This is a genomic window from Nostoc spongiaeforme FACHB-130 (assembly GCF_014698475.1).
In the GTDB taxonomy this organism is placed as follows: Bacteria; Cyanobacteriota; Cyanobacteriia; order Cyanobacteriales; family Nostocaceae; genus Nostoc_B; species Nostoc_B spongiaeforme.
Genome location: NZ_JACJTB010000010.1, coordinates 1 through 115,343 on the forward strand (window position 1 = coordinate 1; position 115,343 = coordinate 115,343).

Sequence of the window (115,343 nt, forward strand, 5' to 3'; positions counted from 1 at the left end):
CAAGTTAATCAAAAGACTTGGATATGGCTTTCGCAACTTTAGTAATTTCCGCTTACGTAGCTTATTAACTTGGCACTTTACTACTAATTCTCCATAAAATTACCGGAAGAACCATTTTTATTTATGTTGATTGACTTTGATTTCTCAGTATCGTTAAGTTTTATGAAACTATCAAAGGCAAACCATGCTAGTATGTACCAAGGTATATCTTCAAACTTAAATCCTTGTTTGATTAATTGAGATAAGGCAAATAAACCAAGCCCCAGAGGTACTATTACCCGTAAATCAGCAGTACCGTTAGTCATTTTATCAACATCGGCATTAAAATCAGACATTATATTTAACAAATCTTTAGCGATCGCCGATTGATTATCTGTTAAATAAGGTTGAGAAATTGACTGATTTCGATAATTCTGATCTGTTTGCCGAGTGTAAACATTATCTGTTATGACTGTCACTGCTTCTTGATAACTTTGTGACAGATTAATACCTTCTTTAATGGCTGTTTGGACTAAAGGTTGTTTGATAACTTCAGCCACAGGTACAATCATCGGGGAAAAAATAATTGCGCTCAAACCTTCAAAAATTTCCGGTAAATTTACTTTTTCCCAATCAAAATTAGACTCCATTATAAATATCTCCTCTACAAGCAACTCATCACTATAGAAGCGTAGTCAAACTATTAAATGTTTCCATCATCCGAAAGTCACAGAGAAAATTTTAAATTTATATCTCAAGTATTAATTATATTTGCATAATTCAGATCCCTTCCTTCTTAGAGAAGTTTGGTATCTATTAGTATATACAGCAAAATTCCGTCTTTAGGCTCAAGTCATAAATTCAGATAAACGTTAAGAATAAAAATAGATTGCACCAGAATCGAATATTGGCTGTAATCAGAAAAATATCCGAATCAATTAACAGAAACATCTAAGATTATGACAATTTCCACAAACAGCGATCGCCAAATTCAACAACTGCAAGAATTAATCCAAGATATTGACTCTGGAATGTTGACTACAGTCAATGATGATGGTAGCTTACACAGTTGTCCTATGTACTCAATCAATGAAATTGATGCAGAAGGGAGACTCTGGTTTTTTACTAGTTCCAACTCCCATCGAGTAAGTGAAATTGAACATAATCAGCAGGTAAACGTTAGTTTCTCTTCTTGTGAACAGCAGCGTTATGTTTCCATTTCTGGTACAGCACAACTCCTCAAAGACCGTCAAAAAATGGCAGAATTATGGAAACCAAAATTAGAAACTTGGTTTTCTCAAGGCTTAGATCAGCCAGATTTAGCATTACTCCAAGTCAACATTAAACAAGCCGATTATTGGGATAGCAGTTCGAGTTATCATCCCCAAACTATAAATTTTTCTTCCCTATAGCAAGCTTTTAAAGTTGCTTGGAGTGCAGTAAAGCGCGATTACGAAAAAGGCGAAGATGGACAGTGGCACAAAAAGCCAAATAACTAATGTGTGATCAATTCTACTATTGATCTAATTAACCGCAAAAAACCTATTTCTTTAGTTAGACGCTAATACAACTACTATAAAGATATTTTTCTTACTGGCAGTAGTAGTAAACTTCCGTCCTGGGAATATAAGCAAATCAAAGTAAAACTCTTGAGTATTCAAGATGAGTAGCTGGAAGTTTGTGATATTCCCAGGTTATTTCTTAGGTGAAAAATTACATTAGCAGTGAAAATCCTCTGAAACTGCGATCGCATCATCCAATCTCAATATAAGACTCATATTTAATTTCTGAAAAAATACAGTATTCTTTCCTACTCCCCATTCCCAATCTTTACAGAGGCGCGGACGTATTTCCGAGGATGGGGTAATTGGTTTATCTCGTTCGTTAATTAGTGCGGGTGTACCCAGTGTCTTAGTATCACTTTGGACAGTGCCAGATGTGCCTACAGCACAATCAATGACCCAATTTTATCAAAATCTCCAAAAAAAACCTGACAAAGCCCAAGCATTGCGCCAGGGGACGCTAACGACGATGAAGAGTCATCCCAGTCCTGTTGATTGGGCAGCTTTTACTTTGATTGGGGAGTATTGAATTCTTAAAATTTATCTCTGTATTAGCTAGGAATATCCACTTACGTAATAAATTACAAACAGGACTTACGCAAAAATAACGTAACTCTGCCATTACGAGCGATAGCGAAGTAATCCCCCCTGACATTGAGATTACTTCCCTACACTCCTTTCCGGCCGCAATGACAATATCGGCGTTGCGTAAGTCATAACAAAAATATTTATATGTAAAAGCACCATGTCTTATCGCACTATTGGCTTAACTGCACTTACTACACTGTTATTAGCTGTTGGATTTATCCCTGCAAATTCTTTCATCTGGCAATCAACGCAGGTATTGGCACAAACTCAAAACAGCCAAGAAGTAGAAGCAGACAAATTTTTCCAACAAGGTGTGGAATATTTAAATAATCAAAAAGTTACTGAAGCTAGACAGTCTTTTGAAAAAGCCTTGACACTTTATCAAGCAGCAAAAAAGCCGCAAAGTGAATCAGCAATGCTGCTATTGTTGGGAATTACTTACGGCAAAGAAACTAACTATGATGCGGCTATTAATTACTATCAACGCGCTTTAAAAATTGTCCAGCAATTGCCAAAACGAGAAAATGAATATGCCATTGTCCGTTTATTAGGTGATACTTATCAAAAATCCAAAAACTATCCCCAAGCTATTGCATATTATCAGCAAGCCTTGGTGTTGGCTAGAAAAAATAAAGATACTAAAAATGAAAAAGAATTACTAGGTAATTTAGGGATTGGTCATATTTTAGTCAAAAACTATGCCGCAGCTATTGAAGTATCGCAGCAAGGTTTAGCACTAGTCAAAAATTTACAAGATAAACCAGGGGCAATGTTTTTTCTAGAAAAATTAGGTGAAGCTCACTATCACTTAAAACAATACGATAAATCTTTGGAATATGTCCAGCAGAGTTTAAGTATTGCCCGTGAGATTAATGATAAAGAAACCGAGTCGAGGTTAACTAATATTCTTGGTATTCTTAGTTATGAAAGAAATCAAAACCAAAAACGTTAGTTGATAAGCTGTTGCACATTTAATTTGCACAATGCGGGCGGGCAAGATGCCCACCCCACCAGAATTTAATCTGATTTAGATATGCAAACTAAATTTCTTTAGCTTATTACAATAGCAGTCCTAAATAACAAACATTCTTCCTTGTCCCCCTTGTCTACATTCCCTCCTTTGTCCCCCTTCTCTACCTATTTTGTTCATATATCAAATGCTAAATAAAAATATGAGCAATTCCCACAATGGGCTACGCCTACGCAAAATAAATTTAACTGCATTCATCTCGGTCATTTTGACCGTTTCTCTTACCCCGGTAAACTTACATTTACTATTTTTTAATTCACCAGTATTAGCACAAACATCTAATGACAAATCACAACAAGCCAATACATTAATTAGGCAAGCGGCTGCACTTTTAGGTGACAAACAAATCACTTCCGCCAGACAAGCTTTACAACAGGCTTTAAGTATTTATCAACAAGTTAATGATCGTCAAGGTCAGTCTGTCGCTTTGGTATTTTTAGGAATTAGTTATGAACAGGAAAATAACTATAAAACAGCAATTGATTATTATGAAAAATCTTGGCAGATAGTTCAGCAATTACCTAAAAAACCCAATGCAGGCGAAATTGTAGTTAAGTTAGCTAATGCTCACCGCCTGCAAAAAAACTACAATCAAGCGATACAATACTATCAACAATATTTAGCCCTAGACCAGCAAAACCAAGATAGTCAAAATCGCATAGCCGCCCTCGGAAATTTAGGGAGAACTTACGCAGCCCTGAATAATTTACCACAAGCTCTTGATTATTACCAACAAACTTTAGCACTTTCGAGAGCTACAAATAACCGACAAAGTGAGTTAACCGCACTCTTAAATTTAGGTGAGACTTATCTTAATTTAGAAAACTACGCTGCTGCCATTGAAGTTTCTCAAAAAGGGTTAGTCATTGCTAAAGAATTAACTAATAGTATAGCAGTTATAGATTTTCTACGATATATCAGTAATGCCTACTATTTTATTGCTGATTATAATCAAGCGATTCAATACAATCAGCAGAGTTTAGAAATTGCTCGGATAATTCAAGATAAAGATAGTGAACGTCAAACACTCAATTCTCTTGGTAATATTTACTATTATCTGAGAGATTATGATAAAGCGATTAATTACTACGAGCAAGTTTTGTCTATTGCACGTTCCCAATCTAATCGCAGATCCGAGGGATTAGCATTAGGAAATATCGGACTAGCGTATATTAATAAAGGTGAAGCAGCTAAGGCAATAGATTATCTAGAAAAAGATTTGGCAGTATCCAGAATAGTAGGCGATCGCCTCAACGAAAGTCAAACTTTAGGCTACTTGGGTAGTGCTTACCTGCAAGTGAAGAATTATAGTAAATCGGTAGAATATTATCAGCAAGCTTTAATAGCTACGAGAGAGGCGAAATACACTAGAGGCGAAGGCATCACATTCTATAATTTAAGTATTCCTTTGATGGAGTTGGGCAAGCTCCAAGAAGCAGAAAAAGCCTTATACTCTTCCATTGAAATCTGGGAATCACTGCGCGAAAGATTAGGAGAAAATGATAGTTATAAAATATCATTTTTTGAGCAGCCAATTCAAGCTTATCAATTATTACAAAGAGTTTTAATTGCCCAAGATAAAACGAATGAAGCTCTAGAAGTTTCGGAACGAGGTAGAGCAAGAGCGTTTATAGATTTATTATCTTCCCGCCAGTCAAAACCTAGCACTCGCGGTAATGCACCACAATTACCAGCAGTAGCAAAACCAACATTATCGCTCCTCAAACAAATCGCTAAACAGCAAAATGCTACTCTAGTTCAATATTCGATTGATTCTAAAACCACTTCTCGCTTAGGAGCATCAGCAACTCTTGAGCAGGCGCTATATATTTGGGTAGTCAAACCTACAGGTGAAATTACCTTCCGCATAACTGATCTCAGACCCTTACGAGAAAAAGATAAAACTTCTCTCGCAGAATTAGTGACTGTGAGTCGTCAATCAATTGGTGTGAGAGGACGCGGTGGAATTCAAGTTACGGCTAACCCAAATACAAGCAAAGCCAAAAACTCTTTTAGACAATTACATGACCTATTAATTAAACCCATCGCTGACCTTTTACCCAACAAAGAAAGCGAAAAGGTGATTTTTATTCCTCAAGAGTCTTTGTTTTTAGTTCCCTTCCCGGCACTGCAAAATGAACGAGGAAAATACTTAATTGAAAAACATACAATTCTCACCGCGCCATCAATTCAAGTCTTAGATTTAACTCGTAAACAAAAGTTAGGACATCAAAATTCGCGCCAAGGAGAAGTTTTAATCGTAGGTAATCCCACAATGCCAAAAGTAGCTTTAGAACCGGGCAAACCATTGGCGCAATTACCAGCTTTACCAGGTGCAGAAAAAGAAGCAAAAGAAATTGCACCGTTATTTAAAACTAAAGCAATTACTGGTAGCCAAGCAACTAAAGCTGCCATTTTACAGCAAATCTCAAAAGCGCGAATTGTGCATTTAGCAACCCACGGCTTATTAGATGATAACCAAGGATTAGGAAGCGCCATAGCCCTCGCACCCTCCGGTAAAGATAACGGTTTATTGACAGCAGAAGAAATCCTCAATTTAAAATTAAATGCAGACTTAGTAGTTTTAAGTGCTTGCGACACCGGACGCGGTAGAGTAACTGGTGATGGTGTTATTGGTTTATCTCGTTCTTTAATTAGTGCTGGTGTTCCTAGCGTCATCGTTTCTTTATGGGCAGTTGATGATAACTCGACATCGTTTTTAATGACCGAATTTTATAAAAATCTCCAACAAAAACAAGATAAAGCCACCGCATTACGCCAAGCAATGTTAGCAACAATGAAACAAGATAAATATCAAAATCCCTTACATTGGGCTGCTTTTAGTTTAATTGGTGAAGCTGAGTAGATTTTGAAAATTTACGCCTCGTGTGGATTATATATAGCAATCCTAAATGAGTCGTGAAAAACATAGATATGGAAACGAACCGCCCTCCGGGTTCAGCAGTTCCTCATGGGGGAAACCCCCAAGACCGGACTGCTTCACCAAGAACGCCAAGGACGCAAAGATAAGAAAGAAGAAAAAGATATGGAAATTTTACAAATTATTTAGGACTGCTATATAGGGAAATAATTAACCGCAGATAAACGCGGATGGACGCAGATAAATTTGTAGTTCAGTAGATGAGGAACGCTATAAAATTATCTGGAACATTTTGCATAATCTCACACAAGCCAGAAATACAATTTTTTAAAACAGTTTCAACCTAGATATTTCTTACATCTTATGTCTAATATCAAACGCCGTCATTTTCTGCAATTTTCTGCTGCTACCCTTGCCGCATTGGGTTTGAACCAATGGGATATGATGCAGCAGGGTAATCATCTGGGTAAAGTTTTGGCACAAAATACAGGGCGTAAACTAGCTTTATTAGTGGGAATTAATGAGTATTCTGAAGATGATGGTTTGTCGCCCCTTTTTGGTTGTGTTACTGATGTCAGGCTACAGCAGGAATTATTAATTCATCGTTTTGGTTTTAAACCCCAAGATATTCTCACCTTGACTGACAAACAAGCCACTCGTCAAGGCATTCTGACGGCATTTGAAGAACATTTAATTAAACAAGCCAAGCCCAGTGATGTCGTATTATTTCACTTTTCTGGACATGGTACACGAGTCAAAGATCCAGATGGCGATTCGCCAGATGGACTTAATAGTACATTTATTCCGATAGATGGCAAATTACCACCTAACGGACGCGGTTATGTAAATCACATTATGGGACACACATTGTTTTTGTTGATGTCTGCATTAAAAACTGAGAATGTGACGGTTGTGTTAGATAGTTGTCATTCTGGTGGTGGTAAACGGGGAAATTTGCGCGTTCGTTCGGTGAATGGCGGTACATTACTACAACCAAGTCCCGAAGAGTTGGAATATCAACGCCAATGGCTGAAGCGGCTGGGACTTTCGCAACAAGAATTTATCCAAAAACGCAGACAAGCCGTGGCAAAGGGAGTTGTGATTGCTAGTGCGAGAAGTGATCAATTTGCGGCTGATGCACCGTTTGAGGGCTTTCATGCTGGGGCGTTTACTTATTTGTTGACACAGTATCTTTGGCAACAAGCTGGTAATGAATCTGTAAATAGTGCGATCGCAAATATTGGACGCAGTACTAAAATATTAGCGAGGGAAAATGGTAATCTCCAAGACCCAGAGTTTGAATTAAATCTTAGCCGCAACAAAAGCAACCCACCGATTTATTTTATTCCTATCCAAGCTGTTCCGGCTGAAGCGGTCGTGACTCAAGTTAAGGGTAATCAAGTTCAATTGTGGTTGGGTGGTATAGATCCACAAAGCTTAGAAGCCTTCACAGATAATCCCTTATTTTCAGTTGTCAATCCTCAAGGTGATGAACTTGGCTTAATCAAATTAGAATCCCGTCAAGGATTAATTGGTAAAGGTACATTAATCAATACAGGTACACGCTCAACTTTAAAATTACAGCCAGGAAATTTATTACAAGAACGGATTCGCAGTATTTCCAACAATCCTACTTTAAAAATTGGCATTGATGAATCTCTCAATCATAATAATGTCCAGCAAGCCATAAAAGCTCTCAAATCCCTGAAACGTGTTGAACCGCAACTTCTGGGGAAACAAGCTGTTCAGTATATTCTAGGGCAGATGACTCAGCCTAAATATCAGGAATTAAGAAAAAAAGGTATTTCTCAGTTACCAGAAATTGGTAGTTTTGGTTTATTTCTCCCTAGCCAAGATGAAATTATTCCTAAGTCTTTTGGTCAAGCCGGCGAATCTATCACTGAAGCCGTAAAACGTTTACAACCTAAGTTCAAATCGTTACTAGCTGCTAGAGTAGTTAAGCAAATTTTAGGCAACATTAATTCATCCCGCATCAACGTTGCTGTTTCTATGAATGTGGCTGATAGCAATGAACTACTAGCAGAATCTTTCCCAATTCGCGGATCTATCTCGAAACAGCCAAAACCCCCAAAAGCTGCTATTCAATTGTCTAATTCCGGCTTGACTCAACTTGCTGTCGGCACCAAAATTGCTTTTAAAATTCAAAATAATGAAAATCAACCCATTTATGTCAGTATTTTGGTAATTGATGCAGAAGGGGAAATGACTGTTATTTTCCCTAATAATTGGTCTGCTACCCAAAATGCGGCTTTAGTAGAAGCACAAAAAACCAAACTCATTCCTCAACCAGATGATGAGTTTACCTTAGCTGTTGATAGACCTTTAGGAATTTCAGAAGCGTTAATTATTGCTAGTACAACACCACTGAGAACTTCACTTTTAGCCTTGCAAAAAATTGCTAGTTTAAGAAATGTCGCCAATCGTAGTACTCCTATTGCTGTAACCGATGAAATTCTAGATGTAACCAACAATATATTAGATGATTTAGATGCAGGTACTCGTGGCGGGATTTCTGCACAGCAAATACAATTACCATCGGGAGTACGTGGTATTGATAGTAAAAAATTAGCCGCAATGTCTATTTCTTTTGAGGTTGTTGATTCTAAAAATAGCTAATAAGCTGTTCTATATTTAACTTGATGTGAACTCAACAAGTCTGTTTTGACTTCTCCCCTAACCCCTCTACGACGCGGAGAGGGGAAAAAATTTTTTAAGTTTTTAAGGAAAAATTAGATATTTTAAATATGCAACCTAGTACAGGTCGGCGTAAATAAACAGACCATAAGAAATTGCTAAAAGGCTGGTGGTATCGTTATTCTTTCTTTTTACTTTTGCCCTATTGTACTAGATACGCCAAACAAACTATTCAGATTCACCAATTAAGGTAAATGCAGCCCAATTTTTTGGGAGAGGATATTTCTGCATTGTTGTCAGCATAGCTTGGCGTAATGCGCTGGCTTTATCTTGTTTTTGTTGGAGATTTTTATAAAATTCGGTCATTAAAAACGATGTTGAGTTATCATCAACTGCCCATAAAGAAACAATGACACTTGGGACACCTGCGCTAATTAAAGAACGAGATAAGCCAATAACACCATCACCAGTTACTTTGCCGCGTCCGGTATCACAAGCACTTAAAACAACCAAGTTTGCATTTAACTTTAGATTCAAGATTTCTTCGGCCGTAAGCAACCCGTTATCCTTATCGGAAGGTGCAAGAGCGATGGCTCCACCAAAGCCTTTGGCTAACGAACTTCCCAATCCCCGGTTATCATCAAGTAAACCGTGAGTAGCAAAGTGAATAATTCTTGCTTGCGAAATCTTCTCTAAAATAGTTGTCTTACTGGCTTCCTTACCTATCAGTGCTTGAGTTTTGAGGATTGCAGCAACATTTTTAGCTTCCTGTTCTGCACCGGGTAAATTATTTAATTGTTCGAGGGGTTTTCCTGCTTCCAACTCTACTTTCGGCATTGTCGGATTACCCACTACTAAAATTTCCTCTTTACTCAATTCCTGACTTGCCAACTTTTGTTTGCGGGTTAAATCTAAAACCTGAATTGATGGTGCAGTTAGAATTGTGTGTTTTTCAATTAAGTATTTGCCTTGTTCATCTTGTAGTGCAGGAAAGGGGACAAGGAATAGAGAACCTTGAGGAATGAAGATAACTTTTTCGCTTTCTTTTGTGGGTAGAAATTCGGCGATGGGTTTGATTAGTAGTTCATGTAGTCTTCGGAATCTTTGTTTTGTTTTCAAAGTATCAGAATTTTGACTGATAATAATACCACGCCCTCTCACACCAATAGATTGACGACTCATAGTAACTAATTCAGAAAGAGTTGTATTGTCTTTCTGCCACAGAGGCTTGAGGTCAACTTTTCGGAAATTACCTTTACCTGTGGGTTTGATTACCCAAATATAGAGTTCTGATTCTTTAGTTTGTTGTTTACCCTGAATTTTAAACTCATCATAAATAATTGAATATTCAACAAGTGTTGCGTTTTGCTGTTGAGCAACTTCTTGTAGGTTGGGTAATTGAGTTCCTAAATCTTGGGTAAGACTATCATTAGTTTTAGTAGATAAACGTGTATTTAGTAAATCAACAAATGCTCTTGCACGCCCTTTTTCAGCAGTTTCTAGAGCATTATCATAATTTTGCTGCTCAATGAAAACTTGTTGTAATATTTTATAAGCATCAGCTTGTGTTTCAAAAACAGATATTTTATTGATATCTGTTAAATTTTTTCTGACATCTTCCCATGTATCAATTGCATAATATAGTGCTTTGACTGCTTCATCAAGATTGCCAGATTTACGATAAGCATTGCCTAGCTTGGTTAAAATTTCACCTCTCTCTTGATAACCATTTTGCTCTGATACAGTTCTTTTTAAGAAAATTTCTGAACTTCTTTCTAAATATTCAATAGCTTTTAGATAATTATTTTCTTGAAGATAAATATTTCCTAGATTACCCAAAGCAGTTGCCTCCATATAAGAGTTTTCAGTATCTCTTGCTATTTTTAAGGATTGCTGATATTTTTCAAGAGCTTTAGTGTAATCACCTGACAAAAAATAAGCATTACCTAAATTACTCAATAACCATAATTCTCGATTAGTTAAATTATCTAATATAAAAAATTCTGTATTATCATCTTTGATTTCTTTGTTAAATACTAGGCTCTGATTCAGAATATCAATAGCTTTAGCTGATTCACCTAGTTTGATATAAACCAATCCTAAAAATCCCAAACTCCAACTTTCGTTATAACGGTCTTTAGCTTTTCTAGCAATAGCTAAACTCTGTTGAAAATAGTCAATAGCAGTAGGGAAATCACCTAAATCAATATAGGACATCCCTAAATATCGCAGAGTCTTGCTTTCTCCGTATTGGTCTTTTATTTCTTTATATAGAGTCAAAGCCTGTTGCCAAGACTCTAATACTTCTTCAATACTTAGAGCTCTTCTATAGAAAATAAATCCTTCTCCAATTAATCGCTCTGCTTCAGCTTTACGATAATCTTTAGTCTGTGCCAACGCTTGTGATGTTCTTAATGGTGAAAGTAAATTAGTTAACAAAGGTTTTGGAAGTTTTTTGATTAAATCTAGATATTCTTGTTTGTATTTAATTGCTGTTGGATAATCAACTAAAGTTAAATAAGATTTATACAAATTCATCAAGGCAGATACTTGTCCTTGGTAATCATTTATTTCTTTGGCGATCGCTAGGGATTGTTCATAAGATTCAATCGCTTTTCTATCAAAGATGATTGCATGTTTCCAAGTCAAATAAGTATAATAAAAATAAAAGTCCCCCAAATTTTCTAAATTCCATAATTCACCTTGACGATATTTAATTTCTTTCGCTATATCTAAACTTCTTGTATAGTATTCAAGGGCTTTTTGATAGTCTCTAAATAAATAATAAGAATGAATAAACCCTAAATAACCTAAAGCCAAGCTTTCGCCTTGACGGTCTTTAATTTCTTGGGCAATAAGTAAAGCTTTTTGAAGAGAATCAATAGCTTTGTTGTAATTATATAAATAGCTGTAAGCAATTCCTATATTTCCTAAAATTCTCCCTTCGCTTTGACGGTCTTTATTTTTTCGATACAGAGACAATGCTTGTTCCCAAGATTGTAATGCTGCTGGAAATTGAATGTTATCAAACTGTTCAATACCTTTGAGCCACAGTTTATCTGCTTCAGCTTGATGATTTGTAGATGTTTGCGCTAAAACCTGTTGTGTAAAGAAAAATTTGTAGGAATTATTTCCAAATGTCAGTGAAATTGTTACTAGAAAAGTATTGAAAGCTATTAAAACTATTTTGCTTTTGCGTAGGTGTAGCCTGTCGTAGATATCACTCATAATTCTCATTTCAATTTCACATTACAACAAGCCAATTAAAATAAAAGCTGACCAGTCTCTGGGGTTTGGGTATTTTTTCTTAGTTTCTAGCATTGCATAACGCAAGGCTGCTGCTTTATCTGGTTTTTCATGGAGTTTTTGATAAAATTTTGTCATTAAAAATGCGGTTGGTTGATCTGATATATCCCATAAAGAAGCAATCACACTGGAAACTCCTGCCGACAAGAAAGAACGTGATAAGCCAATTACACCATCATTTGTGATTTTTCCGATGGCTGTATCGTTGGCACTTAAGACAACTAAATCTGCTGTTAATTTTAACTTTTGAATTTCTGTGGGTGTGAGTAAGCCGTCATCTTGAGTGGAGGGTGTAAAAGCTAAACCTTGCTGATTATTGAGATATGCTTTTGTTGCTAAATGAATAATTTTGGCTTGCTGCATTCGTTGTACAACTGCGGTTTCGGTTGCGGCATTACCTATGAGTGGTTGGGTGTTAAATAATTGTGCGATCGCTTTTGCTTCTTGTTCTGCACCTAGTAGCTGAAGCGGTTCTCCTCGATCAGATTGTATTATAGGATTACCCACTACTAAAATATCTTGATTGACATTTTTATATTGTTTTTTTCGTTGATAAAGTAAATCTAAGGCTTGACTAGAAGGTGCAGTGGCAATTGCATATCGCTCAATTAAATATTTACCTTTTGTATCTTGTAAAGCTGCAAAAGGTATAAGAAATAATTCGCCTTGGGGAATGAAAATAATATTTGTATTTGGTTGTTGAGGTAATAAATTTTTAACGGGTTTAATTAATAATGTATACAATTTTTGGAAGTCATCTTTTTGACTACCTTTGAGATAATTATAATTTCCTCTTACGCCCAGAGACAAACGACTGCTAACAATTAAATCAGCCAGAGATGTGTTTTGTTTTTGCCACAAGGGTTTAATATCAACCTTACGAAAGGTTATATTTCCTGTGGGTTGAATGACCCAAATATAGAGTTCTGATTCTCTCGTTTGTTTTTTGCCTGCAATCGTAAATTCATCATTAATAATTGAATACTGCACAAGGGTAGCATTTTGTTGTTTAGCGACTTGCTTAATCTGTTCTGTAGCAGAATTAACTGCTAATGTAAACATGCGATCGCCTAATATATTTCCTGGCAATTGCTCTGAAGCTAAAACCTTATCTTTGAAAAAAATATTGATATTGTTCAAAGATGCGATCGCCACCATCATTAGGCAAATTGATTGTGTGAAGTAACTCGGCATTTTATCTCTCTCAGTATTTTTATATACAAAATAAATTCCTCATCCGCTACAGGATATGCAAATTGACGACTAATCGACAAAAGTTAATTTAGCTACACTTTTTCAGATTCAGTTAGTATACTGTTAATACCAACTTTGTTGGTGCAAATCCAAAATCATCTAATTTTTACAGATATAGCAGGCGAAGCAGATGTTAGGACTCTGTTTATGTTTGAAAAACCTGAAAATACTGGGTTTCTACTCAGCACTTAGTTATAGTTAGCATCGTCCCCCAATTCCGCATACCTGTATCTGTGCTTACTTTGTCTTTACACAATGTATGCTAAAGTTTCTCAACTACTGGTTTTGATTAAATTCGCAAAATTTAAATAATTATGGCAGATCAATCAGATTTTCTCTCAAATCTCTCTGATTTTCTTTATCCTCGCAGTTGTTATTATGGTCAATTCAAACCAGAATACCTAGTATTTAACGCGAGTCTACAAGAATTTGCTCAAAGAGTCAGCTACATTAGTAATCTGCAAACTAACGGTAAACTTTCCCCAGAAGAAGCTTATCAGCAAATCAAGACTTTGTGGAAACAATTAAAACGTGCCAAAAAACAACTAGAAATTACCAAAGAGGCATTTGGTAGTAATAATCCTCAACAATAGTCAATTATTTTTAATAAAAAAATCTTTTTGTTCCTCGGCGCTCACTTCTGCGTTGAAACTGATAGCACTCGGCTTTACTCCAACGGCAAAACATCATGGAAATGGTTGTAGTCGATGTAACGATGACCATCGGAGGTGTGATGCAGGATATCGACAAATCGATGATTCCATAAAATATCGTTAGCACCGTAACTATGACGTGCATGAACAACTTGTGCGACTGTTTCATCAATGCCTGTTAAAGAGATCATCAACATACTATTGGTTTGAATTAAAGAATCTGGTGTCACACCATATAAAGGGCTAGATTCATCAATGATGTGCATGACTGACCAACTTAAGGCAAAGCCTGGGGTTTGCTGTCGGACAAGTTTGAGGTCATAAATGCGTCGCATAAACTCACCTTCGGCAGTAATTTCATCACGCATAAAATAAACCCGCATCTGCGCTTCTACAATGAAATTTCGTCGCTGATTAGCGGTGCGAAACATGAGAGTTGGTGCTTGTTCATAGGGAACAATGACCGCCACACGGCTAAAAATGACACGGGCTGTTGGACGAGAAAATCGGGCAAAGGCTAACCCCGTCATCATGGCAATTCCCATTACACCTGCGATCGCTTCAATCGTCACAATAATATTCGCATAATTTGTCTTGGGATACATTGCCCCGTAACCAATCGATGCCAGAGTTTGCACACTAAAGAAAAAAACGTCTAAAAAAGAACCAGGACGGGCATTAGCAATGCAATCTCCGCCTAATAAATACGCCAAAGCAAATAGGGTATTAATAGCTACGTAAACCGCAAAAATTACTAGTACAAATCCAGACCAGGGAATTGTCAAGAGTAAATGGTAGGGATCGCGCCAGTAAGAGTGCCAGACACCTAAACCCTTAATCTCGATACTACCATTGTGGTACTTGAGATGGACAATGGGTTGTGAACGCTGTCGTTGCTGGCGTGCAAGTTTTTTAAATTGAAATTTCATTGGTGTAGCTAAAATAACGGCAAATCATGATGATCACTAGAGTTACAAGCCCCTGTTTTCTGATACAGTGCAGTGGCTAAGTAATACTGGGCGCTGTGACACTGCCAATGAACCGAAATTTCTGGATTACCGCTTTAGTTGCTTTTATTAATTCCCTCAGTCTGACAATTTTAATTCCTATTATCTATCTTTATGGCAAACAATTTGGCTTGAGTGATTTGCAGACTAGTTTGTTATTTTCGATTTATTCAATATCTCAGTTTTTCGCTACCCCAGTCATTGGTAAATTATCCGATCGCTTTGGACGCAAACCTTTATTAATCATTAGTTTGGCGGGGACTGTGATTGCTAATGCGATCGCAGGTACAGCAACCACCGCAACTTGGCTATTCTTTGCCCGATTTTTGGATGGGATTACGGGCGGAAATGCTTCGGTGGCGCAGGCGATTATTTCTGATGTCACCACGCCAGAAAACCGCGCCAGAGCCTTTGGAATTAACGGTGCGGCTTTTGGTTTAGGCTTTGTATTGGGGCCTGTTACGAGTTTGCTGGCGCAGCAATATTCTCTGGGAGCAGCATTTTTAGTTTCTGGTGCGATCGCATTTTTAGCACTATTAATTACTATTTTCTTTTTACCAGAAACATTGCAAACCAAAGCAGTGAAAGCAAATAATCTCTTTGACCTCGGCTTAGGTAATTTAATTCGCGGTCTAGCCATCCCAAAAATAGGTATCTTGCTAATTATTAATTTTTTTATTGGGACAACTTTTACAATTTTTACCTATGCCTTTCAACCTTACTTTATTCAGGTTTTAGGACAAAATAGCCAATCTTTAACCCTCGTATTCATCTTATTTGGGGCGTTGGGTACAATTATGCAAACTTGGGGAGTGTCAATTCTCAGCCGCAAATTTAATATTGTGAGTATATTATTTTTGGCTTTATCTATCCGCAGCTTATCATTTATCATCATGCCAATTTGGCACAACATTATTTATTTTGTCGTAGTTAGTATTGTCTATTCACTGTTTAACTCTTTAGTTCAACCCATGATTAATACGTTGATTTCCCTCAACGCTAAATCTCAAGAACAAGGTACAGCAATGGGGTTGAACGCTTCTTATTTAAGCATTTCCAACGGCGTTGGGCCTGTGATTGCAGGTATGCTCATCAATCAATCTTGTCCCCAAACCTATAGCTATCCCTTGTATTTAGCTGGTACTCTGACATTTCTGGTTTTATGTTTCGCCGTCTTGACACGGAAAAACTATACACCTTCAGAAATAAGGGTGTAGGGACAAAATAAAGTCAAAAGTTAAAAGTTAAAAGGCAAAAGAAAGAAAAAGAAAATGGTTTAAGCACCATTATTTATTTATGGGAATTATCTTTTTACTTTTTACTTTTTACTTCTTAATCTTACACCCCATTCTCTACTCCCAATTCCTCATTTCCCAAATCTATAACAGTAATATCCAACTGTGGGTCATGGGTTTCTACAACGGGTTTCCTGACTCTGTAAGGAATTTCTTCGATCGCCAAGTTATCGTTATCGAGGTCATCGTAAATTAGCTGCAAATGTTTTTCATTCAGATGATGAATGATTTTACCACTGTATTTACTGGCATCTGCGCCTAAACCTTGGATGCGAATTAAACCATTAAATACAGTCGCCCTGGCTAAATAAATTACTGGGTCATCACGAAAGGGGACATTGACGGTAGTTGTAGCGGTGAGATGCGCCATCCCTCTTTCGTCCATTTCTTTGCCTAAAGCCATTGCGGTTTTTTCCAGTCCGCGAATTGCGACGATCGCAGCTGCCACAGCCATTGTAATATCTGTACCATCGTCAGCTAAAATCTTCTGGGATGAAAGAAACTCATAATTTTCTTCGCCAATGTCACGACGTAGACGTTGATGGACGATGTTACGGGGATTGAAATGTGTCAGTGCGCCGACAATAGCCCCACAAGCCGCACGGGGTTCGCGCCATAAAGATTCTTGGGTTTTGCCGTAGATTAGTTGTTCACCTAAATCTAAACGTCCGACATGGGTTTTTAAGTCGAGGGCGGCGAGAACAAAAGATTGAGAATTACCTGCATAAATTTGGTTACGCCAAGTTTCATCTAATTGATGGGCGATGGTAACGTGGGCTAAGGTTGCGCCATCATCAGTACCGCCGCCAGTGGGGAAAAACGTCTCTGTTTTTAACTCACCAATTTCTGATAAAGTGGCAAACCGGGAAGCAACCACATCACGATAAGTTCTGGTTGACTCGCCTTGGTGGATGCGATCGCCACAGTTAGTATAGGCCAATGTGGTGACAACACTCGGTAAACTCAAATCAGCCGCACAAGCTTTTAAATCCGAAATACTCGCCCCAGCAAATTGTAATTCATCCCGGAGTATTTGCAGACCATTCACCAGAGTATAGCGATCGCTAACAATTTCATTTAAGTAGATATTTTTTGCACTATCCTCTTGTCCAAATCTGGCGGATAGTTCCCAAAACTTGTCAATTCTGGCACTCGCTAAAGATGGATCAAATGCTGAAAACATAAGTATTTGGCGGTAATTACAGAAGGAAAGGGGCAGGGGGCAGAGGTGTAATTTCAACTTGCCACTGTATAAAATTTATGATGAATTCCGGCTTTTTACTTTTATATAAACAATTTCTGCTGAATTTTAATCCTAAATTTGTAGAGACTTTGTATACAAGGTCTCTACAATTACTCCGGTTGGTGAGCGCAGTCGAACCACTGCATCCTGACTTCAAAGATAAAAAATAAAGCAAAAGATAAAAGTTACAATTACTTACCCTTTATCTTTTGCTATATAGCTAACCTTGGTCGTCGGGAGAAACTTTTAACCTAATACGGTTCAGATACAGCGTTTTTCGGTTTAGTGCAGTACAAGTTGATAGGGGAGAGGGGCTAGAGACTAGAGGAATGTATCGGATTGAGATGAAAAACTCTGTAAAAAAACTAAACTACAACAAAACCAGCAAATGATAACTTAAACGAAAAATTTATTTTGGAGGGGGTTTGGGGGACGCAACCGTCCCCCAATCGGGGGCTTGGGGAGCCACTGCGTTGGGGAGACAGCGCCGTGGGCGGGTTTCCCGACTTGAGGCGACTGTCGTCGGCTTTGCCGACTTGAAGCATGTGGCGTGGAGAATCCCCCAAATCTTGCTTATTGCCTGATAGGTAGTAAGCTGTTAGGTAGTAGTAGGGTGGGTATATCATGTATGCCCACCCTACAAAAACTTGACTCTTAACCTACATCATCGTGAGCAAAACGGTTGAAGAGGAAGTCTAAGGCATAGTTACGCAGCTTGTAATATTGTGGATCTTCCATGATGCGGGCGCGATCGCGGGGGCGAGAAAAAGGAATTTCCATGACTTCACCAATTTTGGCGTGAGGGCCATTGGTCATCATCACTAATTTATCTGCTAAAAACAACGCCTCATCAATGTCATGGGTAATCATTAACACTGTGCAACGGTTATCGTTCCAAATTTTCAGCAGTTCTTCCTGCAATTCTTCTTTAGTAATTGCATCTAACGCCCCGAAAGGTTCATCTAAAATTAGCACTTTTGGGCGAATTGCCAAAGCCCGCGCGATCGAAACCCTCTGTCTCATCCCGCCAGACATTTGCATCGGCTTTTTGTCCATTGCGTCAGCCAGCCCCACCATTGCTAAATGTTCGCGGACAATTGACCTTTTTTCCGCTTCCATTTTGTTGGGATAAACTGCATTCACCGCTAAGTAAATATTTTCAAACGCAGTCCGCCAAGGTAACAGGGCGTAGTTTTGAAACACAACCATCCGGTCTGGGCCTGGCTTGGTGATGGGTTGACCTTCGAGTAACACTTGCCCAGATGTGGGGAAATTAAAACCAGATACCATATTCAGCAGTGTAGACTTGCCACAACCAGAGTGACCAATCACACAAATAAATTCACCTTGGTTCACCTGGAGGTTAACACCATCCAGTACAGTAAAGGGGCCTTTCTTCGTGGGGTAAACTTTGCTAACATCTCTGATTTCAAGGAAGCATCTGCTATTGTCGCTCAGAGTTGGTAAGGGTTTTCTGGAAGTGCCGGTGACGGTAGACAAATTGCGGTTTTGCATGGCGGGGAATAAGGGGTGAAGTGTGAAGTAGGTTAGGGGGAATGTAGCGTAACGTTTTAATTTTTGTTTGATCCCTTAAAAAGGGGGGCTAATCATCTTTTTTTGATTACCCCCTTTTTAAGGGGGTCGTCGTAGGCGGGGGGATCTTCAGCGATGGAGTTCAGAACTTGGTGAATGAGCCTTTTATCTTCATTAATGAAGTTCAGAACTCGGAAAGTGAACCTTTTATCTCCATTAATGGAGTTCAGAACTCGGAAAGTGAACTTTTTATCTCCATTAATGAAGTTCAGAACTCGATGAATGAACCTTTTATCTCCATTAATCGAGTTCAGAACTCGGTGAATGAACCTTTTATCTCCATTAATCGAGTTCAGAACTCGGTGAATGAACCTTTTATCTCCATTAATCGAGTTCAGAACTCGGTGAATGAACCTTTTATCTCCATTAATCGAGTTCAGAACTCGGTGAATGAACCTTTTATCTCCATTAATCGAGTTCAGAACTCGGTGAATGAACCTTTTATCTCCATTAATCGAGTTCAGAACTCGGTGAATGAACCTTTTATCTCCATTAATCGAGTTCCAACACTCAACCGTCAGTTACGCAACTCTTCTAATGGGCGCATCGAGAATAACTTCAGCAATGGAAAAGTCGCGTTTAATAGGCAAACTGTTGAGGTAGGCGATGGGGTCATCAGCATTAAAGGGAGTACCATCAAATAACTGAATGGGTTGGCGAGTGTAGCTGATATCTAAACCTAATTCCCGTGCGGCGGTGCTGAAAACGCGCACCCGACAAATTCGTTCTACAACTTCTACCCAGTTTCTGGGGAAGGGAGTATCACCCCAACGCGCCAACTGAGTCATAATCCAAATTTGTTCTGTGCGGCTGGGACGGTTAATAGCCGAATCAGAGTAAAACTGGTGGTGGGCGTAGTCTCGTAAGGGGTGGTCTAGGTCACAAGTCAGGTTATTCGGGTCTTCTAGCTGGATGTACTCTAAATCAGTGCTGACGTAATCTCTCCCCGCCACAATTCTTCTGACTTCTTCGGTGTTTTGGGGATCTGCACAATATTGGCAGGCTTCTAACAACGCTTTGGTTAAAGCAATATGGGTATTAGGATACATTTCTGCCCAATCTTCCCGCACACCGAGAACTTTACCGGGGTGTCCTAACCAAACTTCTAAGTCTGTGGCGATGGTAAAGCCGACATTTTCTACGGCGGCGCGGTAATTCCAAGGTTCACCCACACAATAACCGTCAATACTCTTATTTTGCAAATCGGCGACCATCTGGGCGGGTGGAATAATGTGCATATCCACATCTGTATCTGGGTCAATACCACCAGCCGCCAACCAATAACGTAGCAGCATATTGTGCATGGAGGCGGGATGGACTACGCCCATTGTGTGACGTTGTTCGCGGGTGCGGAGTAAGTAATTTTTGAAGTCTGATAAGGTGCGGACACCTTCATCATAAAAGCGTTTGGCTAGGGTAATGGCGTTACCGTTGCGGGTCATGGTGAGGGCGGTAACGACGGGGAGGGGTTGGTTTTTATACCCGCCCAAGGTTAACCACATCGGCATCCCGGAAGGCATTTGGGCTGCATCTATATAACCACCTGTGATGCCATCTACGATACCCCGCCAGCTAGTTTCCCGGACTAAGTTGACTTCATCTAAACCATGCTTGGCAAAGAAACCTTTTTCTTTGGCGACAGCCAGGGGGGCGCAGGCTGTGAGGGGTAAGAAGCCAATTTCTAAGTTAACTTTTTCTAAACCGTGGCGAGAAATGGCGGCTGTTTTCCGCGCCCGTAGTTTCTTAATGCGTTTTTGCTGGTTGAGGAAGTAAATCATTTCACTCCGCAAGCTGTAGTAGCTGGGGTGTTCGACAACTTCCATGCGTTTACGGGGGCGGGGGATATCTACTTCTAAGATGTCGCCGATTTTAGATTCGGGGCCGTTGGTTAACATCACAATTCTGTCAGACAACAGTACTGCTTCGTCTACGTCGTGAGTCACCATTACCGCAGTGACTTCATTTTCTTCGCAGATTTGCATCAACTGTTCTTGCAAATTACCCCGTGTTAGAGCATCTAACGCACCAAAGGGTTCATCTAACAGTAATAGTTTAGGACGAATTGCCAAAGCACGTGCGATCGCTACCCGTTGTTTTTGTCCACCCGATAACATTCCTGGCTGTTTGTCGGCGTGGGGACGCAAGCCCACCATATCTATATGTTTCTCGACAATCGCCTTGCGTTCTGCCGCAGGTAAACCATTCATCACTGAGTCTACCGCCAAGGCAATATTTTCTCTCACAGTCCGCCAAGGTAACAGCGAATAATTTTGAAATACCACCATCCGGTCTGGGCCTGGCTTGGTGATTTTTTGTCCTTGCAGCGTCACAATACCTTCGGTCGGCAAATCCAAACCCGCAATCATATTTAATAATGTGGATTTACCGCAACCAGAGTGACCAATCAAAGAAACAAATTCACCTTTTTTAATTTGCAGGTCAATACCTTTTAAAGCAATATATTGACCGCCGCCACTTAAATTAAATACCTTATCAATTTGATCAACAGCAACGAATACTGACATGGCTTTAAAGTCTGAAGTATGAAGTATAAAGTGTGAAATAGGGAGTTGGGAGTTGGGAGTGGAAGAGATAGGAGAAATATAAATTATTCTTTCCTCCTGCCTCCTGCCTTCTTACTTTTGTTCTGCTGGTAAAATCAGGTTTTGTAACCAAGCCATGAACTTGTCGAGTAATAAACCAACGACACCGATATAAACCAGAGCTAAAATTACTTCACTCACGTCGTTATTTTGGTAAGCATCCCAGATAAAGAAGCCGATACCGACAATCCCAGACATGACGATTTCTGCCGCGATAATTGCTAACCAAGCCAAACCAATCGCAATTCTTAAGCCAGTGAAAATGTAAGGTAAAGCCGAGGGAATCAAAATGTTGAGGAAGTATTCTTTGCGGCTGAGTTGCAGAACTTTAGCCACGTTGTTGTAGTCTTGGGGAATTTGAGTCACACCAACCGCAGTGTTAATTAAAATCGGCCAAATTGCGGTAATGAAAATTACGAACAATGCTGCTGGTTCGTTTTGGCGTAGTGCTGCTAAAGAAATGGGAACCCAAGCCAAAGGAGGTACAGTCCGCAGTAGTTGAAACAGTGGGTCTAAAGCTTTGGACATGGTTTTATTCACACCTATCAAAATGCCCAAGCCAATACCAACCACCGCAGCTAATGTGTAACTAATAGCCACCCGTTGTAAACTAGCTAAAATTTGCCAGAACAGACCTTTATCAATACCGCCTCTATCGTAGAAAGGCCAGAAAATGAGTACCCAAGTATCTTGCACGACTTGAATTGGCCCTGGCAATGTGGCACCAGGAAGCCAAGCAAATAATTGCCACAGTCCGAGGAAAATTAAAATTGCGATCGCTGGCGGTATAATCTCAGGAAATTGTTTTTGTAACTTCGAGATAAAACTGTTATCTAACCTTGGGCTGGCTGGTCTTTTCTGTGCAATTGTCATGATTCTTCCCTCTATTGACTAATGAACCGCTAATTATATATCTATTGACCATTGACTAATGACCAATGACTAAACACTTACTTTTTTAATCTTGAGACTCTTGAGATATGCTTCAGGATTTTCAGGATCAAATTTCACCCCATCAAAAAATTCTTCTACGCCGCGAGATGTGCTTGTAGGAATATTCGCCGCCGCGATACCTGCTTCTTTTGCTGCTTCTTTCCAAATATCTTCGCGGTTAACTTTATTAATGAGTTCTTTTGCCTTCGCTGCATTATTGGCAATGTAATCTTTCGGCAAGAATCCCCAACGCACACTTTCAGTAATGAACCACAAATCATGACTCTTGTAGGGATAAGACACGCTACCTTTTTCATCTTTCCAGTAATAAGCAGCCATTGATTTATCATCAACTTTGCGACCATCACCCATGTCATATTTACCTTGGAAAGGTTCAGCTAAAATTTCCGGTGTCGGTAAGTTGAAATAATTTCTCCCAGCCAAAATTTGCGCTGCTTCTTTGCGGTTGTCAAAGTTATCCAACCACTGTTGCGCTTCCATAATGCCTTTTAAAATTGCTTTGGTGGCTTTAGGATTTTTATCAACCCAGTCAGCCCGGATGGCTAAATATTCTTCTGGGTGATTCTTCCAAATCTCTGCGGTTAACGCCGCCATAAAGCCAATTTTATCTTTGACAATGCGGTAAGGCCAGGGGTCGCCAGTGCTGAACGCATCCATTGTCCCGGTTTTCATGTTGGCGACAGTTTGCGCCGCCGGGACAGTCAGTAGTTTGACATCTGCATCAGGATCAATACCACCAGCAGCTAACCAATAACGAATCCAAAAGTCTTGGTTAACATGAGGAAAGGTTTGGGCGGCGGTGAAGGGTGTAGAGGATTTTAGTTCTTTTAATAAAGACTTAGCTTGAGCAACTTGCAGACCAATTTTACCAGTGTGTTTACTGGCGATCGCAATCCCGTTTCCATGTGTAATTAGCTGCGCCAACACATACATCGGGATTTTTTGATTTCCCTTAGTAATTAAACCTTCGGTAATTAAATGTGGCATGGGCATTTGCCATTGTCCACCATCAATTCCACCACCCGCAGCACCAATTTCAACGTTATCCCGCGCAGAACCCCAAGAAGCTTGTTTAGAAAGGTCAACATCAGTCATCCCATACTTAGCAAAAAAGCCTTTTTCTTTGGCAATAATTAATGGTGCTGCTTCTACAATTGGGACATATCCTAATTTTACAGTTTTAGTTTCTGGTGCTTGGTCTGGGCTAATATTTGCCACATTTTGAGCAGTAGGCGCTGACTGGGAACTACCACCAGTCACGCTATCTGGGGGGTTTCCTAAACAGCCTTTCAGAAACACCGCGCTTGCAGAAGCCCCAGCTGTGACGATAAATTTTCGCCGCGAAATTTGGTTAAAAAATTCTGTCATATATGTCTCCTCAAAAGTGAATTTAAAATTTTTTAGGCATGACAATTAACGCAAGTCGAAGATAATCTCGCTTGTGGTCATTACAAAATAATTTCGAGCTATATTCAAACTAGTTAACTCAAACTGATTATTCCTAATCAAAGTCCGATATAACTAACTAGAAATAATTACTTGGGTTTCAGAGGTTGAGCTGGGGATCACTTAATTCGTTGAAACTTAGTTTACAGGTTTTAACGTCAAATTGGTTAACTTCTAAACCATAATTCTTAAATAAATATTAGATTGATCATATAAGTAAAAATTTATTATGGGCGGCAAAGTCAACGAATAATGGCAATGTATCGGGGGTTATTGATGGTAACAATTACCTTTATATAATGATTACGGTGGAGAAACTTAATTTATGCCATAAATCATCAATAATTACTTATGCGTACTATTGTCTAAAACATATATTTTGTCTGCAAAATAAGATGTAATTGGAATAATTGATAATTACTGATGTTAACGATTACTTTAAGTCTATAGATAATCAAGAAAGAGCGCAGATGTCAAAACAAGCCAAGCAAATATTCACGTCGCTACCCGTTTATAATTACACTATCCCAGGCTGGGAACCATACACAAAAAAAGCCGCCGCCGTCAATGTAGAAACTTTGACAATAGCCAGCTTTAACGTCCTTTGTGACCTCTACGAAAAAGATAAAATCGCCACCGAAAAAAGATTACCCGCAATTATTGAGGAGTTAAATCAATGTAAGGCCGATATTATTGCTATTCAAGAAGCGACACCAACCTTACTAGAGTTACTTTTATCGCAACCTTGGGTACGCAATTACTACATTTCGGAATCCAGCACAGCCGCCACAGTACGACCTTACGGTAATTTATTGTTATCGCGTCTGCCTTTTACATTGGTTGAGCATCAATTTTTGGGACGCAAGCGGGTATTGGTAGGGAGTTATGAAATTAATGGTCAATTACTGCACATTGCCGTTGTGCATTTAACAAGCGATCGCTCTCAAAATGCCCTAGAAAAACGCCAACATCAGCTAACCACCATACTTGCATATCTCCAAACCCTACCAGGAAATAGCTTGATAGCTGGTGACTTCAATACACGCGGTAACGAACAAGAAGACATAATAACAAATGCTGGATATATCGATATCTGGCAAAAACTCAACCCCCATACACCAGGTTACACCTTTGACCCCCAACGCAACGCCTTAGCAACATTGATGAGTTTACAGGGAATACCAGTGAGGCTTGATCGCATTTTACTGCGGAGTCAAAACCATGATTGGCAACCGCAGTCAATTGACTTGTTTGCTTGTGAACCAGTCGCAGATACAGCAGAGAAAATCTATCCATCCGATCATTTTGGTCTTTATGCAGTTCTCAAAGCAACGAGATAACACCCTCTGCTGATGTCAGAGGTAGGATGAAGAGAATAATCCTTTTAAATTGGCGCGTAATGACTCTGGCTGAAACTCCCAACCAAGAAAATTCTCTTAATCCTTTGCTCACCCTCAACTACGAACCAGCCTTAGAATCTTTGGGTGATGATTACTACGACGAAGTAGCCGCAGAGGAATTTCCCCAACATATTTTGCGCTGGCGGAATAATGCACTGTTATCTGATTTAGGCCTAAATCCTCCAGTCGTGACCGATGAGGATTTTATTACCGCCTTTGGCAAATTTCAAGGACGCAAACCTTTATTAGCACTGCGCTATCACGGTTATCAATTTGGTACCTATAACCCGCAACTAGGTGATGGTAGAGGCTTTCTCTACGGTCAAGTCCGCGCTACCGATGGCGAATTATACGATTTCGGGACTAAAGGTTCTGGTAGAACACCTTACTCTCGTGGTGGTGATGGAATGCTGACACTCAAAGGCGGGGTGCGGGAAGTTTTAGCCGCCGAAGCCTTACATCAAATGGGAGTTCGTACCTCACGCTGTCTGAGCATGATTGAAACTGGTTTATCTTTGTGGCGTGGTGATGAGCCTTCCCCCACCCGTTCCTCAGTCATGGTGAGAATGAGTAGTTCTCACATTCGCTTCGGTACGTTTGAGCGATTCCATTATTTACAGCGTCCTGATTTAACTCAAAAGCTCTTAGACCATGTAATTGAATATTACTATCGCCACTTAGTTAATCAAACAGATAAATATGCCTTATTTTATGCAGAGTTAGTCCAGCGAGTTGCTGAACTAGTGGCGCAGTGGATGGCTGCCGGTTTTTGTCATGGTGTGCTGAATACTGACAATATGTCGATTACTGGGGAAAGTTTTGACTATGGCCCTTATGCTTTTATCCCCACCTACGACCCCTATTTTACTGCGGCATATTTCGACTATTACAAACGCTATTGTTACGGTCATCAGCCAGGTATTTGCCAATGGAATTTAGAAATGTTGCAAGAACCATTAAAGGCAATTATTGATATGGCTGATATGCAAGCGGGATTAGCCAGCTTTGATCATTATTATGGTGCAGAATATCGCCGTTTAATGTTGAAGAAGTTAGGTTTTGAGCAGTTAAACCATCCCGAAGCTGATGAGCTTTTAGAATTAACAATTGCCTTTTTGAAAGAAAGTCAAGTTGGTTATCATCTATTTTTCTTTGAAATGGCTAGGACTTTTTCTGCTAAATGGCGAGATGACCCAGCAGGCGTACTTAACAATTCAGAAATTGCACCAGCTACAGGAACTTCAGCAATTTTTGATAATTGGTGCATACTCTACCACAAAATTTTAAATCATTTTAATTTAGATGAGATGGTAAACATAGCCCAAAATTTATCTCAGCATAATCCTAAGACTGTACTACTTAGACCTGTAATTGAATCAATTTGGCAACCAATAATTGATGCAGATGACTGGCAATATTTTAGAGATTTGATTCATCAAATTCAAACTAAACAATAAAACTAAGTATTCAGAATACAGAATCCAGAAGTCAGAAATGGTCACAATGTCATGAATCATAGTATAGAACAAGCTTGATTTACCAAATATTCTGACTTCTGACTCCTGAATTCTGAGGTACAAATATCAAATCTGATTTCTGAAAAATCAATACACCCAAAAAAATGCTCTTTACTTACTCCCTACTCCCTAACTACATAACTAAATTCGGAAATTAAGCCAGATGCCTATATGTATATTGTTATTAATGCTACAGTATTTTCCAAATCAATGCGGTAGAAAGCTAAGGATTCACTACAAAATTTATTGTTATGCTTTCTAGCTCAAAATCTATGAATTTAGGTATGATAAATTCGAGTAATCTGGTAAATTATTTAGTAAATGCGCCAGACATCAAGACGATTTTTTTAGTGATTTTCGGTCTTCACTCTTAAATTTGTATGTCATATTTCACTCTTTAATTCAACAGCAATTATCAAGTTGATAAACTCAAGTTTCTCGGTTTAGTTGGTTGAATTAATCAAGTATATGGTTAACAACATGACAGATATTGTTGCCAAAATGCCAAATTTAACAAAAATAAAAAATATCAACGGCGAATAATAAAAATTTGTGAATATTTTTTGTTTAAAATAAATTATTTTAATTTCTAGAGTGAAATTAGATTGTTACAGCCAGAAAAATGTAAGCAAAATTTAATTATTGGATTACAAAAATACAAAAAAGTTCTATTTTAAAAAATGTCTATATTGTAAAATAAATATTCATAATTTTAATCATGCAGTAATAATCATACAAACAAATGCTGAAATTGCTAGAGGATGAATAAGTGGTTAGGCAGCACAGATATCATCAATTTCCAGCAAGAGAAATTTTCAGCAAACGAGAGTTGCTGCCATTACTAGTGGGGATTGTTGTATCAATTGCAGTAATTGTGCTTTGGCAGAGGCTAGTGGTTGAAGAGCAATATCATATTCAGCAGATGGTTCAACAACAAGCGATCGCCATTAAAACCGAATTAACTGCCCAAGTAAATATGCGGATTCTGGCACTAGAGCGCATGGGAAAACACTGGCAACTGCAAGAGACTTTAGATCGGAAAAATTGGCGAACTGAAGCAGCAGCGTACATACAAGATTTTGGTGGCTATCAAGCCTTGGGGTGGATTGAGCCATTATTGCGTCTGCAATGGACTGTACCCGAAGTCAACCATAAAATCGCCCAGAATTTAGCAAGCAGCCAAGCACCTCAAATCCGCATAGCACTAGAAACAGCACGCAACAGTCGCCAAACAATTTTTACACCGACATTTGAGTTTTTTGAAGGCAAGCCAGGATTTTTTGCTTACCTACCCCTGTGGATTGGTGAGCAGTTTGATGGCTTGATTGTAGGCATTTTTCAAGTTCAATCCTTAATAAATTCAATATTGCATTTACCCCAAGGTTATCAAATTCAAATCTTGGAGAATGGCAAGTTAATTTACGGACAGAATTTATTGCCAACACAGCTATTAGATTGGCAAAAAACAGTCAGTGTGGAATTATATGGAGTCAACTGGCAACTGATAGTCTATCCTTCTTTAGAATTATTAACTACCTTGCGATCGCCACTGCTATTAGTTGTTTTAGTTGCTGGGCTAATAATTGCTGGCACATTAGCATTATTGATTTATTTTGCTCAGAGTAGTGAACGACGCAATCAGCACATAGCCAGCATCAATCAAGAACTAGCTAACCGCATTTTTGAGCAGAAAAAAACCGAAATTGCCTTACGCGCTAGTGAAACCCACCTCAGAGAATTACTCGAAACCGTCAAAGTCATTCCTTGGGAATTCGATATCAAAACTTGGCGATTTATCTATGTAGGGCCACAGGTAGAAACTTTATTAGATTATCCCATAGAAGAATGGTATCAAGAAAATTTTTGGCTAAATCATCTGCATCCCCATGACCGTGAACAAGCGATGGCAATTTATCAAGAAGCCGTAGCCAAGGGAGAAAATCGGGAATTTGAATACCGAATGTTAACCGCCAATGGGCGAGTTGTGTGGTTGCGAAACATTGTGAATGTGGTCAAAAACATTGGAACCCCCGTGATACTTAGGGGGTTTATGTTTGAGATTACCGATTTAAAACTTGTAGAAGAAACCTTAAGATTACGGGAACGTGCTTTAGCGGCGGCTAGTGATGGGATTACAATTGCAGATGCGAGACTGCCTAATCAACCAATTATCTACGTCAACCCGGCCTTTGAAATGATCACAGGTTATAGTGCAACAGAAATTATTGGCTATAACTGTGCCTTTTTGCCGGGTACAGATCCCCAACAGCCAGCAATTCAACAACTGCAAGCATCAATGAAAACAGGTAAGAGTTGCCAAGTCTTGTTGCGGAACTACCGCAAAGATGGCAGCTTATTTTGGAATGAATTGAGTATTTCCCCAATTCACGATGAGACTGGCAGGCTAACTCATTTTATTGGCATTCATACCGACATTAGCGATCGCAAACAAGCCGAATTAAATTTACAGCGCCAAGCCCTGATCTTTGAAAATATGTACGATGGCGTAATCATCACCGATTTAACTGGCAAAATTATCGACTGGAACGGTGCTGCTGAGTGGATGTTTGGCTATAGCAAAGCGGAAATTTTAGGCAAAATCACTAGTATTTTGTATACACCAGCCGCCTTTGCCAAAGTAGTACCCCAGATTTTGCCAGATATTCACCAACATGGCCGTTGGTCTGGGGAAATCGAATTTATCCGCAAAGATGGCGGTCAAGGCATTTGTGAAACCACAGTGATTTTCTTACAAGATGAGCAAGGCGAACCCATTGCCATTGTGAGTTTTAACCATGACATCACAGAACGAGTGTTAGCCCAACAAGCCTTGCAACGACAATTGCATCAAACACTGCTATTAAAGCAAATCACCCAGCAAATCCGGCAAAGTTTGGATAGTAAAGCCATCTTTGCCACCGCAGCCGTCCAAATTGGCCAAGCATTTCAAGTGGAACGTTGCCTGATTCACGCTTATATTAGTGAACCCACACCCCATATACCCTTGGTTGCAGAGTATAATAATTTTCCCACCTACACTTGTCAGGAAACAGTGGAAATTGCTGTCATTGGTAATCCCCATGCCGAACAGATGATGCGTGAGGATAAAGCGATCGCTTCTGATAATGTATATGCCGATCCTTTACTTCAACAAGCACAAGAAATATGTCGTAACATGAACGTAAAGTCCATGTTAGCAGTCCGCACATCATATCAAGGAGAATCTAACGGTGCGATCGGCTTACATCAGTGCAGCTATTTTCGCCAATGGACAACCGCAGAAATTGAATTACTAGAAGCAGTCGCAGCCCAAGTCGGTATTGCCCTCGCCCAAGCCCATTTATTAGAACAAGAAACCCGCCAACGCCAAGAACTCTCCCTAAAAAACTCTGCCCTAGAACAAGCAAAACGTCAAGCCGAAGCCGCCAACCGCGCCAAAAGTGAATTTCTGGCCATGATGAGTCATGAAATTCGCACCCCTATGAATGCAGTCATTGGGATGACAGAACTTTTATTAGACACAGACTTGACTCTCCAACAGCGCGACTTTGTAGAAACAGTGCATACTAGTGGCGATGCTTTACTCACCATCATCAATGATATTCTTGACTTCTCCAAAATAGAATCGGGCAGACTAGAACTCGAAGAAAAACCCTTTGACTTAAAAGCTTGTGTAGAACAAGTCATTGACATTCTTGCGCCCAAAGCCGCCCAAAAACAAATCGAACTAATTTACCTGATTCATCCCCAGGTTCCCACAAAAATCATTGGTGACATCACCCGCTTGCGCCAAGTTTTAATGAACTTGCTCAACAATGCCATTAAATTTACCCAACAAGGAGAAGTGGTACTTTCCGTCTACGCCAACTACATAGAAACTCAAAATCAGGAAACTACCTGCTCAATTCTCTTTAGCATCCAAGATACAGGCATTGGGATCACCCCAGAAAAAATGGCACGGCTATTTCAACCCTTCACCCAAGCTGATCCCTCAATGACGAGACTTTACGGCGGTACAGGACTGGGACTAGTGATTAGCCAACGCCTGAGTGAGATGATGAATGGTAGTTTATGGATGGAGAGTCGTGGCTGTATTGGTGGTCATCCCGATCCTGGATGGCAGAGTAACAAGCCTGTTTCCGCTACTTCCTTTGATGATGGTTCTACCTTCTACTTCACCATTACCAGCAAAATTTTAACCGATGCAGGATCACGAGAAAACACAACTGCTTTGACTCAGTTGGCTGGTAAGCGGTTGTTAATTGTGGATGCTCATCCTACCAACAGTAAAATACTTAGCTTGCAAGTGCAGTTTTGGCAAATGCAAACATATATTGCTGAATCTGGAGAGACTGCTTCAGGTTTGCTGGCACAGGGAATTGAGTTTGATGTTGCCATTCTTGATCTACCCATACCAAACATTGACGGACTTCAACTGGTGCAGGCAATTCGGCAACAGCCTGGGGGAGAAAATCTACCCTTGATATTGTTAACTGCTTTAGGCTCTCCAGAACTCAGTCCAGAATTTGATGATCTGGGGTTAGTAGTGTGTTTAACTAAACCAATCAAACAATCCCAACTCCACTATATTTTGACTCATACTTGTGGCGATCGCTTGCTAACAGCTGATACTGTTCGTTCTCAGCCGTCTGGGTATGATGCTGATTTAGCAAAAAAAATCCCTCTGAAAATTTTAGTGGCGGAAGATAGCTTGGTAAACCAGAAAGTAGCAATATTGATGTTGCAAAAAATAGGCTACCAAGCAGATGTGGTGGCAGATGGGCGAGAAGTGATTCAAGCCTTGCAACGTCAACCCTATGATGTAGTGTTGATGGATATTCACATGCCAGAAATGGATGGACTAGAAACCAGTAAAATTATTTCTCAGCAATGGGCAGCGAGTATTCGTCCTTATATTATTGCAATCACAGCCAACGCTATGCGTGGCGATCGCGAAGCTTGTTTGGCGGCGGGGATGAATGATTACATCAGCAAACCCATACAAATGGCAGAGTTAGTCAAAGCCCTGAGTAAATGTCAGCCCGGCGCGTTGATTAAAGCACCACCAAGACAAATCCAAAATTTCAGCCCCCGCCTACCCAAAACGCCAAATTTAGCAATATCTGCAATTGATCACAAAGTTTTGCAGTCTTTGCGTCAGATGTTAGCAGGAGATCAGGCGGCATTACAGGAACTTCTGCACTGTTATTTTTCCGAAGCCCCCAAACTCATCCAAGAAATTCAAGCATCTGTGGTAGCTGAAGATGCTGAAACTTTGTGGAAGACTGCTCACAAACTCAAATCTAGTAGTGCTTCTGTAGGCGCAACCCATCTTAGCCAACTGTGTAAGCAGTTAGAAGCTAAAGGCAGAAGTCATGATTTTTCAGGATGTGCAGACATCTTGTCACAACTTCAGCAAGAGTATGAGCAAGTCAAAACAGAATTGCAAGTGGAACTGGAGGCGGGATTGTGACAAATATCTTTCAAAAAAACCAATCTCTAGTTTTAATTGTTGACGATGAACCGTTTATTCGTACCCAACTACGACTGGCTTTAGAGCGAGAAGGCTATCAAATTGCTGAAGCCCGTGATGGTGTGGAAGCATTAATTTTGTTTGAGCAGCTGCAACCCCAGATAGTATTACTAGATGCCATTATGCCCGGTATGGACGGATTTGAGTGTTGTCTGCGGTTGCAATCTTTCGAGCCAGGCAAGCATACACCAGTATTAATGATTACAGGATTGGAAGATCAAGAATCAGTTGATCATGCCTTTGATGCAGGTGCTATTGATTATGTGACTAAACCAATTCACTGGCCTGTGTTGCGTCAGCGAGTCAAACGCTTAATTAAACAATCTCAGCTACAACAACAACTCGAAGCCGCTAACCAAGAATTACAAAGACTAGTCACAATTGACGGTTTAACTCAAGTTGCCAGCCGCAGAAAGTTTGAAGAATATTTTTCCCAAGAGTGGCAGCGAATGGCGCGAGAGCAATTACCGTTATCTTTGATTTTATGTGACGTGGATTACTTTAAATCTTACAACGATACCTATGGACATCGGGCAGGCGATCGCTGTCTGCAAAAAGTCGCACAAGCTATCAAAGATAGTGTAAAACGTCCCGCCGATTTAGTCGCTCGTTATGGTGGTGAAGAATTTGCTGTCATTCTACCCAAAACCGAGATCGAAGGAGCCATGATTTTAGCCGACAAAATTTGCTCGGTGGTGCGGCAGTTGGCAATTCCCCATTGCAATTCCCAAGTTAGTAGTTATGTAACCATTAGTGCTGGTGTCGCCGAGGATATCCCTCAACCTGGTTCTGACTTTCAAGATATCATTTCTGCCGCCGATCGCGCTTTATATCAAGCCAAAATCGAAGGACGCGATCGCTTTCGGCAGTCTACCAAGCAAGTATCTGCTAATTTTTCTCTTCCCCGTTGGGGTGCATGATATTTTTGTATGGAGGCAGGGAGTGTGGGGAGTGTGGGAAGTGTGGGGAGTGTGGGGAGTGTGGGGAGTGTGGGGGGAAAGATTTCTTCACCATCCTTCCAAGGCAGAAGGTAGAAGTAAATAGTTTATTACTCAGCACTCAGCACTCAGCACTCACAACTCAGCACTCAGTTTGGTAAACTGCCCCAAAAGTCCGGTCTGGACAAATTTCAATTACCACATCAGCAACTGAAGGCGATCGCAGCATCGGTTTGAGGAATAATTCTGGATGGAGCGATCGCCAAAAATAGTTGACAAATTCTTCAATTTGTGATTTACTCATTCCCGATTTACCAGCCGCTAGCATCTGTTGTTCTGCTTGTTTGCGCCACTCTAAAGAACTGCGATAATCGGTAGGATACAACAAAATCAAGCTATCTAAGCAATCCCACAATGGCAGATAATTGCTCAGTTGCTGATTCATGTCACGAGCAAATGCTTTGTCTGCATCGGTAATTATTGGTGGTGGCGTGATTTCAAAGGCTTTGGGATCGATCGGTCGGACACCAACAAACCAACCTTCAAATAATACGATATCTATATTGGTAACAATTTCGGGAGTGGTGCGATCGCCTGCGCCTGCATAAAGTGATTTATCAAACCGAGGAACAGTAACAGAAGTTTTGCCTTGACGAATTTGCTCTAAAACATTTAAACCCAAATCTACATCATGGGTTCCTGGTGGCCCCCGCCAAATCAAGCGGGGGTCTTGCTGTAATAAAATTAGGCGATCGCTATAAGTTTTATATAAATCATCTAATGACCAACTTAAACTGCGGTATCCCAACTGCTGGAGAATCAAGGATAAAACTTGGCACATAGTAGTTTTACCTGTACCTTGGACTCCTAAAATTCCTTGAATCAAAGGACGGTTGAGGCTTTGACGATGTGCGGCTAATTTCATTCCCAGAGGTAGCCATAAATCCCACAACACCGCTAACATTGCTTCATAGTCGGCTCGCAAGTTAGTTTGGCAAAATTGCCGAAAATCAGGCAGTACAGATTTGAGTAACTGCGATCGGGCTTGGATCATCATATCCACATTTGCCGATGTGATCCCAAACGCTTTCGCCTTTGATATATCATCTAGTGCTGCGGCTTTTGCCTGCTGCCAAGTTGACTCTGAGACCTCATCTGCTATAATTTTCCGCAGCCAAGAATACATCTATAACTTTCCTCAAAAGCAGCAATGACAAATTTTTCTAGGAGCCTAACTTGAAGGCTTCCACAAACAAACTGTAAGTAAACCCTACTTTGAGAATATTCAAAGATTCTTCCCAAAGCGCCCTTCTAGCAAAAAAGCCCCGACTGTAAAATATTCTGCTAGTAACCTCGGTTAACATCACTAAAAATGCCGCTACAAAAATATCTAATTCTGCTTTTTGTCCAGTGGTTGTCGAAATAGCTGTTCCCAAAAAAAATCCAAACAAAAAACTAATAATTAATAGCGATAATCTTCGCCAAGGATTGCGAAATATTTGGCTGAGACTACTAGCAATAGCATCTAATAAATTATTAATTCGGGTATTTTGCATTTATCAAATATTCTCAATTATTCAGATCAATTGAATATTATCGGAATCCGGTTTGATTTCCTAATAGTCAGGGAGTAGAGAATGGGGCGTTGGGAATGGGAAGAAAGGCTGAACAGAACGATTCTGCCATCCTGAATCAGGAATTGTTAAAAAATGTAAATATTTTTCCTCCCAAATTTCTCAGGGTTTGACAACAGGCATATTGTTGTTCAGACTACGCCCTAGCAAAAAACTTTTATCTGTAATTATACTGTTTCATATTTAGATTTATGTAATATCATTTGCTTAAAATTGAGAACCCACGGGAAAAGCTCACGGAACAATCACATATAGCCAGTGTCTTTCGGTAAAATTAAAGTAATCATTCATGCCAATGGTGATTTCAGAGAAATGATAAGTAGGATACATTACATCACGTCATTTCACGAGAATCTATTGTAGACAAGTCAGCAAATTTCTTTCTTCCTCAAGGTAGAGAATAGGCTAAGATTTGGCCAAGACTAAACAAATAATTATTTCTAACAAATATCAAAATGAAATCTCAGGTGTATCGTAAGGCTGCTATTACGGCTTTTTGCTTGGGGCTGCTTGGGTTGCTGATGGGATGTTTAGATTTAAGTGTGTCATTTGAGACTGCAAATCCTGATACCTCTGATACAGCATCCACTAATACTTCGCAGTCAAAAAGAGATTCAGAATTGCCGATTTTAGATGCTGCAACTACTCCGACAAATGTTTCTAATACTACAACAATTCCAATTAACCAAGTAGAACCAAGCACGAGCCAAGTCCAGGATATTTTGGTCAATCGTCCAAATGGGGCTGGTAGTACCAAAATCCAAGGGACTTTGCGGATGAGTAATCAAACTGATCAGCCTGTGCGTCTGGCCTTGTTGGCTAGAAAATTAAAAGGTAAAAGCTCAACTAGTAGCAAGACTAACGATATTTCTGCCCATTGGGATTTTGCACCACAAGAAGGTAGTAGTAAAGGTTTGCTGCTTTCTTTACCCAATGGCAATCTGAAGCTAGAAAAAGGAGATATTTTAGTTGCGTTTGCTCAGGACGGTTCTCGACGCTACTGGGGGCCTTATGTTGTGGGGGAAAGTTCCTTACCCACTTTGAATGCTGAAACGAAAGAATGGCTGTTGGTACTCAGTCCATAGTCAAAAGTCGATAGTCTATAGATGATAGTGTTTAGTTGATGACTGTTTGGTGTTGCTAGATCGCCGACTTCTTCAAGAAGTCGGCGATCTGACTAGACTTACTGTTCGCTGTTAAGAACAAAATCCCTCGTTTTAACGACTAATAACTATTGACTGTTGACTCATCACTATTGACAAATAACCACAAATGAGGATGAAATTGAGTACTTTCCACATTGTTGACCGATGGTTCAACAAGATAGCACAACGTCCATCTCTAGTAGTGACTTTATCGGTTTTGTGGTTGATGCTGATTGGTTGGATAGGCTATGGGTGGAATTTAGGCAATGTTGGCTTAGTGGATGAAACAGAACCACTGTTTGCGGAAGCATCCCGACAAATGTTTGTCACTGGTGATTGGATTACACCGTTTTTTAATGGTGTGACTAGGTTTGATAAACCTGCTTTAATTTACTGGTGTCAGGCACTTGCCTACTCAATCATAGGTGTCAATGAATGGGCGGTACGTATTCCCTCAGCGATCGCAGCAATTGCGGTTATTAGTTTGGCTTTTTATACTGTACAGTGGCATCTGGCAAAGCAAGACGCATCTGAGCAGATTCAGCGTCCTACCCGTCGTTACATCACAGCTGCGATCGCAGCAGCTGTCATGGCACTCAATCCTGAGATGATTGTCTGGGGTAGAACAGGTGTCTCAGATATGCTACTAACTGGCTGTATAGCCTCGGCTTTGTTATGTTTCTTTCTGGGCTATGCAAGTAAAGAAGGGAGCAGGGAATCGGGAGTAGGGAGTGGAGGAGAAGTTACACCACTTCCTACTCCCCACTCTCCACTCCCTAATAAATGGTATTTAGCTTGTTATGTTCTCATTGCTGGAGCAATCTTAACTAAAGGCCCTGTAGGTATAGTCTTACCGGGGATCGTAATTGTGGCTTTTTTGCTGTACTTGGGCAAGTTCCGCGAAGTTATGCGAGAAATGCGGCCACTGCTGGGGCTGCTGATTATTTTTGCTTTAGCTGTTCCTTGGTATGCCTTGGTAATTTGGCGCAATGGTTGGAATTATATTAATTCGTTTTTTGGCTATCACAACATCGACCGTTTTACAGAGGTAGTGAATGGTCATTCAGCCCCTTGGTATTTTTATTTTTTGGTAGTATTGTTAGGTTTCGCACCATATTCTGTGTATTTACCCGCAGCTTTTGCCCGACTCAAAATTTGGCAGCGATCGCAATGGCAAAGTCAAGAACGCTCTCAGCAATTAAGTTTATTTGCTGGCATTTGGTTTTTGGGCGTGTTTGTTTTTTTCACAATTGCTGTTACCAAACTACCTAGTTATGTTTTACCCCTGATGCCAGCAGCTGCGATTTTAGTCGCTTTATTTTGGAGTGATTGCTTTCCCACAACATCTGCATCTAGTTCTCCCACTCCGCAGAAATTCTTCTGGTTCAGTGGCTGGGCAAATGTTGTGTTGTTTTCAGCCTTATCTGTAGCGATGTTTCAAATCACCCAGTTACTAGGTAATGATCAAGCAGCACCTAACTTTCGCCAAACTTTGGAAAATTCTGGGGTTACAGAACTAGGGGGTTATATTTGGTTATTAACTGCCATCAGTGTGGCATTTTTAATAATTACTCGACGTTGGCGAGGAATTATTGGTGTAAATTTGTTGGGGTTTGTGGCATTTCTAATTGTGGTTTTGATGCCTGCAATGTTTTTGATGGATCAAGAACGACAAATGCCTTTAAGAGAAATTTCTGCTGTTTTGTCTCAGGTAAAACAACCAAACGAAGAAATTGTCATGGTTGGCTTTAAAAAACCCAGTGTTGTTTTTTACAGTCATCAACAAATTAACTTTATAAAATTGACTAGCGAGGCTGTGGTTTATATTAAAAATCAAATTAATAAGCCTCCTAAATCACATTCATTGTTGGTTTTGGCAGAACACAGAAACCTCGTCAGGATTGATTTACAACCTGATGATTATGAAAATTTGGCTTCTAAAGGTGCTTATCAATTGATTAGAATTTCTTTCAAAAAAATGCAGCCACAAAAGCAAGATATTTCCAGCTTACCTGAACAGAAAGCTCCCCGACTTATTCAAGAAACCTGAATACGATGAGTTCTTTTTGACCTCATCCCCAGCCCTTTTCCTACGAGGAGAAGGGTGTAATATCTGATGTATTACGCTGTTGCTAATATCTCTTACGTATTTAAATTTTCCTAATATTTTTTATCTGTATATATCTATATGGGCAAATATTTATAGGAATAATTACAAAAGTTCAGTATTCAGAATCTAGATAGAAATTTTCATATAGCAGTCCTAAATGAATGATAAACTTGTATACCTTGTCTCTTGTATTCACACATCAAATAGGATTGCTACAGTCTAATAGTGCTGGTTATTAATAATCTCTCGCCTTTTTGACTTCTGGATTCTGAATAGTTACCAAGAATGGCAATCATCCCAATTCTTCACATCCAGCAAAACTTTGCTTAGGGTAAAGAATTGATGACATCAATTTCTTTGCCGTCCTGATTTACCAATACAATTGGGCGCTGATTAGGTGCAAATCTATATCCTTGTTGTTCGGCAATTGTTTTTGTTTGGCGGGGATCAAAGTTGCGGACAAATTCTGCCTGTAAATTACTCACACGTCCTTCCATAATTTTGACTTCAGTGCGAACTTCACGCAACCTTTCTTGCTGTGACCAATGATAAGGCAGAAGTTGTGTGAGAGCAGATGCAGTGGCTCCCAAAATTGCCAAATTCACTCCTATCTTGACTGTGGTTTCAATCGCCATTATTTGATGAGAACGTTGACGAAGATGCCGCTTTGGTCGAGGAGTAGTTCGAGGCTGCTGTATAGGTTGTAACGGCTGTCTTGATGGTTGGAAGGCGTTCATAATACTAAAAATAACTTTACTGGAAGTTGATCAACAGTCTACTGCGGCTAGTTACAGCATAAGTTAGCTGTCATATTACTTCATTTTTCTGAGATTGCTACACGTATGCTTATTGTTAAAAAACAAGCTTACATACGTAAGTAATTGATGGGAAACAGTTTGCTGTACTCAGCTATCATTCTGAAAAACTGCACCTTGTATCCCAGGATTATTAATCGTTTGTGATTTTATGTCAATTATCAGACAAGATGTTAATGGTTATTACCCCATACAGCTAATCCAGCAGAATTCAGGAGCCAGAATTCAAAATAACAGTTTACTTCACACCGGCGGGAATTGGTTGCGATTGTGAAGACTACCAAAAATTAAATTATTCCATTGTTTCTAGAAAGCATTCTTCAGCTACCAGCAGTCTCATCGTTATGATATCCGTTCCTCTCGCGCTTGAGACTTTCTTCTAAAGCTTGAATTTGTTCGCGGCGGGCTTCCAATTCTAGAGAACGACGTGCCAAATCTTGATTTTGCAAAGTCAGAGATTGTCGCCACTGTTCGGCGCGTTCTGCTTCTTGTTGTAAAAGTTCTGGGGTAATGCCAGTGGTGAGGTAAGATTGGACTAAATTCATTACCCAATTACTAGCTTCTTCTAATTTTTCGATTTCACCGGTGGCAGAAATTTCTACTAAAACCAGTAAGCCTTCGCTCATCGTTTTACCTTTCCCCAGCAAAATAAAAGCTTCTTCGGGAATAATTGCCCAGAGTTTATTAGTATCTTGACGTGCTAACAAACGCAATTGGTACTGGTCTAAAAATTCGTTTTTATGTACCTGAGCTAGGTATAGCATGATCGTCTTTTTGCTCCAGCTTACAATTAAAAATTTAAAAATAAGTACAAAAATTTATATTAAACAACAAAATTAAAATACTGATTTTGTCTTGAAAATTATCCTTGGGCAATGGGTGATGACTCTGCCATTACCCATTGTCGTGATGTTAGATCATTCAGGCTATGTTTACTGTAATGCCTGGAGGCGATCGCGCAAAATTTCGGCTTGTTTCTCAGCTTCAGCTAAGGCATCTTTCGCCCCTTTTACCACGTCGGCTGGAGCTTTATCCACAAACTTAGGATTGCTTAACCTACCTCTGAGAGACTGGGCTTCAGCTTCGATTTTGCTGAGGTTTTTCTCTAATTTGGCACGTACGGTTTCAATATCAACAACACCAGTCAGGGGAATGACCACTTGAACTGTACCAACTACCCCAGCAATGGTTTGTTCTGAGGCTTGTACTGGTTCTGCAACTGCTGTGGGCTGTTCTGATACAGTATTCACTGGTTTAGGTTCGGCAAATAATATACTGCGGACAATAAACCACATACTATAACCTAAACCCACAAGTTGAAAGAAAGTACCAACTAGGGGAATTTGATTAACTGTGTTGGCTACAGCCAAACCAACGCGCAGAAAAATCAGCCCCACAAATATTAAGCCAATTGTTTTCCAACTCCAACGAGATTTTGCGGGCGCTAAAGTTTGGCTTTTTTGTTCGCCGACAATGGTTAAGGTTTCTACTTTGGCTAAATCTTGAATATAAGCTTGCCCAGCTATGAGAATTTGCTGTTCTTGCAAATTACCTGTTTGCAAATTCACCTTGACCTTTGCCCCTGGTTTAACATCTGCCTCCGCCCGTAAATTACGAATTGTGCGGATAGTGCCAATTAGCAGGTCAAACTGTGCTTCTAAAGCAGTATCAATCAAGTCGGCATTTGCTTGGGGATAAGCTTGTAAAGCCAACGTTTGCTGTGATTCTGCGGGTTGTTGGGTGAGGGTTTGCCAAATTTCCTCGGTGATGTGGGGCATAAAGGGATGCAGTAGTTTTAAAATCCCTTCCAGTACGTAGGCGAGGATTTGTTGGGCGGCGTGGCGAGATGTGGGATCTGCACCTGGTTGTAGCCTGGATTTCACCAATTCAATATACCAGTCGCAAAAATCGCCCCAAATAAATTCGTAAATTCCCTTGGCGGCTTCCCCTAAACCATAGTTGTTGATGTAACTGGTAGTTTGATTAATAACTTGATGATAGCGAGAAAGAATCCAGCGATCGCTTAATTCAGTCGCCACAGGTTGTCCCAATTGTTGCGGTGTTTGTCCATCCAAATTCATCATCACAAACCGCGCCGCATTCCACAACTTATTCGCAAAGTTACGCGCAGCCTCCACCGATGCTGACTCATCAGTTTTGCGGTTGTATTCTAAGCGAATATCTTGACCTGCACCCGCCACTTCCTTAACTAAGGTATAGCGCAGCGCATCAGTGCCGTATTTATCAATCAAAATCAACGGGTCAATGCCATTATTCGCCGTTTTCGACATTTTCTTATTGTTTTCATCCCTGACCAAACCGTGGATGTAAACTGTCTGGAATGGCATTTTCCCGGTGAAATGACCCGCCATCATTGTCATTCTGGCTACCCAGAAAAAGATAATGTCAAAACCTGTAACTAAGGTAGTCGTCGGGTAATACTTCGCTAAATCGGGGGTTTGTTCCGGCCAGCCCAAAGTCGAAAACGGCCAAAGTCCCGAAGAAAACCAAGTATCTAATACATCTGGGTCTTGTTGTAGCTGGACATTTTCACCAAATTGGGCTTTTGCCTTCTCCCAAGCTTCATCAGCCGATTTCGCCACCACAAACGGCGTAGTATCAGTAATTTGTCCGCCTGTTTCACTCACCGCATACCAAGCGGGAATTTGGTGTCCCCACCACAATTGACGGGAAATACACCAATCTCTGAGACTTACCAACCAATCACGGTAAACCTTTGTCCAGCGTTGGGGAACAAACTCAGGAGAATCTTTTTGGTCGAGGAATTGTAGGGCGTTGTCTGCTAGTGGGCGAATTTTGACAAACCATTGAGTGGACAGGAGAGGTTCAATGGGAACTTTACCGCGATCGCTATAAGGAACGGTATGCTTATAATCTTCTACCTTCACCAAAACCCCATCCGCTTCTAAACGAGACACGACATTTTTTCTCGCCACAAAACGGTCTTGTCCTTGAAACTCCCCAGCATTAGCGTTGAGAGTACCGTCCTTATTCAAAATATTAATAAACGGCAGATTGTGACGCTTACCCATTTCAAAATCATTGGGATCATGGGCTGGTGTCACCTTCACACAACCAGTACCAAAAGTGGGATCAACCAACTCATCGCCAATAATCGGAATTTCTCGCTGCATAATTGGCAGAGTTAAAGTTTTACCAATCAGATGCTTATATCTGTCATCATTGGGATTTACCGCCACCCCAGTATCGCCCAACATTGTTTCTGGTCGAGTCGTCGCCACCTCCACATAACCAGAACCATCTGTTAGCGGATAGCGGAAATGCCAGAGATTACCATCAACCTCCTTTGATTCCACCTCCACATCCGACACCGCCGACTGAGTAGCCGGACACCAATTCACCAAATATTCGCCACGATAAATTAATTTTTCATTGTAAAGACTTACAAAAGCTTCCACCACAGCTTTCGATAAGCCTTCATCCATCGTGAACCGTTCCCGCGACCAGTCCACCGACACACCCAAGCGGCGCAACTGATTCACAATTGTTCCCCCAGACTCCGCCTTCCACTGCCAAGCGCGGTTCAGAAATTCCTCACGCCCCAACTCAGCGCGAGTTTTACCTTCTTTTTTGAGTTGTCTTTCTAATATTGTGTGGACGGCAATACTAGCGTGGTCAGTACCCGGTAACCACAAAGTATTGCGTCCTTGCATTCGGTGATAGCGTACCAGAACATCAATTAGCGCACTTTCAAAAGCGTGACCCATGTGCAGACTGCCAGTGACATTTGGCGGCGGAATCACAACACAATAAGGTTCACCGCCATGATTCGGGTCAGCTTTGTAAACTTGGTTTTCTTCCCAGAATTTTTGCCACTTAGCTTCAGTGGTAAAGGGATCGTAGAGACTGGGAAGATTCGAGATAGTTGCGGTCATGCTGGGAAAATTAACTGTGGAAGAACTTTAATAAATTTTGCCACAGGGTTGAGATGGGAACGAACCACAAAGGACGCGAAGGGCGCAAAGGAAGAGAGGAAAAGAGAAGATGAGACATTTAAATGAGCAGTTAGAGAACTTAGCTTATGAGGTAATTGGGGCAGCCATTGAAGTACATAGGATTTTAGGTGCTGGGTTTTTGGAGGAAGTGTATCACAAGGCTTTGAGAGAAGAATTTATGATGCGTAGGATTCCTCACAAGTTTGAACATCCAGTGAAAATACACTATAAAGGTCGTCCAGTGGGTGAAGGAAAATTAGATTTTTTAGTTGGAGACTCTTTAATTATCGAATTAAAAGCTGTACAAAACTTAACGCCCCTCCACGAAGCTCAAGTCCTCTCCTACCTTAAAATGACTAACTACCCTTTAGCTTTACTGATCAACTTCAACGTCCCTCTCCTTAGAGATGGCATCAAACGCATAATCCTCTCTTCTTAACTTCTCTTTTCCTCTCTTCCTTTGTGTCCTTTGCGCCCTTTGCGGTTCGTTTAAAAAATTATTCTCATCCTATGTCACGCTCCCCCTGGCTCTACATCCCCACCCTATATTTTGCCTCCGGTGTACCTTACATCATCATCAACACCGTCTCCGTCATCTTTTACAAAAAACTCGGCGTAGACAACACCCAAATTGCCGTTTGGACAAGCCTTCTCTATCTCCCTTGGGTCATTAAAATGTTCTGGGGGCCAATTGTTGATACTTACTCCAGCAAACGCAACTGGATACTCTACACCCAACTCGCAATGTTCTGCTGCTTGGGTTTAATTGCCTTTTGTTTGCAATTGCCAAATTTCTTTTTTATCTCCCTCGCCGCCTTAACAGTGGGAGCATTTATTTCTGCAACTTATGATATTGCTACAGATGGCTTTTATCTATTAGCTTTAAGCCCAGAACAGCAAGCCTTTTTTGTGGGTATTCGCTCATTATTTTATCGGCTGGCGGTGATTTTTGGTTCAGGACTATTAGTTGTTTTAGCTGGACAACTGGAAGGCTATCTCAAGAATATTCCCTTAAGTTGGACTGTAGCCATTGGTTTTTCGGCGGTAGTTTTAGCTATACTTTCTCTGTTTCACCGTTTCAGTTTACCCTTACCCGATTCTGATCAACCACGGCAGTTACAAGCCACAGATAAAATCCCATTCTGGACAATTATTAGTTCCTATTTTGCCCAAGAAAAAATTATAGTCGTTCTAGCATTTATCTTGCTTTACAGATTTGGCGAGGCGATGCTTGTTAAGTTTGCTTCTTTATTTTTGTTAGATAAACCAGAGGCGGGAGGATTAGGTTTATCGACATCTGAGGTGGGTTTAGTATACGGCACATTCGGCGTAATTTCACTCATTGCTGGCGGGATTTTGGGGGGATTGGTTATTGCTAAATATGGGTTAAAAAAATGTTTATTCCCGATGGCTTTAGCCTTGAATTTGCCAGATATATTTTATGTCTATATGGCTTATACTAAACCTTCTATCAACCTAGTTTATCCACTGGTTTCATTAGAACAGTTTGGTTATGGTTTTGGGTTTACAGCTTTTAGTGTTTACTTAATGTATGTTTCTCAAGGGGAATATAAAACATCCCATTTTGCTATATCTACTGGGATTATGGCTTTAGGCATGATGTTACCCGGAATAGTTAGCGGTTATTTACAACCGTTATTAGGATATCCATTATTCTTTAGTTTGGTGTGCTTGCTGACAATTCCAGGAATGATTGTTTTATTTTTCATCCCCTTAAAAGCAGAAGCACAAAAAAGAGCGATCGCACATTAACACCATGACTTATGTTATCGGAATAGATGGTGGGGGTAGCAAAACCTTATGTATTTTGATGGATGATAAACGTCAAGTACTAGGTCACGGTGAATCAGGCGCATCTAATTACCAAAGTATAGGCATTGCAGCAGCAATCCAATCAATTCATTCTGCTATTCAAATAGCAGCAAATGAAGCGTTGAAGTTAACAAATACAATCCAAATCTCAGCCATCTGTTTAGGGTTAGCTGGTGTTGGACGTGCTGGTGATATTGCAGTAGTGAAAAGTATGGTGCAGGAATTACAAAACAGTCAATTCCTACCTGTTACTTGGAATTTACAGCCAGATAATATTGTAATTTGTCATGATGCTTTGATTGCTTTAGTTGGCGGAGTTGGTCATGATGTGGGAATAGTGGTAGCTGCGGGTACTGGTTCCATAGTTTTTGGTCGAAATCACCAAGGAAAAACTAAACGTGTGGGCGGTTGGGGATATATTTTAGGTGATGAAGGTAGCGCCTATAAAATTGCTGTTGCTGGTATGCAAGCAGCATTAAAATCTTATGATGGGCGGGAAATATCAACAAGTTTAATCCCAGATTTTCAACAGCATCTTGGTTTGCAGAATATAGCAGAATTAATCGAAGTCATATATCGGCACGGATGGGGAGTTAAAGAAATTGCATCTTTAGCACCAATTGTAGATTTAGCAGCCGCTTCAGGCGATGAATTAGCGAATAATATAATTGATGATGCTGTTAAAGAATTGGTAAAAGCTACATCTACAGTTATTAATGCAATTTTTAGTCCTGACTCAGCTTTTGAAATTGTGACTACAGGTAGTGTATGGCAAGGTAAATCTCAAATACATGAAAGATTTACCACAGCTATAGTTAATCAGTTTCCCCTGGTAAATGTAATTTTACCCCGCTATGAACCTGCTTATGGTGCTGGGTTATTAGCTTTACAGAGTTTATCTATATCCAATTAAAAATTTAATTCAGCTATATGAATGGCAAAAAACTAAGTAAAGCTCAATATTATACTTACGAAGCCAGAAATAAAGATATTAGATGGTTGCATCGCACGATTGAGTTATTACATCAAAATCCAGAACGAGGAAGATATGAAGAATTTGGGGAATTATTTACCAATGAGACAATAGCAGCAGCTAGAAAATTACTTGAAATAATAGAAACAGCACAACCAGATTCAGAAGACATTAGCAATTTATATAATTTATTTAAATTTTATAAAGGTGTCCGTAATTCTGATTGGGATAACCTTTGCCGTTATATTGAAAATTGGCATTGGGTTGCTAATATTTGGGATAATTTTGATGGGAAAATTGAATTAAATTTATGGGATAAAGGAGAATATCAGCTTTATACTATTACTGAACCATTAATAGGAGAAGGTAAATTTATCCGACAGTCCTCTAGTATTGACAGCTATGGTCATGTATGGTTAAAAATCGAGCCTACAATCGCTAACTCACACATTGAGATTGTCTGGCAAATTGAGGATGAAGAAATTATTCCTTTTGAGTGGATACCAGCAATTTTTGAGGGCATAATTGATGGCATATTTGATTATTTCCATCAAACTAATCTTGCCCTCTCTGCTCTGAAAATTATCATTAATAATGGTAGCTATCATCCAGTCGATTCTAAAGAGATTGATTACCGTGTAGCTGCTAAAATAGCTTGGCGGAATGCTATAGCAAAAACTGAACTTTTTAGTGGTATTTTAAAATTTATGACTCAAATGAAATGGTACAATGAACCATCCACCTGGAATCAACAAGTAGAATCTATTTCTGTAAATGCAGGAGCAAAAACAGATTTCTGGCAAAAGACTCACTATAATTTCATCCGTGATAATGGAAATTTTTACTATCAGGAAGTCAAGGGAAATTTCACAGTTGAGGTCAAAATTATTGGAGATTATCAGGCTTTGTATGACCAAGCCGGATTGATGATTCGAGAAAACGAAAATACTTGGCTCAAATGCGGAATTGAGTATGTTGAAGGCGTACAGAATGTCAGTGCTGTAGTTACCAGAGATTATTCAGATTGGTCGGTAGTTCCTTTGTCAAAACAATTAGTTGCTTTATGGTTGCGGGTAGAGCGTCGCTCAGAAACATTAGAAGTGCAATATTCTCTAGATGCTGAGAATTATCAAATGCTGCGACTAGCATATCTTACCCATACTGAAACAATACAAGTGGGAATAATGTGTGCTTCCCCCCAGGGAGAAGGTTTTTCAGTTGTTTTTGAAAATTTCAAAATTACTCAACCATAGCAGCATTACTAAGTAAATATCAACAAATGAATATCACTCTGTTTAATGACAACTTACAAGTCTCTTGAATCACCAACACTTACTACTTTGCCGTAAGTGTTGGCTTCCTGTGTCATTGGTCGTTGCTAGGTTAGGAACAACAATTACATTTTGCCGTGTTGCAAAACTTGTTGCAGATGTTGGCGAATTTCTTGTGCGTGTTCTATATCAGACTGGCGCAGTTTTTGGAATAGTTCTACACAAGGCTGAGAGTTTGCTTGTTGTGCATCTTGGATGTATTGATCATAAGCTTTGACGGCTTCAGCTTTATTATGCAGTACGGTGACAAAATCATATTCTAGGTTGCTAATGGGTTGTTGAGATTGTCTGTTACCTGTAGTAGTCATATATTGACCTTATGTAAGTTTCTATTTAATTTCTACTTACCTTAAAAGCGGAGTTCATCTCTCTAAAAGCGTAGAAAAAAGCACAAAGGCTGCTGATGCAGCCTTGAAGAAAAGTTGGATTTTTATAACCACAGAGTTATCACCTGTTGGATAATTTATGTCAGTGGTTGATGTTTATCACACTTATGTGAATAGCGCAATTCTTGTTCGGGTTGTTTTTCTCTACCCCCTTGATAGACAATGGGACAAAATTTGGTGTTAGCACTAATGCAGTCCATGTGTGGTGTCTTGGCACAGACTAGTAGTAAACTGCCTAAAATAAATAACAAGCCACAAATGGCGGCTGTTTGAATCCAAGAAATTTCTAAGGCTCCGTGAACTACTACTTCTCGTAGAACTGAGACAATTGTAACTTCCACTGCTACGCCAACAGAAATACTGTGTTCTTGCAAGTAAATCATTAACAGTCGAAATAACTCGACTAAGATTAAGACAAAGAGAATTTTTGCAGTCACTTGTTTGTAGTCTAATGTGTGGGTGAGGGCAATAATTATGCTCCATATCTGCATAATCATGACTGCGAATAAAGTTAAGCACAAGACAATCACAAGTAAGTCTTGAAAAGCTTCCATGTTCCGAGCGAGTGAATGTCGATCAAGCCAGCGATCGCAAAATAAAAAGCGACTTTTGAAGCGTTTTTGCATTGGTATGTTCCTATGAGGTAAATTTCACCCCACACCAGCTAGTCTATCCATTTCTCTTATTTTGACTTAATATTAATCTTCGCGCCTCAGCGTGGTTGGTAATTTAAATTTTGTACTTGTTGCAACAGTTTTTCCGAATTTTGTACCCACTGAACATTTCCTTGAGCTTTATATAAATCTCTGGCATATTGCAGTACTTGTGCAGCTTCGGCATATTTTTTTTGCTGCATAAATACTAACCCTGCACCATAATAAGCATTGGGATAATTAGAGTTAGATTCGGCAGATTTTCTAAAGGCTGCTAAGGCTTCGTTTAATTTATTTTGATTAAACCAAATTGTTCCTAAATTATAGTGAGCTTCTGCATATTTAGGATTAAGTTTAATAGCTTGGCGAAAGGAGTTTTTGGCTTTATCGAGTTTACCTTGTTGCAAATAACATATACCCAGATGATAGTGAGGCTCTGGGGCATTTTTACTATACTCTGCGGCTTTTTTAAAGGATGCGATCGCCTGTTCCCAATTTTGTTGCTGTTGTCGTACTAAGCCCAAGTTATAGTGAGCAAAACCCAGTTTAGGATTTAATTCTATCGCTCTTTGTAAATAATCGTTTGCCTGTTGGACATTATTACCTTCTAATAAAGCACCGCCTAAATTGGCAAAAGCTAATGCAAACTGGGGATCGGCTTGGGTGGCTTGATAAAATGCGTCGGCGGCTGGCTTTAATTGCCCGCTTTGCCTATATGCTAACCCTAAATTGTAATGGGCTGCGGCTAATCTTGGTTCTAGCTGAATGGCTTTTTGGAAGGATGCGATCGCCTCTTGCACTCTTCCCGCTTGAATTAACTGTAAGCCTTGATTTAACCAGTCTACAGCCGCTTGATTAAATGATTGTGCCAGTAATACAGCAGGCTTTGCAGGTAAAGCTGTGGGCGTGAGCCAAAAAACACTACCACCCAAGAATGTGAGATTTATTAACCCTATTATGGGATATTTATAGAATAACCAGCCCATTTTTCGCTAATTCTAATTTAGATTAAGCTAATAAAAAATTTTGTCTCGCTGTTAGTTTTAACAAATATTTTAACTTTTCCATTAAAGTTTGATTTGCTTAATATTTCTTAAGCTAAATCTTACGACTGGCTACAATTTTTTTATCATCTGATTAAAAGGAGGATAATTACAAATTAAAGAAGGGATGATTCTCTGTTAAGAAGAATATATATCCCGAAAAAATACATACAGGTAGTGCAGGTAAGAATAACTTACCGCAAGGGAGGTTGTATGAGCGAAAAAGTCAACACGGGTTCGCGGAACGTTGCAATTGTCGGCCCTTATTTAAGTGGAAAAACTACCTTACTTGAAAGTTTATTGTTTGTGACTGGTGCGATTTCTCGCAAAGGCAGCGTTAAGGATGGTAACACAGTTGGAGATAGTGCAGCAGAATCGCGCGATCGCCAAATGACTGTAGAAGTTAGCGCCGCCAGCACCGACTATAACGGAACTCGGTTTACCTTTATAGATTGTCCGGGAAGCGTAGAATTTGCCCAAGAAACTTACAATGCTTTGATGGGAGTTGATGCGGCAATTGTAGTTTGCGAACCCATACGCGATCGCGTCCATACTCTTGCTCCTCTATTTAAATTCTTAGACGATTGGGAAATTCCCCACATTGTCTTTGTCAACAAAATGGATCGGGCAAATATTCATGTTCTCGAAACATTACACGCCTTAAAAGCCGTTTCTAGCCGTCCATTAGTGGCGCACCAATACCCCATTATGCAAGGGGAACAATTAACAGGCTTTATTGATATGGTGAGCGAACAAGCTTATCAATATCATCCCGGCGCACCAGCCGATCAAATACCTTTCCCCGAACATCTCAAAGCCGAAGAACATGCAGCACGAGCCGAAATGCTCGAAGCTTTAGCAAATTTTGATGACCACTTACTGGAAGAATTATTAGAAGATATTGAACCACCCCAAGAAGAAATTCTCAACGATTTAAAAATGGAACTAGGCGCAGATTTAGTAGTTCCTGTCTTCTTTGGGGTTGCAGAACAAGATTATGGCGTAAGACCTTTATTAGAAGCACTGCTACGGGAAGCACCAGAACCAGACAGTACCGCCGAACGTCGTTTAAAACAAATCAACAGCAAAGCACCTTTGGCACAGGTATTAAAAACTTACTACACTCCCCAAGGCGGTAAACTTTCCCTTGTGCGAATTTGGCAAGGTAAATTAACCGATGGGATTGTCCTCAACGGTGTGCGTGCGGGTGGACTTTATCGCTTGATGGGACAACAACAGCAATCTGTGAATGAAGCTGTGGCTGGGGAAATTATTGCTTTAAGCCGGATGGAAGGTGTGAAAACAGGTGATATGCTCTCCACAGAAACGCTAAAAACCACACTCTCGAAAGCCGAAGAGTTAGAACCTGTGTATGCGTTGGCAATCACACCCGAAAAACGCAACGATGAAGTTAAACTCAGCAGTGCGATCTCTAAACTATTAGAAGAAGATCCTTCTCTGGCTTGGGAACAACATGGTGACACCCACGAAGTGATTCTTTGGGGACAAGGCGAAATTCATTTGCAAGTCGCCTTAGACAGACTGCGCCGCAAATATAACTTGCCCATGTCTACTCATCTGCCGCAAGTACCTTATAAAGAAACAATTCGTAAACCCGTTACCTCCGTACATGGGCGTTATAAACATCAAAGTGGTGGACATGGACAGTTTGGTGATGTCTTCCTCGATATCAAACCCTTACCACGGGGTGAAGGCTTCAACTTTAAAGAAACCATCGTCGGTGGCGTAGTTCCCAGACAGTATATTCCGGGTATAGAAGTCGGTGTGCGAGAATTTCTGGCGCATGGGCCTTTAGGCTTCCCCGTTGTGGATGTATCTGTAACCCTAACCAACGGTTCTTATCACACAGTTGATAGTTCCGAACAAGCCTTTAAACAAGCCGCACGTTTAGCAATGCAAACAGGGATACCCCAAGCGCAACCCACCTTACTAGAACCAATTTTGCGAGTACTAGTAACCACACCCAGCGAATTTACCGCCAAAGTCCTGCAACTGCTGAGTGGCAGACGGGGACAAATTCTCGGTTACGAAGGTAGACAAGATTGGCAAGGCTGGGATAATGTTTCTGCCTATTTGCCGCAAGCAGAGATGCAGAACTTTATTGTCGAGTTGCGATCGCTCACTTTAGGCGTTGGTTCTTTCCACTGGGAATATGACCATCTCCAAGAAGTACCAGAAAAACTTGCCGAACGTGTGCTTGCTAGTAACGGTAATGGTAATGGTAACGGCAAGTAATATTTAGTAAAAAATGTCTTCTCTATTCAGAATCTTGGAGTGGTAATATTTATCACTCCAATTTCTTGTTTCACAACAGTTAATTTTTAATAGGCAGGATGTTTACCCATTTTTACACCAATACTAAAGATTCATCTTCTTGCCAAGTAAACAAAGGTTCAAGTTCACCTGATTCGGCAAATGTGATTGCAGCTATTAAGCATTGGGGTAAATTAACGCAAACTTTCTCAGAATAATTCCCTGCTTGTCCACCTACAACTAATTTTTGCTCATTAGCAGAATTTGTATTTTTGTTGTTTGCATTTATTAATGATTGATAAAAGATAGATAAATTAATTTTTTCATCAGAAGTATCTGAGTTGGTTATTTCATAATTAACTGGATGCAAAAGAGAATAAAAAATCTCATTATCTAAAGTGGCAGTAACAATATATTGACCTTCATTACCCCCACCAATCATCATATAACTTTGATCATCAGCTTCTAAACTAACTAAAGTTTTACTTTTGCCATCTAACGCACAAATAGCTGTTTTTATTTGTTGCCAATTGGGATTTTCAATGAAAATTTCTTCATTTTTATTTCCTGTCCATTTATCTGTATATAGTTTGGATACAAACATTATTTGCTCCTTGTCTTCGGAACTGTAACTTTAATGGTTTGACTTCCACTGGGAGTAATAATCTCTAATTCTTCTATACCTAATTGATAAGCCATAGAATTAACAGCGCCTTGTAAACCACAAGCACGACATAAATCTCTATCTACTATCAAACGCGCTTTGGCTGCTTTAATACCAGCTTCTAATGCTTGCTGAAAGGCATCAGCTTCCGCATGAGTTTTAGAAATAATATTAACCTTCAAAGTTATTTGCCGACGATAGGGATTACTACTAGAATTTATACCAAAAAAAGTTTGACCATTTATTTCTAGTTTAGCAATTGTTGAGCCGTCATTTTCACTATCAGCAGGAGGTAAACCCAGATGCTGTCTATATTCAGCCAAGTCATCAAAAATACTGTCCGTTTTTGCTCTCCTTTGATTTAAGAATTTTCATACATAATGCGATCGCTCTAAAAAATCATTCCTCATCGGGCAAAGTTTCCATCTCTTCAGCAATCAGAGACTGAAAATCTGCATCGCAGTGGGTATGCAAATGAACTGTAGCAGCTAGTAATTCTCCCAATATTTCAGCTTGCTGATTAGTAGTTAAACTGGGTAACTGGAGTTGATTGATTAAAGCTTGAACTTTACTACATTCTGTACCTAATTCAGCAATTAAAGTACTGAGTGTAGAACTTCTAATTGCTAAAGTGCGATCGCTAATCTGCATATTCATTATTCCAATCTTTTGCGGGCTTGTTGGATTGCTTTTTCAAAAGCACGAATCTCTTTTTCCCAATGTTTAATTAAACCTTCGTCTGGTAAATCCTTTTCTGATTCCAGTCTAATCTTTTCTTGATGTTCATGAATCCTTTGAGTTAAGGAATCAATCGCCTTTTTGTGATGTTTCTTACCCATTACGCTGAACGATAGGCAATGCGGAGACTTTGAATCAAGATAATCAAAGAAGCGATCGCCATCAAGCCGCCCCAAAACCAATAAGGTAAAAGTAAATATCTTTGCATCTGGGCTGTGTCAGATAGCCCCAAAGAACCAGCACTATAACTAAATAAATAATCGAGTTGGTGATAAGTACTCACGCAAGCTTGGACACCCAAAAATTGAATAGCAAAACCTTGCATCCAACGTGGTGCTTTTAAAGAAATACCAAGAATAATTAAACCTAATAAGGGAACTGCTAACAACCCAAACCAAGAACGCACCCAAATTAATGTAGATAATAATAGAAAACTACCTAAAACTTTTAAACTCAAAGATGCGGCTTTAAAACTGCGCGAAGCCATAATCAAAGCTGCACCAGCAATTGGCGGCCCCATTGGCCCAGCCGCAGCGACTAAACCGGGGCCAAGGGAGCCTAGTGATCTGACGATGCTATAAGTAGCTACACCGGAACCATTGCTAAAAATTTCCAACTTGTGAAACTGTCCGCCCAACACCAGCGCCATTAAACCGTGTCCCATTTCGTGAAACCAAGTTGCCAGAATGGTGAACGGGTATAAAATATAGTCGCCGCCGGGAACCTGCCACAACACAGCCGTAGCGATCGCAGCTGCAACTAACCACGTCAACCCCATACGTTCTACCTCTGGTGGGGCTTCTGTAGAGAGCAAAGTTGCAAAATCTTTACTTGGTTCCTTCATGGCGTACTTTCCTGAATGTAATTACCCCAATGAGTGGAGTGTCTTTTCATCCATCCTAATCTAAGAAGGCAGGAGGCAAGAGGCAGAGTGTGGGGAGTGTGGGGAGACAGGGGAGTGTGGGGGGAAAGACTTCTTCACCATCCTCCCACCCCTCCCCACCCCCACTCCCCACTCCCTACTCCCTACTCCCTACTCCCTACTCCCTTTTTTTAAGTTAGCTGAAAGATAAATGTTACCAAGTCACCTTTACCGAGGCTGATGCGATCGCCTGGGCGGAGGCGGTGTCTGTTCCCTGGTAATAATGGCAAGTTATTAATATAAGTGCCATTGGAACTACCGACATCTTCAACATAGAAAGCATCTCCCTCAACGCGAACATCTGCGTGGATGCGAGAGACAATTTCTGAATTACTAAACCCGGAAACATCGATATCGGGGGGGATGCGATCGTTGGGTTTACCGATGTGAATTACCGACAGACTTTGGGGTAACTCAATTTCGCGCTCACTTTGAATGTGAACTAACCGCGCTGTTACCTGTTGTAACTGAGTTCTGGACACACCTGCGGGGGCTTGTACAGGTACAGGTGCGGGTACTGTCGCTTCAGGTTCAGGTACAGGTACAGGTTCAGGTGCTGGTGCAGGTGCGGGTTCTGGTTCGGGTTCGGGCGCAGGTGCAGCCGCTACAGGCGGTGGAGATGGAGGTGCGCTTTCCACTGCTAAGGGTTGTTGTGCTGTGGCTGGTGGTGCATTAATTCCTAGTGCGTCTGGTTGTAACAGATCCAACAATGGATCTGGTGTCACTAATGGCGGTACTTGTATAGGAACTTCGGGAGCAACTGTAGGTGCAACAGCCGCAGGAGAAACAGGAGCAGGTGCAGCAGCAGAATGGAGATTAAACCCACATTGACCGCAGAAAGCAGCATCAGCCTGTACCGTTGCTCCGCAGTTGGGACAGTTACTAGTCGCTGGTAAAGGCGTATAGCAAGCTTCGCACTGGACAGCGCCGTTGGGATTGGGATGATTGCAATTCGGGCAGACGATCATTGATTTAAGCCTTTGTTGAAGATCAGCGTAAGATAGCACTGGTAAGCAGAAAAAACTCCGTAGATGCTTCTGCTTCTACCAATCGGCAGTTTTGCAAGGGGGCGATTCTAGCTTTCGATTTTAACAACTACTCTTTAGGAAGTTAAAAGTAAAAAGGCAAAAGTAACAAAGAATAGAGTCTTTTACCTTTTTACTTTTACCTTTTGACTTTAATTTGGCAATTCCGCCCCAGCCGCCGCATCTAGTAGCCACCAAAGTTCCCCTTGGGGGCGAATTAAGCGAGAGGGGTAGCTAAAGTCATCGGCTTGGGGGGCAAAGACTTGGGCTAAAGCTGGACGTTTATTAGCACCAGCGACTACAAAAATCACGCTACGAGCCGCGTTGATAAAGGGGTAAGTAAAGGTGATGCGGGGGTTGCCATCTTTATTACCCACAGTCACTAAGCGATCGCTCACTTTTAAGGCTTCGGTGTGGGGAAACAAAGATGCAGTATGGGCATCATCACCCATACCCAGCAAAATTACATCTAATGATGGAAACTCACCGGGAGCAGTATGAAAAAATTCTTGTAAATCCTGCTCATGCTTGGCAGCAGATAAGGCTGGATCAGCATCTAAAGTGGGCATAGCATGAATATTGGCGGCGGGGATATCAACACGGTCTAACCATGCACGCCGCGCCATTAATTCATTGCTATCGGGATGATCTGGGGGAACGTAACGCTCATCACCCCAAAAGACGTGAATTTTATCCCAAGGCAAATCTTTTGTAGCGATCGCTTCATATAAAGGCTTGGGTGTACTCCCGCCAGATAAGGCAATCGTAAATTGCCCCCTTTGAGCAATGGCGGTTTCTAACTTCGATAAAATTAACTCTAGCGATCGCGCTATCAGCGCAGACTGATCTGATAGAATTTCTACCTGTTTATTCATGGCTTGATAATTACATTGCCGGCTTCCAGCAATACGATACCGAACTTCTTACAAACCCTCCTTTGAACTTTTGAAACTTTTAACATCATCAGTTAGGTGGGCAAAGTTTAACCTATTTTATGGTTATCATCTGTCAGGTTATTTTGTCCGTAGTCAGTTGTACTAACTGGGAAAAGGGGTGTCAGGGTTTAAGGGGTGTAGGGGAATCAGATCCCCGACTTTTTCAAAAAGTCGGGGATCTGAAAACTGACTACTTTTCCCGCAAAGGTGTCCAATTACCCGAAGGAACAAACGCCGCCCAAAATCTGGGATGCTGATATTCTGGTGTTTTGAGTAAATCTAACTGTGCTGCACGCAAAGCTTCATGTCTTCCTTTACCTGCTTGCAAATTTTGGTAATACTTCGCCATCAAATCTTTTGTTGCAGCATCATCTACCAACCACAGACTTAAAACTTGGGTTTGAGAACCAGCAATTACCAAAGCTCGACGCAAACCATATACACCATCGCCAACTTTGACATCACCTTTACCGGTTTCACAAGCCGACAGCACCACTAACTGATTAGAACGCAAATCTAAACCAGCAACTTCCAGCGCCGTTAAAATCCCATCATCACCGGTTGTTACCTGATTACGTTTGTTTGCACCAGTTAAGGCTAAACCAGAACGCAATAAGGGGTTTTCTACTGCTAAAATCTTTTGTGGATTTGGTTTTTCTGCCGAATCTAATGAGGCATTGATATTTTGGGTGATGTCAGCGATGAAAAAACCGTGAGTCGCCAAGTGGAGAATTACCGGACTATGTAATTTTTTCACTGCCGTTTCTGTGGCATTTTTTCCTAAAAATAATTTGGCATTTGGTAAAACTTTTTTAATGGCGATCGCTTCAGATTTAGTCGCAGCTAAGGGTAAAAATTCCAAGGTTGCCAAATCACCAGAGCGTTTATTTGGCAGGGTTTGTACACTAGGCTTTTTATTAGAGGTGACAGTTGAATTTTGGTAGTCGTAGTCAATATCTGCCAGCACAACCGGAGCCGTAGCATTACTATAATTTGACTGGAAACGTAATAAATCTCGCCCAGTTGTCAGGTAAGAAAATGAATAACGCTGAATTAAAAATTGGTCTTGCTCATCTTTGATAGCTTCAAAGGGAATTAATGTTAATTGTCCATCAGGAGAAATTAAAATATGCCGCGCATCACCCAAGAAAGGACGAATAGGTGCGATTAATTTTTCATCTAACGTGCGAGCCAGTTTTTTAAATCCTGTACCAATGGCTAACGCTGTGCGGAAATCTATCGCTAATTTATCAATTTCTGCTGCTTCACCTAAATCAACCCATGTTGGTTGACCTTGAGAACGCAATACCGCTAACGCATAACGGGGTTTACCAAATTTTTCTGCTTCTTTTGTGGCTTTGACGTTGAATGGTTTATACTGCACAATCTCTAACAAAGCTGCATCTTGGGGGATTTTGGCTTGGACAGCTAATAAATCGACTGGTTGAATTTGCTGACGGAATTCGGCACTTTTAACACTAATTTTGGCTTCTAGTTTTTCCTTTTCTGTTTCCAGTTTTCCTATCTGCTCTGTAGGGTTAGCAGTTTGTTGTGCTGACCGAGAAAAAACTAAGGCTGATAATTGCTGTTGTATTTGCAACCATTGAGTGAATAATTTTTGAGTTTCGGGACTTTTATCTAATTTGCTGCGTAATATTTGGATGCTGTCAGCTATAGCATCTAGAACTAGACCTTTACGACGTAGTACAGTAGTTAAAGCTAAAGATGCGGCGGCTGGATTGTTCCGCGCTTCTTGCAGAGCCAGGGAAACAGTAGCATCAGTTGTCCCAGCAAAAGTCTTAATATAATCCTGTTTATTTTTTTCTGAGCCGACAGCAAAAATTAAATCAAGATTTTTTGCTTGAATATCTAACCCACGACGCTGAAAATCAACAGCATGAACAATATCACCCTTGGCTTGATACAGAGAAGCCAAATTAGTCAAGTTAATGGCCACATCAGGATGTTGTTTTCCTAATACCTTTTCAAAAATGGCTAAAGCGCGGAGATGCAGAACTTCTGCTTGTTCATATTTCCCTTGTGAACTATATAGTGCAGCCAAATTATCTAATTTGTTAGCAACATCAGGATGTGATTTACCTAATATCTTTTCACTAATAGCTAAAGCGCGAAAATACAGAGGTTCGGCTTTGGCAAATTTTCCTTGGGCATTATAAGATGCAGCCAAATTATTTAAAGTAATTGCAATATCGGGATGTTCTTTCCCAAAAACCTTTTCATAAATAGTTAAAGCACGTAGATGCAGTGATTCTCCTTGTTCATACTTTCCTTGGGAATCATAAAATAATCCCAAATTATCTAAGATAGTTGCAAAATCGGGATGCGAGTTACCCAGCAACTTCTCATAAATAGCCAGTGAGCGGAGATACAATGGTTCTGCTTGTTTAAATCTACCTTGTATCCGATACAGTCCAGCTAAATTATTTAAACTAATAGCAACATCAGGATGTTCTTTACCAAATATCTTTTCATAGATAGCTAAAGCACGCAAATGCAACGGTTCTGCTTGTTCATATTTGCCCTGTTTTCTATACAGTAAAGCTAAATTATCTAAGCTAGTAGCAATCTCACGATGGGAGCTACCCAATAATTTTTCTTTAATAGCTATTGAGCGGAGATACAGAGGTTCTGCTTGTTGATATTCTCCTTGTGCTTGATATAGTGCAGCCAAATTATTTAAATTAGTGGCAACAATGAGATTTTCTTGACCAAGCACTTTTTCTCTAATAGCTAATACACGTTCAGCTAAGGGTATAGCAGCACTATATTTTCCTTCTTGATATAACTTGATGACTTGTTGATTTAGTTCTTCAGCTTCCTTTAAGGCTGCTTGTTGTTCTGCTGAATATGTGGGAGTTTGCTGTTGCGACATCCCTGTAACTGGCATACTTAACACTAACCCCGGTGTCATTCCCGCTACCATTATCCAAGGTGCTAGACACACACCCGCAGTATTAATCGCACTGAATAACTTTTTCACAATCAACTCACAAGCATTTTGGTTCAGTTATGACATCAATCATGTCCGCCCTATGAACTTTTTGCAAAGCTGTTGTCAACAAAACTCAAAACCTCAACGTTTAACTTCAAAGCCTCAACGTTCGAGTAAAAAGGCTGAAACTTCTCATTTTATATCTTGTACCAGGCGACTGGAAGTCGCGTCTACACAGGCAAAACCCGCCTACGCGGGTTAAAAACTTTGATTTTTTGTTTGTCTTCACTAAAATATCAGGCGATCGCACGTTTGTATAGCCGCGATTTCTAATCCCTAGGGCTAGATGCAAGATGTGGCTCATATACTTCAGCTTTTACGGTCACGTTACTACACTTTGATAGCGAGAATGCGAATTCTGCGATAATCTGCCAGCCAAACATGATTTTTGTAAAGCGTAGGCTTGAGGTAGTCTTCAACATCACGAATCACTTCTACTTGTTCCACAGCCGACAGGTTGGTGAAAAAAGCACTAGCAAACATTTCCAACCAGTTTTTGATACCTGCTGTCTCATCCGCTAAGACAGTGGGACGGGGAAATAAGATAGCATGAGTAACTTCAAAGCCTTGTTTTTCAAGTAAGTTACTATACTCACTAATGCTAGGAAAATACCAAGGATTTAAAACTTGGGGACGAGAAAAACCAATTTTTTCCAAAGCCACGTACAATGCTTGGACTATGGATTCTACGTTACCTTTACCACCAAATTCAGCCACAAAACGTCCTCCTGGTTTGAGTGCTTGATATATGGAGGCGATCGCAGCATCTGCTTCTTTGATCCAATGCAAGGTAGCATTAGAAAATACGGCATCAAATAGTTGGTCTATTTGCAAGTTACGGGCATCAGCAACTTCAAAACGTAAATTAGGATAATTTTGTCGCGCCTTTTCAATCATTGTGGCGGCGCTATCAATTCCTATCACCCCAGCGCCAGACTCGGCAATTTTGGCAGCAAGTTGTCCAGTTCCACAACCTAAATCTAAAATCAACTCTCCTGGTTTGGGGTTCAGCCATTGCAGTAAATCTTCGCCATATTGCCACACAAAAGCGTGTTTATCTTCATAAAGCAAAGCATTCCAATTATCTTTGGATGGCGAAATCTGATTCATAAATTTAGTGAAATTCCGTGTGTTGATTGCTTAATATCCACAGTAAAAAAGATTTTTATTAATGTCCAATATATTTTTATACTGTGATTAATATTTAAAAAATATTAGTTACCCTTACCAATGGAATTACGCCATCTGCGCTACTTTGTGACGTTGGCAGAAGAATTACACTTTGGCAAAGCTGCCGAAAAACTGCATATTGCCCAACCTCCCCTCAGTCAACAAATTCGCCAACTAGAGGCAGAATTGGGATTTGAACTGTTTCATCGCACAAAACGCCATGTGCAGTTAACAGCAGCAGGTGAAGTATTTTTGAGGGAAGTGCAGCAAATTCTTCACCAATTACAACAAGCAATTCAAATCGGACAACAAACCAGTCGTGGCGAAGTCGGAAAATTAGTGGTTGGCTTTGTCAGTTCAGCCGCGTATAATATTTTGCCATTCATACTCAAAAATTATCGCAACTGCGTTCCTGGAGTAAATCTAGAGTTACATGAATTAACTACAGATCAACAACTAGATTGGTTGCAAGAAGGACGCATGGATGTCGGTTTTATCCGTCCTCCTGTTGAAGACAATAAATTTAGCTGGGAAACGATTTTTCAAGAATCGCTCGTGGTAGCGTTACCAGAGACGCATATTCTGGCGAAGCAATCTCAAATTAGTTTGACATCCCTAGCTAATGAAGGGTTTATTTTATTTCCCCGAAAATTAGCACCCGGACTCTACGATTTAATTATCAGTGTTTGTCAGCAATCAGGTTTTAGTCCGCATGTTGTACAAGAAGCCATTCAGATGCAAACCATTGTCAGTATCGTAGCAGCAGAAATGGGAGTGGCGATCGTGCCTGCATCATTACAAAACTTGCAAAGAACCGGAGTAGTTTATAAATATATTGAAGAACCTACTCCAAAAGTAACAATTGCAATGATTTGGCGTAGCAGTGACGCATCTTCAACTGTGCAGAAATTTGTAGATATCGTCAGACACTTGAAATAAGAGTGTTGAGGTGTCAAGTATTCAAAACTCTGACATCCCAACACCCAATTTCAACAACTAACCTTTGTGTGTTAGTCCTAAATTGAAATTACGCCGGATAAATCCTTAAGCGGCGATTAGGTTCTTCGCCAAAGCTATGGGATTTGAGGCGATAATGTTCTACCAATTCATGCTGCATTTTGCGGACTTGGGGAGAACGGGGCAGTAACTCTACTGGCTGTCCTTTGGGAATGACAATTTGCTCGACTGCAAGTCTAGCTTCCTCTAGGGCATCAATTTCGTCATCACTACCACTGTGCAGAAAAAGTTGCAATTCGCGGTCATCAGCGATTTCTGGATCGTCGATGTTGAGCAGTCGTCTCAGCCCACGGGTAATTTGCGGAATGGTGCTGGCTTTAATCATGTGGATAGGGACATGACGGGCTTTGGCCATTTGCCGTAGTTTAGCGTGATTTTTGACATGCGATCGCAATGCCAAAATTGCATCGGCGCTGTCGATGTCTTTTGTCAAGACCACAGGCAAAGTCAGCACACTAACTACCTGTTCTAATTGGTGGCGACTCACCCCATAAGGATAAACATGCAGTGGCAAATCTTCCCCGTTGGGGCCAGCATTCTTCGTGGCGGCGAAATCAATGGTGTCGGAGTAGTTAAAGGATTCCTCTAGCAAGCGGTCAAACTCGCTCTGTCCAGTTGTTTTTTCCCGCTCTAGACTCAATGGCGGAAGTGCCACCATCTGTCCCGATGCCCGCCAGCCACCAGACTGTCGCCCAGAGGAGAAAGTATCTTCTCCGCTAGCTAGATGACCACCACGACCATTCACCACCGATAGCTGTCGAGTCATGACAACTTTGCCGTTGTCATCCACAGTGCGGGTTTGTGGGCTTGGTTGCCGTCCACGCAATAAAGTATCTACTGTGTCAGCAACACTTTCGTGAACTACCCAACGCTGTCGTTCTAACATCTCTACAGCAATTTCAAAGGTAGGCGGAGCTTTACGCTCTAACACCGTTTTTTGCGAACCACGCCTTCTGGCTTCGTCGTCTCCCAGTGTCACAGCCTGAATACCACCAACCAAATCAGAAAGTGTGGGGTTTTTTATCAGGTTTTCAATTTGGTTCCCATGAGCAGTGCCTACTAACTGCACACCGCGTTCGGCAATGGTACGTGCTGCTAAAGCTTCCAGTTCGGTGCCGATTTCATCAATCACAATCACTTCCGGCATGTGGTTTTCCACTGCCTCAATCATGACTTGATGCTGAAGTTCTGGATGAGCTACTTGCATCCTTCTCGCACGACCAATGGCAGGGTGAGCAACATCGCCATCTCCCGCAATTTCGTTAGAGGTGTCGATAATTACAACTCGTTTATTCAACTCATCTGCCAACACACGGGCAATTTCCCGCAGGGCAGTAGTTTTACCCACACCTGGACGACCTAGCATGAGAATGGATTTACCTGTTTCTACCAAATCGCGGATCATACCAATGGTACCGAATACCGCACGACCAACACGACAGGTTAAGCCAATTATTTTACCATTCCGATTGCGGATAGCACTGATCCGATGCAAAGTTTGCTCAATTCCTGCTCGATTATCTCCGCCAAAGGTGCCGACTCGCTGAATGCAATCATCAATTTGTGCTTGAGTTACGGGTGTTTCACTCAGATACTCAGCTTGATTAGGAAAGCGAGCTTCTGGGCGACGACCCAAATCCAAGACTACTTCAACTAAACTATCTCGCTGAGGATGATTTTCTAGTACTTGTCGCAAGTCTTGGGGCAAGATGTCTAATAACTTTTGGAGATCGTCTTTAATCGTCATGCTTTCTATGGTGACGTTTTGAGAGATAACGAACGAGCGATTATCGCTCTTGCTGTGACTTGATCTGGGAAACGAGAGAATGGGCAAGCCCTACAGCTTCCCACAATAAGTCTGGTTCTGATTCCAGGCGGACATTCCCTTGGACACTGGCGTAATTCACCTCCTTATTCTCCAACTGTTCGAGAATTGGCGACAGCAATACACGGGCATAGCTTCCGTAGGCGACTCCTGCAATTGAGGCAGAGGGGCAGAGGGGCAGAGGGGCAGAGGGGAAGGAAGAATTGTTCTCCCCTGCTCCCCTGCTCCCCTGCTCCCCTGCTCTCTTCAGTAGTCCCATTGCCTTTAACTTAGCAACGGTGTAGCTATTTGTGCCACCTGCTAACTGCACATATCCTGGTAAGTTAGCTGCCAAAACTTTTTGTCCTAATTTGACTGCCGCCGTAGTGGTACCATCTCCAATATCACCACTCATCGGACGACCATCGGTTTGCCAAATTAAAGTACGAGGACGTGGGGTAATTAGTTCATAAATTGCTTTTAAGTAGTCAATCATGCCGTCGCCATCAGGACAACTGATAGCCAATACCTGAAGTTGTTCAGCCCAAGGTGAAATTGCTTGCCATAATTTTTGAAATTCTACTAATCTGCCGACCTGTGTATGAATTTCTACGGCATTTACTCCTGTTGAAATTACCATTGGCGCGATCGCCTCTGGTGTTGATATATATGATCTAGTATAAATTATATCGTAAGGGCATAATGGGATGCAACGACCACAACCGTAACATTTCTGAGATTCTACCCCAGAAAAATTATCTGGTTTGCGGTTAAATGCGATCGCCTGTGCCGGACAAACTCGCTCACATGGTCTAGAACAGTCAGAAGGACAATAAACTGCATCAAACTCGGCTTTGCGAAAATGGGGGTCTTCACCATCATTCAAACTCACCATTAACAAAGGCGAACTACCTTGATAGTCGAAGCCTCGTTGTTGTGCGGCTTCAGTCAGGTTTTTAGCTACTTGCAGTCCGGCTTTGGCTGCTGCTATCACCGCCGGGTCAGCAGCGACATCTATACAGTCAGCACCCGCCAAAGTGTAGGCTAAAGCCAAACTTCTGACTGCTGGCAGATGTTGGTAGCTGGCTCCACAAATGAGCTTGAACCAGCGACCATTTTCCAGGGAATGTAAAGGGGCAAACAAATCAGTCACATCTCTATTATGCTTTTATGTAACTGAAAATAGTAGTCTTTAATCAATAAAAATTTTTGGACACTATTTTGACTTTCTGAGTAACCAGACTCTCATTTTTGACAGCTAATGTCAATCAACTTCTGCTAAAAATTCTCTTGTTACTGAGAACAAATCAATATATTTTCTATTTTAAATAATGTAAATTTTACTGCCCAGGATACAGAAAAATACTCCCTACACGGTATAAAACCATATATTTACCACCGGGGCATAGATACGACAAAATCAATCACTGCTTCTGGTTGTAAAGCCTGAGAAAACAGATAGCCTTGAGCAAAGTCACAATTCAAATTTCTTAATTTTACTATTTGTTCTTGAGTTTCTACGCCTTCAGCAATCACAGTCATATTCATGGATTTAGCAATACTAATTATTGTTGGTACTAATCCTAGGTTATCTTGATAAAACTGCATTCTAGTAATAAAGGACTTATCAATTTTCAATGAGTCTAAAGGCAAACTATGAATATAGCTAAGAGAAGAATAACCAGTACCAAAATCATCCATTACTAACTTGATGTTGCGCTGTTTAATTTCTTCAATAATGCTTCTCACAACATGAGTATTTTCCATAATGACACTTTCAGTAATTTCTAATTCTAGATTTCTTGGATTAACTTCAGTGTCATGAATAATTTGATCAATTTGGGTAATTAAGTTGGTCTGGGTAAACAGACGCGCACTTAAATTAACACTCATCGTTAAATTTTTAGGTATATTTGGATGCTCTTGCCAAAGGCGTAATTGTTGACAAGCAGATTTCAAAACCCAAATATCAAGGTCGTTAATTAAACCTGCTTCTTCTGCTATGGGAATAAACTCGGTAGGAGCCATTAAACCACGCACAGGATGTTGCCAACGGACTAATGCTTCAAAGCCAGCAATTTCACCAGTACTTAAGGCAATAATTGGCTGATAATAAATAATCAGTTCTCCTCTTTCAATGGCTCGCCGTAGATCGTTTTCAATTTCTAAAAGTTGAATTGCTTCTTGGTACATTGCGGGGTCAAAGACCTTATAACTGGCTTTTCCTTGAGCTTTAGCACGATACATTGCGGTGTCAGCATCGCGTAACAAATACTCTGGTTTTTCATAATCTTTACAGCCCCAATTAATCCCAATACTAGCATTCATAAATACTTCATATCTAGACAACTTAAATGTCATAGATAGTTCTTGTAGCATGAGTTCGGCTACTTGAATAGCAGAATTAATATCGGAAATATTTTCGAGAAGAATGCCAAATTCATCACCGCCTAGTCTTGCTAGGGTATCACCAGGATTCAGGCATGATTGCAGACGACGAGCGATCGCAATGAGTAACTCATCTCCCACAAGATGCCCAAGAGAATCATTGACAACTTTGAAGCGATCGCAATCTAAATATAGGATGGCAAAATGATAGTTCTTATCTTCTCTAGCCAGGTTAAGAGCTTTGCTTAACTGTCTTAAAAACAAAACTCGATTTGGTAGTCCTGTAAGTGCATCATGTAGGACTATATCCAGTAATTTATCTTGCAGTTGTTGCCGAGAAACAATTTCTTTTTGCAGTTTTTGCAGAGCATTTTCTAACTCCCAAGTCCGAGATTTAACTCTTTGTTCTAGCTCTGTATTGAGTCTTAAAATTTCTAATCTTGCTTGTCTCAGTTCTAGTTGATTTTGAACGCGCACTACAACTTCTTCAAACTCAAAGGGTTTAGTAATATAATCTACCCCTCCTAATCTAAAACCTTTAATCTTATCAAAAACATCATCTAAAGCACTAATAAAGATTACGGGAATATCTGCGGTTAAATCCCAGCTCTTAAACCGCCGACACACTTCATAACCGTCAACTTCCGGCATCATAATATCAAGTAAAATTAGATCCGGTAAAACAGTTTGACAAGCAGTTAAAGCCATTTGCCAGTTTAATGCTTTACGGACGTTGTATCCTTTTCTAGCCAGTAGAGAGGATAAAACTCTCAAGTTATCTGCCTTGTCGTCAATTATTAAGATATCTTTCTTATCCGGGTCTAACTGCTGGTGGTTCATTACATCTTGCTTCTCGTCAATTCCATAGTTTTCTCAAACTGATATTTATTCACTAAATCGTTGAAAACCCGGCACATTTGATTGTAATCTTATCCTTAAAATATTTTTCTCTGGGATCGCAGATTTGATTTTCTGCCTGGCATTAGTGAGATGACTTGACTGCTAGGATCAAATAGATACCTTACCTGTTCCACAAAAATCATCTGGGAATTCAGTAATACTGAGTTTTCTAACTGGTCTAGCAGTTTTACTATTGCTATACTTTATTTTGCAATGAAAGATAAACCAATAGACTGATCACGGCTCTCATGTGCCAGACAAAGGTCTTAATTATAACTAATCTCATGGGTATCTTGGTATAAACATTGGTAATGTGGAGATGAAACAATTGGACAAGCTAAATTTTAGATAGCATGGTTGTTGGATGTTTCCCTAGCTCGCATTGTGGATAACTCAAGCAATTTCAGATACATAATTTTGCTCCGGGTTATTACTATGTGCTACGTTCAAAGCTACAAAGGATATTACTATTTTTAGTATAAAGATTTACTTTTGCCAAGTTCTACGCATACATAGCAGAGGCAATTTCATGATCATACTAAGTCCGATAACTTTTTGATGACAGGAGAATTTAGACTATTTTGGAGTTTGAGATTTTGAATTTTGTCATGGTTGACTGGTAACTTTTTGGGCGATTCATCTATTGCAATCATCTTTCAATTTGGCGTTACTGTAATTTGGCTTGGTGATACCTCAAGGTTACTGTTTAGCCAAAATCAAAAATAGATGAACACTTGTTTACTCAAGTCTCTAAGATCAAAGTTGAATTTAGATATTTTCAGTAGATAGTTTACAAGTCTCGCACTTGCAGCTAAAACCCTGATAATATAAATATTCAAATCTTGTTAGTACTATTGCATAATAGCTTAACAGTCATGCAATTATTTGTGTTAATAAAACTTAAGTTGAATATTTTAAATTTCATTAATTAATATTATAAGTTATAGCAATTTCATCACCAATTTGTAATGTTTTGCCAGATTCTGATATGGGTAATCTGGTATTCACACTTAAGCGGTAAAAATGATTAAAGTGTGATAAATTTACTGAGTTTGGTAATGTTGCTTGTCGCTTTTGGATAAATATTTTTTGAAAATTTGGGTAAACTGTGGCTGAGTCAGGATGCCGTGTTGGTACTACACAACGCTGGCAGGGGTTGACTCCAAAAAACCGCACATCTCCCACTCGAAAAGCTACTAATTTATCTGGTTCATTAAATAAATGATCTTCCCAAAAAGGTGGCACGCCTGCAATTTCAATGTTGGCACGTATCCGACGACGCATTTCATCGACAGTGACACCCGGAAACCACGAAGCAATTTCTGTTAAAGTTGCTGTACTAATTACCGTTGGGCCAGGAGAATCTGTATCATCAGGAAAACCCATCAGCGAGTTTTGGATGATGGTAAGAGAAAACCCAAAAAAATCACTTAAAGCTGCGGTTAGTTTTTCTCTCTCTGTATTTAAATTAAAAACTAATGGTGAATTCTGGTGAGGGATTTTCAGGGAGATTGTTTGATCACCAGATGGGTCTGGATAATTCGCCCGCAGTAAATGAATTTTGGGATGACGCTTACCATTAACAAATTTACCTTGTGCATCAAAAATAGCGAACTCGCGATCGCCTTTTAATGCGCCACTAGACAAAACCTCGGCTTGTGCCACTTCTACCCCATCTAGTGACTTAATTGGGTAAATTAAGATTTTGGCTAGGTACGGCATTTTCAGATGACTTAGGGATACAAGGGTGATTTATCAATGCCACCAACATGGTTTAACGGCCAAAAGCGCAATACAGCCCGACCAATAATGTTATCACGGGGTACAACACCCCAACAACGACTATCATAACTGCTGTTACGGTTGTCACCTAATACTAGGTAGGAATTTGGCGGTATTGTCTGCTGTTTGGCTAGGAAAGCTGGTTGCTGTCCAGAGGTGCAAACATCAACCACTGTGCGCTGGCTAGAACCTAAATAAGCTTCTTCTTCCAGGGGTTTGTTATTAATGTAGACTTTACCATCACGCAGTTCTACTGTTTCTCCTGGTAAGCCAATGACACGTTTAATAAAGGCATCTTGATATTGTTCGCGTTTGAGTTCGTCAGTGGGTGAAAAAACCACAATATCTCCCCGTTGGGGGTTGGCAAACTTATACTTCAACTTATCAACAATAATCTTGTCTGCTTCCCACTGGTTTTGAGTCCCATGCAAAGTTGGTTCCATAGAACCAGAAGGAATCCAGCGAGCTTCAGCAACAAAAGTACGAATGCCCAGGGCAAGAACGATACTTAATACAACTGTTCTACCTAGCTCGGCAATCCAGGAATTATCGGGTTTTTGATTAGAATTTTGATCAGACACTTGATTTTGCATGAAAGTACTGAAGTAAGGAAAAGTGTAGAAATTAACTAGCTTAGGGAAAGTCTATCTGTTAATTTTAACGAGAAAATTAGGTTCTCTAGGTGAGTTTTAGCATCTTTACAGACAGATTTATAAGTTAAAAATAAACTTTTTTTGAATCAGCTGCAAAAATTGATCATAGAAAGGGCAAGCAAGTTTAATCTAAAATCAAAGTTTGCAGTCACACATAACTCCTTAAGTAAAATTTTTTAGCTCCATGTCATCTTCACAAAGTTTATTAATTCGCCGCGCTCGCATTGTCCTACCCAATGGTGAATTCATGGTTGGGGATGTACTTGTGCGCGATCGCCTCATCCAAGAAGTAGCACCGGAGATTGCTGGTACCATTGTCACCAGAGAGATTGACGCACAAGGGTTAACTTTGTTGCCAGGAGTTATTGACCCGCAAGTGCATTTTCGGGAACCAGGACTAGAACACAAAGAAGATTTATTTACTGCTAGTTGTGCCTGTGCTAAGGGCGGTGTGACCTCGTTTTTAGAAATGCCCAATACCCGCCCCCTAACTACTACTCAAGCGGCATTAGATGATAAACTCCAACGGGCGGCGAGTAAGTGTGTGGTGAATTATGGCTTTTTTATTGGCGCAACCGCAGAAGTTTTGCCAGATTTACTCACAGCCCAACCGACATGCGGCATTAAAGTTTTCATGGGTTCGATGCACGGTCAGTTACTGGTTGACCAAGATACTGTTCTAGAAGCCATTTTCGCCCAAGGCGATCGCTTAATTGCGGTTCACGCTGAAGACCAAGAACGCATTAATCAACGGCGGCAAGAGTTTGCTGGTATTCATGACCCGGCCATTCACTCCCAAATCCAAGATAATCAAGCGGCGCTGTTAGCTACCCAAAAAGCCTTAAATCTTTCTAAAAAATATCAGCGTCGGCTACATATATTACATCTGTCTACAGGCGAAGAAGCTGAGTTATTACGTCAAGACAAACCGAGTTGGGTAACGGCTGAGGTAACACCACAACATTTGTTATTAAATAGCAGTGCTTATCAAGATATTGGCACTTTAGCGCAAATGAATCCGCCGTTGCGATCGCCCCACGATAACGAAGTTCTCTGGCAAGCGTTACGAGATGGTGTGATTGATTTTATCGCCACCGACCATGCCCCCCATACCTTGGCAGAAAAAGCCCAAGAATATCCCAATACACCTTCGGGAATGCCCGGTGTAGAGACTTCTTTACCGTTGATGTTAACTGCGGCAATGCAAGGAAAATGTACTGTGGCGCAAGTTGCCAACTGGATGTCTTATGCAGTGGCGCAAGGTTATGGAATTCCTAACAAAGGAGCGATCGCACCTGGTTATGATGCTGATTTAGTCTTGGTAGACTTGGATAATTACAGTCCAGTCCGCCGAGAAGACTTATTAACTAAATGTGGTTGGAGTCCCTTTGAAGGTTGGAACCTCACAGGCTGGCCTGTGATTACAATTGTGGGTGGACAAATTGTCTATGAACAAAATCGCGTTAATACTGACGTGCGTGGTCAAGCTTTAACTTTCTCTTCATAAAGATTCAGTAGTGCTGAGTGCTGATTTAAAGATTCTCCCCCTGTCCCAAGCGGGTAGCGGTAAGTCAAAAGGCAAAAGTTAAAAGTCAAAAATCAAGAATACTTTGGACTTTTGGTTTTTTACTTTTGACTTCTCTTCAATAGCCCAACTACGTATAAACACTAGCTTCCAGATTTGGCGGCGAAAAGTTGAGTGTTTATACGATTTTATCTCGTATAAATACTATGGTACTTGGTTAAAAATGTTTAGGCTTTTGGAAGATATATCAGTATGAGCATAAGATTTTCTTTTGAAAACTACTTATTCAAATTAATTTATCTCATAACTTAATCATTAGTTACTTTTTGATTGCAGATTCTGTTTTTAACTTGGGAATACTAGGTCAGTGGATAGATGACAGGATGGCTATTGCGATCGTAAATCTTTTAACCTTTCTCAACTAGTCTTTTGTGTTCAACTATCCGGATTTTTCCGCTAAAAAAAGAAGAGAATTAATAGGGTTAAGTAAACGGGCAAATTTCTGTGAAAACTCAGTTTTATACATATATAAATTTTATATGCACTTAATTTGGACGACCTTAAAACCTATTTTTTACACTTCTGATTGATTGTTTTCTCAGCAATTGGCGCAGCAAAAGCCAGAATTAGCAAAGAAAACGGAGTTAGTCTCAAAAAACTAGCATCCCAATTAAACACACTAAAAGAAACAATTTACTTAGTTAATCAAAGGCAGGTACAAAGAAAAGCAGAACACAAGTAATACATCCCAGTACTGACTGGCTAACTAAAATTCATCTGTCAATGAGCCTTCTCACCAAGATGATTCCCTAAACAATAAATTAAAGTCACTTCTTATTTGAATGTAATTACCCTTGAGTGTCCGCACTCAAAAATCTGGCAGTTTGTTAGATATCACTCTCCAAAGGATTGTTCCATTCAAAAGCTCTGACTCAAGATTTATCGGCACTTACAGCAATCTTACCTGCGAGCATACACCAAAAATTAGCTAAATGCAGTCGCTAGTAAATGTCAATCTAAGGACAAACCTCTATTGTACAGTATTCCATTGATTTTTGAATAATGAAGGCAGCAATGTTAGTCAATTTCTTCGATGAACGTGGTAGTGGTAGATAGAACGAGTGTACAATTCCTCCTCGACTATCGATACATTTTTGTCATCTCATCATGATGTGAGGCTAATTTTGGATTGGACAGTTGTCCTTGTAGTTCATTTACGTAGAACCGCATCCAGAAAATTCTCTCACAACCTACAGCAATGAATTATGAATTCTGAGCGGCAAAATTTGCCGCTCAAACTTCTTTTGGGTGGGATTCTCTACACAACTTTTGCCTACCCAATCTTTTTTGCTTCCATGCTGCATAATCCAGACTAATTGTATAGTCTAATCCACAAATCTAAATAATTGATTTAGATTTTAGCAATTAATTCGCTAATGTTGCAATGTAATCCTGTAATATCGGCTTGACGATTACTATTGTCGCCATAGCTTAAACGCACACACAAATAACTCTCTGGCTGGTAAGGCATTCTTTCGGCCCACTCTATCGCTACAATTCCAGGTTCTATTTCAATTCCTTCCCAATAGCTTTCTAAGTTTAAACCTGCTACCTCTAGCGGTTGTAAGCGATATAAGTCGAGGTGATAAAGGGGTATGCGCCCTTGAGTGTATTCATTAATCAAAGTAAAAGTGGGGCTGACAATTGATTCGGTAATTCCCAAACCTTGACCGATGCCTTGCACCAAGGTAGTTTTACCTGCACCTAAGTCGCCTTCTAGTAAAATGACAGTACCAGGAGTCAAAGTTTGACCTAGTTTGATACCTAAATTGAGAGTCGCTTGGACATCTGCAAGAAAAATTTTCATTTTTGGTCGGTCAGTAGTCATTAGTCATTAATGTATATTCACATTTTGCACCAAACGACTGAAGTCGTTTGGTGCAAGATATGTGTATAACCTACTTCAAGCCGCCAGCAACCTTTCCTGACTAATTGGAATTATCATCACAAATTCTGTACCTTTACCAACAGTAGAATGACATTCCAATTTTCCCTGATGTTTTTCAGTCACAATCTGATAACTAATAGATAAAGCTAAACCTGTACCTTTGCCAACAGGTTTAGTAGTAAAAAAGGGATTAAATAGTTGCTTTTTTGAATTTTCAGAAATCCCAATACCATTATCAATAATGCGAATAATTATTTCTTGATGAGCAGTCAGTTCAGTTTTAATCTGGATTTGACCTTTACGTCTTTCTTGAGTTGGCGACAAATGAATAAAAGACTCCTCTATGGCATCAATCGCATTTGTCAGCAAACTAATAAACACTTGATTTAGTTCTCCTGCATAGCATTCTACCAGTGGCAAATCAGCATATTCTTTAATAACTTCAATTTCTGGATGGTTGGGTGTCGCTTTGAGTTGGCTTTGTAAAAACATGAGTGTACTATCAATACCTTCATGGATATTAACCAGTTTCATTTCTGCCTCATCTAAGCGAGAAAAATTCCGCAAAGACAGCACAATTTGTTTAATTCTTTCAGCACCAACTTTCATTGAATTGAGTAAATTTGGCAAGTCTTCTATCAAGAAATTTAATTCAATGACTTCTGCCTCATCTTGAATTTCTGGTACTGGTTCTGGGTAGTGATGTTGATAAAGTTCTAAAAATTTGAGTAAGTCTGCGATATATTCTTGGGCTGGTTCAATATTACTATAAATAAAACTGATTGGGTTGTTAATTTCGTGGGCTACTCCGGCAACTAATTGACTTAAACTAGACATTTTTTCAGCTTGAATCAACTGAGCTTGAGTTTGTTTTAATTCTTGTAAGGCTTGCTCTAATTCTTGTGCTTGTTGTTGTAATGTTTTTTGTTGTTGACTGAGCATCACAACTTGAATTTTCGCTTTTTGGGATAATTGTATTTGTCGCCAAGCAATAATTGTTCCTACCGCCAGCAGTCCACCTAATATTGAAGTCAGTAAATTTAGTGCTTGGAGTTGAGATTCGATATTTTCTCGCGGTATAACTAAAGCTATTGACCAATTTGCTTGTTTGAGATGAACATAAGCAACATATTTGTAAGTTCCATCAATAGAAATCAATTCGATTCTCTCTTCTTTGTTTACCATCCGCCGAGCTAGTTCCGCCAAGCTAGAGTCGCTTGATTTGAGAAAACTGGGAGCAGGTTTTTCTTTGGTTGACATCACTTTCGGATGAATAATTGGTTCTCCCTGAGAGTTAAGTGCAAAGGCGTAACTCAAATTACCGTAATGCAGTTTGTTAACTACTTGAGTAATTCGGTGTACTTTTAAGCTACCGTTAATCACGGCTATAGGACGACTTTTGAAATCGTAACTTTGACGGATAGGCGCAGAAATTGCGACAGAAGGAATACCTGTAGTCCGACTGACAAAGGGATCTGATATATTTGTTTCTCCTGCTAATGCTTTTTGAATAAAATCTCGATCATTATTTTTGGTATTGCTTTTACCTACCTCAGTGTTGTAATAATAACCATCAGGTAGTGAGAGTGAAATTTTAAAAAAATCATCAGTGCGCTTCACTTCTGACTCTAACAATGGTTCAATCAATCTCCAATTTAAGGAACGGGCTGCGTCTGTATTCGCAATAGTTTGAATTGTGGTAGAGCAAATTGCTAACCACTGATCAATCTCATCTGTTCCTTGGCGGACTTGTAATAATGCTTTTTCTTGGAGCTGTTGAATAATTAACTTTCTAACCACCAAGTAGCTAGTCCAACCAACAATCCCTATTGCTAATGTACAAGCAATCAAAATTAGTGATGTTCTAATATCAGGTGGTTTTGTGGTGGGAGTGGGTTGGGATTTGCTAATTTTGAGGGCTTTGGGGAATAAATAGAACATATAGGTATGACTGTAAAGCTTTAGTTAGACTCATTACCTATAGTTCCCAGAGGATTCAGCTGATAAACATCAATTGATGAATTCAGAATTATTCCATATCTCGTCCTTGCAACATTCCCATAAGTTTGCGCTTGCGGGCGTGGATTTCCATTAATTTGGCGCGATAATTTGACCAGTCGGCTTGTTTGTTTGACGCAATGTAAGCAGCACGAGCTTTTTTGAGCCATTCAACTGCGGCATCATAATATTCTGCTTTCCCAGCATTCATAATTGCTTCGGCTAGGCGACAAGCATGAGTAATTACCCATTCAGGACGATGGGGAATGGCAGCATCCATCACCCGATGAATAATGTCAGCATAATAGACATTTAAATCATTAGCGATCGCGATCGCATCATCAATCAGTCCTTCATGTAAGAAAATATCGACTTTGATGGGGGCAGTTTCCCATCCACTATAAAGCCGGAGAATTTTCAATAAATCAGGTTTAATTCGCAGCCATTCTTCCCCAGCCAAATCTTGAATATCTTGATATTCTTCTAAAGAAGGATGTGCCTGAAAAGCTAGTTTTTTGGCTTGTAAAGCTGTAGTTTGATCACCTAACTTTTGGGCTAAATCACTTGTCCATAAACCCAAGTCATATTGACAATTTCCCTTTAATTGCAAGCCAATTTGAGCAATATGCAAAGCTTGTTGTAATGCCCCTTGTTCTTGCAGAGTTTTACCCAAAGCAAAGGCTTCTTCCATTGAATTCATCTCGGTTTGGGCAGCTTCTAAGGCTTCTTCTACTCTGCCGAGTCTCCCCAACATGGTTAAATATTGCCGCGTTTGTCCTTCTGCTTCTGCTAAATATAAATATTCTTGATAACGTTCTTGGCGTTCGAGAATTTTCAACCGAATTAAAGCTAAATCATCGGCATAATCGGGAATGGTTGTTTCCCACACTCCCCGTTCAGTGATTTTGCCTTGGAGAACTTCTGTGAGTTGTGGGTAATCCCAGCCTTGGCGCAAAGCTTCTAAACTTAAGCCAAAATCCACATCCCATTCATCTTGCCAAACTTCCAAATTTACTTGGATATCTACTTTTTCTTCGGGAGTCAAGTCCGCAGTCAGAATGGCTTCACACCAAGCATTATTTAACTCCCAGGCAATTTCATCATAATCGGCACCATACTCGGCGACTTCATACCAATTTTCGATACAGGTAGAAGTAATCGCCTCTAAAATTGCGATCGCTTTATTTCCTTCTCCCCGTTCAATCAAGTCTACCGCCGACTGTACTAAACCCAGCAATTCCTCAGCAATCGGATCTTCTTCACAGCCATCCTCCAGATAACGCACACCATCATGAATAATCTGCCGTACTTGTCGCCGAAAAGCACTGGTGTCAATGGCATTTTGCCGCAGAGACTTGAGCTTTTTTGTCTTGGGTAAAGGATTTGTCATCCAGGTAACATGACGATCAATTGTCTCAATCAATTGCGGATGTTCTGCGACTAATTCTTGCACTAGTCTTTGCGTCTGCACATGATCCAATCGATCAAGCAATTGCTCTAACGTCGGACGATGTTCAATAATCTCAGGCTGGCGCACACAAACAAGCAACGTTGCCACAATGTGTTTACACCATCCATCAAAATTGTAGGCACAAGTGCAATTTGCCGAGGTTAAACTATGGCCATCAAAATTGAGGCTGACACGATAAGGTCTAGCTTCACTGCCATCAACTTCTGCGTGTAATAGATTACCACGGCGAATGATGGTATCTACAGCACCAGATTCAAAATAAGCCTCACCCCGTTGGTAAGACTTGGCGTTGGCATAACGACGGATGGTAAATTCACTGATTTTGGGAATAGACATCGGGCAGACGAAGTGCGAAAATCCTATGGGTAAATGAATTTTAGATCCAGGTTGGCTTTTCGGCTCATACTGATTTTGAATTTCCAGTCATAACCATCAGGCTGTTACTGAACTTTCAAACATTACGATACTAGTACAATAAAGCTGCTGATAAAATCTTTACCTCAAAAGTAGTTTATTTCCACAATTGAGTACTAGTATTTTCTAATACTTATTATCTAAGTTTAATTGTCCAAGTTATTGCTAAATCAAAGTAAAAGCAGCTTACCAAGGTAAAAATAATCAGTTTGTCTCAACCTGAATCGGCTATTATAGCTTTCCAAAAAAATTAGCCATATCAGTATAAAATTCAATAAGTGAATAATGTTTACTAAAATTGTCAATAAAGTTATCTTTTCGCTTGCTAGGGTGAACGATAATAGTTGATTTAGCCATTCCCAACTCTTTGGGGTTGTCAGAATAGCTAGTCGAATTGAGAATAAATAGGCGAAGCACACGGGGAAACTAACGTGAGTCAAGGATTTGATTACGATTTAGTAATTATTGGCGCTGGTGTAGGCGGACATGGCGCAGCCCTACACGCGGTAAGCTGCGGTCTGAAAACAGCAATTATTGAAGCAGCTGACATGGGCGGAACCTGTGTCAACAGGGGCTGTATTCCTTCAAAAGCGTTGTTGGCAGCAGCAGGACGTGTGCGGGAGTTACGTAATGCCCACCACCTCAAGTCACTGGGTATTCAAATTGGTCATGTGGAGTTCGATCGCCAAGCGATCGCGGATCATGCAGGCAATTTAGTCTCGAAAATTCAAGGCGATTTAACCAACAGCCTCAAGCGTCTAGGCGTAGATATCATCAGGGGTTGGGGAAAAATCGCAGGTACTCAAAAAATCACTGTCACGGTTGATGGCAGTGAAAAAACGATCACCGCTAAAGATATTATTCTTTCTCCTGGTTCAGTTCCTTTTGTTCCCCCAGGGATTGAAGTTGACGGCAAAACTGTATTTACCAGCGACCAAGGCGTAAAATTAGAATCTCTCCCGCCTTGGGTGGCAATTATTGGTAGCGGCTACATCGGCTTGGAATTTTCTGATGTCTACTCGGCTTTGGGCAGTGAAATCACCATGATTGAAGCCCTAGACCAGTTAATGCCAGGATTTGACCGCGATATTGCCAAACTTGCTGAACGGGTATTAATTACCCCCCGCGATATTGAAACCAAAGTCGGTATCTACGCCAAAAGAGTCATCCCTGGTTCGCCAGTGGTAATTGAGTTAGCTGATTTTAAAACAAAAGAAGATTTAGAAGTGATTGAGGTTGATGCTTGCCTAGTAGCGACAGGACGCATCCCCGCCACCCAAAACCTTGGTTTAGAATCTGTGGGCGTGGAATTAGACAGGCGGAATTTCATCCCTGTAGACGATCGCATGGCAGTATTGAGTGCGGGTGAAGTCGTACCCCATCTGTGGGCCATTGGTGATGCCAATGGCAAAATGATGCTGGCTCACGCTGCCTCGGCTCAAGGTATTGTAGCGGTAGAAAATATCGTCGGGCGATCGCGCACTGTAGACTATCGCAGCATCCCCGCCGCAGCCTTCACTCACCCAGAAGTTAGCTATGTCGGTTTAACCGAAACTGCTGCTAAGGAATTAGGACAAGCAGAAGGTTTTGAAGTCGGTACAAGTAAGAGTTACTTTAAAGGCAACTCTAAGGCTTTGGCAGAAAATGAAGCCGATGGGATAGCGAAGGTCATTTATCGCAAAGACACAGGCGAAGTTTTAGGTGTTCACATCTTTGGGATGCACGCCTCCGATTTAATTCACGAAGCCTCAGCCGCCGTAGCAAAGCGTGAATCTGTTCACACCCTCGCCCATCTAGTCCACGCCCACCCCACCCTCTCGGAAGTTCTAGATGAAGCCTACAAACGGGCTGTAGCCTAATAAAGGCAAAAGTAAAAAGGTAAAAAGTAACAATCTTTACTTTTACCTTTTTACTTTTTACTTTTTACTTACTACTCAGCACTCAAATATGCAAATCCGTCGTCGTCAACCAAGCCCAGCTATTGATGTATCCGTAGTGCGCTATCAAGCCGCTTTGCCAGATGCCGAACCAAATAATATTCTGGAAAAAATTGTCTGGCAAAAAGAAATTGAAGTTGAGCAACTGCGGGAAAAACAGCCTTTAAGAGAATTGCAAAAGCAAGCACTTTCCGCACCGCCAACTCTGGATTTTGTCGCCGCCCTCAAACAAGGTAAGACAAAACCAGCGTTGATTGCAGAAGTGAAAAAGGCTTCACCGAGTAAAGGTGTATTACGAGAAGATTTTGACCCGGTGGCGATCGCTTTATCCTACCAACAAGGTGGTGCTAGTTGTATTTCTGTGTTGACAGATGTGAAATTTTTTCAAGGCAGTTTTGACAATTTAGCGAAAGTCCGGGCCGCAGTTGATTTACCATTATTGTGTAAGGATTTTATGATCTATCCTTACCAGATGTACTTAGCTCGTCTCCAGGGTGCCGATGCCGTTTTATTAATTGCGGCAATTTTAACTGACCAAGATTTACAGTACTTTATCAAAATTGCCAAAGCCTTAAAAATGGCAGCCTTGATTGAAGTCCACAGTCTAGAAGAACTCGACCGGGTATTAGCTTTAGATGATGTCTGTTTAGTGGGCATTAACAATCGCAATCTCGAAGATTTCACCGTCGATTTACAGACTACCTGTCAACTTTTACAAGCTAGGGGTGAACAATTACGCGATCGCAATATCGTGGTTGTCAGTGAATCGGGTTTACACACACCTGATGATTTGACTGTAGTTGAACAAGCAGGTGCAACGGCTGTGTTAATTGGCGAATCTTTAGTCAAACAACCAGATCCAGAATTAGCGATCGCTCAAATCTTGCCCAATCATTAATCTAAGTGAAGCTATCTTGCTCTGTCTCAACAGAGCAATAATACTATGTTATTTATACAACCTAGTATCTACCGTACTTTCACTATGGTTTGCAAAAAATTTATCGTTAAAAACAACCATACCTTAACCAAAGGTTTATTTTTTGTGTAACAATTCATGGCAAGAGATAAACTCTAAATAACACAAATTATACATTTGTAATATTAAAACCACATGGAGCAGATTCCCCTACCGTCACCCATCCACTACGAATTAATACTCCAACTTTTAGAAAGACAAACCTTGTTAGCCGTTAATCAAAATCCCGATTTGCGACATCAGGTAAATCAACTCATCATCACCCTTCGCAAAGCAGCAGTCCAGCAAAAACGGCTAGAAGAAATTTGTGAAGTGACATCTGTGCCAGTTGACCACCGTTGGTCACTCAACCATCATATTGCTGAGAAAGTGGTTGTACCTGATTGATATCATGTCCGGTAAAAGACTTATCATAAAGACCGCAGGGGGCAGGGAGCAGGGGGAGAAAGAGTTTTGTCTTTCTGCACAGATGTGTTGAATCATAACTGATTTGCCGGACATGATATGACGCGGATTTTCAGCAATTATTATTTGATTCATAAAATATGAGGTTCATATCCCCGACTTCTTGAAGAAGTCGGGGATATTGTTATTAAATTGAAAAACCCAATTTTATCAATAAAAGATATAGTTGCTGTTAAGAAAAACACGGTTTAAAAAATGATTTCTTTGCTGTAAACAACACTACAATTTAGCTCAAATATATGTTAATAAATCACAAGAAATAATCGGAAAATATTAATTTTTTTATTCTTAAATTGCCTATCATGGAGATAAGTAAATCAGGTTTTAGAAGAAATTATGCCAAAGCGTGTAATTAGAGAAGTGAATAGTTGGTTTGAGCGAGAGCGGATTGTCAGTAACCTAGAAAGATTTCAAGACTTTATTATTATCTCACTCTGCCTTGGCTTATTCTGCGTTATGCTGATTCGGTTAGGGGATATGTTTTTTTCCTTTTTACACCCTTTAGATTTACGAGAAATTACATCTGATATCCTGTTTATTTTAATTTTAGTTGAATTATTTCGTCTACTGATTGATTACTTACAAACTCAACAAATCTCAGTAGGTGCAGCAGTTGAAATTACGATAGTTTCAGCATTACGAGAAGTCATTTTGCGGGGAGTATTAGAAATACCACAAAATCAGCTTTTTGGTATTTCGACATTTTTATTAGTTCTAGCAGTAATTTTCATTACCATACCTTTAATTTCTCGCTTTTTTGGTCATGTTACCAGCCACAACCACGACATCTTATCAGATACAGAAATAGTCGCAGGTGGAACTGTAGCTGCTGATGAAATATGATGAGCATTACAGTTGGCTGTAAATACCCCTTAGCCAGTAGGAATTAGAGGATATCAACTTTCACTTCAGTAAAATAAGTATAAATTAAATACTTATTGAATTTTGCAGTCATTTTTATCGAATTCTGATTATATTGACTCAAGCTGAGGCTAAAAAGATAAATCTCTTTTTTTGGAGAAATTTAAGCAATGAATCAGGTTGTCATCAATGACACAACATTACGTGATGGCGAACAAGCAGCAGGTGTCGCTTTTAACTTAGAAGAAAAAATTGCGATCGCCAAATTTCTCGATGCGATTGGTGTACCAGAAATCGAAATTGGGATTGCGGCGATGGGTGCAGCTGAACAACAAGCGATCGCCACAATTGTTGACTTAAATTTGCAAGCTCATCTGTTAGGCTGGAATCGCGCCGTAATTTCTGATATTCAAGCTTCCATCGCTTGCGGTTTAAAGCGTGTGCATATATCTATTCCCGTCTCTGCAATTCAAATTGGCGCAAAATTTCAGGGAAACTGGCAATTAGTCTTACAAAAACTCCAAGATAGCCTGAACTTTGCTTTAGACCAAGGACTGTTTGTTTCGGTAGGCGGAGAAGATTCTTCCAGAGCCGATGAGCAATTTTTGTTAGATACAGTACTTGCAGCTCAAGAATGGGGTGCATCGCGGTTTCGCTTTTGTGACACTGTAGGTATTCTCGACCCGTTCACGACTCATGACAAGGTAAAAAAATTGGTCACATCCTTGTCTATCCCCGTGGAAATGCACACTCACAATGATTTTGGTTTAGCTACAGCCAATGCCTTAGCAGGTATCAAAGCTGGTGCATTATCTGTCAATACCACAGTGAATGGTTTAGGTGAAAGAGCCGGAAACGCAGCTTTAGAAGAAGTCGTCATGGCGCTGAAACACTTATCTAAGATTGACTTAGGTATAGACACCCGACGTTTATTAGAAATATCGCAACTAGTAGCCACAGCATCAGGTTATAATTTACCCCCTTGGAAAGCAATAGTCGGCGAAAACACCTTTGCTCATGAGTCAGGTATTCATGCTCATGGAGTCATGCAAAATCCCCATACCTACGAGCCATTTGCACCCGAAGAAATTGGACAAGAACGGCGTTTAGTGGTGGGTAAGCATTCTGGCCGCCATTTATTATCAAATGTGCTGCAACAACATGGGATTATTCTCAATAGTGAAGAAACACAATCTGTTTTAAATGCAGTGCGACAAGAATCAACCCAAAAAAAGCGCAGTCTGACAACACAAGAGTTGTTATCTTTAGTCGGAGTAAAACAGTAATCAGCTTTTGTTGGGTTTCGCTATTGCTCCACCCAACTTACTATTGTCTTATCCAAAATATCTTGGGTTAGTGTCAATTATCGCTATTGGTGTTGAGTCAATTTGACCAACAGGCGCAGGTTTCATGTCTCGATAATCAAGAAATTGGACAAGAATTAGATAAGCAATAGCCAACAATACAGAAATTGCACCTGTAATAATGGCAACTATTTTAGAACGGTTCATCAGTAATCCTATGATGTAGACTTTTTGCTGTTCTCAATATCCACATTGCCACAAGATATGCAAATATTGTTTCTTGTATTTCAAGTCCCCCTCAGACTGGAAGTCTGGGACTATACAAACAAAGCCTGCTTTTCGACAAGCATCGATGTGGTATTACAGCTATTCAAAAATTTTGAAACCCTAAAAAACATTAGAGACGCGAACTTCCGCGTCTCTAAAAATGTTGTATTAACATATAAATAAAATCGAATAATAATTAAGGGTTAAATTGAAATAAGACAGAAATTAAATGGTGCGTTTATAACTTCTCCGCCACTTTTCTAACTGATCAATAGCAATTGATTTAGTAACTACATTCATACCGTTACCTCGCCATTCAACTTCTGAATCAGTTGTAAAAACGCCACATTCTAACTGATTCAGTCTAATATCCCAATATTCACTAAATCTATTTTTTAAAGTAATGACTTGTTCAAAGACTTTGTTTCTGTGTTTATTGCGTCTTTTTCTCTCGGTTGCGCCTGTTGCTTCTGTATCGATAAATTTCGTTTCAATGAGAAATAGATTACCTTGTAATGTCAGATAAACAAAATCACATTTTCCTAAATCTGTATAATCTGCAATTGGTGATTTTTCAAATAACAACAATTCGCAGCAGTCAGGAAACAAGTTTTTGATATTTAAAAACAAATAAGCTTGCAAAAGTAGTTCCTTATCGTAAGGAAAAACTATTACCCCCTCAAAAAACTGTTTGATATCTTCTTGGGTTTGTGGTTGAATTTTTTTACAATAAGAGACAAATCTATGTAAATCATTTGCAATCATCAAGCTTTAGCTCCTTCACTTAGCAATCTCCAATTCTCCCTAGCATCAAAAAATACCATTACAACCAAGAAATCATCATCCGCATAAGTCACTAAAAAAACTAATCTATTACAGTATTACTACGGTGTTCTACTGTTGACGAAGGCATATTTAAGGTATTAAGTAGTTTTAGTTTTAAAAAACAAGTAATTTTTCTTACCCAAGTTTCACATATTTCCGATCAACTACCAGTTAATTGTTTTACATGAGCGAGAAATCTGGCATTTTGTAGTGCGAGAACAGTTGAGCGAGAATCTTGCACCCAAAATTGTCTGCCAAATCGGACAAGTTGCCGAGAACTGCCAGCTTGTACAATGCCAATTACCGGGACTTTGGCTTTTTCTCTGTCACCTGATAGTTCTTTTAAAATTGTGCGTAGGCGATCGCGTTCTTCAATTGTGATAGCTTGTTGGGGAGTAAGTTCTACCATCACCAGTTGTACGGTTTCTACTGGTTCAACATCTTCCACAATTAATTGCACTTGTTCATCGCGTCTATCGACTTTACCCCAAATAATTAATCTGGCATCAACTTCTAGTGCAAGACTCACCCGTTCATAAGTTTTAGGAAAGACGACAGCTTCTAATTGAGCAGTTAAATCTTCTATCTGCAAAATCGCCATTGGATCGCCTTTTTTGGTCATGACTTTTTTGACATTATTTAACATCACAACTGCACAAAGTAATGTGTCTTCTTTCTGCTCACCGAGTTGTGATAAATTTATTGGCGCTAAAATCGAAGATGAATGTTTAATTGATTTAAGCGGATGATCTGAGACATAAAATCCCAACAATTCTTTTTCCATTTGCAACTTTTTCTGCGGTGGAAAATCTGGTACAGATTGGGCTTTCGGGGCAGAATCAAAGACATTATTGGTAGTTTTATTAGTAGACGTAGAAGCAAATCCACCGCCTAATAAATCAAATAAGTTACCTTGACCAGTTGCTCTATCTTTAGCGCGAGATTGCGCCCAATCATAAACAAGTTCTAGGTCTTTAATTAATTGGTGGCGATTTGGTTCAAGTTTGTCAAAAGCACCGCAATAAATCAGTGATTCTAGAGTGCGGCGGTTAACTGCACGCAAGTCAACGCGATCGCAAAAGTCAGATAATGATTTAAACACCCCTTGGTCTTCCCGCGCTTCTAAAATACAAGCGATCGCATTCTGTCCCACATTCCGAACAGCAGAAAAACCAAATAAAATCTTATCACCCACGGGTGTAAAATCTACACCAGAACGGTTAATATCCGGCGGTTCGATTTGAATATTCATACTCAAACAAGTCGAAATATATTTTTGCACCTTGTCTGTGTCACCACTGTTAGCCGTTAACAGTGCTGCCATATATTCTAGGGGATAATTCGCTTTTAAATATGCTGTTTGATAAGTGACATAGCCATAAGCAGTAGAGTGGGATTTATTAAAGCAATTAGAAGCGATGAAATTATTTTTAATGACAAAGTTATGGTCTTTTTCTACCCCAATGTCATAGACATTTGACAGACCAACATATTTACGAGTAATTATTTTGACCATCTCTCTTTTCCCCGCCGCAAACTTAATAAAACCGAATCATATTACTTTAATGAGCCATCAACAACCAGACTCAAAAGTTTACTTCCCTAACTGCTACTCATCTCCTCTTACACGACAATAACTGAAATTTATAGCTAAGTTAATAGTCTAAGTTTTATAATTTGCAAACATCCAGTTATCAAGTATATATTTGCTGTTTTGGTAAAGGATGACATACTTACCCGCAATATGTACTAAAATCAATGACTTGAGTTACCAAGAGAGCAGTCATGGCATCCATACGCGAGTTGCACGAACAGCTAGTTAAAAAAGAACGTTCCGCCGTTGAAATTACCCAAGAAGCTTTGGACAAAATTCAAGCTTTAGAGCCGAAATTACACAGTTTCTTGCATGTAACAGCACAACAGGCGTTGGAGCAAGCTCGTGCTGTAGATGCCAAAATCGCTGCGGGTGAAGAAATTGGCTTGTTAGCGGGGATTCCGATTGGCATTAAAGATAATATGTGTACCAAAGGAATCCCCACTACCTGCGGTTCCCGGATATTGGAAAATTTTGTGCCACCCTATGAGTCTACAGTGACACAAAAGTTGCTAGATGCTGGGGCTGTCACGGTGGGCAAAACCAATTTAGATGAATTTGCAATGGGTAGTTCGACCGAAAATTCTGCCTACCAAGTTACAGCTAACCCGTGGGATGTAACGCGGGTTCCTGGTGGTTCATCTGGAGGTTCAGCCGCCGCCGTCGCTGGGGGGGAATGTATTGTTTCCTTGGGTTCTGATACTGGTGGTTCAATTCGCCAACCGGCTTCTTTTTGTGGTGTCGTTGGGTTAAAACCAACCTACGGACTGGTTTCAAGATATGGTTTGGTGGCTTACGCTTCATCTTTGGATCAAATTGGCCCTTTTGGACGCTCTGTAGAAGATACAGCAATTCTGCTCCGAGCGATCGCAGGCTACGATTCCAAAGATTCTACCAGCCTGAAAGTAGACATTCCCGATTATGTGGCTTCCCTCAAACCAGACTTCAAAGCCAGAAGAAAGCTGCGAATTGGGGTAATTACAGAAACCTTTGGCCAAGGTTTAGACTCAGTGGTTGAGGCTGCTGTTACCAAAGCCATCGACCAATTACAAATGTTAGGCGCAGAAATTCATACAATTTCTTGTCCGCGTTTCCGCTACGGCTTACCCAGCTACTACATCATCGCCCCATCAGAAGCATCAGCCAACCTCGCTCGTTACGATGGCGTGAAATACGGCTTACGCACACCCGATGCAGATAATTTACTGTCAATGTACAAGAGTACCCGCGCTAGTGGCTTTGGTACTGAAGTTAAACGCCGAATTATGATTGGCACTTATGCCCTATCGGCCGGGTATTATGATGCTTACTATCTCAAAGCCCAAAAAGTCCGCACCCTGATTAAGCAAGACTTTGAAAACGCCTTTAAAAAAGTTGATGTATTAATCACTCCCACTGCTCCCACCACAGCATTTAAAGCCGGCGAAAAAACCACAGATCCCTTGAGTATGTACTTAAATGACCTGATGACCATTCCCGTCAATCTCGCTGGCTTACCAGGGATTAGCGTACCTTGTGGTTTTGATGACCAAGGTTTACCTATTGGCTTGCAAATCATTGGCAATGTTTTAAGAGAAGACCAAATTCTGCAAGTAGCTTATGCTTATGAGCAAGCAACTAATTGGCATTTACGTCAGCCAGCACTGTAGCACTAAAGTCGTCCCTGGTTTATGTCATGTCTGATGAAGAGTGCTGAGTTATGTAGAGACGTTGTATACAACGTCTCTACAGAATTTATAGAATGCAGTTTAAATTAATAAACTATTGCGCGTTGACCTTGGACTGTTGACTGTTGACTTGGGGAGTGAATGTGACTTCCTTGATTTTCCCTGTAGTTCCCAAGGGTGTTGCTGGTTGATTGTTGACAGAAACCAAGACAACGCCTGCATTTCCAGAACGCACAGTCAACTGTTTTTTAGCTGTCCAGGTTTTGCGTTGTCCTTTGTTTAAGTTACCCACAAATTCAGTTTTACCGTCTACTTTCACTTGTAACCAAGATTTACCCTGAAGTTCTAAAGTAACAGCGACAGCTTGACTCAAACTATCTTTTGGGGGTGCAACCACAGCTAGGGGAGTTGGGGGATTTTCGGCTGGTGCTTGATTAGCTGATGGCAAAGATTCAGTTTTAGGTAATAGTGTAGGTTGAGATAAGGCTGCTGTTGTTTTTTTAGATGTTCCTAAGTTAAGTTTTTTAACAAGAGATTCGGCAGAAAATTGGGGATTAAGTACATACATAAGCCCACCAGCCGCCACTAATAATAAAACGGTGTAAGGAATGAATAGTGGTAAAGAAAATTTACGTTTCGATGCTGCTTTATGACCAGAGGTTTTTTCCACCATTGAAGGTTGAACTTCAGTGGAAAAAGTTTTGGCTAACGACGCACCATCTAAACCGATGACATCTGCATAACGACGGATAAATCCTTGAATATATACAGGTTCGGGTAATTCATCAAATTTTCCCGCATCTAAAGCCTTTAAGCAAGCAAGGCGAATATTGGTTTTAATTGCTACCTGCTCTAGTTGAATAGACTTTTCTTGTCTGACTTGTTTTAAAGTTTTACTTATTTCTTGCAACTGTTCTTTTTGAACGTCTTCTAAGAGGCTCACGACCTTCTCCTAAAATTAACTTACGTTTACTATTTAACGGAAGAATTACTAAATTTCCGACTCCTGAATTCTGACTTCTGAATTCTTCTTCAAGAATCCCAAATTGTTTTTGACTCTATACTCTATACGAAAAGAACAAAAACTGCTATACAAGTAATTTTTAAAGCATAAAATTACCCGTATGAAAATACGTAAGCAGCAATTGTTATTTTTATTCAAGTTTAGGCTGTTACTTGTTTTTGGAATAGTTGTCGCGATCGCCTACTGTAGTATCAGTTTATTTCTGTTTTTCCAGCAACCCAAGTTCATCTTTTTTCCCTCCAATTTCATTGAAAAGACACCAGACTCGTTCAATCTGCCTTATCAAGAAGTCTGGCTACCTGTAAAAACTAGCTTGGGAAAGGTGGAAAAAATCCATGCTTGGTGGATTCCAGCCAACCAGCCCGATGCCAAGGTGTTGTTATATCTGCACGGGAATGGCCTGAATATTGGCGCAAATATAGCGCATAGTCAGCGATTTCATCAACTAGGATTTTCGGTATTGTTGATTGATTATCGGGGATATGGTCGCAGCCAAGGCGATTTTCCTAATGAAATGAGAGTTTATCAAGATGCTGCTACCGCTTGGCAATATCTGACGCAGCAACAGCAAATTTCTCCCCAGAAAATTTTTATTTATGGTCATTCTTTGGGTGGTGCGATCGCTATTGATTTAGCTGTGAAACACCCCGAAGCGGCTGGGTTAATCGTAGAAAGCTCTTTTTCATCCATGCGCGAAATCATATCTACTCGCAAATGGTTTTCCGTCTTTCCCATCGATTTAATTTTGACACAGCGTTTTGACTCAATCAAAAAAGTGCCACAGTTGCAAATGCCAGTTTTATTTATTCACGGCACTGCTGATTCCACTGTACCTGCTTACATGAGCCAAAAACTTTATGATGCCGCCCCTGAACCAAAACAGCTAATTTTGGTTCCCAATGCTGACCATAACAATACAGCAGTAGTTTCTGGTAGTAAATATCTGCAATGGGTACAGTCATTTGTTCAAAAGGCTGGTATGTAATATTACTTAGTTCTTAATCTTGCCTTTATGCCTGTTGGTTAGTATACCTAAAATAACCAAAAATATGCGGCTTCATACATAAATATCCTGATGCCAGATTTTAAGTGCAGGAGAATTTATACAACTAAACTTGTTGCGGTATGGGGAGTAATTTGTATTATGACTATGGCACCTGCATATTTATTTAAAATTCTAGGAAATCCTACCATTGAAATTTCGCAAACAGAACTGCGATCGCTACTAGGTGAAATTGAGTCTCAACTTCATCGCAGTCAGGTTTATCGTCAAGCCGTGGCTCAACTACAAACATTACTTGGTTCTTCCGAAGAAGCCAAAAATTTATTTAAAGCTGTCGGTAGAGAAGCCATTAGTTTAGTCTTCCAGAACTTTGCACATCACGCAAAAGTTGCAGATAGCAATCAACAAACAAACACAGAATTAGAAAAATCTAGTGATGTTGCTAATAGTCTTACCAGCAATCATCTCAATCACCCACAAACAAATACAGATATATTATCAACATCTGTGGTAACGGAAGATAGAAGTAATCCTGTAACCCACAATCCAGAAAATTCAGCTAAAAAACATCCCACTGCAAAACTCATGAACTGGCTGCAACCCAATCAAAAAAAAGCGAATGCTGAACTAGCCCAGCAACAATTAGCCACCCAACGTTTAGCAATCATGAGTCAAATTGGTCAACAACTACGCCAAGCCCGTGAAGCTAGAGGTTTTTGTTTGAGAGATTTGAGTATCTTCACTCACTTACCAATTCATCAAATGGAAGCAGTCGAAAACGGCGATTTAGAGTCATTACCAGAGGATATTTTAGTCAGAGGATTTATCCGGGTGATGGGTAATGCTTTGGGATTGAACGGCACAAATTTGGCTAACTCGTTACCAATGGTGAATACTGTTCCATCCGTTATACCTTCTTGGTCTCAGCCTAAACATAATTCCCCTAGTATGGGGTTAGAACTACGACCGATACATTTATATTTAGGCTACACAGCCCTGGTAGCTGGGACAGTGGGAGGGTTATCTGTTATGTCTCAGCCGGAAAAAATGGACACCACTGTTAATCCTGATGTTAGTTCGTCTTCGTCTATTTCTCAGACAAACCAAAACCCGGAAATTAATACCAAACCGGGTATTAAGTCGAGTCAGGCTGGAATTAGTGTTGGTTCAGATATTGCCCCACCAGAAGCACTGTAATGAGGAGTGCTGAGTGGGATTAGACAAGAGAGAGGGGGTAGACAAGGTAGAAAGATTACTTCCTTATCTCCCTTGTCTTCCTTGTCCCCCTTATCCCCCTGCCCCCTCGCCCCCTGCCTACACAGTGATAATATATCTTTGTAATTAGAAGTCCCTTATGACACCAGACCCTTACGCTTGGATAGAAGAATCATTAGCAACCATCCATCGGGCGGACTGGTATCGTACAGTACAAACTTTAAGCGATCGCCCCGGTGCGACAGTGGTTTTGGCGGGGCGAGAGGTGATTAATTTTGCTAGTAATGATTATTTGGGTTTGGCTGGAGATGAAAGGTTAATTGCTGCTGCTACAGCTGCTACTAGAGAACTGGGGACTGGTAGTACGGGTTCTCGGTTACTCAGTGGGCATCGACAATTACACAGAGATTTAGAAAAAGCGATCGCATCTCTCAAACAAACCGAAGATGCAATTGTCTTTAGTTCAGGATATCTGGCAAACTTGGGAGCGATCGCATCTGTCGTTGGGAAACGCGATTTAATTCTCTCTGACCAGTACAATCATTCCAGCCTGAAAAATGGTGCCATTCTCAGTGGGGCAACCATCACAGAATATCCTCACTGTGATGTTGTGGCGTTAAAAACTCAACTCAGCCAGCAACGGCAAAACTACCGTCGTTGTCTAATCATTACCGATAGCGTCTTTAGTATGGATGGGGATTTATGCCCCTTGCCAACATTGTTAGCGATCGCGGAAGAATTTAACTGTATGCTGCTAGTTGATGAAGCCCACGCGACTGGGGTAATGGGTCAAACTGGCGCTGGGTGTGTGGAATTTTTTGGCTGTACTGGTAAGCAGTTAATTCAAATTGGCACTTTAAGCAAAGCTTTAGGTAGTTTAGGCGGTTATGTCGCTGGCAATGCTCACTTAATTGATTTTTTACGCAATCGCGCCCCGACTTGGATTTACACCACCGGACTTTCTCCCGCCGATACAGCCGCAGCCTTAGCCGCAATTCAAATTGTCCAACAAGAACCCCAACGGCGAATGCAATTGTGGCACAATGTTGAATACCTAAAAAATTTCATGCAGCAGCAATTACCCCAACTCAAATTGCTGCCTACAGAATCACCCATACTTTGTTTTCAATTACCCAGTCCCAGTGATGCACTCCAGGTTGGTAAACAACTCAAAGATGCAGGTATTTTTGCCCCTGCAATTCGTCCACCCACTGTCCCAACCAGTCGCATCAGAATTTCTGTCATGGCTACCCATCAAACAAAGCATATAGAAGCATTAGTCGCAGCCTTGAAAAATCAGAATTTGGTTTGATGTTTAAATTTCGTAATCAGCAATAAGAACAAGTAAGTAACTCGGTGGAAATAAACCAAACTATGTTACGAAACGTAAATAGGATTAAAAGCCTTACCAATGACCAAGGACAAATGACAGCCTTCACTAGTTATCTTTAATTGCATCGACCTACTTATCACAAAATAGAAATCATCTAGAATTAAGTAATCAAAAATTCAGCTACAACTTGATTTTTACTCCAGCAAGATTTTGCATTTTATAGCAAGCAAACTGTTGGTAAATTATTTGAAATTGCTAGAATTTAAGGTAAATGTATAAGAATGCGTTTGTTTAAACTTACCAAATTAATGTAAATAAAATATTATAATATTACAATTTTATTTATTTCATTTAGATACACATACAATATTTTTGGAAAATTGACTACTAGCGAAAGACGTTTTTTACTCTAAATAAAGGATCTATCTCTAGATAAATGTCCAAAAATTGCAAACTAGCTTAGGGTATGTATAGCCCTCCGCCACAAGTTTTGGTTGTTTGCAATTGTTTTCATGCCCTACATTCATTATTCGCATTTACTACGTTATGGCTTTGTGGTGGTAATTGTCGCCACAGCACTAGTAATTATGCTCTTGCTTGACCCTATATTGGACATGAAGGGAACGCCATTCCTACTATTTTTTAGTGCTGTAATGGTGAGTGCTTGGTATGGTGGTTTGAAATCAGGACTGTTAGCAACCTTCTTGTCAGCAATATTGAGCGATTACTTTTTTCTTTCCCAACATTACACAGTCGGGTTAAGTTTACCTAATGGTGTAAAAATACTGTTATTTGCAGCACAGGGATTACTGTTTAGTTTTCTATCTGAAGAATTAAGGCACGCTAAACGTAAAGCAGAAATTCATCTCCAGAAACTAAAAATTAGTGAAGAACGATTTCGTGTCGCCCTCAGTAACTCAGATATTGTGGTGTTTCAGCAAGACAGAGATTTCCGTTATCAATGGGTTCATAATCTACAGGGTATAGATACAGTTGCAGCCGTGTTGGGCAGAACTGATTATGAACTGTTCCCGACAGCAATAGCACAACAATTGATGAAAATTAAACGCCAAGCGGTAGAACAAGGTATTTCCACCCGTGAGGAAGTTTGTCTCAGTCTTGGGGAAGAAGTGATTTACTATGACTTGCTAGTGGAACCCCTTACAGGTGGCGGAGGTGGTGTAACTTGTGTAGGCGTAAATATTACAGAACGCAAGCAAACAGAAATCGAAAAAGCCAAGCTACAAAACAAACTTCAGCAAGTTCTCCAACAAAAAGATGAATCTTTAGCATTACTGAATACTTGGTTAACTAGTTCCCCCATAGCATTGGCATTTTTTGATACTGAATTACGCTATGTGTATGCTAATGAAGCGTTAGCAGCTATCAATGGTATACCTTTGAGCCAACATATTGGTCGCACTTTACAAGAAATCTTACCGGAATGGGCAGGGCAATTAGAGCCTGTGTTTCAGCAAGTGATGCAAACGCGCCAACCATTACTGAATCAAGAAGTTAGCGGCGAAACTCATCCGCCTGGGGTATATCGGCAAAGTTTAGTCAGCTACTATCCCGTTAGCTTACCCGATGGAAAATTGCTGGGCGTGGGAGTTACTGGTGTTGAAATTACGCCACTCAAACAAGCTGAACAAGCATTACGAGACAGCGAAGCCAAGTTTCGCAGTGTGGTTGAGTCAAACATGATTGGGATTGGCTTTTGGGAAAGAGATGGCAAAATCACAGATGCTAATGATGCGTTGTTGAATATGTTGGGTTACAGCCGCGAAGATTTAGTTAATGGAGAATTGGACTGGCGAAATTTGACACCTGCTGAGTATCTCCCACTTGATGAACAAGCACTCATACAACTTCAACACAGTTCCTTTTCTATTCCTTATGAAAAAGAATATATCCGCAAAGATGGTACTCGCTTACCAGTGTTAATCGGTAGCAGTCATTTTGAGAGAACTTCAGACAGAGGCGCTTTTTTTGTTATTGATATTAAAGAACGTAAGCAAGCAGAAGAACAACTGCGTTATATTGCGGAAATTAGTAGTTTACTGTCTACCTCATTAGATTATGAGGAAACTTTACAGCAAATCGCTAGAATCTCTGTACCACAATTAGCTGACTGGTGTAGTGTGGAGATTTTGACGGATGATGGTTCACTGCGGCGTTTACCTGTGGCTTATGCAGATCCGTCTCAGGCAGAGTTAGCGCAAAAACTTCAGGATTATGTGCCGAATTTGTCAGGTACACATCCGATCGCTAGAGTACTGCAAACAGGCAAACCAGAATTAATCGCTCAAGTCACTGATCAGATGTTAGTTGCCTCGACGCAAAACGCCGAACATTTGGAAATTATCCGTCAGCTAGGGGCAAAGTCGGCAATGGTGGTGCCATTAATCGCCCACAAGCGAGTTTTGGGTTGTATTACCTTTGCGATCGCCGACTCCCATCGTTGCTACGATGAAACTGATTTAAATTTGGCCACAGATGTAGCTTATCGCGCTGCCTTAGCAGTGGAAAATGCCCAACTTTATCGAGATAATCATCAAGCGTTAATCAATTATGCCGAATCTCTAGCACTGTTAGATGCACTGTTAGCAGGCGCACCTGTGGCTGTTTGCTTTTTAGATCAAGAACTACGCTATATCCGAATTAATCAAGTTTTAGCTGACATTAACGGTTTCCCTGTAGAAGCCCATCTGGGGCGGAAATTTAGCGAGATGTTCCCCAGGATGGCGGTACAATTTGAAGCGCAATTGCAACAGGTGTTAGAAACTGGTGAACCTCTGCTGAATGTGGAAATTAGCGGGGAAGTACCAGGAAAACCAGGAATATACGGCTATTGGCTGGGTAATTATTATCCAGTCCGCAATGCTTTAAATGAAACTGTGGGGATTGGGATAATTTTCTCGGATGTCACAGCCACCAAGGTTGCGGAAATTGCTTTGCGTGAAAGTGAATCGAGATTCCGCGCCATGTTCAACCAAGCCGCAGTCGGTATTGCTTTGGTAGGGTTGAACGGTCAATTTTTGCAAGTAAATCCGGCATTGTGTGAGATTACTGGTTATAGCCAAGCCGAATTAATGCAGATGAACTTTCAAGATATCACCCACCCTGATGATGTAGCGGATGATTTAGCCCAGGCTGGGAGAGTTTTAGCGAAGGAAATTAATGGTTATTCTTTAGAAAAACGCTACATTCGCAAAGATGGTTCCCCTGTTTGGGTAAATCTGACTTCTTCGGCTGTTTGGGATATTTATGGACAAGCTAAGTATGCAGTCGGCATTATTGAAGATATCAGCGATCGCAAACAAGCAGAAATAGCACAAAAATTTTTAGTCGAAGCCAGTAGCTTACTAGCAGCCTCCCTAGATTATCAAGTCACTCTCAATAATGTGGCTAATTTGGTAGTGCCTACCTTAGCTGATTGGTGCGTTGTTGATGTGCTGGGGGAAGATTATACGATTCAACAAATAGCGATGATTGCTGCTATTCCGGCTAAACACGAAATTCTCACAGAACTGCGCCGACGTTATCCGCCCAAATACGAAAACAACAGTCCGTTTCGAGAAATTTTGCTGCGGGGTGAATCAGTCTTTTATCCTGAATTGCCACCTCAAATTCTGGCAGATATGGCTAAAGACGAGGAGCATTTGCAATTACTCCAAAGCTTGGGTATGGGTTCCTTGATAATTATTCCCCTCCATTTGCGCGGGGAAATATTTGGCGTAATTTCTCTAGTGAGAGGCACATCTAGTTGTGCTTATAATTCAGCAGACTTGGCATTAGCAGAAGATTTAGCCCATCGTGCGGCGGCGGCGATTGATAACGCTAGACTTTACCAAAAAACCCAGCAGGCAAAACAAGCCGCAGAATTAGCAGTCAGTCGCACTGTGCGTTTACAAAGAATCACCGCCGCCCTTTCCGAAGCTATCACCCCGCAACAAGTGGCTGAGGTTGTAGTTAATCAGGGAATTGTGGCTTTAGGTGCGAGTGCGGGTTCTGTGAGTTTGTTAGTAGAACATGGCAGTTATTTGAAAGTTGTGCAAGCCACTGGCTATCCAGAATCAGTGCTGGAAGCTTGGGAAACTTTTCCGGTGACGGCGGCTGTGCCTTTAGCAGAAACTGTGCGAACAAGTAAAGCAATTTTTCTCGAAAGTCCAGCCGCCTTAGCAGCTAATTATCCCCATTTAGCCGAGTTGCCATCGGTGACAGGAAATTCAGCCTTTGCTTGTATTCCCTTGATTGTAGAAAAACAAGTGATTGGGGCATTAGGGTGGAGTTTTGCAACTACCCAAATTTTTTCGGAAGCTGATCAAGGATTTATGTTGACATTGGGGCAGCAATGTGGTCAGGCGATCGCCCGCGCCCAACTTTACGAAGCCGAACGCCTTGCCCGTTCCGAAGCTGAAACCGCCAACCGCATCAAAGATGAATTTCTGGCGGTGCTTTCCCATGAACTGCGAACTCCCCTCAACCCGATTTTGGGCTGGGCAAAATTACTCCGCACCCGCAGAAATGACGAAAATACAATCGTTCGGGCTTTGGAAACCATTGAACGCAACGCCAAATTACAAGCCCAACTGATTGAAGATTTATTAGATGTATCGCGGATTTTGCGGGGTAAGTTAAGTCTGCACATCCGCACCGTAGATTTAAACAGCACAATCACCGCCGCCTTAGAAACAGTGCGTTTAGCCGCCGAAGCCAAGTCAATTCAACTGCAAACCTCACTGCCCCAGCATAACGTTGAAGTTATGGGTGATGGCGATCGCTTGCAACAAATTGTTTGGAATTTGGTATCCAATGCCGTAAAATTTACACCGTCAGCCGGACAAGTAGAAGTGCGGTTAGAACAAGTCGGGATGGAGGCGCAAATTCAAGTTATTGATAATGGTAAGGGTATTACCCCAGAATTTTTACCCTACGTCTTTGAATACTTCCGCCAAGCCGATGGTAAAACTACCAGAGTATTTGGTGGTTTGGGATTAGGACTGGCAATTGTCCGCCATTTAGTAGAACTCCACGGTGGTATAGTCTGGGCAGAAAGTCCAGGTGAAGGACAAGGGGCAACTTTTACCGTGCGGCTACCTCTGCATAAAAGCGCCGATTCTCCTATGTTGAATCCTGAAACTGCACAGATGGATTTGGCAACCCAAGATTCATTATTGGCAGGAGTGCGAATTTTATTTGTTGATGATCAAGCCGATGTCTTGGAGTTTTTCAGCTTTGCCTTAGAACAGTATGGGGCAGAAGTCACAGCAGTCGCCTCTGCCGCAGAAGCACTAGAAGCCCTAGCCCAGTTACAGCCAGATATTTTACTCAGTGATATTGGAATGCCCATCATGGATGGGTATATGTTGCTGCGCCAATTGAGGCAATTACCCCCAGATCAAGGCGGGCAAATCCCAGCAATTGCTCTCACCGCCTATGCGGGCGAAATCGACTACAAACAAGCAATGGCCGCAGGTTTTCAACGACACATCCCCAAACCCGTAGATCCTGTTGACTTAGCAATTGCGATCGCTAAACTGATTCGGCGGAAATAACGAAGGCAGGGTGCATGGTGAGAAAGCGTTTGAGCCTTATTTACTTTTCTTTATATAGTTTGGTTTTATTGCATCGACTCATACCATTTTGGATTTTAGATTTTAGATTTTGGATTGAAAAAGTTTCTACTGGTAAGCTTTTGAGCAATCCATTTGTCGCAATCATTGTTCAATTTGGTATTACTTAGCAGTGGTCACAGTTGTTAAGCTACCATGCAAGCCGCGTATATCCACTAGTGTGATAAGGCAAAAATCTGTACTCTTCGTTGAGTTGATGAATAGTCTCGCTATGATTGGAGTCAGAATGTTTGTTTTCTGGCTTGAGTCGCAGAGATAACCCCAATGCTGCTTCTAGATGATTGAGTAAACGAGTAATAGTATCCCGCTTGCTAATTCGATAGTAAACAACCGTGTTTTTTTGTATTTCTTGCAATACAGGTACATCGCTCACTAAAGGTACATCCAAACTTTCGCCATCGTTGGTGATTAGGACTATCGCTGCACGTTGATAAAGTTCTACTAAATCTTGGTGTTCTAGTTGTGAGAACAACCGAATACCATAACGAATGCCTAATCGCTCGATTCGCGCCTGCATTTCTGGTTCCCATTCTGGGCAGACTCTCACTAATAATAATTCTGGGTGATAATATCTGAGACGAGCATAGGTTTCTAGGAGAATATCTAACTGTTTGCGGGAGAGATTTTCACTGATATTCAATACAAAAGGCCGATCGCCTATTTGCTGCTGAATAGTCTGGTGATTATAAAATTCAGGATGTAGGTGATTCATAAAATTATCCTTCGCAGAACTGATTGTCCAAATGGTTTGCTGTGGCGATCGCTTTGTTCCACTTCTTTGCACTCGCGGCCGAAATATCACAAGTAATTTGCCGGAAATGATATGACTGGTAGATGCTTGATATCTTATTTGCTAAGTCTTAGTGCGAGGGTTAAATTCCTACACTTGTTGATACGCCTGATTATCCCTGATCACTGCATAAACCCTAGCTTCTTCAAGCAACTAGTAGCTAACTTGAAGATAAGTTCAGGTAGGCAAAACGAATGTATTTTTTTTATAAACCATTTTTGAATATTTGTCTAATATTTTTTGTATATTTTTTTTCTGGTATATCTTCTCTACGGAGATGGCAAAAGTAGAATTACATAGCTTTATGGCTCAACTGAAAGCTGTAGGCGTTATATCTATTAACCAAAACTAGAAACTTTTTATACATATCTTAAATACGGCAAATTTCAAGTGAGTGAAGTAAACAATTGATTTCTCAAAGCTAGGTTACGAGCCTTTTCTTATTCTGACTTCTGACTGAGAATACCCTAAAAGAAATATGGCTATTGCTAGATGTGGTTCTCTGTCAAAACGCTATAGGCTACAACTGTTGAGCAGAGAGATTCGCTTGTGGATGTCCTAGTAAAAAGAGCGCAAACACTTAAACAAGCCTTGGTCGATTTTGTCCTAGATGCTGAAGGTGAACTGGCGCAAGCATTAGAGGTTTATGCAGCCGCACAGTCCCATAAAGGAAATGGCAATCATACCCAACAAGATTTAATTATTGATCGGTTTATTACAGAAGGGAAAGTTGGTGAGAGTTCACCCATCGAGTTATTTATTGCCAGTGATGCAGATTTAACCGATGGCGATCGCAATTTACTCAACAGTTGGCATCGTAGCTTTATCGGCTTATTCACCATCACCCAAATTTTACCTGATGGTTTGGAGTTGATGAACTGGTTGACAGCAAAAAATTATATCGTCAAGTCTAACGGTACTGAAAAACAACAAGACATATCTCGTTTCCAGCCAGGAGATATATTACTTACCCGCATTTCTCCCCTAACTGAAAATGAGTGGATATTTTCTGGGACTCACACTTTTATGGGTAAACTTGGTAAGCCAAAACTTGCTGTCGCTATTGGTAATTTTAAAGATAATTATAAAAGTCATCTTTACAGCGATGCTCCTGAATTGCTAGAAGAAGCATGGCACTCAGTCGAGCAGTATCATCAGCAATTTGTTGACTTTTTTGGTAGTGATGAAGTTACTTTACCAGGATATCAATTAAATAAAAAAATAGTTGAATTTCAAGCAATTATCAGTGAAAAATATCTCCAAGCTGCTGGATTAGATACTTCTAAATCTTTAGATGAGGTAGCAGCAGAAGCAGGCATTACCCAAGATGAAATCGCCGCAGCCGCGAAAGAAGTTGGTGTGGACTCTAATGTAGTTTCGCAAATGCTGAATGGTAAAAACGCTCAACAAAAAATGGTTGCACCAAAGGTTGATTTACCTTCTGAATTGCGAAAAGCGGAACAAGTCACAACCATTTCTCATCCTCGTTGGGGCTTGATATTTTTACCAACATACACTAAATTTAAAGCGATTTTGTTAGCTGATGATGGGCGCAAAATTGAAGGCGCAGAAAAAACTATTCGTTATTATCTAGAAGATAAAAGTATCAATGCTTATATTTGGCATCGATTAGCACAACAATACCCAAATCAAATAGAAAAAGTTTTACAAGATTTTTTGCAGCGTCCAGATTTTAACTTAAGTAATGACTTAGATAAACTCTTGCAAGAGAATGGTAAACCTATCGAGCCAGAATTACCAGAAATAGCCAGTGTGCCTTTACATTTGCATAATTTATTTCAAGAAGCACTGGCAGAAGTTAATAAATCTAAACCTAAAGCTAAGGGACAAAAACAAACAGCAAAAGGTTTTCAGAGAGGTTAAGTTAAGATTAGTTGCATTTCAAATCCCGGTAATACATCTTCTCCAGAAAGAATTGTCGGTATTTGTCTGACTTCGACAGCTTTTCCGAGTCGATAGATTTCCACTGTGCCATCTTGATAATTAATCAGCCATCCTAAACGCAAACCATTTTCTATATATTCTTGCATTTTCTCTTGCAGAGATTTGAGCCTATCTGTTTCGGAACGCAGTTCAATAGCAAAATCTGGTACAAGTGGCGGGAATTTTTTACGCTGTTCTGGTGTTAAAGCTTCCCACTTTGCCAATTTTACCCAAGCCGCATCAGGAGAACGTTTTGCACCATTCGGTAATATAAAGATAGTTGAAGAACTAAAAACTTTGCCTAATTTAGCTTGACGATTCCATATCTCTAAATCAGTTATTAGTCCAGCTTCTTGATTTCCGCTTTCTCCTCCGACTGGTGGCACAATAATCAACTCTCCGGCTGCATTCATTTCCAGGCTGAGATCACGGTTGGCAAGACACAATTGATAGAATTGTTCATCACTTAAATGTGCTATCGGTTCTAAATTGAGAACCACAGTATTCATTTAGCTTTTCCTCGTGCCTTTTTTGCTAACTGGTAGCGAGTAAGTTGAGTAGAGCGATCGCAAAAACTCAACATTACTATATAAGTATAACTTTATTAAGCTGAGGATAAATTTACTTCACCCTCCAGATGCAGAGAAACCGTAAAATCTAAGTTTGATATTGTATAACTTGATGTAAGTTCTCAGGGTTAGAATATGGCAAGCTTAAATCGTGTGCTATTTACTCAGGATACAATTCTTAAACAAGAGCCAGTACAATCGAGTCAGTTGCCAAGTACGAAACAACAACATATTCCGCTTGGGACTTTACTGGTGTTAAAGTCTTACGAAATCCCGGCGGCTCATTCTGAGTACTATAAATTATCTTTAGAAGATATTCAATTTAAAGGTTTTAGTAGTAACTGGTATGCCTTTGGGAAACACGCCAAAATTATTCCAGATGAAATTACGCCTGTGACAAATATTCAAGCGATCGCAACTAAACAACAAGCCAAGAATACAGTAAATATAACTGTAGATCGCCAGTCTGTCGGCAATAAACAAGGTTTCCTCAAACTGGTGTTTAACGCAGATACCATCATTAAGCGCGAACCTGGAGATTCTAAATTCATGAATGATCAATCCAAGCAGGTAATTCCAGGCGGTACAGAATTAATTTTATTAACCGATAAGCCAGACAACAATAATATTGTGAAATTTACCCTGAAGGATAATCATCTCAAATTTAGTCTGAAGGATATTGAGTTTAAAGGTTTCTCGAAAGATTGGTTTGTCTTTACCCAGCACGTTGGTATTCAACGTGTTGATTAAAAAATGTAGAGACTATAGGAATACGGTTTGATTCCTGAATCTATTTGTGTAGGTAGGGAATGGGGAGTGGGGAGTGGGGAGTAGGAAAGAAGCCTGCTCTGAGTGTACTAATTTTTTTTCAGAAATCAAATATGAGTCCTATAGATGTGTTGCTGATTATATAGATGTAATATCATCAGGACTTACGTACCAAGATTGTCTGTAGAGATTAGGTTGAGTGGTGAAAGGGTTTTTGATATATACTCCCTACTCCCCACTCCCACCCCAGGTTACTTGCAACTGGGTGTTAATTGTTAATCTTTTTAATATCGCCATAGGCGCGATAAAAGCCGCCTCTGGCTGACTCGCGGATTTCTTGGACGAGATAGCGATCGCCTGCTTGGCGAATATCTTTAGGAAACTGCACATTCCAGTTAGAATTGTAGCCTGGGGAAATAACTCTGACGCGCAGTTGACTGCCATCTTGAAAACACTCGACAATTACCCCATTACTTGTATCTGTAGTAGTTTCCAAAACAGCCGAAGGTGTGACTCCCTCAGTTTTTGGTGCTTTAATCACAGTTGCTTCGGGAATTGTACCAGCTTGAGCAGAGGAGATCGCATTTTCACTAGCATCAATACAAGCTAAACTTCCATCGGTAGTGACAATATAAATTCGAGATTCGTAAAACTGCATAGATAAAGCAGAACCACAACCAGTCCCCAACTTCCACAGTCTTTCCCCGGCTTGGTTAAAGCAGTAAATCGAAGAATTATTGTCACCCGCAAACACATATTTACCATTTTGGGCTGTAGCGCAAGAATAAACCGAGGAATCACACTTGTATACTGTTAGTGGTTGACCTTGCTTACTAAAACTATAAATTTTGCGATCGCTTGCACCAGCGTAAACTGTGGATGCTTCTTGCCAACCAAATAATACACTCCCGGCGGTTTTTTGATGCCACAGCATTCGACCTTCTTTGTTATCGTACATAGTCACTCCTTGACTATGACCGTGATAAATTCCCGCTTCATCACAGCGAACCATCCAGCCAGAACTACCTTGACTCAAGCGCGTCCATTGTGATTCATCATCATGATCTATAGTGGTCACACCACCATTGACATCAGAGACAGCCAATAAACCATCTTTAATATCAAGCCAGAATATATCGACATTTTCATCAATTTTGTAAGCAACGCGGGGTAACTTCCCAGTCAAATCGTAGACATTACCATCATCACAGCCAGCGTAAATCCAGATATCATCAGCAACTAAACATTTCACCCCATCAGGTAGCTTAAACTGATTGTTCACTTTACCTTCATGGTTCAAAGCAAAAACTTGACCTGCTTGATTACCTAGCCAGCAACGGTTAGCATCAATAAAAATCCCAAAAGCGGCGGAATTAGCTGCAAACTTCCACAAAATTGGCGCTTGTTTTGCTGTGGAAGCAGTACTACTCACTTCGCGGCGAGTCACAGAACGCTTTTGACGCACACCCATCACCGCTTTTTCATAGCCTTTTTTTAACTTTTCGTTAATTTTCTTCGCCGCTTCCGCCTGTGCTTTTTCTGATGTCGGGTAAGATTTCGTCTGCGTTTGTCCCGCGTCACCAATACGACCGTAGCGGATGCTTACTTGAGTATCTTCAACAATTACCTCATAAAATTTGTGGGAACTTCCACTATCTTCTGATAACTCTAGGTAGGTTATTTCCTTAGTCATGACATTTTCTCGTTAGAACTGAATGTAAGCGTAACCCAACAAAATCCTAAAAATGTTGGGTTTTACTGCATTACACCCAACCTACCTGGAATGCACTGAAGATTTGCTTGATAAATCGTCTCTGATACCAATTCTATGTGAGGTTGCATTTAATCTTTTATCTCTTCTTTCTTTGTGTCCTTTGCGCCCTTTGTAGTTCGTTCTTTAATTCAGTGCATCTTCATACAGAATTGGTATGAGATTGATAATGCACTTAGTACTTAGAGAACTTTCGCCAAACTGCTTAATCTTTCATAAACCGGGATGAGGCGATCGCCTTCTATTTCCACAGTATGATCTGGATAATGACGAATTGCGCCTAACAGACTAATTTCCCCATCTTCTTGAATAGATTTATTTAAAGATGTTTCTAGCGCCTGTGCATCTAAATCTTCTCCAGGCGGATGCACCACATCACCAACTTGAGCTAGTAAAATCGGCCCTGTCCAGCCAGACAGCAAGCTATTTAAATAAGCAGGTTCAGCCTTAATACCTGCGACTAAGGCTTTACGCGCTGCATCTGGGTCTTGTTTGGCCGCTTGCAAATAATTGCTAATTGTTGGGGTAGTCTTACCTGTTTGCACAAACTCGTTCAATTCTGCAACGGAAACAGGCCCTTGAAAACTCCCATACTTTAAAATCACTTGTTCAGCAGCATTAGCACTAGCACTGAATAACAAAACACTAGCACCAACTCCTAAAGCCACTGTCTGACTCAAGAATTTACTAAACTTCCACCTGGTTAATTGATTCCAAACTTGAAAAATCTGCATTTAATTTAACTTCCTAGTGGTGTGGAGCGTACACAAGTCTAAAATATCTGAGCTTTCTGCTCACGACAACATATTAACTAGGTTATCTAATATAGATTCAGTTTGGAGAATCCACTGAGGTATGACCAACGATAGAAATTAGATTTTCATTTCTCTCTTCTCTCTGTGTTCTCTGTGACTCTGTGGTTCGTAAATCAAATCAAAATACACTGTCGTAGACCGAACAGAAATTACGAGTGAGGTTCACCCAGTAATACAATCGAGCATTTCAACTCTCTCAAGATTTGGGTCGTTACTTGACTTACACCTAAACCACCAGCTGTGCGATAACGCACAGAACGCAACACTGCTAAATCAAAAGCTTGAGCTTCTCGAATAATTACTCTAGCGACATCATCACCTTTAACTGTCTGGATGTTAGTTTTCACCTGTAACTGACTTTTTACCGTAATTTCCAACAATTGGGATGTAAATTTTTCTACTAAAGCTGGGGGAGTTTTGCGATCGCTCACATGCAACAATACCACCTCTGCTTGATTCACATCAGCTACAATTTGTGCGAACCTAACAGCACCAATAGTTTGTCGCGTCAAATCACCAACCGGTACCAAAATTCTTTGGATACTGGTTGGACTACTCAATAAACGTGTCACCGCCACGGGACAATGTGAAGACCAAAACACACTATCAATCACACTCCCAAACAAACGAGCGCGAAACCCTGTTGTTTGTGACCAACCCATCACCACTAAATTCGCATTACGTTCTCGACTCGCACGACTAATTCCCAAAGCTGCATCATCATCAATGCGAATTGCTGGCGACACCTCCACATCAAATTCTTGACTAATTTCTTGCGCCATCTTCAATCTTTTTTGACTTTGGTCTAGCGCCGTCACCAATTGCGGATCATCCATTTGAATCAAAGCTTTAGTAATCGCTAATGGGACAATTCTCCCACCTTCATGACGCGCCAATAATGCCGCCATTTCTATTAAATAACGCTGGGTTTGAGGATTGTAAATCGGCACTACTACAGTAAATTGATGTGGTTTTTCTTCTACCTCAGTTTCAGGACTTTCCCACCAAGTTGCTAGACTATCTGTTTCTAAATCTGCATCACTAACTTGTAAAGCTGTGGCAAACCTAGAAGTAATTACTGGCCCTAAAATAGCAGTCACCAGCATCAAAACAATCACACTATTTAAAACACCTTCACTGATTAACCTTTCCCCAGCAGAGTTAACAGTTTGATAAGCCACTAATGCCGCCGCTAATGTAGCTGCTACCTGCGGTAGAGATAACGACCACATTGTCAGCATTTCTGCCGTATTGTAGCGATAAAATAATTTTGCTAAAAATGCCGCAATAAATTTACTGCTAATTAAAGCTATGACGATGACCACAGTCAACCAAACCGAACTTAGAGTCTTGAGAAATGCTGGAATATCAATCAATAACCCCATATCTACAAAGAAACATGGAATAAATAACACACTCCCAATAAACTCAATTTTCTCTTTAACTGGGCTACGTCCTAAAACATCATTAACAGCTAAACCTGCTAAAAACGCCCCAACAATTTTCTCAACCCCAATAACTTGCGCTCCCACAGAAGCCAAAAATAATGCTAGTAAAATAAACAAGAACTGATTACTTTGTTCATCTCCTGAACGCCGAAAAAATTCCTTACCAGCCCAGTCAAAACCAAACAAAACCACAACCGAATAAATTGCCAATCCACCCAAGAGCGTAGCTAAACTCAAGGCTGTAAATTCTCCGCCATGAATCCCTACACAAATTGCTAATACCAACAAAGCACCTGTGTCAGTAAAAATTGTTGCGCCAATGGTTACAGTCACAGCTTCATTTGTAACTACACCCAACCGACTAACAATTGGATAAGCCAATAAAGTATGGGATGCCAGTAAAGAACCAATCAAAAAAGCAGAATTCCAACCAAAATTAAATAACCGCCCCACTAAAATACCAGCTATTAACGGCACTAAAAAAGTCAGAGTTCCAAATCCAATAGAACGATTTCTAGTTTTGCGAAACTGCTCTAAGTCAATTTCTAAACCTGCAACAAACATCAAATAAATTTTGCCAATATCCGATAGCAGCTTGATGGTGTCTGATTCAGAATTGAGTAAGTTTAAACCATTTTCTCCTAAAATGACACCTGCTACTAGCAAACCCACTAATCCAGGTAAACGCAATTTTTCAAATATCGGTGGTACAGTAAAAATGACCGTGAGCAGAATAGTAAATGCAATAATTGGGCTTGCTGCTAAAGATTGGAGTGCCATTGGTAAGTTAATTTTTGCTTAAATTAAGATTGTAGATGCTGAATTTTTGCAGATCAGTAAAATTAAATTGTCACATTATAAGCCTTCACAGTTTTATCTTGAAAATAAAAATTTTCACATCTATACAGAGATAGAGTGACATCATTTTCTCATAAGTTATAAGATTATTCCGAGAATATTTCAAAATGAAAAACAGAGGAAAAGGTGAATTATCCGACTCTTCCCCTGAAAATTGGCTTTGTTTTTAGACAAACTTAATATTTACTGCCAAACATAGAGCATAACAAACAAGACAATCCAAATTACATCCACAAAGTGCCAAAATAGTGAAGTAGCATTCACACCAAAGTGGCCAGATTCGTAATTACCTGGAATGAAAGAACGGATCAAAATCATTAATTGCAACAGGATACCTGTTAAAACGTGTAAACCGTGGAACCCAGTTAACAGGTAGAACATTCCGCCAAACGTTCCAGAAGTGAAACCAAAAGCCAAGTGACTCCATTCAATAGCTTGTCCGGCTAAGAAGTAACTGCCCATCGCCATTGTTGCCAGCAGATACATCCGAAAACCAGACAAATTATGACGTTGTAGGGCGCGTTCTGCCAAATAAATTACAAAGCTACTTGCAACCAACACAACAGTATTAATTGCTGGTTCTCTAACTTCTAATCCTTCTACACCAGCCGGTAGCCAGTTAGGATTTGTCAACTTATAGACAATATAGCCGGCGAAAAAACTCAAGAAAATCACACTTTCCGACAATAAGAAAACAATAAAACCAAACATTTTATTGCCTTCTTCATCATGTCCATGCTCACCACTATGATGAGAATGATTCTGCAACTCTTCAGAAACAATATAGCTGTCCATTGGTAAAATTTTTATTCGTGTAATATTGCTTGGAAAATGCTCCGCGTAACTTTGCGCTTACCTCTGCGTTTAAAAAACTCAAATTCTAGTAGTGGGGACACACCAGACAGATGTCTGGCAAGTTTTACTTAACTATGTCCCCAAATTTTCTTTGTCATTGATGGTGACTATGAGTTTCTGCCACCAACGGTTCTGATTTGCCGTAACCATAAGGTTCAGAGATAACTACAGGAATTTCTTCAAAGTTCTCAACAGGTGGTGGTGAAGAAACTAACCACTCTAAACCAATTGCCCGCCAAGGGTTATCAGGTGCTTTTTCGCCTTGCATCCAAGAAATCACCATGTTGAAGATGAATGGCAAGGTAGACATACCTAACAAAAATGCACCCAGACTCGCAACGATATTCCACTGTTCATACTCTGGTGCGTAGGAAGAAACCCGACGTAACATCCCTTGCAAACCTAGTGGGTGCATTGGTAAGAAGTTGAGGTTAGTACCAATAAATGACAACCAGAAATGTAATTTACCCCAGCCTTCGTAGTACATCCGACCAGTCATTTTGGGGAACCAGTGATAAATAGCAGCATACAAGCCCATTGTCACTGTACCAAAGAGGACGTAGTGGAAGTGTCCAACTACAAAATAGGTATTGTTAACGTGAACATCCACAGGTACAGAAGACAGCATAATCCCTGTGATGCCTGCGAAGACAAACATGATTAATCCACCCAAGGCAAATAACATGGGTGTATTCAAACGCAACTTACCACCCCAAATTGTCGCTACCCAAGCAAATACCTTAATACCAGTCGGTACAGACACAAACATGGTGGTCAACATGAAAATCAACCGCATCCAAGCAGGTGTACCACTGACATACATGTGGTGTACCCAAACAATGGCGCTGACGACGGCAATTAACAGTGATGAAATCGCAACGACTTTGTAACCGAATAAAGGTTTGCGAGAGTAGACAGGGAAGATTTCGGAGAAGATACCGAAAACTGGCAGGATAATCACATACACAGCCGGGTGAGAATAGAACCAGAAGTAATGCTGGAACATGACTGGGTTGCCGCCGTTGCTGGGGTTGAAAAAGCCAGTACCAACGGTGAGGTCAAGTAACAACATGACTGCGCCTGCTGTCAGGGCAGGTAAGCCAAACAATTGGATGATTTGGGCGCTGAGGACTGCCCAGACAAACAAAGGCATCCGAAAGAAGGTCATACCAGGCGCACGCATCTTGACGATGGTGGTCACAAAGTTGACAGCACCCATAATTGAGGAGACACCAGAGATGGCGACTGCCAACAACCATAAAACTTGACCGTTAATCAAGTGGCCTGTGGGATTTTGCAAACTGACGGGAGGATAAGCCCACCAACCTGCTTGGGCAGGGCCACCAGGGACAAAGAAGCTGGCCATCAACAAAATCCCGACTACAGGAACCATCCAAAAGGCGACGGCGTTGAGGCGGGGAAAGGCCATGTCTCGCGCCCCAATCATTAAGGGGACGAGGTAGTTAGCAAAACCCACTAGTGAGGGAAATGTCCACAAGAACAGCATGACTGTGCCGTGCATGGTGAACATACCGTTATATACGGTGCGGTCAATTAAGTCGGCTTCGGGGGTAATTAATTCTCCCCGCAGAATCATGGCGAAGATCCCGCCGATGAGAAAGAAGAAAAAGGAAGTAACAAGGTATTGAATACCGATGACTTTGTGGTCGGTGCTAAAGCTGAAATATTGTTTCCAGCCTCCTGGGGTTTCGTGGTGTGGTTTCCCAACCGGTAGGCTGAGACCATCAATAGGGATGTTAGTCATTGTTCTTTTGAAGAAACAGGGGTGTGAAGGATTTGAGGGTGCAGGGAATTAGTTTGCTGTCAACCGGAATAATTAACCAAAGGAGGTGCGGCAGGTACGACGGTATCCCAACCATTTTTCACGGGTTCGTTGGCTGTTTGGGCGTATTCAGAAGCAGCTTGGTTATTGGCGGGGGCGGGTTTTTGTGTGGCGATTTTCGCCAACCATTTGTGATAGTCTTCGTCAGATTCCACAACTACATTTGCCTGCATAGTGGCAAAGTAAGTGCCGCTATATTGGGAGTCGGTGAGGCGATATTGACCCTGGCGAATGGGGGTAAATTCAAAGTCGATGGTATGGTTGGGAATGATGTCTTGTTTGAGGCGGAATGCCGGGATATAAAAGCCATGCAGTACATCTTCTGATTGCAGTGCTAAACGCACGCGGCGATCGCTTGGTAAATGCAATTCGGTACTGGTAACATCTTTTTCAGGGTAATGAAATACCCACGCCCATTGTTTGGCGATGACATCAATTTTTTCTACAGGTTCGCTCATCACACCTTCTTGGGGTGCAGCATAAGCTGATTCCATCCCCACGGGGTTATGCAAATGCACTAGTTGGGTGGGGCCTTGAATACCCATTTGTTCATAAACTTGGGAGCTATAACCAGCAATCCACAATACCAACATAATGGGGATGGCTGTCCAGACAACTTCCAAAGTGACGTTACCTTCAATGTGGGGGCCATCGCTGAAGTCGCCTTTTTCAGCACGATGGAAAATCACAGAATACATCAAAGTGCTGGTGACACCCAGAAAAATAAATGCACCTAATGTCACCAAAAAACTAATCAAATCATCAATCAGATGAGATTCTGCTGCTGCTTGGGGAGGTAGCCAGGAATAGGCTTGTTTACCTATCCAGATACTGGTGATGCTAATTGCGATCGCACCAGTAATTAAGGTTAATACGCTTAAAATCTTTGAGAATTTCATGGGTTTTGGTCATTAGTCATTAGTCATTGGTCATTGGTCATTAGTCATTGGTCATTAACAAAGAACAAATGACAAAGGACGAATGACAAAAGTTATTTGAGCATTGTGTTCAGGTCTTCGCCTAATTGCAGTAGTCTATCTGCGGTGTTGTGAACGCCAAATTCAGCAGCTAACTGCGCTCCTAATGTGCCGTGCAGGAACATCAAAAACATAATTGCCACTCCCGCAAATAAATAGCTCCACTGCACTTCTACGTCGTAATCTTTACTCCAAGCAAAGCGTTGCCATCCTCTCCACATGGTCATACCGACAAATAAAGCGAGGAGGACAACACCACCAATACCGTGCCACAGCATGGTTTCCATTGCTGGCATTCCCCATGCACTCTTGATATCTGTTGGTGGAGTGGCTAAGAACATTTCGTAAAAGCCAGCAGCTACGGTAAAAAAGGTGATGGCAGTTGCCGCAACCATGTTGTACCAGCCCACATCAAAGAAGTTGGCTCGTTCAACAGTAATTGCTAAAAATTTGAATACCCATTTTTGCATGGGGAACAAAACACCGACGATATCAAAGGTAATACCAATGATGAATAGACCAATGGTCAGATGCACCAAATTTGGGTGAATAGGCAGAGTGTAAGGTAGTCCGTTAGCGCCTATTTCTACGTTTAATTGATTAATTAGTTCTGAATTCATGGCAGCATCCCATCCTTGGCAGCTTCAACAACTGGTACTGTGTGCAATCCATATACCCAAACCAATTCATCACCTAAATAAACTTGCAAGCCGACAATTGCCACTAAGACAAATCCCACGGCTAAATAATGAACTGGTAATTTTTGCGGGTTACGCGAACGAAGTACATAGCGCCAGGCGGTAATTGTGGCGATGAGGCCAGACAGTGACCAACCAATCAGGGTATGAAGATTTAAAACTGATTTAGCTACGTCGTAAGGTTTGGCTAAACCAGCTTCAAATTGTCCAAAAATAATCGCTACGAAAATGGCGATCGTAGCAACAAACATATTCCACCAACTCACCTCAAATAAGCGAGCCTTGCCAGTAAAATAACCTACTAAGTCACAGAAAAATGCAAACAATACCATTGCAATTACAAAGTGAACAACAATGGGATGTAGCGTGTCTGGATAGGGTAGATTATGGTCGTTCAACGATGTAAAAAAATCAAGCATAGTTTCCTGCACCTTAGCCAAAGTTTCATGTTTAACAGACAAGCATGACCATCAATACAAACATTCTTACCTGAATGGATTCTCTTCAAAACTGCATAGCGCCATCCAGTAAATCAGGTATTAGCTTTGTTTAAGCTCAATTTGTTGAAGTTACTATTTATCGTCAATGATTCAGTTCAATTCATTTGTTCATGCTGATACTTTATAACAACGATTTTGAATTTACCTCACAAAATCGGAGTTATTTGGTTGATAGTTGGCCATCTATCTATTAGCTTAAGGATTTTTTTAGTAATTGTCAAAAAAATAATAGAAACCTATAAAAATCCCGGCTTTAACAGAAAAACTATTATGATGATGTAGCTTATCTACCTTTTGTTTTTAGATATTACATATAGAAAAATCTTTGTATATATGATTCTGCACAATTATCAAATATCTGTTTGTAATCCAATTAACATAAGACTTTTGATCATAAGTTATCAATAAACAGAAAAATAATAAACAATATATTAAAATAAAAAACTCATAGCAATATCTACTATTATTCTTGATTTTTATTTGCATTAAAAGCAAGGCTTATACATCTAAATTCTGGCAAAAACCTGAGTGAAAATTTTGGCACGTTAATTTTTACCCCTCAGTATGACAAGTATTACCGAAAAAGTTCTGAGTGCTGAGTAAAAAGTAACCGGACTGATGCAAATGTCAAAATTAAGAATTAGTGCATGACGCTATAAGCTTCATTACTACGTTCAAATACTTACTTTTGTTGCGTCACAAACTCTACAGAAAAAATATGACTGTTGCGTAAGTCATAAAGTAAAATTAATGGCACTTAGCGCACAAGTCAAAAGCCCTGAAAATTAATTAGCTCGGTGTTAAAAATTATCGTTATTGAGTAGTTTTGTGCGTCGGTTATCCAGTAGTATGTATCGTTGGTAGTAGTTATCTCTGGCGAGATTTACTCTATTGTGTAATTACTCAGTTCAACTTGCAAATAAGGTAGAAAATCAAGTACGGTTTTTTCACCCTAATGTAGTATGTGAATCTCCATACCAAGATAGAAATAAAATTGATACTTTTATTTTAAGTAATTACTAAGGGATGAAACAAATCGTTTACCGTGGTTCATCTTCTGCTAAAAGATTCTTAACGTTTCCAGAACGGCAAGTTTAAACCAAAAAATAGTCTAATTCGATACAATTAAAAGGCTGGGAGAGCCAAGGAGAATTAAGTGGTACTGCTAAAAGGCTTTGAGATTGAGATGTACACTGGCACACCTCAAGGTGAAATTGTTGGCCTCTCCGATAAAATCGTTGCGGACTTAAATGGGTTTATGCGAGAACCAGACAGTCGCAACGTGGAATACATAACAAAGCCATCCACAAGTTACGAAAATCTGTTGTGTGCTTTACTAAGTCCGCGTCGAGAATTACGCAAGTACCTCCAGCGTTTAGGGAATTACACTTTGATACCTGGAAGTACTTTGTCTTTAAGTGGGGGCGATCGCTTCTTTCGTTCAGACCCAAGTAATCCTTATCATGACTATATTGAGCAGACCTACGGCACAAATGTAGTAACTGCCAGTGTTCATATTAATGTGGGTATTAATGACCCAGAAACATTAATGCGGGCTTGTCGATTTATTCGCTTAGAAGCACCCTTGTTTCTGGCGCTGAGTGCTTCATCACCCTTTTTCAATGGTCAAGCCACTGGCTATCACTCAACTCGTTGGGGTGTATTTCCCCAAACTCCCGCCTACGTACCATTATTTACCAGCCATGCTCATCATATTCAGTGGGTAGAAGAGCAATTAATAGCTGGAACAATGCAAAATGTCCGGCATTTATGGGTATCAGTCAGACCAAATGGCGATCGCCGTCCTTATGATCTCAATCGTCTAGAATTGCGAATTTGCGATTTAGTTACAGATCCCATTGCTTTACTCGCAATTACTGCATTGTTAGAAGCACGTTTATTGCAGATCATTGATAACCCTGATTTAGATCCTTTAACTAGCAGTAAATTATCACCGGAAGAACTAATTGCACTGACCACTAACAATGAAATAGCAGCCGCTAGTGCTAGTTTGGATGCTCAACTACAACATTGGCAAGATGGCAGAACTATTTTAGCCAGAGATTGGATTGCGGAACTATATCAAGAAGTTTGGGCGATCGCTAAACAACAAGGCTTTAGCTGTTTCTTGTCACCATTGCATAAAATTCTGCGTGAAGGCAATGAAGCCCAGCAATGGCTACAACTTCATAGCGTCGGTTTTGACTGTCAGCGCGTTATTTCCCAAGCGATTGTGGCCACAAAAGAACGAGAACTGGAACTAGAACATAAATTGTGTTCTTCCTTGCTGGCTTAAAGAGAACCTCAAGTGATTCAATATCATTAGTCATTTGTGAATACCAAGGACAAATGACTAATGACACAAGACAAATACCCAGCCAGGAAACTCCCAATAGCCCAAAATCATCATGTATGGTCTCATACATAAGATAGATTTTCTAAAAATAGCCAAAGAATGAGTTTGGGTCTGGTTTTTAGTTTTTAAACGACAAAATAGTTGTATTGACAAGTTAGTCAGATACATTTTCTAAAAATTCTTAGAAAATGTAGCAATTTTTTTGTTTTAAAAAACTAATCGATGTAAACTACAAAATGGTTATTAATAAAACCTATAGATAACCTCTACCTTTTGACAGATTTTTTATTGTCAATATAACTTTTTATACAAAAGCTCAGTTCCATAGCAGATGCCCCAAGTTGTTTTAGTAAATCCGCAAATTCCCCCCAATACAGGCAATATTGCCCGCACTTGTGCAGCTACAGGTACAGAATTACATTTAGTGGGGCCTTTGGGCTTTGAAATTAGCGATCGCTACCTCAAACGAGCCGGTTTAGATTATTGGCCCTATGTCAAACTCCACCATCATGAATCGCTGGCAGCTTTTCAAGACTCTCATCAACAGCGTGGTGGAAGGTGTTTAGGTTTTTCTGTGAGGGGGAGTAGTAATTACGTACAATTTCAGTTTGCTCCTAATGATTGGCTACTATTTGGCAGCGAGACTACGGGCTTATCACCAGAAGCATTATCAATTTGTGATACAACCCTTTATATTCCAATGTTTGAGCCAGGGGTTCGTAGTCTGAATCTATCAGTCAGTGTGGCGATAGGACTGTTTGAAGCACGGCGACAACTCGGTTATCTAGTGTAGTTTTTGAACAATTAACTTATAAGTATAAATACTCGTACAGTTCTGGAAATCAAATTACCACAAGATTTTCGACAGATAATAATTCTATCACCAACAAAAAATACTTGCACTTTTTATACTGTTGCTTAAAAAAAATCAGTAAAATGCCTGAAAAATCTAGTTAACTAGACAGGTTTCATATAAGAAATTTCTATATTAATTTTGAGAATATACCAAATTTGAATGATAGATTTTGATGAATTGGATTTCTTTGGTTTCAAAAAACAAAAAGCTGCAAATCCATACGGATAAGGCATTTGTACTATTTTGTCTGAATAGGTATATTTCAGGAGGACAAAAGTACTGGAGAGTTTGTACGGTTGTCTTTTAGGGAAGATTCAACGTAAAGTCTCCTGTTGGGAAGACGGATTGGTAAAAAAAACCTTGAAGATATTTACAGCAGGAGGCATCGCTTTTTTAAAACTTATAGCAACTAAAATTGCTGACAATATAAAGCAGATTCGGCTAATATCAACTTTTCCAATCCCAGCGATTAAATTTAAATTAGGCGCTGAAAACTGTAAAGAGCGAAAGTTCTAGGGTGTGAGGAGTGGAGCGGACAAGTAAGCACAGCAACTTTATGTTCTGCTAACAGGTGTAAACTTGTCTAAATCAGAGAAGCAGGTTAATCTTGCCTAAGTATCTCTGGTGAATGTGATCCAGGTCTATCGTCAGATGTGATCTAAATCATTGACTAGTATTCCGACTGCAAAATCGAGGTCAGTTAAGCGCTAGTGATCATAGGAGGTCGTCTTTGAAACGAGCATTGAAAAAAAGAGTAAAAGCTGTGCTGAAAAATACCCCCAGCAATGATGGTGTCCCTAGTGAGCAGTTAAGTGTGGTAAATTCCAAGGCTAATCGTCGAGTTAGCACACAAGCAGCCATGATTGGCTTGGCTATTTCAGTTGGAGCGACCAGTCTTTTAGTGACTCGACAAAGCGATCAAGCCCAAGCAGCAGCGCCTGTAGGCAGCCAAAAAGTAGCCTCAAACCTGCCTGTTGCCCCTGACGCTGAAATGAAATTTGTTCCCACAAAGCTGGAGACCCAACTGGTCTCAGCAGCAACCATGCCAGAAAATCCTGTCATTGTGGAACCAACAGCAATTTCACAGTTGCCTGGGCTTGAAGCTAAATTGCAAGTGGCAGCAAATGGAATGCCTGTGGAAGTTCCAACACCAGAGAATGTTGCCCAAACAGCAGCCGAAAAAAATGCCATTAACCAGTCGCCACTAGTCAAAAATGGTGCAGCACAGGAACTTCTCAAAGCTAACGACACATCTGACATCAAAGTTGCTAACGATGAAGTCAAAGCTAAATTAAAAGCACAGCAAGAGTTCGCCCTATATCACTTACAAGAAAAATCGAACCGTTTAAGAGCAAGTCTGGCGGAGTTACGGTCTGGGGAGTCAAAAAATTTAGCGAAAGCCCCTGCATTGAAGCAAGAGGTAGTGGTAGCAGAAAAATTGCCACCTCAAAGCATCAGTCAAGAAGTTGGGCAACAGTTACCTGGATTGGTTGATGAAGACAAAACCAAGTTCTTTCCTGAAGTTAAGCAACCAAAACTCCCAAGTGAATCGGTACAGCCACTAGCAACAACATCTGTACCTGCTACACCAGAAATTGCCGCACCAACGGATACTGGTACCGCTTACGAAGTTAAGCCGGGAGATACTCTAGCTGCGATCGCTAACCGATACAACACCACGGTTGCAGAACTAGCCAAGCTCAACAATATCAGCAATCCCAATCAGCTCAAAATCAATCAAAAAATCATTCTGCCATCGGCAAATGCTAACCGTAATGGTGCAATCTCCATACCTGTAGCCGTTAATCAGCCTGGTGTACAGTTGACCAACAATGTCAAAATTGCTGGTGTACCTGTCAACACTGCCAGCAGTAACCCCAACGTATCTTTAGCACCAGTTTCACCAGTTTTTGTTAACAACAACACTGTCAAACCAACCACAGCAACAAATAACCCAACACAGACAAATACTGTTAACGGTGTAGGTGGTGATACTCCCGTACCCAAAGTATTTACTGAATTACAGTCAGGTAGTCAAACTCAAAGAGTATCAAGAGGACGAAACAACGAGCGTCTTCAGAGTTTACAGGCTGAAATTCAAAGACTACAGCAAAAATACCGCAATCAAGAGTCTGGTAATACTGGTAATGTAGTTGCCCAAGCGGTTACTGATACAGACAAAAACAGCATTGCGATTCCAGTTCCTGTAG

84 protein-coding genes and 2 pseudogenes (1 of these 86 running past the window's edge) are annotated in these 115,343 nt (G+C 40.4%); 37 read left to right on the plus strand and 49 right to left on the minus strand.

Going from position 1 to position 115,343, the window contains the following annotated elements:
- Nucleotides 1-83 precede the first annotated feature (83 nt).
- Nucleotides 84-629, minus strand: coding sequence for a DUF5132 domain-containing protein (locus H6G74_RS10315; RefSeq protein WP_190967581.1), 546 nt, complete (start codon nucleotides 627-629; stop codon nucleotides 84-86).
- 309 nt (nucleotides 630-938) lie between these two features.
- On the opposite strand from H6G74_RS10315, the gene H6G74_RS10320 reads away from it, so the two are divergent.
- The 6 genes and pseudogenes from H6G74_RS10320 (at nucleotide 939) to H6G74_RS10345 (ending at nucleotide 8,677) form a co-directional block, all read left to right on the plus strand.
- Nucleotides 939-1,391: a pyridoxamine 5'-phosphate oxidase family protein gene (locus H6G74_RS10320; protein ID WP_190967582.1), complete on the plus strand. Its 453-nt coding sequence runs from the start codon at nucleotides 939-941 to the stop codon at nucleotides 1,389-1,391.
- Nucleotides 1,392-1,394: 3 nt separating this feature from the next.
- A pseudogene (locus H6G74_RS31135) lies at nucleotides 1,395-1,478 on the plus strand (ChaB family protein); the annotation flags it as partial.
- A 340-nt stretch (nucleotides 1,479-1,818) separates the two neighbouring features.
- A pseudogene (locus H6G74_RS10330) lies at nucleotides 1,819-2,070 on the plus strand (CHAT domain-containing protein); the annotation flags it as partial.
- A gap of 216 nt (nucleotides 2,071-2,286) precedes the next feature.
- Nucleotides 2,287-3,081, plus strand: coding sequence for a tetratricopeptide repeat protein (locus H6G74_RS10335; protein ID WP_190967583.1), 795 nt, complete (start codon nucleotides 2,287-2,289; stop codon nucleotides 3,079-3,081).
- Nucleotides 3,082-3,301: 220 nt separating this feature from the next.
- Nucleotides 3,302-6,025 (plus strand): CHAT domain-containing protein, encoded by a 2,724-nt coding sequence (locus tag H6G74_RS10340; protein ID WP_190967584.1) that lies wholly within the window; start codon nucleotides 3,302-3,304, stop codon nucleotides 6,023-6,025.
- Nucleotides 6,026-6,403: 378 nt separating this feature from the next.
- Entirely contained in the window at nucleotides 6,404-8,677 is a 2,274-nt protein-coding gene (locus H6G74_RS10345) for a caspase family protein (RefSeq protein WP_190967585.1), read from the plus strand.
- Nucleotides 8,678-8,923: 246 nt separating this feature from the next.
- On the opposite strand, the gene H6G74_RS10350 is transcribed toward H6G74_RS10345, so the two are convergent.
- Nucleotides 8,924-11,923 (minus strand): CHAT domain-containing protein, encoded by a 3,000-nt coding sequence (locus tag H6G74_RS10350; RefSeq protein ID WP_199340957.1) that lies wholly within the window; start codon nucleotides 11,921-11,923, stop codon nucleotides 8,924-8,926.
- Between the two features lie 21 nt (nucleotides 11,924-11,944).
- Nucleotides 11,945-13,195 carry a CHAT domain-containing protein gene (locus tag H6G74_RS10355; RefSeq protein ID WP_190967587.1) on the minus strand — a complete coding sequence of 417 codons (1,251 nt, stop codon included), beginning with the start codon at nucleotides 13,193-13,195 and terminating at the stop codon, nucleotides 11,945-11,947.
- Between the two features lie 374 nt (nucleotides 13,196-13,569).
- Between H6G74_RS10355 and H6G74_RS10360 the strand changes: the two genes are divergently transcribed.
- On the plus strand, nucleotides 13,570-13,848 hold the full coding sequence (locus H6G74_RS10360; protein WP_190967588.1) for a DUF7219 family protein: 279 nt from the start codon (nucleotides 13,570-13,572) through the stop codon (nucleotides 13,846-13,848).
- Between the two features lie 74 nt (nucleotides 13,849-13,922).
- On the opposite strand, the gene H6G74_RS10365 is transcribed toward H6G74_RS10360, so the two are convergent.
- The gene (locus tag H6G74_RS10365; protein WP_190967589.1) at nucleotides 13,923-14,837 is read right to left on the minus strand and encodes an ion channel; all 915 of its coding nucleotides are present in this window, start codon (nucleotides 14,835-14,837) and stop codon (nucleotides 13,923-13,925) included.
- A gap of 107 nt (nucleotides 14,838-14,944) precedes the next feature.
- Here H6G74_RS10365 and H6G74_RS10370 point away from each other — a divergent pair, with 107 nt between their 5' ends.
- Complete coding sequence (locus H6G74_RS10370; protein ID WP_190967590.1) at nucleotides 14,945-16,132, plus strand: MFS transporter; 1,188 nt, start codon at nucleotides 14,945-14,947, stop codon at nucleotides 16,130-16,132.
- Nucleotides 16,133-16,253: 121 nt separating this feature from the next.
- On the opposite strand, the gene H6G74_RS10375 is transcribed toward H6G74_RS10370, so the two are convergent.
- From H6G74_RS10375 to H6G74_RS10400, 6 genes are all read right to left on the minus strand, one after another.
- On the minus strand, nucleotides 16,254-17,393 hold the full coding sequence (locus H6G74_RS10375; protein WP_190967591.1) for a hypothetical protein: 1,140 nt from the start codon (nucleotides 17,391-17,393) through the stop codon (nucleotides 16,254-16,256).
- A 425-nt stretch (nucleotides 17,394-17,818) separates the two neighbouring features.
- Complete coding sequence (locus tag H6G74_RS10380) at nucleotides 17,819-18,079, minus strand: hypothetical protein (RefSeq protein WP_190967592.1); 261 nt, start codon at nucleotides 18,077-18,079, stop codon at nucleotides 17,819-17,821.
- Between the two features lie 28 nt (nucleotides 18,080-18,107).
- Entirely contained in the window at nucleotides 18,108-18,968 is an 861-nt protein-coding gene (locus H6G74_RS10385) for a nitrate ABC transporter ATP-binding protein (protein WP_190967593.1), read from the minus strand.
- Between the two features lie 599 nt (nucleotides 18,969-19,567).
- Complete coding sequence (locus H6G74_RS10390; protein ID WP_190967594.1) at nucleotides 19,568-21,571, minus strand: ABC transporter ATP-binding/substrate-binding protein; 2,004 nt, start codon at nucleotides 21,569-21,571, stop codon at nucleotides 19,568-19,570.
- 111 nt (nucleotides 21,572-21,682) lie between these two features.
- On the minus strand, nucleotides 21,683-22,522 hold the full coding sequence (gene ntrB / locus H6G74_RS10395) for a nitrate ABC transporter permease (RefSeq protein WP_190967595.1): 840 nt from the start codon (nucleotides 22,520-22,522) through the stop codon (nucleotides 21,683-21,685).
- A 69-nt stretch (nucleotides 22,523-22,591) separates the two neighbouring features.
- Entirely contained in the window at nucleotides 22,592-23,971 is a 1,380-nt protein-coding gene (locus tag H6G74_RS10400) for a CmpA/NrtA family ABC transporter substrate-binding protein (protein ID WP_190967596.1), read from the minus strand.
- A 548-nt stretch (nucleotides 23,972-24,519) separates the two neighbouring features.
- Here H6G74_RS10400 and H6G74_RS10405 point away from each other — a divergent pair.
- The 4 genes from H6G74_RS10405 (at nucleotide 24,520) to H6G74_RS10420 (ending at nucleotide 33,419) form a co-directional block, all read left to right on the plus strand.
- Entirely contained in the window at nucleotides 24,520-25,389 is an 870-nt protein-coding gene (locus H6G74_RS10405) for an endonuclease/exonuclease/phosphatase family protein (RefSeq protein ID WP_190967597.1), read from the plus strand.
- 59 nt (nucleotides 25,390-25,448) lie between these two features.
- Complete coding sequence (locus tag H6G74_RS10410; RefSeq protein ID WP_190967598.1) at nucleotides 25,449-26,906, plus strand: protein adenylyltransferase SelO; 1,458 nt, start codon at nucleotides 25,449-25,451, stop codon at nucleotides 26,904-26,906.
- Nucleotides 26,907-27,735: 829 nt separating this feature from the next.
- On the plus strand, nucleotides 27,736-32,439 hold the full coding sequence (locus tag H6G74_RS10415) for a PAS domain S-box protein (RefSeq protein ID WP_190967599.1): 4,704 nt from the start codon (nucleotides 27,736-27,738) through the stop codon (nucleotides 32,437-32,439).
- Entirely contained in the window at nucleotides 32,436-33,419 is a 984-nt protein-coding gene (locus tag H6G74_RS10420; protein WP_190967600.1) for a response regulator, read from the plus strand. Before H6G74_RS10415 ends, H6G74_RS10420 begins: the two co-directional genes overlap by 4 nt.
- A gap of 160 nt (nucleotides 33,420-33,579) precedes the next feature.
- On the opposite strand, the gene H6G74_RS10425 is transcribed toward H6G74_RS10420, so the two are convergent.
- Nucleotides 33,580-34,623 (minus strand): glycerate kinase, encoded by a 1,044-nt coding sequence (locus H6G74_RS10425; protein ID WP_190967601.1) that lies wholly within the window; start codon nucleotides 34,621-34,623, stop codon nucleotides 33,580-33,582.
- 37 nt (nucleotides 34,624-34,660) lie between these two features.
- Complete coding sequence (locus tag H6G74_RS10430) at nucleotides 34,661-34,993, minus strand: DUF565 domain-containing protein (RefSeq protein WP_190967602.1); 333 nt, start codon at nucleotides 34,991-34,993, stop codon at nucleotides 34,661-34,663.
- A 533-nt stretch (nucleotides 34,994-35,526) separates the two neighbouring features.
- Here H6G74_RS10430 and H6G74_RS10435 point away from each other — a divergent pair.
- Both H6G74_RS10435 and H6G74_RS10440 read left to right on the plus strand, forming a co-directional pair.
- Nucleotides 35,527-36,156, plus strand: coding sequence for a hypothetical protein (locus H6G74_RS10435; RefSeq protein WP_190967603.1), 630 nt, complete (start codon nucleotides 35,527-35,529; stop codon nucleotides 36,154-36,156).
- Between the two features lie 187 nt (nucleotides 36,157-36,343).
- The gene (locus H6G74_RS10440) at nucleotides 36,344-38,266 is read left to right on the plus strand and encodes an ArnT family glycosyltransferase (RefSeq protein ID WP_190967604.1); all 1,923 of its coding nucleotides are present in this window, start codon (nucleotides 36,344-36,346) and stop codon (nucleotides 38,264-38,266) included.
- Between the two features lie 386 nt (nucleotides 38,267-38,652).
- On the opposite strand, the gene H6G74_RS10445 is transcribed toward H6G74_RS10440, so the two are convergent.
- The 3 genes from H6G74_RS10445 to H6G74_RS10455 all read right to left on the minus strand — a co-directional run bounded on the left by H6G74_RS10445 (nucleotide 38,653) and on the right by H6G74_RS10455 (nucleotide 43,058).
- The gene (locus H6G74_RS10445; protein WP_190967605.1) at nucleotides 38,653-39,063 is read right to left on the minus strand and encodes a slr1601 family putative cell division protein; all 411 of its coding nucleotides are present in this window, start codon (nucleotides 39,061-39,063) and stop codon (nucleotides 38,653-38,655) included.
- Between the two features lie 398 nt (nucleotides 39,064-39,461).
- The gene (locus H6G74_RS10450) at nucleotides 39,462-39,905 is read right to left on the minus strand and encodes a hypothetical protein (protein ID WP_190967606.1); all 444 of its coding nucleotides are present in this window, start codon (nucleotides 39,903-39,905) and stop codon (nucleotides 39,462-39,464) included.
- Nucleotides 39,906-40,073: 168 nt separating this feature from the next.
- Nucleotides 40,074-43,058 (minus strand): valine--tRNA ligase, encoded by a 2,985-nt coding sequence (locus H6G74_RS10455; protein ID WP_190967607.1) that lies wholly within the window; start codon nucleotides 43,056-43,058, stop codon nucleotides 40,074-40,076.
- A gap of 109 nt (nucleotides 43,059-43,167) precedes the next feature.
- Here H6G74_RS10455 and H6G74_RS10460 point away from each other — a divergent pair, with 109 nt between their 5' ends.
- The 4 genes from H6G74_RS10460 (at nucleotide 43,168) to H6G74_RS31730 (ending at nucleotide 47,177) form a co-directional block, all read left to right on the plus strand.
- Entirely contained in the window at nucleotides 43,168-43,557 is a 390-nt protein-coding gene (locus H6G74_RS10460) for a GxxExxY protein (RefSeq protein WP_190967608.1), read from the plus strand.
- Nucleotides 43,558-43,628: 71 nt separating this feature from the next.
- Entirely contained in the window at nucleotides 43,629-44,891 is a 1,263-nt protein-coding gene (locus tag H6G74_RS10465) for an MFS transporter (RefSeq protein WP_190967609.1), read from the plus strand.
- A gap of 4 nt (nucleotides 44,892-44,895) precedes the next feature.
- Nucleotides 44,896-45,864, plus strand: coding sequence for an N-acetylglucosamine kinase (locus tag H6G74_RS10470; RefSeq protein ID WP_190967610.1), 969 nt, complete (start codon nucleotides 44,896-44,898; stop codon nucleotides 45,862-45,864).
- 17 nt (nucleotides 45,865-45,881) lie between these two features.
- Nucleotides 45,882-47,177 carry a DUF1349 domain-containing protein gene (locus tag H6G74_RS31730; protein ID WP_190967611.1) on the plus strand — a complete coding sequence of 432 codons (1,296 nt, stop codon included), beginning with the start codon at nucleotides 45,882-45,884 and terminating at the stop codon, nucleotides 47,175-47,177.
- Nucleotides 47,178-47,320: 143 nt separating this feature from the next.
- Here H6G74_RS31730 and H6G74_RS10480 read toward each other — a convergent pair whose 3' ends face one another.
- The 3 genes from H6G74_RS10480 to H6G74_RS10490 all read right to left on the minus strand — a co-directional run bounded on the left by H6G74_RS10480 (nucleotide 47,321) and on the right by H6G74_RS10490 (nucleotide 49,280).
- A complete protein-coding gene (locus H6G74_RS10480) occupies nucleotides 47,321-47,563 on the minus strand; it encodes a hypothetical protein (protein ID WP_190967612.1) in 243 nt (80 codons plus the stop codon).
- 155 nt (nucleotides 47,564-47,718) lie between these two features.
- A complete protein-coding gene (locus tag H6G74_RS10485) occupies nucleotides 47,719-48,267 on the minus strand; it encodes a phosphate-starvation-inducible PsiE family protein (protein WP_190967613.1) in 549 nt (182 codons plus the stop codon).
- An 86-nt stretch (nucleotides 48,268-48,353) separates the two neighbouring features.
- Nucleotides 48,354-49,280, minus strand: a complete 927-nt coding sequence (locus H6G74_RS10490) for a tetratricopeptide repeat protein (RefSeq protein ID WP_190967614.1) — start codon at nucleotides 49,278-49,280, stop codon at nucleotides 48,354-48,356.
- Between the two features lie 270 nt (nucleotides 49,281-49,550).
- On the opposite strand from H6G74_RS10490, the gene H6G74_RS10495 reads away from it, so the two are divergent.
- Nucleotides 49,551-51,593 (plus strand): elongation factor G, encoded by a 2,043-nt coding sequence (locus H6G74_RS10495; RefSeq protein WP_190967615.1) that lies wholly within the window; start codon nucleotides 49,551-49,553, stop codon nucleotides 51,591-51,593.
- 112 nt (nucleotides 51,594-51,705) lie between these two features.
- Here the strand turns inward: H6G74_RS10495 and H6G74_RS10500 are convergent, their stop codons facing one another.
- The 8 genes from H6G74_RS10500 to H6G74_RS10535 all read right to left on the minus strand — a co-directional run bounded on the left by H6G74_RS10500 (nucleotide 51,706) and on the right by H6G74_RS10535 (nucleotide 58,896).
- On the minus strand, nucleotides 51,706-52,215 hold the full coding sequence (locus H6G74_RS10500; RefSeq protein WP_190967616.1) for an Imm1 family immunity protein: 510 nt from the start codon (nucleotides 52,213-52,215) through the stop codon (nucleotides 51,706-51,708).
- Complete coding sequence (locus H6G74_RS10505) at nucleotides 52,215-52,598, minus strand: deaminase (RefSeq protein ID WP_190590970.1); 384 nt, start codon at nucleotides 52,596-52,598, stop codon at nucleotides 52,215-52,217. The genes H6G74_RS10500 and H6G74_RS10505 overlap by 1 nt, the downstream gene beginning before the upstream one ends.
- A gap of 76 nt (nucleotides 52,599-52,674) precedes the next feature.
- Nucleotides 52,675-52,932: a hypothetical protein gene (locus H6G74_RS10510; RefSeq protein ID WP_242051198.1), complete on the minus strand. Its 258-nt coding sequence runs from the start codon at nucleotides 52,930-52,932 to the stop codon at nucleotides 52,675-52,677.
- Nucleotides 52,932-53,114 (minus strand): hypothetical protein, encoded by a 183-nt coding sequence (locus tag H6G74_RS10515; RefSeq protein ID WP_190967617.1) that lies wholly within the window; start codon nucleotides 53,112-53,114, stop codon nucleotides 52,932-52,934. The genes H6G74_RS10510 and H6G74_RS10515 overlap by 1 nt, the downstream gene beginning before the upstream one ends.
- Nucleotides 53,114-53,857, minus strand: a complete 744-nt coding sequence (locus H6G74_RS10520; RefSeq protein ID WP_190967618.1) for a M50 family metallopeptidase — start codon at nucleotides 53,855-53,857, stop codon at nucleotides 53,114-53,116. Before H6G74_RS10520 ends, H6G74_RS10515 begins: the two co-directional genes overlap by 1 nt.
- A 209-nt stretch (nucleotides 53,858-54,066) precedes the next feature.
- On the minus strand, nucleotides 54,067-54,903 hold the full coding sequence (locus H6G74_RS10525) for an FHA domain-containing protein (RefSeq protein WP_190967619.1): 837 nt from the start codon (nucleotides 54,901-54,903) through the stop codon (nucleotides 54,067-54,069).
- Nucleotides 54,904-55,112: 209 nt separating this feature from the next.
- Nucleotides 55,113-55,835, minus strand: a complete 723-nt coding sequence (pgl, locus tag H6G74_RS10530; RefSeq protein WP_190967620.1) for a 6-phosphogluconolactonase — start codon at nucleotides 55,833-55,835, stop codon at nucleotides 55,113-55,115.
- Between the two features lie 250 nt (nucleotides 55,836-56,085).
- Entirely contained in the window at nucleotides 56,086-58,896 is a 2,811-nt protein-coding gene (locus H6G74_RS10535) for a CHAT domain-containing tetratricopeptide repeat protein (RefSeq protein WP_313888474.1), read from the minus strand.
- Nucleotides 58,897-59,052: 156 nt separating this feature from the next.
- On the opposite strand from H6G74_RS10535, the gene H6G74_RS31490 reads away from it, so the two are divergent.
- Entirely contained in the window at nucleotides 59,053-59,181 is a 129-nt protein-coding gene (locus H6G74_RS31490) for a hypothetical protein (RefSeq protein ID WP_277927142.1), read from the plus strand.
- Between the two features lie 57 nt (nucleotides 59,182-59,238).
- Here H6G74_RS31490 and H6G74_RS10540 read toward each other — a convergent pair whose 3' ends face one another.
- Entirely contained in the window at nucleotides 59,239-60,018 is a 780-nt protein-coding gene (locus H6G74_RS10540; protein ID WP_190967621.1) for a class I SAM-dependent methyltransferase, read from the minus strand.
- Between the two features lie 120 nt (nucleotides 60,019-60,138).
- On the opposite strand from H6G74_RS10540, the gene H6G74_RS10545 reads away from it, so the two are divergent.
- Nucleotides 60,139-61,017: a LysR family transcriptional regulator gene (locus tag H6G74_RS10545; protein WP_190967622.1), complete on the plus strand. Its 879-nt coding sequence runs from the start codon at nucleotides 60,139-60,141 to the stop codon at nucleotides 61,015-61,017.
- Nucleotides 61,018-61,105: 88 nt separating this feature from the next.
- Here the strand turns inward: H6G74_RS10545 and H6G74_RS10550 are convergent, their stop codons facing one another.
- The 5 genes from H6G74_RS10550 to lepB form a co-directional block, all read right to left on the minus strand.
- Nucleotides 61,106-62,842 (minus strand): R3H domain-containing nucleic acid-binding protein, encoded by a 1,737-nt coding sequence (locus tag H6G74_RS10550; RefSeq protein ID WP_190967623.1) that lies wholly within the window; start codon nucleotides 62,840-62,842, stop codon nucleotides 61,106-61,108.
- 40 nt (nucleotides 62,843-62,882) lie between these two features.
- Complete coding sequence (gene ldpA, locus H6G74_RS10555) at nucleotides 62,883-64,052, minus strand: circadian clock protein LdpA (RefSeq protein ID WP_190967624.1); 1,170 nt, start codon at nucleotides 64,050-64,052, stop codon at nucleotides 62,883-62,885.
- A 239-nt stretch (nucleotides 64,053-64,291) separates the two neighbouring features.
- Nucleotides 64,292-66,127, minus strand: a complete 1,836-nt coding sequence (locus H6G74_RS10560; protein WP_190967625.1) for a two-component system response regulator — start codon at nucleotides 66,125-66,127, stop codon at nucleotides 64,292-64,294.
- A gap of 984 nt (nucleotides 66,128-67,111) precedes the next feature.
- A complete protein-coding gene (locus H6G74_RS10565) occupies nucleotides 67,112-67,909 on the minus strand; it encodes an MOSC domain-containing protein (protein WP_190967626.1) in 798 nt (265 codons plus the stop codon).
- An 11-nt stretch (nucleotides 67,910-67,920) separates the two neighbouring features.
- Complete coding sequence (gene lepB / locus H6G74_RS10570) at nucleotides 67,921-68,562, minus strand: signal peptidase I (protein ID WP_190967627.1); 642 nt, start codon at nucleotides 68,560-68,562, stop codon at nucleotides 67,921-67,923.
- A gap of 244 nt (nucleotides 68,563-68,806) precedes the next feature.
- Here lepB and H6G74_RS10575 point away from each other — a divergent pair, with 244 nt between their 5' ends.
- Nucleotides 68,807-70,129, plus strand: a complete 1,323-nt coding sequence (locus H6G74_RS10575; RefSeq protein WP_190967628.1) for a dihydroorotase — start codon at nucleotides 68,807-68,809, stop codon at nucleotides 70,127-70,129.
- Nucleotides 70,130-71,558: 1,429 nt separating this feature from the next.
- Here the strand turns inward: H6G74_RS10575 and tsaE are convergent.
- From tsaE to H6G74_RS10590, 3 genes are all read right to left on the minus strand, one after another.
- Entirely contained in the window at nucleotides 71,559-72,014 is a 456-nt protein-coding gene (gene tsaE, locus H6G74_RS10580; protein ID WP_190967693.1) for a tRNA (adenosine(37)-N6)-threonylcarbamoyltransferase complex ATPase subunit type 1 TsaE, read from the minus strand.
- Nucleotides 72,015-72,110: 96 nt separating this feature from the next.
- The gene (locus H6G74_RS10585; RefSeq protein WP_190967629.1) at nucleotides 72,111-74,036 is read right to left on the minus strand and encodes a sensor histidine kinase; all 1,926 of its coding nucleotides are present in this window, start codon (nucleotides 74,034-74,036) and stop codon (nucleotides 72,111-72,113) included.
- An 88-nt stretch (nucleotides 74,037-74,124) separates the two neighbouring features.
- Nucleotides 74,125-75,900 (minus strand): SWIM zinc finger family protein, encoded by a 1,776-nt coding sequence (locus tag H6G74_RS10590; RefSeq protein ID WP_190967630.1) that lies wholly within the window; start codon nucleotides 75,898-75,900, stop codon nucleotides 74,125-74,127.
- Between the two features lie 509 nt (nucleotides 75,901-76,409).
- Here H6G74_RS10590 and lpdA point away from each other — a divergent pair.
- From lpdA to nifV, 5 genes are all read left to right on the plus strand, one after another.
- Entirely contained in the window at nucleotides 76,410-77,837 is a 1,428-nt protein-coding gene (gene lpdA, locus H6G74_RS10595) for a dihydrolipoyl dehydrogenase (RefSeq protein ID WP_190967631.1), read from the plus strand.
- An 88-nt stretch (nucleotides 77,838-77,925) separates the two neighbouring features.
- A complete protein-coding gene (gene trpC, locus H6G74_RS10600; RefSeq protein ID WP_190967632.1) occupies nucleotides 77,926-78,813 on the plus strand; it encodes an indole-3-glycerol phosphate synthase TrpC in 888 nt (295 codons plus the stop codon).
- A gap of 213 nt (nucleotides 78,814-79,026) precedes the next feature.
- On the plus strand, nucleotides 79,027-79,278 hold the full coding sequence (locus tag H6G74_RS10605; protein ID WP_190592220.1) for a DUF5340 domain-containing protein: 252 nt from the start codon (nucleotides 79,027-79,029) through the stop codon (nucleotides 79,276-79,278).
- A gap of 414 nt (nucleotides 79,279-79,692) precedes the next feature.
- The gene (locus tag H6G74_RS10610) at nucleotides 79,693-80,199 is read left to right on the plus strand and encodes a phosphate-starvation-inducible PsiE family protein (RefSeq protein ID WP_190967633.1); all 507 of its coding nucleotides are present in this window, start codon (nucleotides 79,693-79,695) and stop codon (nucleotides 80,197-80,199) included.
- 188 nt (nucleotides 80,200-80,387) lie between these two features.
- A complete protein-coding gene (nifV, locus tag H6G74_RS10615) occupies nucleotides 80,388-81,503 on the plus strand; it encodes a homocitrate synthase (protein ID WP_190967634.1) in 1,116 nt (371 codons plus the stop codon).
- Between the two features lie 48 nt (nucleotides 81,504-81,551).
- On the opposite strand, the gene H6G74_RS10620 is transcribed toward nifV, so the two are convergent.
- The 3 genes from H6G74_RS10620 to H6G74_RS10630 form a co-directional block, all read right to left on the minus strand.
- Entirely contained in the window at nucleotides 81,552-81,728 is a 177-nt protein-coding gene (locus H6G74_RS10620) for a hypothetical protein (protein WP_062296461.1), read from the minus strand.
- 285 nt (nucleotides 81,729-82,013) lie between these two features.
- Nucleotides 82,014-82,553, minus strand: a complete 540-nt coding sequence (locus H6G74_RS10625) for a hypothetical protein (protein ID WP_190967635.1) — start codon at nucleotides 82,551-82,553, stop codon at nucleotides 82,014-82,016.
- 220 nt (nucleotides 82,554-82,773) lie between these two features.
- Complete coding sequence (locus tag H6G74_RS10630; protein ID WP_190967636.1) at nucleotides 82,774-84,129, minus strand: helix-hairpin-helix domain-containing protein; 1,356 nt, start codon at nucleotides 84,127-84,129, stop codon at nucleotides 82,774-82,776.
- A gap of 269 nt (nucleotides 84,130-84,398) precedes the next feature.
- Here H6G74_RS10630 and gatA point away from each other — a divergent pair, with 269 nt between their 5' ends.
- Nucleotides 84,399-85,856 (plus strand): Asp-tRNA(Asn)/Glu-tRNA(Gln) amidotransferase subunit GatA, encoded by a 1,458-nt coding sequence (gene gatA, locus H6G74_RS10635; RefSeq protein ID WP_190967637.1) that lies wholly within the window; start codon nucleotides 84,399-84,401, stop codon nucleotides 85,854-85,856.
- Nucleotides 85,857-85,968: 112 nt separating this feature from the next.
- Here the strand turns inward: gatA and H6G74_RS10640 are convergent, their stop codons facing one another.
- Entirely contained in the window at nucleotides 85,969-86,817 is an 849-nt protein-coding gene (locus tag H6G74_RS10640) for a helix-turn-helix domain-containing protein (RefSeq protein WP_190967638.1), read from the minus strand.
- Between the two features lie 181 nt (nucleotides 86,818-86,998).
- On the opposite strand from H6G74_RS10640, the gene H6G74_RS10645 reads away from it, so the two are divergent.
- The 4 genes from H6G74_RS10645 (at nucleotide 86,999) to H6G74_RS10660 (ending at nucleotide 96,007) form a co-directional block, all read left to right on the plus strand.
- Nucleotides 86,999-87,883 (plus strand): alpha/beta hydrolase, encoded by an 885-nt coding sequence (locus H6G74_RS10645; RefSeq protein WP_190967639.1) that lies wholly within the window; start codon nucleotides 86,999-87,001, stop codon nucleotides 87,881-87,883.
- A gap of 159 nt (nucleotides 87,884-88,042) precedes the next feature.
- The gene (locus tag H6G74_RS10650; protein WP_190967640.1) at nucleotides 88,043-89,098 is read left to right on the plus strand and encodes a helix-turn-helix domain-containing protein; all 1,056 of its coding nucleotides are present in this window, start codon (nucleotides 88,043-88,045) and stop codon (nucleotides 89,096-89,098) included.
- A gap of 157 nt (nucleotides 89,099-89,255) precedes the next feature.
- Nucleotides 89,256-90,428: an 8-amino-7-oxononanoate synthase gene (bioF, locus tag H6G74_RS10655; RefSeq protein ID WP_190967641.1), complete on the plus strand. Its 1,173-nt coding sequence runs from the start codon at nucleotides 89,256-89,258 to the stop codon at nucleotides 90,426-90,428.
- Between the two features lie 533 nt (nucleotides 90,429-90,961).
- Entirely contained in the window at nucleotides 90,962-96,007 is a 5,046-nt protein-coding gene (locus tag H6G74_RS10660; protein WP_190967642.1) for a PAS domain S-box protein, read from the plus strand.
- Between the two features lie 208 nt (nucleotides 96,008-96,215).
- Here H6G74_RS10660 and H6G74_RS10665 read toward each other — a convergent pair whose 3' ends face one another.
- Nucleotides 96,216-96,887 carry a glycosyltransferase gene (locus H6G74_RS10665; RefSeq protein WP_313888475.1) on the minus strand — a complete coding sequence of 224 codons (672 nt, stop codon included), beginning with the start codon at nucleotides 96,885-96,887 and terminating at the stop codon, nucleotides 96,216-96,218.
- A gap of 537 nt (nucleotides 96,888-97,424) precedes the next feature.
- Between H6G74_RS10665 and H6G74_RS10670 the strand changes: the two genes are divergently transcribed.
- Complete coding sequence (locus H6G74_RS10670; protein WP_190967643.1) at nucleotides 97,425-98,759, plus strand: hypothetical protein; 1,335 nt, start codon at nucleotides 97,425-97,427, stop codon at nucleotides 98,757-98,759.
- Here the strand turns inward: H6G74_RS10670 and H6G74_RS10675 are convergent.
- Nucleotides 98,756-99,328, minus strand: coding sequence for a Uma2 family endonuclease (locus tag H6G74_RS10675; RefSeq protein ID WP_190967644.1), 573 nt, complete (start codon nucleotides 99,326-99,328; stop codon nucleotides 98,756-98,758). The genes H6G74_RS10670 and H6G74_RS10675 overlap by 4 nt on opposite strands.
- 195 nt (nucleotides 99,329-99,523) lie before the next feature.
- Here H6G74_RS10675 and H6G74_RS10680 point away from each other — a divergent pair, with 195 nt between their 5' ends.
- Nucleotides 99,524-100,138 carry a hypothetical protein gene (locus H6G74_RS10680; RefSeq protein WP_190967645.1) on the plus strand — a complete coding sequence of 205 codons (615 nt, stop codon included), beginning with the start codon at nucleotides 99,524-99,526 and terminating at the stop codon, nucleotides 100,136-100,138.
- A gap of 286 nt (nucleotides 100,139-100,424) precedes the next feature.
- Here the strand turns inward: H6G74_RS10680 and H6G74_RS10685 are convergent, their stop codons facing one another.
- The 8 genes from H6G74_RS10685 to H6G74_RS10720 all read right to left on the minus strand — a co-directional run bounded on the left by H6G74_RS10685 (nucleotide 100,425) and on the right by H6G74_RS10720 (nucleotide 109,840).
- A complete protein-coding gene (locus H6G74_RS10685; RefSeq protein ID WP_190967646.1) occupies nucleotides 100,425-101,849 on the minus strand; it encodes a WGR domain-containing protein in 1,425 nt (474 codons plus the stop codon).
- Between the two features lie 260 nt (nucleotides 101,850-102,109).
- On the minus strand, nucleotides 102,110-102,661 hold the full coding sequence (locus tag H6G74_RS10690) for an alpha/beta hydrolase (protein WP_190967647.1): 552 nt from the start codon (nucleotides 102,659-102,661) through the stop codon (nucleotides 102,110-102,112).
- A 230-nt stretch (nucleotides 102,662-102,891) separates the two neighbouring features.
- Nucleotides 102,892-104,970 carry a cation:proton antiporter domain-containing protein gene (locus tag H6G74_RS10695; protein WP_190967648.1) on the minus strand — a complete coding sequence of 693 codons (2,079 nt, stop codon included), beginning with the start codon at nucleotides 104,968-104,970 and terminating at the stop codon, nucleotides 102,892-102,894.
- 261 nt (nucleotides 104,971-105,231) lie between these two features.
- Nucleotides 105,232-105,843 carry a cytochrome c oxidase subunit 3 gene (locus H6G74_RS10700; protein ID WP_190967649.1) on the minus strand — a complete coding sequence of 204 codons (612 nt, stop codon included), beginning with the start codon at nucleotides 105,841-105,843 and terminating at the stop codon, nucleotides 105,232-105,234.
- Nucleotides 105,844-105,997: 154 nt separating this feature from the next.
- A complete protein-coding gene (gene ctaD, locus H6G74_RS10705; protein ID WP_190967650.1) occupies nucleotides 105,998-107,668 on the minus strand; it encodes a cytochrome c oxidase subunit I in 1,671 nt (556 codons plus the stop codon).
- 59 nt (nucleotides 107,669-107,727) lie between these two features.
- Nucleotides 107,728-108,645 carry a cytochrome c oxidase subunit II gene (locus H6G74_RS10710; protein ID WP_190967651.1) on the minus strand — a complete coding sequence of 306 codons (918 nt, stop codon included), beginning with the start codon at nucleotides 108,643-108,645 and terminating at the stop codon, nucleotides 107,728-107,730.
- A gap of 92 nt (nucleotides 108,646-108,737) precedes the next feature.
- A complete protein-coding gene (locus H6G74_RS10715) occupies nucleotides 108,738-109,343 on the minus strand; it encodes a DUF2231 domain-containing protein (protein WP_190967652.1) in 606 nt (201 codons plus the stop codon).
- The gene (locus H6G74_RS10720) at nucleotides 109,340-109,840 is read right to left on the minus strand and encodes a DUF2231 domain-containing protein (protein ID WP_190967653.1); all 501 of its coding nucleotides are present in this window, start codon (nucleotides 109,838-109,840) and stop codon (nucleotides 109,340-109,342) included. Before H6G74_RS10720 ends, H6G74_RS10715 begins: the two co-directional genes overlap by 4 nt.
- Nucleotides 109,841-111,077: 1,237 nt before the next feature.
- Here H6G74_RS10720 and gshA point away from each other — a divergent pair.
- The 3 genes from gshA to H6G74_RS10735 form a co-directional block, all read left to right on the plus strand.
- Nucleotides 111,078-112,217 carry a glutamate--cysteine ligase gene (gene gshA, locus H6G74_RS10725; protein WP_190967654.1) on the plus strand — a complete coding sequence of 380 codons (1,140 nt, stop codon included), beginning with the start codon at nucleotides 111,078-111,080 and terminating at the stop codon, nucleotides 112,215-112,217.
- Nucleotides 112,218-112,608: 391 nt separating this feature from the next.
- The gene (locus H6G74_RS10730) at nucleotides 112,609-113,070 is read left to right on the plus strand and encodes a tRNA (cytidine(34)-2'-O)-methyltransferase (RefSeq protein ID WP_190967655.1); all 462 of its coding nucleotides are present in this window, start codon (nucleotides 112,609-112,611) and stop codon (nucleotides 113,068-113,070) included.
- An 826-nt stretch (nucleotides 113,071-113,896) separates the two neighbouring features.
- Nucleotides 113,897-115,343: the 5' portion of a peptidoglycan DD-metalloendopeptidase family protein gene (locus H6G74_RS10735; RefSeq protein WP_313888476.1), read on the plus strand. 725 nt of this gene lie beyond the right edge of the window; the window shows 1,447 of its 2,172 coding nt (coding positions 1-1,447); its start codon is at nucleotides 113,897-113,899; the stop codon falls past the right edge of the window.

What these genes read in the sequence shown, in the direction of transcription:
- H6G74_RS10350 (WP_199340957.1), bottom strand. Translation starts at nt 11,923, where the DNA reads ATGAGTGATATCTACGACAGGCTACACCTACGCAAAAGCAAAATAGTT.
- H6G74_RS10410 (WP_190967598.1), top strand. Translation starts at nt 25,449, where the DNA reads ATGACTCTGGCTGAAACTCCCAACCAAGAAAATTCTCTTAATCCTTTG.
- H6G74_RS10480 (WP_190967612.1), bottom strand. Translation starts at nt 47,563, where the DNA reads ATGACTACTACAGGTAACAGACAATCTCAACAACCCATTAGCAACCTA.
- H6G74_RS10390 (WP_190967594.1), bottom strand. Translation starts at nt 21,571, where the DNA reads ATGTCAGTATTCGTTGCTGTTGATCAAATTGATAAGGTATTTAATTTA.
- H6G74_RS10730 (WP_190967655.1), top strand. Translation starts at nt 112,609, where the DNA reads ATGCCCCAAGTTGTTTTAGTAAATCCGCAAATTCCCCCCAATACAGGC.
- H6G74_RS10605 (WP_190592220.1), top strand. Translation starts at nt 79,027, where the DNA reads ATGGAGCAGATTCCCCTACCGTCACCCATCCACTACGAATTAATACTC.
- H6G74_RS10525 (WP_190967619.1), bottom strand. Translation starts at nt 54,903, where the DNA reads ATGATCGTCTGCCCGAATTGCAATCATCCCAATCCCAACGGCGCTGTC.
- H6G74_RS31730 (WP_190967611.1), top strand. Translation starts at nt 45,882, where the DNA reads ATGAATGGCAAAAAACTAAGTAAAGCTCAATATTATACTTACGAAGCC.
- H6G74_RS10620 (WP_062296461.1), bottom strand. Translation starts at nt 81,728, where the DNA reads ATGAACCGTTCTAAAATAGTTGCCATTATTACAGGTGCAATTTCTGTA.
- H6G74_RS10365 (WP_190967589.1), bottom strand. Translation starts at nt 14,837, where the DNA reads ATGAAATTTCAATTTAAAAAACTTGCACGCCAGCAACGACAGCGTTCA.
- H6G74_RS10450 (WP_190967606.1), bottom strand. Translation starts at nt 39,905, where the DNA reads ATGCTATACCTAGCTCAGGTACATAAAAACGAATTTTTAGACCAGTAC.
- H6G74_RS10425 (WP_190967601.1), bottom strand. Translation starts at nt 34,623, where the DNA reads ATGTATTCTTGGCTGCGGAAAATTATAGCAGATGAGGTCTCAGAGTCA.
- lepB (WP_190967627.1), bottom strand. Translation starts at nt 68,562, where the DNA reads ATGCAAAATCAAGTGTCTGATCAAAATTCTAATCAAAAACCCGATAAT.
- H6G74_RS10710 (WP_190967651.1), bottom strand. Translation starts at nt 108,645, where the DNA reads ATGAAATTCTCAAAGATTTTAAGCGTATTAACCTTAATTACTGGTGCG.
- H6G74_RS10385 (WP_190967593.1), bottom strand. Translation starts at nt 18,968, where the DNA reads ATGCAAAACCGCAATTTGTCTACCGTCACCGGCACTTCCAGAAAACCC.
- H6G74_RS10565 (WP_190967626.1), bottom strand. Translation starts at nt 67,909, where the DNA reads ATGCCGTACCTAGCCAAAATCTTAATTTACCCAATTAAGTCACTAGAT.
- H6G74_RS10520 (WP_190967618.1), bottom strand. Translation starts at nt 53,857, where the DNA reads ATGAAGGAACCAAGTAAAGATTTTGCAACTTTGCTCTCTACAGAAGCC.
- H6G74_RS10645 (WP_190967639.1), top strand. Translation starts at nt 86,999, where the DNA reads ATGAAAATACGTAAGCAGCAATTGTTATTTTTATTCAAGTTTAGGCTG.
- H6G74_RS10500 (WP_190967616.1), bottom strand. Translation starts at nt 52,215, where the DNA reads ATGTTTGTATCCAAACTATATACAGATAAATGGACAGGAAATAAAAAT.
- H6G74_RS10510 (WP_242051198.1), bottom strand. Translation starts at nt 52,932, where the DNA reads ATGAATATGCAGATTAGCGATCGCACTTTAGCAATTAGAAGTTCTACA.
- H6G74_RS10375 (WP_190967591.1), bottom strand. Translation starts at nt 17,393, where the DNA reads ATGTTTTCAGCATTTGATCCATCTTTAGCGAGTGCCAGAATTGACAAG.
- H6G74_RS10315 (WP_190967581.1), bottom strand. Translation starts at nt 629, where the DNA reads ATGGAGTCTAATTTTGATTGGGAAAAAGTAAATTTACCGGAAATTTTT.
- H6G74_RS10490 (WP_190967614.1), bottom strand. Translation starts at nt 49,280, where the DNA reads ATGGGCTGGTTATTCTATAAATATCCCATAATAGGGTTAATAAATCTC.
- H6G74_RS10440 (WP_190967604.1), top strand. Translation starts at nt 36,344, where the DNA reads ATGAGGATGAAATTGAGTACTTTCCACATTGTTGACCGATGGTTCAAC.
- H6G74_RS10345 (WP_190967585.1), top strand. Translation starts at nt 6,404, where the DNA reads ATGTCTAATATCAAACGCCGTCATTTTCTGCAATTTTCTGCTGCTACC.
- H6G74_RS10495 (WP_190967615.1), top strand. Translation starts at nt 49,551, where the DNA reads ATGAGCGAAAAAGTCAACACGGGTTCGCGGAACGTTGCAATTGTCGGC.
- gatA (WP_190967637.1), top strand. Translation starts at nt 84,399, where the DNA reads ATGGCATCCATACGCGAGTTGCACGAACAGCTAGTTAAAAAAGAACGT.
- H6G74_RS10610 (WP_190967633.1), top strand. Translation starts at nt 79,693, where the DNA reads ATGCCAAAGCGTGTAATTAGAGAAGTGAATAGTTGGTTTGAGCGAGAG.
- H6G74_RS10340 (WP_190967584.1), top strand. Translation starts at nt 3,302, where the DNA reads ATGAGCAATTCCCACAATGGGCTACGCCTACGCAAAATAAATTTAACT.
- H6G74_RS10470 (WP_190967610.1), top strand. Translation starts at nt 44,896, where the DNA reads ATGACTTATGTTATCGGAATAGATGGTGGGGGTAGCAAAACCTTATGT.
- H6G74_RS10465 (WP_190967609.1), top strand. Translation starts at nt 43,629, where the DNA reads ATGTCACGCTCCCCCTGGCTCTACATCCCCACCCTATATTTTGCCTCC.
- H6G74_RS10625 (WP_190967635.1), bottom strand. Translation starts at nt 82,553, where the DNA reads ATGATTGCAAATGATTTACATAGATTTGTCTCTTATTGTAAAAAAATT.
- H6G74_RS10675 (WP_190967644.1), bottom strand. Translation starts at nt 99,328, where the DNA reads ATGAATACTGTGGTTCTCAATTTAGAACCGATAGCACATTTAAGTGAT.
- H6G74_RS10355 (WP_190967587.1), bottom strand. Translation starts at nt 13,195, where the DNA reads ATGCCGAGTTACTTCACACAATCAATTTGCCTAATGATGGTGGCGATC.
- nifV (WP_190967634.1), top strand. Translation starts at nt 80,388, where the DNA reads ATGAATCAGGTTGTCATCAATGACACAACATTACGTGATGGCGAACAA.
- H6G74_RS10405 (WP_190967597.1), top strand. Translation starts at nt 24,520, where the DNA reads ATGTCAAAACAAGCCAAGCAAATATTCACGTCGCTACCCGTTTATAAT.
- H6G74_RS10695 (WP_190967648.1), bottom strand. Translation starts at nt 104,970, where the DNA reads ATGGCACTCCAATCTTTAGCAGCAAGCCCAATTATTGCATTTACTATT.
- H6G74_RS10560 (WP_190967625.1), bottom strand. Translation starts at nt 66,127, where the DNA reads ATGAACCACCAGCAGTTAGACCCGGATAAGAAAGATATCTTAATAATT.
- H6G74_RS10680 (WP_190967645.1), top strand. Translation starts at nt 99,524, where the DNA reads ATGGCAAGCTTAAATCGTGTGCTATTTACTCAGGATACAATTCTTAAA.
- H6G74_RS10550 (WP_190967623.1), bottom strand. Translation starts at nt 62,842, where the DNA reads ATGACGATTAAAGACGATCTCCAAAAGTTATTAGACATCTTGCCCCAA.
- H6G74_RS10660 (WP_190967642.1), top strand. Translation starts at nt 90,962, where the DNA reads ATGCCCTACATTCATTATTCGCATTTACTACGTTATGGCTTTGTGGTG.
- H6G74_RS10585 (WP_190967629.1), bottom strand. Translation starts at nt 74,036, where the DNA reads ATGTTCTATTTATTCCCCAAAGCCCTCAAAATTAGCAAATCCCAACCC.
- H6G74_RS10370 (WP_190967590.1), top strand. Translation starts at nt 14,945, where the DNA reads ATGAACCGAAATTTCTGGATTACCGCTTTAGTTGCTTTTATTAATTCC.
- H6G74_RS10430 (WP_190967602.1), bottom strand. Translation starts at nt 34,993, where the DNA reads ATGCAAAATACCCGAATTAATAATTTATTAGATGCTATTGCTAGTAGT.
- ntrB (WP_190967595.1), bottom strand. Translation starts at nt 22,522, where the DNA reads ATGACAATTGCACAGAAAAGACCAGCCAGCCCAAGGTTAGATAACAGT.
- bioF (WP_190967641.1), top strand. Translation starts at nt 89,256, where the DNA reads ATGACACCAGACCCTTACGCTTGGATAGAAGAATCATTAGCAACCATC.
- pgl (WP_190967620.1), bottom strand. Translation starts at nt 55,835, where the DNA reads ATGAATAAACAGGTAGAAATTCTATCAGATCAGTCTGCGCTGATAGCG.
- H6G74_RS10700 (WP_190967649.1), bottom strand. Translation starts at nt 105,843, where the DNA reads ATGGACAGCTATATTGTTTCTGAAGAGTTGCAGAATCATTCTCATCAT.
- H6G74_RS10455 (WP_190967607.1), bottom strand. Translation starts at nt 43,058, where the DNA reads ATGACCGCAACTATCTCGAATCTTCCCAGTCTCTACGATCCCTTTACC.
- H6G74_RS10515 (WP_190967617.1), bottom strand. Translation starts at nt 53,114, where the DNA reads ATGGGTAAGAAACATCACAAAAAGGCGATTGATTCCTTAACTCAAAGG.
- H6G74_RS10335 (WP_190967583.1), top strand. Translation starts at nt 2,287, where the DNA reads ATGTCTTATCGCACTATTGGCTTAACTGCACTTACTACACTGTTATTA.
- H6G74_RS10445 (WP_190967605.1), bottom strand. Translation starts at nt 39,063, where the DNA reads ATGAACGCCTTCCAACCATCAAGACAGCCGTTACAACCTATACAGCAG.
- H6G74_RS10320 (WP_190967582.1), top strand. Translation starts at nt 939, where the DNA reads ATGACAATTTCCACAAACAGCGATCGCCAAATTCAACAACTGCAAGAA.
- H6G74_RS10435 (WP_190967603.1), top strand. Translation starts at nt 35,527, where the DNA reads ATGAAATCTCAGGTGTATCGTAAGGCTGCTATTACGGCTTTTTGCTTG.
- H6G74_RS10575 (WP_190967628.1), top strand. Translation starts at nt 68,807, where the DNA reads ATGTCATCTTCACAAAGTTTATTAATTCGCCGCGCTCGCATTGTCCTA.
- H6G74_RS10630 (WP_190967636.1), bottom strand. Translation starts at nt 84,129, where the DNA reads ATGGTCAAAATAATTACTCGTAAATATGTTGGTCTGTCAAATGTCTAT.
- H6G74_RS10720 (WP_190967653.1), bottom strand. Translation starts at nt 109,840, where the DNA reads ATGCTTGATTTTTTTACATCGTTGAACGACCATAATCTACCCTATCCA.
- H6G74_RS10485 (WP_190967613.1), bottom strand. Translation starts at nt 48,267, where the DNA reads ATGCAAAAACGCTTCAAAAGTCGCTTTTTATTTTGCGATCGCTGGCTT.
- H6G74_RS10650 (WP_190967640.1), top strand. Translation starts at nt 88,043, where the DNA reads ATGACTATGGCACCTGCATATTTATTTAAAATTCTAGGAAATCCTACC.
- H6G74_RS10685 (WP_190967646.1), bottom strand. Translation starts at nt 101,849, where the DNA reads ATGACTAAGGAAATAACCTACCTAGAGTTATCAGAAGATAGTGGAAGT.
- H6G74_RS10690 (WP_190967647.1), bottom strand. Translation starts at nt 102,661, where the DNA reads ATGCAGATTTTTCAAGTTTGGAATCAATTAACCAGGTGGAAGTTTAGT.
- H6G74_RS10460 (WP_190967608.1), top strand. Translation starts at nt 43,168, where the DNA reads ATGAGACATTTAAATGAGCAGTTAGAGAACTTAGCTTATGAGGTAATT.
- H6G74_RS10380 (WP_190967592.1), bottom strand. Translation starts at nt 18,079, where the DNA reads ATGATATACCCACCCTACTACTACCTAACAGCTTACTACCTATCAGGC.
- tsaE (WP_190967693.1), bottom strand. Translation starts at nt 72,014, where the DNA reads ATGAAAATTTTTCTTGCAGATGTCCAAGCGACTCTCAATTTAGGTATC.
- H6G74_RS10715 (WP_190967652.1), bottom strand. Translation starts at nt 109,343, where the DNA reads ATGAATTCAGAACTAATTAATCAATTAAACGTAGAAATAGGCGCTAAC.
- ctaD (WP_190967650.1), bottom strand. Translation starts at nt 107,668, where the DNA reads ATGACTAACATCCCTATTGATGGTCTCAGCCTACCGGTTGGGAAACCA.
- trpC (WP_190967632.1), top strand. Translation starts at nt 77,926, where the DNA reads ATGCAAATCCGTCGTCGTCAACCAAGCCCAGCTATTGATGTATCCGTA.
- H6G74_RS10590 (WP_190967630.1), bottom strand. Translation starts at nt 75,900, where the DNA reads ATGTCTATTCCCAAAATCAGTGAATTTACCATCCGTCGTTATGCCAAC.
- H6G74_RS10400 (WP_190967596.1), bottom strand. Translation starts at nt 23,971, where the DNA reads ATGACAGAATTTTTTAACCAAATTTCGCGGCGAAAATTTATCGTCACA.
- H6G74_RS10540 (WP_190967621.1), bottom strand. Translation starts at nt 60,018, where the DNA reads ATGAATCAGATTTCGCCATCCAAAGATAATTGGAATGCTTTGCTTTAT.
- H6G74_RS10545 (WP_190967622.1), top strand. Translation starts at nt 60,139, where the DNA reads ATGGAATTACGCCATCTGCGCTACTTTGTGACGTTGGCAGAAGAATTA.
- H6G74_RS10360 (WP_190967588.1), top strand. Translation starts at nt 13,570, where the DNA reads ATGGCAGATCAATCAGATTTTCTCTCAAATCTCTCTGATTTTCTTTAT.